Origin of the sequence: [Clostridium] scindens (genome assembly GCF_019597925.1) — a bacterium.
In the GTDB taxonomy this organism is placed as follows: Bacteria; Bacillota; Clostridia; order Lachnospirales; family Lachnospiraceae; genus Clostridium_AP.
On sequence record NZ_CP080442.1, the window covers coordinates 75,172 to 160,000 of the forward strand.

The 84,829-nt window shown below is 46.7% G+C and carries 83 protein-coding genes and 1 other annotated feature (2 of these 84 running past the window's edge); of the genes, 69 read left to right on the forward strand and 14 right to left on the reverse strand.

Annotation, left to right across the window (positions count from 1 at the left end; all coding sequences use genetic code 11):
* The 14 genes from K0036_RS00360 to K0036_RS00425 form a co-directional block, all read left to right on the forward strand.
* Positions 1-304 carry the final stretch of a DUF58 domain-containing protein gene (locus K0036_RS00360; protein ID WP_025646281.1) on the forward strand. 869 nt of this gene lie to the left of the window's left edge, so 304 of the gene's 1,173 nt are visible here — the last part of the coding sequence; the start codon falls outside the window, past its left edge; it ends in the stop codon at positions 302-304.
* Positions 305-356: 52 nt separating this feature from the next.
* Entirely contained in the window at positions 357-2,687 is a 2,331-nt protein-coding gene (locus K0036_RS00365; RefSeq protein ID WP_220430438.1) for a transglutaminase-like domain-containing protein, read from the forward strand.
* Between the two features lie 426 nt (positions 2,688-3,113).
* Positions 3,114-5,027 (forward strand): methionine--tRNA ligase, encoded by a 1,914-nt coding sequence (gene metG / locus K0036_RS00370; protein ID WP_220430439.1) that lies wholly within the window; start codon positions 3,114-3,116, stop codon positions 5,025-5,027.
* A gap of 101 nt (positions 5,028-5,128) precedes the next feature.
* On the forward strand, positions 5,129-6,115 hold the full coding sequence (locus K0036_RS00375) for a diaminopimelate dehydrogenase (RefSeq protein WP_173694696.1): 987 nt from the start codon (positions 5,129-5,131) through the stop codon (positions 6,113-6,115).
* 19 nt (positions 6,116-6,134) lie between these two features.
* Entirely contained in the window at positions 6,135-6,896 is a 762-nt protein-coding gene (locus K0036_RS00380) for a TatD family hydrolase (protein ID WP_220430440.1), read from the forward strand.
* A 190-nt stretch (positions 6,897-7,086) separates the two neighbouring features.
* Positions 7,087-7,962, forward strand: coding sequence for a 16S rRNA (adenine(1518)-N(6)/adenine(1519)-N(6))-dimethyltransferase RsmA (gene rsmA / locus K0036_RS00385; RefSeq protein ID WP_220430441.1), 876 nt, complete (start codon positions 7,087-7,089; stop codon positions 7,960-7,962).
* Between the two features lie 50 nt (positions 7,963-8,012).
* Positions 8,013-9,392, forward strand: coding sequence for a citrate/2-methylcitrate synthase (locus tag K0036_RS00390; RefSeq protein WP_412193713.1), 1,380 nt, complete (start codon positions 8,013-8,015; stop codon positions 9,390-9,392).
* Positions 9,393-10,331, forward strand: a complete 939-nt coding sequence (locus K0036_RS00395; RefSeq protein ID WP_220430442.1) for an alpha/beta fold hydrolase — start codon at positions 9,393-9,395, stop codon at positions 10,329-10,331.
* A 203-nt stretch (positions 10,332-10,534) separates the two neighbouring features.
* Positions 10,535-11,380: an aminotransferase class IV gene (locus K0036_RS00400; protein WP_025646266.1), complete on the forward strand. Its 846-nt coding sequence runs from the start codon at positions 10,535-10,537 to the stop codon at positions 11,378-11,380.
* Positions 11,381-11,399: 19 nt separating this feature from the next.
* Positions 11,400-12,140 (forward strand): 5-oxoprolinase subunit PxpB, encoded by a 741-nt coding sequence (pxpB, locus tag K0036_RS00405; protein ID WP_025646259.1) that lies wholly within the window; start codon positions 11,400-11,402, stop codon positions 12,138-12,140.
* The gene (locus K0036_RS00410; protein ID WP_173694701.1) at positions 12,131-13,039 is read left to right on the forward strand and encodes a biotin-dependent carboxyltransferase family protein; all 909 of its coding nucleotides are present in this window, start codon (positions 12,131-12,133) and stop codon (positions 13,037-13,039) included. Before pxpB ends, K0036_RS00410 begins: the two co-directional genes overlap by 10 nt.
* Positions 13,040-13,828: a putative hydro-lyase gene (locus tag K0036_RS00415; RefSeq protein ID WP_173694702.1), complete on the forward strand. Its 789-nt coding sequence runs from the start codon at positions 13,040-13,042 to the stop codon at positions 13,826-13,828.
* 27 nt (positions 13,829-13,855) lie between these two features.
* A complete protein-coding gene (locus K0036_RS00420; protein WP_220430443.1) occupies positions 13,856-14,626 on the forward strand; it encodes a LamB/YcsF family protein in 771 nt (256 codons plus the stop codon).
* Between the two features lie 51 nt (positions 14,627-14,677).
* On the forward strand, positions 14,678-15,532 hold the full coding sequence (locus K0036_RS00425) for a DUF4392 domain-containing protein (RefSeq protein WP_025646253.1): 855 nt from the start codon (positions 14,678-14,680) through the stop codon (positions 15,530-15,532).
* On the opposite strand, the gene K0036_RS00430 is transcribed toward K0036_RS00425, so the two are convergent.
* On the reverse strand, positions 15,529-15,990 hold the full coding sequence (locus tag K0036_RS00430) for an Lrp/AsnC family transcriptional regulator (protein ID WP_025646251.1): 462 nt from the start codon (positions 15,988-15,990) through the stop codon (positions 15,529-15,531). The genes K0036_RS00425 and K0036_RS00430 overlap by 4 nt on opposite strands.
* Before the next feature lie 188 nt (positions 15,991-16,178).
* Here K0036_RS00430 and K0036_RS00435 point away from each other — a divergent pair, with 188 nt between their 5' ends.
* The 7 genes from K0036_RS00435 (at position 16,179) to K0036_RS00460 (ending at position 21,248) form a co-directional block, all read left to right on the forward strand.
* Positions 16,179-16,979 (forward strand): SDR family NAD(P)-dependent oxidoreductase, encoded by an 801-nt coding sequence (locus tag K0036_RS00435; RefSeq protein ID WP_025646248.1) that lies wholly within the window; start codon positions 16,179-16,181, stop codon positions 16,977-16,979.
* A 283-nt stretch (positions 16,980-17,262) separates the two neighbouring features.
* A complete protein-coding gene (locus K0036_RS00440; protein ID WP_220430444.1) occupies positions 17,263-17,835 on the forward strand; it encodes an HDIG domain-containing metalloprotein in 573 nt (190 codons plus the stop codon).
* 357 nt (positions 17,836-18,192) lie between these two features.
* Positions 18,193-18,795 carry a TetR/AcrR family transcriptional regulator gene (locus K0036_RS00445; protein WP_025646244.1) on the forward strand — a complete coding sequence of 201 codons (603 nt, stop codon included), beginning with the start codon at positions 18,193-18,195 and terminating at the stop codon, positions 18,793-18,795.
* Entirely contained in the window at positions 18,792-19,607 is an 816-nt protein-coding gene (locus K0036_RS00450; RefSeq protein WP_220430445.1) for a class I SAM-dependent methyltransferase, read from the forward strand. The genes K0036_RS00445 and K0036_RS00450 overlap by 4 nt, the downstream gene beginning before the upstream one ends.
* Positions 19,608-19,855: 248 nt before the next feature.
* Complete coding sequence (locus K0036_RS18895; protein WP_259283355.1) at positions 19,856-19,981, forward strand: hypothetical protein; 126 nt, start codon at positions 19,856-19,858, stop codon at positions 19,979-19,981.
* Between the two features lie 30 nt (positions 19,982-20,011).
* The gene (locus tag K0036_RS00455) at positions 20,012-20,392 is read left to right on the forward strand and encodes a GNAT family N-acetyltransferase (RefSeq protein ID WP_025646240.1); all 381 of its coding nucleotides are present in this window, start codon (positions 20,012-20,014) and stop codon (positions 20,390-20,392) included.
* 22 nt (positions 20,393-20,414) lie between these two features.
* Positions 20,415-21,248, forward strand: a complete 834-nt coding sequence (locus K0036_RS00460; protein ID WP_220430446.1) for a DMT family transporter — start codon at positions 20,415-20,417, stop codon at positions 21,246-21,248.
* A gap of 37 nt (positions 21,249-21,285) precedes the next feature.
* Here K0036_RS00460 and K0036_RS00465 read toward each other — a convergent pair whose 3' ends face one another.
* Positions 21,286-21,594 (reverse strand): hypothetical protein, encoded by a 309-nt coding sequence (locus K0036_RS00465; protein WP_220430447.1) that lies wholly within the window; start codon positions 21,592-21,594, stop codon positions 21,286-21,288.
* A 115-nt stretch (positions 21,595-21,709) separates the two neighbouring features.
* Between K0036_RS00465 and K0036_RS00470 the strand changes: the two genes are divergently transcribed.
* Entirely contained in the window at positions 21,710-21,925 is a 216-nt protein-coding gene (locus K0036_RS00470; RefSeq protein ID WP_025646234.1) for a helix-turn-helix domain-containing protein, read from the forward strand.
* A gap of 408 nt (positions 21,926-22,333) precedes the next feature.
* Here the strand turns inward: K0036_RS00470 and K0036_RS00475 are convergent, their stop codons facing one another.
* A complete protein-coding gene (locus K0036_RS00475) occupies positions 22,334-22,684 on the reverse strand; it encodes a sporulation initiation factor Spo0A C-terminal domain-containing protein (protein ID WP_220430448.1) in 351 nt (116 codons plus the stop codon).
* Positions 22,685-22,871: 187 nt separating this feature from the next.
* On the opposite strand from K0036_RS00475, the gene K0036_RS00480 reads away from it, so the two are divergent.
* From K0036_RS00480 to K0036_RS00500, 5 genes are all read left to right on the forward strand, one after another.
* Positions 22,872-23,849 (forward strand): LysM peptidoglycan-binding domain-containing protein, encoded by a 978-nt coding sequence (locus K0036_RS00480; protein ID WP_220430449.1) that lies wholly within the window; start codon positions 22,872-22,874, stop codon positions 23,847-23,849.
* Positions 23,850-23,984: 135 nt separating this feature from the next.
* A complete protein-coding gene (locus K0036_RS00485) occupies positions 23,985-24,680 on the forward strand; it encodes a response regulator transcription factor (protein ID WP_025646228.1) in 696 nt (231 codons plus the stop codon).
* A gap of 12 nt (positions 24,681-24,692) precedes the next feature.
* Complete coding sequence (locus K0036_RS00490; protein WP_220430450.1) at positions 24,693-27,368, forward strand: sensor histidine kinase; 2,676 nt, start codon at positions 24,693-24,695, stop codon at positions 27,366-27,368.
* A 92-nt stretch (positions 27,369-27,460) separates the two neighbouring features.
* Positions 27,461-28,612 (forward strand): class I SAM-dependent methyltransferase, encoded by a 1,152-nt coding sequence (locus K0036_RS00495; RefSeq protein ID WP_220430451.1) that lies wholly within the window; start codon positions 27,461-27,463, stop codon positions 28,610-28,612.
* Positions 28,613-31,054: a hypothetical protein gene (locus K0036_RS00500; protein ID WP_220430452.1), complete on the forward strand. Its 2,442-nt coding sequence runs from the start codon at positions 28,613-28,615 to the stop codon at positions 31,052-31,054.
* Between the two features lie 81 nt (positions 31,055-31,135).
* Here K0036_RS00500 and K0036_RS00505 read toward each other — a convergent pair whose 3' ends face one another.
* The 4 genes from K0036_RS00505 to K0036_RS00515 all read right to left on the reverse strand — a co-directional run bounded on the left by K0036_RS00505 (position 31,136) and on the right by K0036_RS00515 (position 34,707).
* On the reverse strand, positions 31,136-31,630 hold the full coding sequence (locus K0036_RS00505) for a QueT transporter family protein (protein ID WP_220430453.1): 495 nt from the start codon (positions 31,628-31,630) through the stop codon (positions 31,136-31,138).
* 220 nt (positions 31,631-31,850) lie between these two features.
* Positions 31,851-33,113, reverse strand: a complete 1,263-nt coding sequence (locus tag K0036_RS19240; protein ID WP_310593070.1) for an AraC family transcriptional regulator — start codon at positions 33,111-33,113, stop codon at positions 31,851-31,853.
* Positions 33,067-33,381: a response regulator gene (locus K0036_RS18905; RefSeq protein WP_310593071.1), complete on the reverse strand. Its 315-nt coding sequence runs from the start codon at positions 33,379-33,381 to the stop codon at positions 33,067-33,069. Before K0036_RS18905 ends, K0036_RS19240 begins: the two co-directional genes overlap by 47 nt.
* Before the next feature lie 27 nt (positions 33,382-33,408).
* On the reverse strand, positions 33,409-34,707 hold the full coding sequence (locus K0036_RS00515; RefSeq protein WP_259283356.1) for a sensor histidine kinase: 1,299 nt from the start codon (positions 34,705-34,707) through the stop codon (positions 33,409-33,411).
* 648 nt (positions 34,708-35,355) lie between these two features.
* Here K0036_RS00515 and K0036_RS00520 point away from each other — a divergent pair.
* The 9 genes from K0036_RS00520 (at position 35,356) to K0036_RS00560 (ending at position 45,371) form a co-directional block, all read left to right on the forward strand.
* Positions 35,356-36,408, forward strand: coding sequence for a substrate-binding domain-containing protein (locus tag K0036_RS00520; RefSeq protein WP_220430454.1), 1,053 nt, complete (start codon positions 35,356-35,358; stop codon positions 36,406-36,408).
* A 75-nt stretch (positions 36,409-36,483) separates the two neighbouring features.
* Positions 36,484-37,950, forward strand: coding sequence for a sugar ABC transporter ATP-binding protein (locus K0036_RS00525; RefSeq protein WP_220430455.1), 1,467 nt, complete (start codon positions 36,484-36,486; stop codon positions 37,948-37,950).
* A gap of 37 nt (positions 37,951-37,987) precedes the next feature.
* The gene (locus K0036_RS00530; protein ID WP_259283357.1) at positions 37,988-38,935 is read left to right on the forward strand and encodes an ABC transporter permease; all 948 of its coding nucleotides are present in this window, start codon (positions 37,988-37,990) and stop codon (positions 38,933-38,935) included.
* Between the two features lie 11 nt (positions 38,936-38,946).
* Positions 38,947-39,966, forward strand: coding sequence for an ABC transporter permease (locus K0036_RS00535; RefSeq protein ID WP_220430456.1), 1,020 nt, complete (start codon positions 38,947-38,949; stop codon positions 39,964-39,966).
* A gap of 15 nt (positions 39,967-39,981) precedes the next feature.
* Complete coding sequence (hxlB, locus tag K0036_RS00540) at positions 39,982-40,551, forward strand: 6-phospho-3-hexuloisomerase (protein ID WP_220430457.1); 570 nt, start codon at positions 39,982-39,984, stop codon at positions 40,549-40,551.
* Between the two features lie 388 nt (positions 40,552-40,939).
* Positions 40,940-41,629: a VanR-ABDEGLN family response regulator transcription factor gene (vanR, locus tag K0036_RS00545; protein ID WP_220430458.1), complete on the forward strand. Its 690-nt coding sequence runs from the start codon at positions 40,940-40,942 to the stop codon at positions 41,627-41,629.
* A complete protein-coding gene (locus K0036_RS00550; RefSeq protein ID WP_220430459.1) occupies positions 41,619-42,860 on the forward strand; it encodes a sensor histidine kinase in 1,242 nt (413 codons plus the stop codon). Before vanR ends, K0036_RS00550 begins: the two co-directional genes overlap by 11 nt.
* A complete protein-coding gene (locus K0036_RS00555) occupies positions 42,766-43,821 on the forward strand; it encodes a metallophosphoesterase family protein (RefSeq protein ID WP_220430460.1) in 1,056 nt (351 codons plus the stop codon). Before K0036_RS00550 ends, K0036_RS00555 begins: the two co-directional genes overlap by 95 nt.
* A gap of 2 nt (positions 43,822-43,823) precedes the next feature.
* Entirely contained in the window at positions 43,824-45,371 is a 1,548-nt protein-coding gene (locus K0036_RS00560; RefSeq protein WP_220430461.1) for an ATP-binding protein, read from the forward strand.
* An 89-nt stretch (positions 45,372-45,460) separates the two neighbouring features.
* On the opposite strand, the gene K0036_RS00565 is transcribed toward K0036_RS00560, so the two are convergent.
* From K0036_RS00565 to murC, 4 genes are all read right to left on the reverse strand, one after another.
* Positions 45,461-46,645: a ribose-phosphate pyrophosphokinase gene (locus K0036_RS00565; protein ID WP_025646205.1), complete on the reverse strand. Its 1,185-nt coding sequence runs from the start codon at positions 46,643-46,645 to the stop codon at positions 45,461-45,463.
* A complete protein-coding gene (locus K0036_RS00570) occupies positions 46,632-47,645 on the reverse strand; it encodes an ATP-binding protein (protein ID WP_220430462.1) in 1,014 nt (337 codons plus the stop codon). Before K0036_RS00570 ends, K0036_RS00565 begins: the two co-directional genes overlap by 14 nt.
* Positions 47,646-47,675: 30 nt before the next feature.
* Positions 47,676-48,719, reverse strand: coding sequence for a DnaD domain protein (locus K0036_RS00575; RefSeq protein WP_220430463.1), 1,044 nt, complete (start codon positions 48,717-48,719; stop codon positions 47,676-47,678).
* A 138-nt stretch (positions 48,720-48,857) separates the two neighbouring features.
* Entirely contained in the window at positions 48,858-50,237 is a 1,380-nt protein-coding gene (gene murC, locus K0036_RS00580; RefSeq protein ID WP_025646199.1) for a UDP-N-acetylmuramate--L-alanine ligase, read from the reverse strand.
* A 232-nt stretch (positions 50,238-50,469) separates the two neighbouring features.
* Here murC and K0036_RS00585 point away from each other — a divergent pair, with 232 nt between their 5' ends.
* The 3 genes from K0036_RS00585 to spoVG are packed head-to-tail and all read left to right on the forward strand — an operon-like array spanning position 50,470 to position 53,163.
* Entirely contained in the window at positions 50,470-51,744 is a 1,275-nt protein-coding gene (locus tag K0036_RS00585) for a glucose-1-phosphate adenylyltransferase (protein ID WP_025646197.1), read from the forward strand.
* A complete protein-coding gene (gene glgD / locus K0036_RS00590) occupies positions 51,741-52,859 on the forward strand; it encodes a glucose-1-phosphate adenylyltransferase subunit GlgD (protein ID WP_025646195.1) in 1,119 nt (372 codons plus the stop codon). Before K0036_RS00585 ends, glgD begins: the two co-directional genes overlap by 4 nt.
* A 34-nt stretch (positions 52,860-52,893) precedes the next feature.
* Positions 52,894-53,163: a septation regulator SpoVG gene (gene spoVG, locus K0036_RS00595; protein ID WP_025646193.1), complete on the forward strand. Its 270-nt coding sequence runs from the start codon at positions 52,894-52,896 to the stop codon at positions 53,161-53,163.
* 73 nt (positions 53,164-53,236) lie between these two features.
* Here the strand turns inward: spoVG and K0036_RS00600 are convergent, their stop codons facing one another.
* Positions 53,237-53,926: an RluA family pseudouridine synthase gene (locus K0036_RS00600; protein ID WP_025646191.1), complete on the reverse strand. Its 690-nt coding sequence runs from the start codon at positions 53,924-53,926 to the stop codon at positions 53,237-53,239.
* Between the two features lie 91 nt (positions 53,927-54,017).
* Here K0036_RS00600 and K0036_RS00605 point away from each other — a divergent pair, with 91 nt between their 5' ends.
* From K0036_RS00605 to K0036_RS00685, 17 genes are all read left to right on the forward strand, one after another.
* On the forward strand, positions 54,018-54,983 hold the full coding sequence (locus K0036_RS00605) for a calcium/sodium antiporter (protein ID WP_220430464.1): 966 nt from the start codon (positions 54,018-54,020) through the stop codon (positions 54,981-54,983).
* 80 nt (positions 54,984-55,063) lie between these two features.
* Positions 55,064-55,271, forward strand: a binding site (T-box leader).
* 105 nt (positions 55,272-55,376) lie between these two features.
* Entirely contained in the window at positions 55,377-56,819 is a 1,443-nt protein-coding gene (gene proS / locus K0036_RS00610; RefSeq protein WP_025646187.1) for a proline--tRNA ligase, read from the forward strand.
* A 164-nt stretch (positions 56,820-56,983) separates the two neighbouring features.
* Entirely contained in the window at positions 56,984-58,312 is a 1,329-nt protein-coding gene (locus K0036_RS00615; RefSeq protein ID WP_220430465.1) for a CCA tRNA nucleotidyltransferase, read from the forward strand.
* An 85-nt stretch (positions 58,313-58,397) separates the two neighbouring features.
* Positions 58,398-59,411 (forward strand): CotS family spore coat protein, encoded by a 1,014-nt coding sequence (locus K0036_RS00620; protein WP_025646183.1) that lies wholly within the window; start codon positions 58,398-58,400, stop codon positions 59,409-59,411.
* Positions 59,412-59,455: 44 nt separating this feature from the next.
* A complete protein-coding gene (locus tag K0036_RS00625) occupies positions 59,456-61,189 on the forward strand; it encodes a phospho-sugar mutase (protein WP_220430466.1) in 1,734 nt (577 codons plus the stop codon).
* Positions 61,190-61,338: 149 nt separating this feature from the next.
* Positions 61,339-61,647, forward strand: coding sequence for an HU family DNA-binding protein (locus K0036_RS00630; protein ID WP_227036256.1), 309 nt, complete (start codon positions 61,339-61,341; stop codon positions 61,645-61,647).
* A gap of 84 nt (positions 61,648-61,731) precedes the next feature.
* Positions 61,732-61,971: an RNA-binding S4 domain-containing protein gene (locus tag K0036_RS00635; RefSeq protein WP_006444606.1), complete on the forward strand. Its 240-nt coding sequence runs from the start codon at positions 61,732-61,734 to the stop codon at positions 61,969-61,971.
* A 49-nt stretch (positions 61,972-62,020) separates the two neighbouring features.
* On the forward strand, positions 62,021-62,305 hold the full coding sequence (gene yabP, locus K0036_RS00640; RefSeq protein WP_025646175.1) for a sporulation protein YabP: 285 nt from the start codon (positions 62,021-62,023) through the stop codon (positions 62,303-62,305).
* 4 nt (positions 62,306-62,309) lie between these two features.
* Positions 62,310-62,642 carry a spore cortex biosynthesis protein YabQ gene (gene yabQ, locus K0036_RS00645; protein WP_025646173.1) on the forward strand — a complete coding sequence of 111 codons (333 nt, stop codon included), beginning with the start codon at positions 62,310-62,312 and terminating at the stop codon, positions 62,640-62,642.
* Positions 62,643-62,727: 85 nt separating this feature from the next.
* Complete coding sequence (locus tag K0036_RS00650; protein WP_025646171.1) at positions 62,728-63,051, forward strand: FtsB family cell division protein; 324 nt, start codon at positions 62,728-62,730, stop codon at positions 63,049-63,051.
* A gap of 92 nt (positions 63,052-63,143) precedes the next feature.
* Positions 63,144-64,547, forward strand: a complete 1,404-nt coding sequence (locus K0036_RS00655) for a SpoIIE family protein phosphatase (RefSeq protein ID WP_025646169.1) — start codon at positions 63,144-63,146, stop codon at positions 64,545-64,547.
* A gap of 78 nt (positions 64,548-64,625) precedes the next feature.
* Positions 64,626-65,990 carry a tRNA lysidine(34) synthetase TilS gene (tilS, locus tag K0036_RS00660; protein WP_220430467.1) on the forward strand — a complete coding sequence of 455 codons (1,365 nt, stop codon included), beginning with the start codon at positions 64,626-64,628 and terminating at the stop codon, positions 65,988-65,990.
* A gap of 4 nt (positions 65,991-65,994) precedes the next feature.
* Positions 65,995-66,522 (forward strand): hypoxanthine phosphoribosyltransferase, encoded by a 528-nt coding sequence (gene hpt / locus K0036_RS00665; RefSeq protein WP_025646167.1) that lies wholly within the window; start codon positions 65,995-65,997, stop codon positions 66,520-66,522.
* A 17-nt stretch (positions 66,523-66,539) separates the two neighbouring features.
* Entirely contained in the window at positions 66,540-68,384 is a 1,845-nt protein-coding gene (gene ftsH / locus K0036_RS00670; protein WP_025646165.1) for an ATP-dependent zinc metalloprotease FtsH, read from the forward strand.
* Positions 68,385-68,418: 34 nt separating this feature from the next.
* Complete coding sequence (locus tag K0036_RS00675; protein WP_220430468.1) at positions 68,419-70,461, forward strand: glycoside hydrolase family 13 protein; 2,043 nt, start codon at positions 68,419-68,421, stop codon at positions 70,459-70,461.
* A 99-nt stretch (positions 70,462-70,560) separates the two neighbouring features.
* Positions 70,561-71,175, forward strand: a complete 615-nt coding sequence (locus tag K0036_RS00680) for a recombinase family protein (protein WP_025646161.1) — start codon at positions 70,561-70,563, stop codon at positions 71,173-71,175.
* Positions 71,176-71,339: 164 nt separating this feature from the next.
* Positions 71,340-71,594 (forward strand): hypothetical protein, encoded by a 255-nt coding sequence (locus K0036_RS00685; protein ID WP_259283358.1) that lies wholly within the window; start codon positions 71,340-71,342, stop codon positions 71,592-71,594.
* Between the two features lie 44 nt (positions 71,595-71,638).
* Here K0036_RS00685 and map read toward each other — a convergent pair whose 3' ends face one another.
* Complete coding sequence (gene map, locus K0036_RS00690) at positions 71,639-72,448, reverse strand: type I methionyl aminopeptidase (protein ID WP_220430470.1); 810 nt, start codon at positions 72,446-72,448, stop codon at positions 71,639-71,641.
* 174 nt (positions 72,449-72,622) lie between these two features.
* Between map and K0036_RS00695 the strand changes: the two genes are divergently transcribed.
* The 8 genes from K0036_RS00695 (at position 72,623) to K0036_RS00730 (ending at position 80,143) form a co-directional block, all read left to right on the forward strand.
* A complete protein-coding gene (locus tag K0036_RS00695) occupies positions 72,623-73,699 on the forward strand; it encodes a 6-phosphofructokinase (protein ID WP_025646155.1) in 1,077 nt (358 codons plus the stop codon).
* 21 nt (positions 73,700-73,720) lie between these two features.
* A complete protein-coding gene (gene dnaX, locus K0036_RS00700) occupies positions 73,721-75,292 on the forward strand; it encodes a DNA polymerase III subunit gamma/tau (protein WP_025646154.1) in 1,572 nt (523 codons plus the stop codon).
* A gap of 12 nt (positions 75,293-75,304) precedes the next feature.
* Positions 75,305-75,658 carry a YbaB/EbfC family nucleoid-associated protein gene (locus K0036_RS00705; RefSeq protein WP_009248936.1) on the forward strand — a complete coding sequence of 118 codons (354 nt, stop codon included), beginning with the start codon at positions 75,305-75,307 and terminating at the stop codon, positions 75,656-75,658.
* Between the two features lie 15 nt (positions 75,659-75,673).
* Complete coding sequence (recR, locus tag K0036_RS00710; protein ID WP_009248937.1) at positions 75,674-76,270, forward strand: recombination mediator RecR; 597 nt, start codon at positions 75,674-75,676, stop codon at positions 76,268-76,270.
* A gap of 63 nt (positions 76,271-76,333) precedes the next feature.
* Entirely contained in the window at positions 76,334-77,431 is a 1,098-nt protein-coding gene (locus tag K0036_RS00715; protein WP_025646153.1) for a LacI family DNA-binding transcriptional regulator, read from the forward strand.
* Positions 77,432-77,697: 266 nt separating this feature from the next.
* On the forward strand, positions 77,698-78,351 hold the full coding sequence (gene fsa / locus K0036_RS00720) for a fructose-6-phosphate aldolase (RefSeq protein WP_004607176.1): 654 nt from the start codon (positions 77,698-77,700) through the stop codon (positions 78,349-78,351).
* 26 nt (positions 78,352-78,377) lie between these two features.
* Positions 78,378-79,214 (forward strand): transketolase, encoded by an 837-nt coding sequence (locus K0036_RS00725; protein WP_025646152.1) that lies wholly within the window; start codon positions 78,378-78,380, stop codon positions 79,212-79,214.
* The gene (locus tag K0036_RS00730) at positions 79,202-80,143 is read left to right on the forward strand and encodes a transketolase family protein (protein ID WP_173694710.1); all 942 of its coding nucleotides are present in this window, start codon (positions 79,202-79,204) and stop codon (positions 80,141-80,143) included. Before K0036_RS00725 ends, K0036_RS00730 begins: the two co-directional genes overlap by 13 nt.
* A gap of 48 nt (positions 80,144-80,191) precedes the next feature.
* Here K0036_RS00730 and K0036_RS00735 read toward each other — a convergent pair whose 3' ends face one another.
* On the reverse strand, positions 80,192-80,452 hold the full coding sequence (locus K0036_RS00735; protein ID WP_025646147.1) for a helix-turn-helix domain-containing protein: 261 nt from the start codon (positions 80,450-80,452) through the stop codon (positions 80,192-80,194).
* Here K0036_RS00735 and K0036_RS00740 point away from each other — a divergent pair.
* From K0036_RS00740 to K0036_RS00760, 5 genes are all read left to right on the forward strand, one after another.
* Positions 80,415-81,089 carry a LytR/AlgR family response regulator transcription factor gene (locus K0036_RS00740; RefSeq protein WP_220430471.1) on the forward strand — a complete coding sequence of 225 codons (675 nt, stop codon included), beginning with the start codon at positions 80,415-80,417 and terminating at the stop codon, positions 81,087-81,089. The two genes, K0036_RS00735 and K0036_RS00740, sit on opposite strands and share 38 nt — an antisense overlap.
* Positions 81,090-81,191: 102 nt before the next feature.
* Positions 81,192-82,295, forward strand: a complete 1,104-nt coding sequence (locus K0036_RS00745; protein WP_220430472.1) for a hypothetical protein — start codon at positions 81,192-81,194, stop codon at positions 82,293-82,295.
* 170 nt (positions 82,296-82,465) lie between these two features.
* Positions 82,466-82,963 carry an HD domain-containing protein gene (locus K0036_RS00750; RefSeq protein ID WP_025646141.1) on the forward strand — a complete coding sequence of 166 codons (498 nt, stop codon included), beginning with the start codon at positions 82,466-82,468 and terminating at the stop codon, positions 82,961-82,963.
* Positions 82,964-83,077: 114 nt separating this feature from the next.
* Positions 83,078-84,151 carry a LysM peptidoglycan-binding domain-containing protein gene (locus K0036_RS00755; RefSeq protein WP_220430473.1) on the forward strand — a complete coding sequence of 358 codons (1,074 nt, stop codon included), beginning with the start codon at positions 83,078-83,080 and terminating at the stop codon, positions 84,149-84,151.
* Positions 84,152-84,245: 94 nt separating this feature from the next.
* Positions 84,246-84,829 carry the start of a DUF5711 family protein gene (locus K0036_RS00760; RefSeq protein WP_025646137.1) on the forward strand. The gene runs 679 nt beyond the window's last position, so the window shows 584 of its 1,263 coding nt (coding positions 1-584); the start codon lies at positions 84,246-84,248; its stop codon lies beyond the right edge, outside the window.

Sequence of the window (84,829 nt, forward strand, 5' to 3'; positions counted from 1 at the left end):
AGATCGTGCGGATTATCTGCAGATGATAGATATCTGGATGGGGATCACTCTTCCAAAGAAGAGCGGAATAGTACTCCAGAACTTTCTGATTGAGAAAATGCAGAAGGAGTATACAAAGCTTATCTATGTTGCGGTGGGAGAATATTCGGAAGAATTATTCCAGATGGAAGGGGAACTGGACATGACGGCAATATGCCTGCAGGAGAACGGCGATCAGGTGGGACTGACGCAGAGAGGCTCAAGCCAGCTGGTGGAACTTCCCTATGATCTGCTGTACAGCCATCCTCATAATATATCTATATAACAAGAATCCTTCCTCAAAGGATCATGAAGGATAGCAAAGGAGAGACATTAAGATGCGCATGCGAAACCAGGAGGATGCGGTAAAAAGAATAGAACTGAAAAGCGCATCCAAGAGCATGCAGGCAGAAAGACTGTGGCAGTTTCTCCTGGCGGCGCTTCTTTTGATAGGAATGCTTAGATCCTACCTGGACTGCGTGACGCTTAGCGGAATGCATGCGTGGATACTTTCTGTTGCAGGAGGCGCTGCGCTTCTGTGCTGCGCCGTATTATCATCTCACCCAAGGACAAGCGCATATGCAACGCTTCCGCCTGTGGCGGCCGGAGTGATCTGGACTGTCATATCTGGAATCAGGGAGGTATATGGCGGCTTTCTGGGAGTGATGAATTATCTGATCAGCTGGTGGAATCTAAGATATGATGACGGGAAGAATCTGTTTCAGGGAGAAACGATCACTCAGCAAGGAATAGAGGCATTTTCCGTAGTAATGATCCTAGCGGTTACGGCGGTCGTGTGGGAGATGGTGCAAAAAAGGAGGAGCGTCCTGTCCGGAATTCTTTTGATGCTATATCTGGCTCCTGGCCTCATATTAGGCTATTTGTCTACAGTGACTGCCTCCATTTTGCTGACGGCCGGGGTCGGGATGTGGCTTCACCGGATTCAGGGAGGCAGGCAGTTGCAGAGAGGATTGTGGACAGCTGGTCTGGGAATCCTATTCTTTGCGTTAGCGGTTTGCGTAGGAGGAGAAAGCCTGAAGGGAATCGAGCATTTCCGCAAGGAAAGCGCCCGTCAGATCCGGGACATGCGGTTTGGCGAAGATTCGCTGCCGGAAGGCAATATGTATAGGGCGGATTCTATGCTTGACGGGGATGAGGAGACATTGGAGGTTGCAACAAGGCAAGTGAAGTCCATGTATCTTCGCGGCTTCGTAGGGGGCTGCTATGAAGAAGGGATCTGGACGCCGCTTAAGAATTCCGCGTTTGGCGGAGAAAATGCGGGAATGATGGGATGGCTCAAGAAACAGGGGTTCTATACAGCAAGCCAGTATTTCGCCTATGCCAGTATAAAAGAGCAGGAGGAGATTCCGAAGAACCAGGTAGAGATTAAAAATATCGGCGCGCGCAGAAACTATATTTACATGCCTTATTCCGCACAAAGGCCGAAGAAGACGCAGGCTCATCAGGAGCAGGATGCGAATTTCCAGTCATCCAGCTTCCTTGGAAGCAGGGAGTATGCCTATTCAGAGCGGTCAGAAAATATTCCGGCAGAATTGCTTCATGTATCAGGCTGGGTGTCCAGCCCTTCCGGGAAAGAAGAAAAAGCCTACCAGGAAGAGGAAGCAGTCTATCGCAGTTTCGTGTACGAGAATTATCTGGACGTGGATGATTCCCTGGTGGGCTTGATGGACTTCCTGTTCTGGGCCGATGCAAAGCCGGAGGAGAAGGATGGCATCTATACGTCTACCGACAGGATACGGACCATTTTAAGAGAAATGACATCTTATAAAGCGAATCCGGAAGCAGTGCCGGAAGGAGAAGAGCCCGTGCGCTGGTTTCTTACGGAAGGGCGGCAGGGAAATGCGGCGCTATATGCCACCACTGCGGTGCAGGCGTATCGTGCAAACGGGATACCGGCCAGGTATGCGGAAGGCTATCTGCTTAAGGAAGCGGAAGTGGCGGATTCCAAGAATGGAAAAGTCACGCTTACCAGCCAGGACAGCCATGCCTGGGCGGAAGTCTATACGGATGGCATCGGCTGGGTCCCGATTGATGTGACGCCGGGATTCTATTATGATACATATGCGTTGATGGAAATGGTACAGAAGCCTCAGGGAATCCAGCAGACGGCTGCCGTGGAAGATACGGAAAATGATGCGGATCAGGTTAATGACAAAGGTCAGAAAGGGACGGAGGAGGAAAAGGACAAGACTTCCGAAACCATTCTTCAGGCTGTGCTGGGGGCAGGGGTCATGGTGCTGATCGTTATAACGGCTCTGATCATATTTTTGGAGAGCCGGCGCTATCTATGTCTGAGGAGACTGGCTCGGAATTACCGGGATGCCGGGGAGGAAGGCAAGGCGCGCATTCTGTGCCATGCAGTCATCGAATTTCTGCGTATGGCTGGGATAGAAGCAATTCCCGGGTGGCAGGCGGAGGAGACGGAACAGGCATTGACGGAACTTGTGCCGGCCTTTCAGGAGGGAGAATACATTAGGGTCAGCCATCTGATAGAAAAGCATATCTATGGAGACGAGGAATTGCGGGCACATGAGAAGAGAGCCCTGGCGAGTTTCATTGAAAAGATGAACAGGGAGAGGAAGAGATTAAAACTGCAAAGGCGGCTTCGCATTCGCTATTGCAGATGGCGCATAAAGCAAAAGATATAGGCGCAATCCCTTGACAGTTCGGGCTATGTTATGCTACGATTTTTAGTACGAATTATATGCAAACGCAGTGACGAAGAGAGTACGTGGTAGGAAGTCCTACAGAGAAGTCCCCGGATTCCGGACAGGAACAGGCTGAGAGGGATGGGCGAAATACGGCGGAAGATGGCTTCCAAGCGGTGCAGTCGATAGGCTACATATAGTTAGTCCAGGTAGGCTGCAAAGGGTCCGCCCTTTAACGCGGTAGGGTGTATCTTAATGCACCTGCTAAGGCTTCCTGCCGCGAGGCAGAAGCGAACAGAAGTGGTAACGCGGGTTAGTCTCGTCTTCTCCGATTTTTCTTATCAAGAAGAATCGGAGATTTTTTTTCTTCATGGAGAACTGCAGCGTGTGCATATATCAGCAAAGAGGACAAGGAGAGGATTAGAAATGGATAAACAGAAGTACTATATTACGACAGCCATTGCTTATACATCGGGGAAGCCGCACATTGGGAACACGTATGAGATCGTGCTTGCGGATGCGATCGCCAGATATAAGAGAAGCCAGGGGTACGATGTATTCTTCCAGACCGGCACGGACGAGCATGGGCAGAAGATCGAGTTGAAGGCAGAAGAGGCAGGGGTTACGCCAAAAGAATTTGTAGATGGAGTTGCCGGACAGATTCAGACGATCTGGGATCTGATGAATACGTCCTATGACAAATTTATCCGTACCACGGACGCTGACCATGAAAAGCAGGTTCAGAAGATATTTAAGAAATTATATGACCAGGGGGATATTTACAAAGGATATTACGAGGGAATGTACTGCACGCCCTGCGAGTCCTTCTTTACCGAGTCCCAGCTGGTGGACGGCAAGTGTCCTGACTGCGGCCGCGAAGTGCAGCCGGCAAAGGAAGAAGCGTACTTCTTTAAGATGAGCAAATACGCGGATCGTCTGATCGAGCATATTAACAGCCATCCGGAATTTATCCAGCCGGTATCAAGGAAGAATGAGATGATGAACAACTTCCTGCTTCCGGGACTGCAGGATCTGTGCGTATCCAGGACATCCTTCAAATGGGGAATCCCGGTAGACTTCGATCCGGAGCATGTGGTATACGTGTGGCTGGACGCGCTGACCAACTACATCACGGGCATCGGCTACGACTGTGATGGAGAGAGCACGGAGCAGTTCAAGAAGGACTGGCCGGCGGATCTGCACCTGATCGGAAAGGATATCATCCGCTTCCATACCATTTACTGGCCAATCTTCTTGATGGCGCTGGATCTGCCGCTTCCAAAGCAGATATTCGGCCACCCGTGGCTATTACAAGGCGACGGCAAGATGAGCAAATCCAAGGGAAACGTACTCTATGCGGATGAACTGGTAGACTTCTTCGGCGTAGACGCGGTGCGTTACTTCGTGCTTCATGAGATGCCATTTGAAAATGACGGCGTGATCTCCTGGGAACTTATGGTGGAGCGCATGAATTCAGATCTTGCCAATACCTTGGGCAACCTGGTGAACCGGACCATCTCCATGACCAACAAGTATTTTGACGGCGCTGTCACGGATAAGAAAGTGGCGGATGACGAGGACGCAAAGGCCGTGGACGCAGACCTTAAGGCGGTCACGGAGAATACGCCAAAGGCCGTGGAGGCTAAGATGGATGAACTACGGGTAGCGGACGCCATCACAGAGATTTTCAATCTGTTCAAACGCTGCAACAAATATATAGACGAGACCATGCCATGGGCGCTGGCGAAAGACGAGTCTAAAAAAGACCGCCTGGAGACGGTGCTTTACAACCTGCTGGAAAGCATCAAGGCAGGCGCCGTGCTGCTGGAATCCTTCATGCCAGACACCTCCGCCAAGATTCTGGCGCAGCTGGGCGACGGCAAAGTAACCGATAAGCCGGAGATTCTCTTTGCAAGACTCGACATAGACGAAGTCATGAAGAAGGTAGAAGAACTCCATCCTCCGGTTGCTGAAGAAGTAGCAGAGGAAGAAGTCATTGATATCGAGGCAAAGCCAGAGATTACATTTGAAGAATTCGGCAAGATGCAGTTCCAGGTGGGCGAGATCATCGCCTGCGAGGAAGTGAAGAAGTCAAAGAAGCTGCTGTGTTCCCAGGTGAAAGTGGGAAGCCAGGTGAAGCAGATCGTATCCGGAATCAAGGCGCATTACTCTGCAGAAGAGATGGTCGGCAAGAAAGTCATGGTGCTTGTGAACCTTAAGCCGGCAAAACTGGCAGGAGTATTATCCGAAGGAATGCTGCTGTGCGCGGAAGACGCAGAAGGCAATCTGGCGCTGATGACCCCGGAAAAAGAAATGCCGGCTGGCGCACAGATCAGTTAAAATCTTCAAACAATAACAAAAAGGGACAGGATATGATGCAAAGTGACACGTAACACTTTTTAAAAGTGTTACGTGTCAAATTAACAAAGGAGATGAAGAATATGGATAAAATCAGAATTGGTATCGTGGGATATGGCAACATTGGCAGAGGCGTGGAGAAGGCCATCGCCCGCAACGAGGATATGGAACTGACGGCTGTATTTACGAGAAGAGACCCTTCAGGCGTAAAGATTGCAACCGAGGGTGTTGAGGTAAAGCATATCGATGACATGTTATCCATGAAGGATAAAATTGATGTGATGATGCTCTGCGGAGGCTCTGCGACGGATCTTCCGGTAATGGGGCCCCAGATCGTCCAGAATTTTAATACAATTGACAGTTTTGATACCCATGCCAGAATCCCGGAATATTTTGCAAATGTGGATAAAGCGGCAAAATCCGGTGGACATGTAGGAATCATCTCTGTGGGCTGGGATCCGGGAATGTTCTCGTTAAACCGCCTGTATGCAGAGTCCATCCTGGTACAGGGAAGCACCTATACATTCTGGGGAAAGGGCGTAAGCCAGGGGCATTCTGACGCCATCCGGCGCGTGGAAGGCGTAAAGAATGCCATCCAGTATACCGTGCCGGTTGAGGACGCCGTGGAACGCGTAAGGAGCGGAAGCGAGCCGCAGCTTACCACAAGGGACAAGCATCTGCGGGAATGCTATGTAGTGCCGGAAGAAGGGGCAGACCTTAAGAAGATTGAAGAGACCATCAAGACAATGCCGAATTATTTTGATGATTATGATACGACGGTTACCTTTATCACAGAGGAAGAGCTGAAAGAGAACCACAGCAAGATGCCTCATGGCGGATTTGTAATCCGAAGCGGCGAGACGGGGACGGATGGAAGCAAGCATATTATCGAATATTCCCTGAAACTGGATTCTAATCCAGAATTCACGGCCAGCGTGCTCGTGTGCTATGCAAGAGCTGCCTATCGTCTGGCGAAGGCAGGCGAGACAGGGGCAAAGACGGTATTCGATATCGCTCCGGCGCTTTTATCTATGAAGACGCCGGAACAGCTGCGCGCCGAGTTGCTGTAACAGCAGGTTTGGAGGAGACATGATATTCGAGACACATGCACATTATGATGACGAGCAATTTGATGAGGACCGCAGGGAACTCCTGGAATCCATGGCAGCGGGAGGCGTAGGCACGATCGTAAATGTAAGCGCTACTTATGAATCCTGCCAAAAGGTAGTAGATATGGTCCAGGAATATCCCTTCATGTATGCTGCTGTGGGCGTCCACCCGGATAATGTGGGCAGCCTGAATGAAGAGACGTTTGCAAGCATGAAGGAGTTATTCCGGAAGGATAAGGTAGTGGCGGTTGGCGAGATCGGCCTTGACTATTATTGGGACAACGAGTCCCATGAGACGCAGAAGGAATGGTATGTCCGCCAGCTGGACTTGGCCAGGGAACTGGATCTTCCGGTCCTGATCCACAGCCGGGACGCGGCGGCAGATACGATGCAGATTATGAAAGAGCACGCACAAGGGCTTAAAGGCGTGATCCACTGCTACTCCTACTCCATGGAAATGGCAAAGGAGTATGTGAAGATGGGCTTCTACATCGGAGTAGGCGGAGTCGTTACGTTCAAAAACGGAAGAAGGCTTAAGGAAACGGTGGAAGCGATACCGCTGGAATCCATCCTTCTTGAGACGGATTGTCCATATCTTGCGCCCGAGCCGTTTAGAGGCAAACGCAATAACTCTATGTATATCAAGTATGTGGCAGAGGAGATTGCAGGGCTGAAAGGAACGACTTATGAAGAGGTCGTGGCGCAGACGGAGGAAAATGCTAGGAAAATGTATCGCTTATAAATCATTAAAAAATCAGAAAGCGGATGGCTCTTTATGCCATCCGTTTCATCATCAACAGCGGGTCAGAGGACCGGCGGCTGTCTCTGAAAATTCATATTTTCTTAATATTATTTTATTTTTTTGTATATCATAAAAGCCCAGAGTATTGTATAATAATGAATATTACACAGGACTGGGGGAGTAAAGTTTCATGAGCAGGCCGACTTTGGGGAATCCGCAGAATACCATCGAGATCTTACAGAAATATCAGTTTACATTTCAGAAAAAATTCGGTCAGAACTTCTTAATTGATACCCACGTATTAGACAAAATTATCCGTGCCGCTGACATCGGCAAAGAAGACATGGTGCTGGAGATAGGGCCAGGCATTGGTACGATGACGCAGTATCTGGCAGAAGCAGCGGGAAAGGTGATCGCAGTAGAGATTGACAAGAACTTGATACCCATTCTATCAGATACGCTAAGCGGGTATGAGAATGTGCAGATTATCAATGAGGATGTACTAAAACTGGATATTCAAAGGCTTGTGGAGGAAGAAAATGCCGGGCGGCCGATCAAGGTCGTGGCCAACCTCCCTTATTACATTACGACTCCGATTATTATGGGGCTATTTGAGAGCCATGTGCCGCTTTACAGCGTTACCGTCATGGTACAGAAGGAAGTGGCGGACCGTATGCAGACAGGGCCGGGCAACAAGGATTACGGCGCGCTGTCATTGGCGGTCCAGTATTATGCCGAGCCTTATATTGTGGCAAATGTGCCGCCCAACTGCTTTATGCCAAGGCCGAAGGTGGGGTCTGCGGTGATACGGCTTACACGGCATGAGAAGCCGCCGGTGGAAGTAGAAGATGAAAGACTGCTATTTGATATAATCCGAGCGTCATTTAACCAGCGGCGCAAGACGCTGGCGAATGGGCTGAACAACTCGGACAGGCTGGATATTCCCAAGGAGGCGATCACAGAAGCCATCCAGCAGCTGGGAAAGGGGCCGTCCGTCAGGGGAGAGACGCTGACGCTTGAAGAATTTGCAAAGTTAAGCAATAGTTTGTGGCAATATATGCAGTAGGGCTATTGACTTTACTATAATAACCTGAAACACAACAACGAACAGAAAGGATGATGACTATGGCGACAAAGAGAGAGTATGCATTGTTTGAGATCACACCGGAGATTGAGCATTTTGCCCAACTTTGCGAAGACAATAATGCAATTGATAAGGAACTGTACACGAAGTACGAGGTAAAGAGGGGCCTGCGTGATGTGAACGGCAAGGGCGTCCTGGCCGGACTTACGAATATATCAGACGTATGCGCCACCAAGATCGAAGATGGCAAGGAAGTCCCGTGCGCAGGCAACTTATACTACCGTGGCTACAATATCAAGGATCTGGTACAGGGATTTTTAAAAGATGAACATTACGGATTCGAAGAGATCGCATATCTTTTACTGTTCGGAGAACTGCCGAATGAGAAGGAACTGTCTATGTTCCATGAGACGCTGGTAGAACGGCGCACGCTGCCGCCTACATTTGTAAGAGACGTAATCATGAAGGCGCCAAGCCGGGACATGATGAACAGCCTGTCCCGCTCCATATTGAATCTGTATACTTATGACGCCAAAGCGGACGACACATCCATACCGAATGTGCTGCGCCAGTGCTTGAACCTGATCAGCCAGTTTCCGATGCTGATGGTCTATGGATACCACGCATATAATTACCGTATGGGGGATGATCTGTTTATCTATGCGCCGTCCCCGGAACTGTCCACAGCAGAGAATATCTTGATGATGCTCAGGGAAGACCGCAAGTATACGAAGCTGGAAGCCAAGATCCTGGACATGGCCCTCGTGCTTCACATGGATCATGGCGGCGGTAATAACTCCACGTTTACCACCCATGTCGTCACGTCATCCGGCACCGATACATATTCCACTATTGCCGCGGCCATGGCGTCCCTTAAGGGGCCAAAGCACGGCGGTGCGAACATCAAGGTAACTCAGATGTTTGAAGACATGAAGGAAAATCTTTCTGACTGGGAAGACAAAGATGAAGTGCGCAAGTATCTGAACGACTTGCTGGAGAAAAAGGCATTTGACAAGAAGGGGCTGATCTATGGAATGGGCCATGCGATCTACTCCGTATCTGACCCAAGAGCTGATATCTTCAAAGTGTTCGTAAAGCAGCTGGCGAAGGAAAAGGGATACGAAAAAGAATACGCCCTGTATGAGATGGTGGAGCATATGGCTCCGGAAGTGATTGCTGAGAAACGCAAGATATATAAAGGCGTGAATGCTAATGTAGACTTTTACAGCGGACTGGTATACGGCATGCTGGATCTGCCGCCGTCATTATACACGCCGATATTCGCGGCAGCGCGTATTGTAGGATGGAGCGCCCACAGGCTGGAAGAGTTAAAGAACGTAGACAAGATCATACGTCCGGCTTATAAGCCGCTGGCGGCCCACAGAGATTATATCAGAATGGAAGACAGATAGATGGAAAATGAGTTTTACTACCCCTCCAGAGATGGCAAGACCCAGATCCACGCGATGGAATGGGTGCCGGAGGGAGAGATAAAAGGCGTGCTGCAGATCTGCCACGGCATGGTCGAATATATAAAGAGGTACCGGGAACTGGGCGAATATCTGGCAGAACGCGGGTATTATGTGACCGGCCATGACCATCTGGGACACGGGCAGTCTGTGCAAAGCGAAGCCGATTATGGATATTTTGATGAGACAAAAGGCAACCAGTATGTAATAGGCGACATACATAGGCTGAGGGAGATTACGATGGAGAAATTCCCGGATGCGCCTTATTACATGCTGGGGCACAGCATGGGTTCGTTCCTGCTCAGGCAGTACCTGACCTTATATGGCAAAGGGCTGGCTGGAGCCATTGTCATGGGAACCGGCTATCAGGGCACGCTGATACTTTCGGCTGGACAGTGCATCTGCCGTATTATCGCTGCGTTCAAGGGATGGAAATACCGGAGCAAGTTCGTAGACCGGCTTAGTTTCGGCGGATATAACAAGAGATTCGAGCCTGGAGAGACTTCCAAGGAATGGATCACCAGCGATAAGGAAAGGTGCCGGAAGTACGCGGAGGATCCTCTGTGCTCCTTCATGTTTACCTTAGGCGCATATTATCAGATGTTTGAAGGGATGAAGGCGCTGACCAGGGACGAAAGCATGGAGCACATTCCAAAAGACCTTCCTATGCTGTTTGTGTCCGGCAAGGACGATCCGGTAGGCGGATTTGGCAAAGGCGTAGAAAAGGTATTCGCCAAGTATAAAGACGCCGGAATGCAGAAGATATCTATGCATCTGTATGAGGGTGACCGGCATGAGATATTAAACGAGACAGACCGGGAACAGGTGTATGATGACCTGTTCCAGTGGATGGAAGATCAGAAAGGAGCGCGGCAATTTTAAGGTGCCGCGCTCCTTTGACCGAAAAAAATAAGGCGTCCATGGGGATGATTCGAATTTTTTTCGAAAATGTGATGAAACATTGACAATGAATAATTGAAAGAATAGAATAAACTCAAAATATAAGGGTACACAGACAAAGGCGTCGGAACTTTGTCTGCGTGCCTTTTTTTGTTGCATAAACTATGAATTTGGAGGAAGAAAAGATGAAAACATTGGGCTATTATAACGGTAAATTTGGCGAACTTGAGGACATGAGCATTCCGATGAACGACCGCGTATGCTGGTTTGGCGACGGCGTCTATGACGCAGGGCCGTCCAGAAATTATAAGATATTCGCGATGGATGAACATGTAGACAGATTCTTTAACAGCGCAGGCCTGTTAGACATAAAGATGCCGATGTCGAAGGAAGAATTAAAGGCGCTCCTGCAGGAGATGGTAGATAAGATGGATACGGGAAACCTGTTTGTATACTACCAGGCAACCAGGGGGACAGGAATCCGCAATCACGCATATACAAAAGGACCGGCCAACCTGTGGATCATGCTGAAGCCGGCAGAGATATCCGACGGAAAAGAACCTATAAAATTGATTACCTGCGAAGATACAAGATTCCTACACTGCAACATAAAGACCTTGAATCTGATTCCTTCCGTGGTGGCGACGCAGAAAGCCCAGGATGCCGGATGCCAGGAGGCAGTATTCTACCGTGCAGGAGGGCGGGTGACAGAATGCGCGCATAGCAATGTACATATTATCCAGGACGGCAAACTTGTGACAGCCCCAACCGATAACCTGATTCTTCCGGGAATCGCGAGAGCGCATATCATCAAAGCCTGCAAGAAACTCGGAATTCCGGTAAGCGAGACGCCATATACGCTGGATGATCTTTTTAAAGCGGAAGAAGTAATCGTATCAAGTTCCAGCAATCTCTGCTTGTATGCCAATGAGATTGACGGCAGGGCGGTAGGCGGAAAGAATCCGGAATTGCTGGAGAACATCCGCAGCGAAGTACTGAATGAATTTTATGAGGCTACAGAAGCAGAATAACAGACGGAAGGGTGAAGTCATGGGAGAGATTAGATTTATGGCGGCAGGAGACAGGGCTATGGTGGCGGAGTTTGGAAATGTGATTGACAATGCCGTCAATAACAAGATTCATCTCCTGGCCGCAAGGATTACGGCAGAACATCTGCCGGGGATAGAAGAACTGGTTCCGACATTTCGGTCCCTGATGATATATTACGATCCTCTGTACACTTCCTTTGGAGAGTTAAGACAGAGGATAGAGGCATTGGGGAGCATTTCCGGAGAGGCGGTCAGAAAGAAGAAGCGTATTCTTAAGATTCCCTGCTGTTATGGGGCGCGATTCGGGCTGGATCTAAGAAGCATGGAAGCGTATACCGGGCTCGACCGGGACGAGATTATAGACATCCACAGTTCCGTGGACTACAAGATCTATATGATGGGCTTTCTTCCTGGTTTCGTATATCTAGGCGGTCTGGATAAAAGGATTGAGATGCCAAGACTTGAGACGCCTCGCGTGAAGATACTTCCCGGGGCGGTAGGGATCGGAGGAGGCCAGACTGGCATATATCCGCTGGCGTCTCCGGGTGGCTGGAGGCTGATGGGAGGAACCCCTGTCGACTTCTATGATCCGGACAGAAAAGAGCCAATCCTTTGCAAGGCCGGAGAATACATACGTTTTGTACCAATTACCATCGGCGATTATTATGAGATCCGCCATCAGGTAGTAAAAGGAGACTATCAGGTAGAAATTGTGGAAGAAGGTGAAGAAGGATGTCCATAAAAATCACAATGCCCGGAGCGCTGACTACGGTGCAGGATGCCGGAAGGTTCGGCTATCAGAAATCCGGCATAGGAACCTCCGGGGTCATGGATCTGGAATCATACCAGAAGGCAAATTACCTGGTAGGAAATGAGTCCGGGGAAGCCGTCCTGGAGTTTACCTTATTTGGCGGAGCGATGGAATTAACGGAGGATGGGATAATCGCTATTACGGGTGCAGATATGGAGCCGACATTAAACGACAGACCCATAGCCATGAATCAGCCGGTTCCGGTAAGATCAGGGGATGTCCTTGCGTTCGGCATGGCAAAAGAAGGGTGCCGCTCCTATCTGGCCGTTGCCGGAGGCCTGGATGTCCCGGTGGTCCTTGGAAGCCGCGCTACCAATATGAAATGCAGGATGGGAGGATACGAAGGCCGTCCGCTTAAGGCAGGAGATGAAATCGCTGTCGGGGCAGACAGAAAAGACTTTGACCAGATAAAAGACAGGCGTGTCAAAGCCCGTCAGTATCTGTCGGAAATCACGGTAAGAGTGGTAGAAGGCCCTCAGGCGGAGTACTTTACCGAGGGAGGCAAGAAGACCTTCTATAAAGAAACCTACACCATATCTGACCAGAGCGACCGCATGGGCTATCGCATGGAAGGAAAGAAGATCGAAAGCGTTTCCGGCACCGACATCATATCGGACGGGATCGCATTGGGCTCCGTCCAGGTACCGGCCGACGGAAGGCCGATCGTGCTTCTTGCCGACAGGCAGACCACAGGAGGATATGCGAAGATTGCCACCGTGTGCTCCTTTGATATTCCCAAACTGGTGCAGGGTAGACCCGGGGACAGAGTCAGATTTGTCCGGATATCCGTAGAAGAAGCGCAGAAGATCAACAGAAAGCGGGGAATCTAGATGAAGAATTATTATGATATGAAGCCGACAGAGGTAAGGAAATTGATCCGTGAAGGGAAGATCGTGGGCCCGACTTCCGGAATGTGTGCCGGATATGCCCAGGCCAATTTGGTAATCCTGCCAAAAGAACTGGCTTATGATTTCCTTCTCTTTACGCAGAGGAACCCCAAGTCCTGCCCAATCCTGGAAGTCAGCGACGTGGGGAGCAGGAAACTGCATTACATCGCTGATGACGCGGATATCGCAACAGATATTCCGAAGTACCGCATCTACAGACAGGGAGAACTGGAAGGAGAGTACGGAAATGTGGAAGACTTCTGGCAGGATGACTTTGTCAGCTTCCTGATCGGATGCAGCTTTTCATTTGAATCGGCCCTTCTGGATGCGGGGCTTCCGGTGAGACATATTGAGGAACACTGCAATGTGCCAATGTACAAGACGAACATCCCCTGTACGCCGGCCGGGGTATTTGAAGGAAACATGGTGGTCAGCATGAGGCCGCTTCCCTATGATCAGGTGGCTGAGGCAGTGATGGTGACAGGAGAGATGCCACGGGTCCATGGCGCGCCGATCCATATCGGAGATCCTGAAGTGATTGGGATTATAGATATTGACCAGCCGGATTTTGGGGACCGCGTCACAATCCGGGATGGCGAAGTGCCAGTATTCTGGCCCTGTGGCGTGACGCCTCAGAACGTCATCATGAATGTCAGGCCGGATCTTGTTATCACGCATTCCCCGGGTCATATGCTGATCACCGATGTGAAAAACGTGGAATTAAAATATTAACGATATATCAGAGAGAAGGAATAAAGAATGTATGCGGTAGATTTGAACTGCGATCTTGGAGAAAGTTACGGAAATTATATCTGTGGAATGGATGAAGAAGTGATTCCCTACATTTCCTCCGCAAATATAGCCTGCGGATTCCATGCATCCGATCCAATGGTAATGGGCAAGACGGTTGCGCTGGCAAAAAAGCAGAATGTATGTGTCGGCGCGCATCCTGGCTATCCAGACCTGGTGGGGTTTGGAAGGCGTAACATGGCAGTCTCCCCGGAAGAAGTAAAGGCAATGGTACAGTACCAGATGGGAGCGCTGATGGCACTTTGTAAAGCGCAAGGCATGCGACTTGCGCATGTGAAGCCTCATGGAGCCATGTACAACATGGCAGCAAAAGATGAGAAACTGGCCCTGGCGATCTGCCAGGGAATCAAGGAAGTCGATCCGGAACTGATCCTGCTCGGCCTGTCGGGAAGCGAGATGCTTAAGGCGGCTGAAAAGATCGGGCTTAAGGCAGCCAGGGAAGTATTTGCCGACCGGGCTTATGAAGAAGATGGGTCTCTGGTGGCCAGAAGCAAGGAAGGCGCCATGATTACAGATGAAGAAGAAGCGATCAGAAGGGTCATAATGATGGTGAAGGAAGGAAAGGTTACAGCAATCACCGGAAAAGAGATTGCGGTAACCCCCCACTCTGTCTGTATACATGGAGATGGGCCGAAGGCACTTGCATTTGTTCAGAAGATACGCAAGACGCTGGAAGCAGAGGGGATTACGATAGCACCGCTTAAAGAAGTCATTGGCTAGACTGCCTGAGATGTCAGGCCGGGGATATGAGATGTAAAGGAGTGACATAGTTTGGAAGCACAAGCACAGGTTAAGAGGGAAACTGTAGAAGATATTATATTGCGCCATTCAAAACGCGGCATGCATGTACTGCGAAAATATATGGATACCCATTATTGCCAGAAAGCCGTGGAGAAACTCTTATCTCTGCCATATGGAAATATATTGCTCACCACAGGGTTCTATGTGGAAGGGCATGCAGAGACGGACGGGCCGCTTGGGACGATGACGCTAGGAAAGGCATTGGCCAAACTTGGCTACCATCCCATAATCGTTACGGATAAATACTGTAAGGGATTCTTCGAAGTAGAAGGCCTGGAGGTAAAATATGTGCATCTTGGCGATGGAAAAGAGGAATATGAGAAACTGCTGGAGGAATGCCAGCCGGTAGCACTGATCTCCATAGAAAGATGCGGGCGCAATGTCCAGAATGATTATGCAAATATGCGGGGGATCAGCATAAAGGACAAGACCGCAAGAACCGACATCCTGTTTGAAATGGCCAGGCAAGAAGGGATTCCTACCTTCGGGGTAGGCGATGGCGGCAATGAGATCGGAATGGGAAATCTAAAAGAAGTCATTATGAGCAAACTGGCCTTGACCCCTTGCGATATAGAAGTGGATGCCCTTATTATCGCCACAGTATCCAACTGGGGAGCATATGCGCTGGCGGCGTATATGCAGAAGATTAAGAAGATAAAAGTACTTCCTACATATAAGGAGATTGAAAATTATCTGAAGACTATTGTCAGGATGGGAAGTGTAGACGGAGTCACAAAAGAGCAGGCCATGAGCGTGGATGGATTCTCGCTGGAGGTAGAGCGTGAGATTCTGGAAGAATTGCATAGGGCCGTGAGATCCTATTAAGCAGAATCATCCCCGGGCGGCAGAGTTGCGTGAATATTCTTCTCCGTACGCAGTACATAGTGGGTGCGGGTCTGGCATACTCCGGCCTGGCCCTTGACCCACTGATGGATATGTTCAAGATGCTCGGGAGAACGGCAGGCCACCTTCAGAATGTAGTCGGAGTCTCCAGTAAGGTAATAGCAGGAAATGATGTTCGGATGCTCTCCTACATTCTCCACAAAGGAGTCATTGTAGCGGGGGTGCTCCAAAGTCACTTCAATCAAGGCAGTGACGGCATTGCCAATCCGGGAATCATTGGTTATGACGGTGTAAGATTCAATGATGCCCAGAGCCTCCATTTTCCGAATTCGCTCAATGACGGTGGAAACCGACAGATGGACAGCCTTGCTGATATCCGAGGCCTTCATCCTTGCATTTTCTTTTAAGTTTTTAAGAATCTCATAATCCAGATGATCCACCTTGCATCCTCCTTAAAAAGTAGATAAAAAACCTTGTGTTTATTTTAACATATGACAGTAAGAAAGGCAAAAGTGTCACGGGAGTTTTTTTCGTACATGCTATACTTAAGAAAAGTATCCGGATGATGATTACATGAATAGGAAAGATATCTGGAATACTAAAAATAAGTCATATGGAGGGACTACACATGAGGTTAAAAGACAAAGTGATTCTGGTCACAGCATCCACCAGAGGCATTGGCCTGGCTATCGCTCAGGCATGCGCGAAAGAAGGAGCCAAAGTCTACATGGGCGCCAGGAATCTGGAACGTGCCAAGGCGCGGGCTGACGAGATGAATGCGGCAGGCGGCAATGTAAAGTATGTTTACAATGATGCGACAAAAGAAGAGACATACGTGACGATGATTGAGGAAGTCATCGAACAAGAAGGGCACATTGACGTGCTTGTAAATAATTTCGGCTCATCAAATCCCAAGAAAGATCTTGGAATTGCCAATACAGACCCGGAGGTATTCATCAAGACGGTAAATATCAATCTGAAGAGCGTATTTATCGCAAGCCAGACGGCTGTCAAGTATATGGCGGAACATGGAGGCGGAAGCATCATCAACATCTCATCCGTAGGAGGACTGATACCAGATATCTCTCAGATTGCCTATGGAACCAGCAAAGCGGCAATTAATTATCTGACGAAGCTGATCGCCGTACACGAGGCAAGGCATAACATCAGATGCAATGCGGTACTTCCAGGAATGACGGCAACAGACGCGGTGCAGGATAATCTGACGGATGACTTCCGCAACTTCTTCCTGAAGCATACGCCAATCCAGCGTATGGGACTCCCGGAAGAGATCGCGGCAGCAGTAGTATACTTCGCAAGCGACGATGCCGCATACACCACAGGCCAGATCCTAACTATATCTGGAGGTTTCGGATTGGCTACGCCGATATTCGGAGATCTGTCTGAACGCTCAGACGCCCGCGGGTAGGCTTTCATGGGTTAATGTAATCAAAAGAAGAATCAGGAAAAGAGACAGCCAGGAGTGGCTGTCTCTTTTATCTATATTAATTATTCGAAGATAAATTTTATCCTTTCAAAACTTGACAGATAAATTGAATGAGTGTAAGATATAAGATACAAATGTCCATCATACCAAACAGGCATGGCATTTAACAATTTATGATTAGTTTGTCTGACAATTTCAATATGAGGTGATGGCAAACCGCTGTATACATAACGCAGGAGAAATAATTTAAAATGGAGGTATCACAATGAATAAAATGTCAAGGGAAGAAGCTTGGGAACTACTTACGGAATACACAAAGACGCCGGCGCTGCGTAAACACGCTTTAGCAGTTGAGGCAGTCTTGAAACATTTTGCCAGATTGAACGATGAAGATAGCGAAGTCTGGGGCGTTGCAGGCTTGCTGCATGATCTAGACTATGAAAAATTCCCAGATCAGCATTGCCAAAAGGCAGAAGAAATCATGCGCGAATCTGGAGTCGATGAAACGTACATCCGTGCAATGAAATGCCATGGGTATGGCATCTGTACAGATGTGAAGCCAGAAAGCAATCTGGAAAAAACACTGTTCGCGGTCGATGAGTTGACCGGACTCATAAATGCGCTTTGCCTAATGCGTCCTTCAAAAAGCGTGCTGGATTTGGAAGTGAAATCTGTAAAGAAGAAATTTAAAGATAAATCTTTCGCCGCCGGCGTAAATAGAGATGTGATTCGCAGCGGCTGTGAAATGTTGGGAATGGATCTGGATACCGTCATTCGTGAAACGATAGAGGGCATGAAAGAAAATGCGGAAGAAATCGGATTAAAAGGGAATCTATAATTTGGCATAAGTAATCAATAACAACGAAAACCCGCTAGCCATAAGGCTTGCGGGTTTTCGCTGTTGTTATAGTTATCTAAAGGAATGAGAGTAAAGCGCGCACCGGGCCTTTCCCGGTGTTTTACTTTATGAGGGGGGAGATAGTTGAGTGTTGATCAACTATCTGATACTTATTATAAAGGCTAATTGTGTCCAAAGTGTTTTCATTCTCTTAAAGAAAACGAAAAGTTCTTAAAAAGCTCTTAAGAAGGAGAAGAAAATGATACAAAAACCTCTGCTTGACATTCTTAGATTAAAATGTAACAATAGTTGCGTAACTGATGTAACATAATAAAACTTATATAGAGGTAAGCCAGTATGCCGCCAAAAGCAAAAATAACGAAAGAGATGATTTTAAATACGGTCCTGGAAATTACAAGAAAGACAGGATTCGAAACGGTAAACGCAAGAAGTATTGCAAGTAGATTACAATGTTCTACCCGGCCTATTTTTACCTGTTATGAAAATATGGATGAATTAAAAAACGAATTTCTTGCTTTTGCTTATGAATATTATGAGCAGTATGTCACTGACTATCGCAATTCTACGAAGGTCAGCCCCTTATTGCTCCTTCCTCTTTCTTACATTGAATTTGCCCGGGAAGAAACTCATTTATTTAAGTTATTATTTATTAATGATATGGATTTGAAGATGAAAGAGGCCAAGGACTTTTATGAAGAAGCGGATAATGAGGAAAGGGCAAGGCTTTTTTCAGAAACTGTTGGAATAGGGCTGGAACGCGCAAGAGTAATATTTTTGGATTTATTCCTTTATACCCACGGCATAGCAGTCCTAACGGCGACGAAAAAGATAACATTAGATAGGAGCAGCGCTGAAACAATGGTGGCAAATGTATTGTCGGCTTTTATAAAGCGTGAGAAACCAGATTGGAATGATGAATATCTAAGGAGTACAAAATGAGAACTAATCAACATTTGATCGACTTTTACAATCATTATGATGAGGATAGCCGCCTGGCAATGAAGCATGGCTCTGTAGAGTTCCTCACCACGATGCATTACATTGAAAAATATATAAAGCCCGGCGACCATGTGCTAGAAGTCGGCGCGGGTACCGGACGCTACTCCCACGCGCTGGCACGTCAGGGATACGAGGTTGACGCAATAGAACTGGTGGAGCACAATATAGATATTTTTCGTCAAAATACAAAACCAGACGAAACGATAACGATCACCCAAGGAAATGCTATGGATTTAGCCGGCTATCCAGACGATAAATATGAGATTACGCTGCTGTTGGGCCCGCTGTACCACCTTTACCGTATAGAGGATAAAAGACAAGCGCTGCGGGAAGCAATTCGCGTAACTAAACCAGGCGGCGTGGTTTTTGCCGCGTATGTGATCTCCGATGGATGTCTTCTTGACGAGGGATTCCATCGTGGCAACATCAATGTTGCAGAATATATTAGGAAAGGATTGCTTGACGCTGAAACATTTGCCGCCAAGTCTGAGCCAAAGGACTTGTTTGAACTTGTCCGTAAGGAGAATGTCGACGAGTTAATGTCCATATTCCCAGTGACCCGGCTGCATTATGTGGCCACAGATGGCTGCGCCTTACTGATGCGGGAAGCGTTGGACGCAATGGATGATGATACTTTTGAATGGTACCTGAGATACCATTTTACGACCTGCGAGCGGGAAGATCTAATTGGCGTTACGAGTCATGCGGTTGATGTATTCAGAAAGAATGTGAGAAATATAAATGGTTTATAATATGTAGAAACAGCGAAAACCCGCTAACCTTTCGGCTAACGGGCTTCGTTGTTGTTATAGTTATCTAAAGGAATGAGAGTAAAGTGCGCACCGGGCCTTCCCCGGTGTTTTACTTTATGAGGGGGGAGATAGTTGAGTGTTGATCAACTATCTGATACTTATTATAAAGGCTAATTGTGTCCAAAGTGTTTTCATTCTCTAAAAGAAAAAGAAAAGTTCTTAAAAACATCTTAAGAAGGAGTTAAGCAATGCTTAGGAGGGCATTTAAGAACGGACGAGAGGCCATCAGTCCAGCATGTCCGAATACAAATGAAGTGACTTTGAAAAAGCGGAGTGTTACAATGGAAGAGATCATGATGGTCTATGATTTATAACTGATAAATTGAGAGAAAGGACAAGAGATAATGGAATATAAAGTGAATGACCAGGAACTGAATGCTTCAACGTTTATTACGTTTGTGAATAGGGTATGGCCAGGGGATTATGATCTGGATAAGACGCAGGCTGCGCTGTCGAGAACATTGAATATCACAGCTTACGATGAAAAGGAACTTGTGGGCTGTCTGCGGATTCTTTCAGACGGCTATTATTTTGGAACCATTACAGAACTGCTTGTTCTTCCAAAGTATCAGAAGCAAGGAATTGGGAGCAGGCTGCTAACGCTTGCCAAAGATAACACTCCGACCATGCTGTATTTCGGCGCACAGCCAGGAGCAGAAGGATTTTATGAAAAAAACGGATGTCAGAAGAGTCTGCAATCCTATTTAATAGATAAAGAAGACTAAAATTTGAAAGGCATTTTAGGTTATGAAAGAACATAAGTATGAGGTATTGCTGGCATCCGTTATTGCTGCCCGCGCTACATCATTTATATTTAGCAAAATGATTTTGGAGTACATAGACACGTTTAATCTGCTGGCGATACGCTGCTTGCTGGCATTTGCAATTCTGGCAGTGCTGTTTTTTAAAAGATTAAGAGACATGCCGTTTAAAACCGTGATTTCCGGTGTTATTGTGGGGATTTTATTCTTCCTTGTCATGAGTGCAGAGCTAACTGCGCTGAAAGAGGCTTCGTCCTCCACGGTTTCGCTTTTGGAAAATTGCGCGATCATCTTCGTACCATTGCTAGAGGCAATTCTACTTTGGAGGCTTCCAAGCGGAAGAATCATGATCAGCGCATTGGCGGCGTTTCTTGGCGTGGCCTGCCTCACTTTGGCGCAGGGCGGACTTACTGGCGGCGTCTTTTGGGGACTGCTGTCAGCGGTACTCTATGCCATTGCTATTATTGTGACGGCAAAAGTATCCCAAGGCTCTGGCGATCCTCTGTGTATAGGAATCGTACAGGTTGGTACCATGGGCGTTCTTGCCCTTTCCGCATCCTTTCTATTTGAAACTCCCGCACTGCCAGCTGGAAGCAGGCAGTGGATCATGATAGGAATTCTTGCAGTTGTGTGTACCTGCTTTGGTTTTACATTACAGCCGATGGCTCAAAGCAGAATCTCAGCGGAGCGCGCCGGTATATTTTGCGCAATAAGTCCGGCGATAGCAACTTTGCTTGGCGTGGCCGTATTACATGAAAATATTGGGTTCCTGGGGATTGCTGGATTGATTTTGATACTGTCCAGCATAGTCATTGCATAAAGCATGTAAAAATGTCGTAAAGTATGCAATGACATTTTTATCTATAGTCGAAGAATATGGTTTTAAAAGGGGCTTTCCCATGGCAGATATCCCGCTTGGAATAGTATAGATCAATCTTTAGGGTAGCAGGAGTGCCATTAATAGAATTGTGCTTATCTTCGATATCCCGGATGATTTCATCTGATTTCCAATATTTATAGACAAGAACTTTTAATTCGGTATCTCTGGTTCCAGGAGTATTAAATGACATGCTGCTAAGTACATGGTAATCAGGGAGATTAATGTAGTAATTAACACCATTTAACAGTTGGATTACTAGAAATAAGATAATTAACTTCTTTTTCATGTTCATATATCTCGCTTTCAAATTATTTAGAGAGGATAACTGTATAGTACCTCACTGTATAGTGAATTACTATATAAAAATTTATCGAATATACTTTGTGCAGGGAGTGAGGTATATGGGACATGGTCATTTAGAGTTAAAGATTGAAGAATTGCTTAAAGAAAAAGGTGTCAGTAAAAATACCATTTGTAAGGAACTGGATATTCCAAGATCGAATTTTAACAGATATTGCAGGAATGAATTCCAGAGGATGGATGCAAATCTAATCTGTAAGTTATGTGAATATTTCGAATGTGAAGTCGGAGAATTAATAGTGTATGTGAAAGAATAGGAGTCTGCCAGAGAGAGATTTGTGCAGGCTTTTCTTTTTTTGTCATAGACATCTGATTTTTTATGGCTGCGCCATGTTCTGTATGGATTTTATATTATAACGGCCGGACTTGATATTTGCTATAGTCAAAAAGGAAAAAAGGAGAATCCGGGGAAGCCGGATACAGAGCGAAAACCCGCTAACCTTGCGGCTAACGGGTTTCGTTGTTGTTATAGTTATCTAAAGGAATGAGAGTAAAGTGCGCACCGGGCTATATCCGGTGTTTTACTTTATGAGGGGGGGGGAGATAGTGAGTGTTAATCAACTATCTGAATCTAAGTATAAAAGAAAAATATGTCCAAAGTATGTTGAATCTCTAAAAGAAAAAGAAAAATTCTTAAGAAGGACTTAAGAACTTGGGAAGAAAACCTAAACCAGCACGGCTACGGCTTCTTTCTGCCTTAAATGAGCAGTAAGGATATCTAAAAATTCGCTGGATGTAGGCTGCGAGTCAAGAGGACGAAGGGCAATTTCCTGAAGCAGGCGGCGGTTGCCTCTTTCCCAACAGACTCTAATGACGGTTCTGATATCTCTTTCTACGCTGCTGCTAGTAGTATGATAGTATTTTGCAATCTGAGGATATAATAATTTGCTCACGGACAGAAGATAGTCTTCGTCTCTCAAACATAGTTTCACCCCATAGTTCAGATACCGGTATCCACGGTAGGTTGCGCCGATGCCAAGAGCACGTATAAGACATTCGATTTCTAGTTCGCTCATGTGATTTTCCTCATCTAATGCCTTACATTGAAAAACAAATATGCTATGTGCTTCTATTATATAGGATATTTCTTCGATATGTTGCGACTCGGACACAATAAGTAAGAGTTCGACTCATTTCGACATATCCAAGTTAACAAAAACAGAAGAATCAACATATAGTATATAAAAAAGAAGGTGGGACATTATGAGCATCCATGGAATAGATGTAAGCAGATTTCAGGGCAGCATAGACTGGGAGGCCGTAAGAGCGGGCGGAATACAGTTTGCCATGATCCGGGCCGGTTATGGAGAAGGGACCGTGGACCAGGAGTTCAGGAGAAATGCCAGCCAGTGCAATCAGGCTGGGCTGCCGTTCGGAGTGTACTGGTTTTCCTATGCGTATACGCCGGAAATGGCCAGGCAGGAGGCGGAATTCTGCATTAATGCCATATCCGGATACGAGGTACAGTATCCGGTCTGCTTTGACTTTGAATATGCATCGGTAGACTATGCGGAAAATCAAGGCGTAAATGTGACAAAGGAACTGGCCACTTCTCTGGTAGATGCATTCTGTCAGAGAGTTGAGGAGTTGGGATATTTTGCCATGTATTACAGCAACCTGGATTTTCTTAACCGGATGTTCGACGCTTCCTTAAGAAGCAAGTATGCGCTCTGGTACGCGCAGTATGCTGCAGAGCCAGCTGTCAGCGGAATGGCTATTTGGCAGTATAGTGACACTGGGCGAGTAAATGGCATATCTGGGAACGTTGACCAGGATATTGCCTATTATGATCTGGCAAATGTAATATCCAGGGCTGGACTGAATCGGCTAAGAGGCGAGGTATCTACGCCGGATTCCGCGACGCCGGAACCCAATGACGTGATTACCTATATCGTTAAGCCTGGGGATACCTTAAGCGGGATAGCGCTTAGGTTTGGAACGACATATCAGGAGATTGCCGCGTACAACAACATTTCTAATCCCAATCTAATCTATGCGGGACAGCGTCTGCTGATCCCACTGGGATATAATCCGCAAAAAGTGCGCTATTACACCATTCAGCCAGGGGATACCTTAAGCGGAATTGCCCTTAAGTTTGGAACGACCGTGGCGCAGCTGCAGCGCCTGAACGGCATTCGCAATCCCAACCTGATCTATGCGGGAACTACGATCAGAGTATGAGAGGAAGAAGAGAAAATTGGCCTGGAATCCAGATACTGGAAGCCGGGCCTTTTTTTCATAATATCTTAAGAAAATTCCCAGATTGCTCTTAAAAAATCCCTGCTATTCTTGTATAGTATAAGGGAGGTGATGAAAATGTCTAAAATATTAGTATGTGATGATGATAAGGAAATCGTAGAGGCCATCGATATATATCTGTCCCAGGAAGGGTATGAAGTATTAAAGGCATATGATGGGGAAGAAGCACTGAAGGTATTGGGCAAGGAGAAGATAGACCTTCTGGTAATCGACGTCATGATGCCAAAACTGGACGGGATCAGAGCCACCCTTAAGATCCGGGAAGCCAACAATATGCCAATCATTATTCTTTCGGCAAAATCCGAAGACGCAGATAAGATCCTTGGCCTTAACGTAGGTGCGGACGATTATGTGACGAAGCCTTTCAATCCATTGGAACTGGTTGCAAGAGTCAAGTCGCAGCTTCGGCGTTATACGCAGCTTGGCAGTACTGCGAATCATAAAAATGAAGCGGTCTATGAAGTTGGAGGCCTGTCGATCAACGATGACTTAAAGGAAGTAACGGTGGATGGAGAGCCAGTGAAGCTTACGCCGATCGAATATAATATTCTGCTACTGCTGGTAAAAAATCAAGGGAAAGTATTCTCTATAGACCAGATCTATGAAAGTATATGGAATGAGGACGCCATTGGCGTAGATAATACGGTGGCGGTACATATCAGGCATATACGTGAAAAAATAGAGATCAATCCAAAAGAGCCCCGTTATCTGAAGGTAGTATGGGGAGTCGGATATAAGGTGGAGAAGCTTTAGAAGGGAGTTTATATGAAGCAACAATGGTACAAATCAAATGTTGCAAAGGGGATATTGATCGTAGCCCAGCACATATTGCTGGTCATAATCGTAACCAGTTTTATGTGGATGATGTCCTATCCGGCCCTTAGAGGAGAACTATTTGTGGGAAAGCCGGCAAAGAAATACGAGGACACCGTAAGTTTTGGCAACCAATTATTGACAATCAGCCATGACGTAGCAAACGGCATCAAGCTGCGCAAGATGTTTGAGACGGATGGCAGCTATGATCCGCAAAGGATCGTGGACATTGAGGAATATTATAAAAATAGGGAGATCAATAATAAAAACAGCAGCGGCCTGGCGTATGATCTGCAGGATTTATACAGCTGGGGGGAGGAATGGTATGACAAAGGAGAAATCAGCTATCAATCCGATGCCGAGATAGCATTTGCCTCCCAGGAGGTGCCATCCGATGATAATATCATCGTTTGCAAGCGGTCTAATGATACGTATCATTATTACTATTATAGCGAATTTAGAAATCTGATAGACAGTGGACAGTTAAGATTCGTTATCAGCAATGAAAATGAAGGGATGTCCGGGGAAGAAATTCTGGATGAACTGCATAATGGAAGCCGCTATGAAGGAGAAAATCAGGGGCAGCAGTTTAAGGGGCTGCAAGACGCAGAAGGAAAGATTGAATTTATAGACTGCTGGAGTTATGACGGAACCTGGGTGGAGGAAAGATATTCGCCAATCGGCGAGAAGAGCATCATAGATCTTGCAAATAATAATCCACAGTGGAACGGAAGGCTGAACGAAGCCTTTGAAATGCTGCATCAGACTGTAGATTCGATATTCGGCGATATAACGACCTATAAAGATCTGGATGAATCCTATCAGGAAGGCGATACAAATCTGGCTTACATGTATGTGGATGAGGATACAGAGCAGATCTATACCAACCGTAAGGAGTATGAGGACTACTCCATGGTGGAAGAGAACCTTAAGAAGATTCGCGGAATGGGGAAATATACAATTGTAAGACCCAAACTGGCGGACTTTGAGTCAAATCTTAAGGACACCGATGCGACGCAGTGGAGGGACATGATCAAGTATCCTGCGGAAGGAAAGAATTTTATTTATGCAGTTGGAGTAGACACTGCTTACCCAATCCAGGATGATTTCCATGCAGAGAATCTTATGTATGAAAAATATGGATCTAACGCTAGAAGCATAGCAATCCCGGGAGTCCTTGCCGCCATATTGTTTGTTGCCTTCATGGTGTGGCTTACGAGCATCGCGGGAAGGCGGATGCGGGATGAGGAACTGCATCTGAACTGGTTTGATCATATTAAGACGGAACTGGCAGCAGTGATCATAGCGCTGCTTTGGGGAATTCCCCTGATGCTCGTTTATGTCGGAATCCCTGTCTCGTCGCTTCGTTCATACAATGATAGCGAGACGCTGATCTATCAGGTTGGTTATGTATACAACGCTCTGCCATATGTCCTGGCTGGAGGAGTCGTGGCAGCATATACCTGCGGCATGTTCCTGATCGGATATCTTAGCCTGGTTCGCCGGATTAAGGCAAAGGAACTCTGGTCCAACAGCGTGCTGAGATGGCTTTGCGGATTTATAGGACAGTTATTCAGGAATCTTCATACAACATGGAAGGTTATATTGCTGTTTGGCTTGTTTGCGGTAATCCATTGGATTGCCTATATCAGTATGGGAAGTAGTATCTGGCTTTTCCTGGCCCTGGCGGTGGAAGCTGTGGCATTTGTGTTCCTGATCCGGCAGGCAATTGGCAGGCAGAGGATTAAGAAGGGAATTGAGAAGATATCCGGCGGAGAGGTGGATTACAAGATCCCGATATATGGCCTGGGAAATGAGCAGAGCGATATCGCGCAGCGCGTCAACTCTATCGGAGAAGGATTGGACGCGGCACTTGAGGAAAGCATGAAGAGCGAGCGCCTCAAGACGGACTTGATCACGAATGTATCCCATGATATCAAGACGCCGCTTACTTCTATCATTAATTATGTAGAACTTCTGAAGCAGGAGAATTTTGAAGATCCGAAGATTCAGAGATATCTGGAAGTGCTGGAGGCTAAGTCCCAGAGGCTTAAGACCCTGACAGAGGATGTGGTAGAGGCATCCAAAGTAAGTTCTGGCAATATCACGCTGGAATATATGAATATTAATCTCGTGGAGATGATCCAGCAGACCAGCGGCGAGTTTGAGGAGAAGTTTAAAGCCCGCAACCTTAAGGAAGTCTTGACGCTGCCGGAGCAAGAAGCAATCATCAGAGCGGATGGACGCCGAATGTGGCGCGTGCTTGAGAATATCTACAACAACGCGGCCAAGTATGCGATGGAAGGAACCCGCATTTACGCGGATCTGGAAGTCAGAGACTTATCAGCGGTATTCAATCTGAAGAATGTATCGGAACAGCAGCTGAACATTACGGCAGATGAACTGACTGAGCGGTTTATACGCGGCGATATCTCCAGAAGTACGGAAGGAAGTGGTCTGGGCCTGTCCATTGCCAAGACTCTCACACAGATGCAGGGAGGAAAATTCGACCTGTATGTGGATGGAGACCTGTTCAGAGTAACGATCACATTCCCCATCGTATTGGCAAAGGCGGATAACGATCCGGCAGAAGACGGACGGACAAATGACGGACAGACAGAAGCATAATGCTGCAAATGCGTAAATATGGACGCGGCACTTTTCAAAAGTGCTGCGTCCTACTTGCGCTTATTGGAAAAAAACATTACAATAATAATATTATGGATGAATTAAGAAAATTATTACAGGAAAATCTAAATATAGAGTTTATCTCAGCAGTTCTGAGCAATCCACGGCAAAAGGAGGAGGCATCCAAGATCAAGGTGCGTCCTTTGCTTAAGAAGGAGCAGCTGGTGTTCCAGCTGGAGATATTCCGGAACAATCAGGCGTTTCATAAGAACGCTGATCCCGGGGAAGCCTGCCAGCTTCTGCTTGGCTACATGGAAAATATGCGCCAGATGCAGATGGAGACGAAGAAATATGCTTATACGGTGCTGGTAAGCAAGAAAGGCAAGGTAACGGTGAAGAGGAAGGCTGCAAAAGGTACGCCGGCCAGTGTGGATCTAAGCCATAACCGGAAGAAGCAGTACATTCTGGAAGAGGGCGTGCCAGTACCATTTCTTCAGGATTTGGGAGTGATGACGCCGGAAGGCCGGATCGTCCATGCAAGATTCGACAAGTTCCGCCAGATCAATCGTTTCCTTGAGTTTATCGAGGATATCCTTCCTGCCCTTGATAAGGGCCGGGAACTTACGATCCTGGATTTTGGCTGCGGGAAGTCCTACCTGACATTTGCCATGTATTATTATCTACATGAGAGGAAGGGCTATGATATACGGATTATCGGCCTGGACTTAAAAAAGGATGTCATCCGTCACTGCAATGAGCTGGGCAGGAAATATGGCTATGACAAGCTGACATTTTTAGAAGGCGATATTGCAGACTATGAAGGCGTCAGGAAGGTGGATATGGTGGTCACTCTGCACGCCTGCGACACGGCTACGGACTTCGCCCTGGCAAAAGCCATTGGCTGGGATGCGAAGGTGATCCTGTCTGTTCCCTGCTGTCAGCATGAACTGAACCGGCAGATGGAGAACGAGACTTTGAAGCCTATCCTTGGATATGGGCTGATCAAGGAGCGCATGGCAGCGCTGGTGACGGATGCGCTTCGGGCCCAGTATCTGGAGCGCGAAGGATATGATACCCAGATATTGGAATTCATCGATATGGAGCATACGCCTAAGAATATCCTGATACGTGCGGTCAAGACCGGGAAAAAAGGGGAGAATCAGGATGCGATCCGCCAGTGCGAGGAGTATCTTCATGTGGAGCCGATGCTTGGAAGGCTGCTGGATCATAAAGGGGAATTATAGATGAGATTAAAGAATCGATTGATAGATGCGGGAATTCTGATAGCTGTATTCATTGTGGCAGTCATAGCCTTTAGTTATTTCACCAACAAAGGAAATAACAATATGACGGCGGATATGGGTGCGGCCACCTATCCCCAAGTATCATTTTCATATAATGGATTTAATTTAAATACGCTGACTGGATATGCGAAGAAGATGGACATACCGGCAATGAGGGATACGGCAACTCCGGTTACGGACCAGAAGGTGGATGTCGGGATCCAGGCGTATGAAAATAAGGTATCCAGCGTGAACTATATCGTCTATACGCTGGATGGAAAAGAAGAACTGAAAAAAGAGAAGGTTAAGAAGCCGGGAGAGGAGTTCTCCATAGACTTAAGCGCCGAAGGGCTTATGAAGGAAGAGCGGGTTCTTGAAATCGTGCTCCATATGCCGGATGAGAAGTCGGTATACTTCTATACAAGGCTCGTGGACGCTACCAATGCGAATATGCTGGAATGCCTGAACTACATTAGCGACTTTCATGAGAATGCGCTGGGCAAGGTAGAGGGCGCAGGGGTCGGCGCGGCGATCGAGCCGAATGAGCAGGGAGATAACACGACGCTGCAGCATGTGACGATCCACTCGGATTATGACCACGTTTCCTGGGGCGAGTTTGAGCCGTCCGTAGAGCAGGGCGAGCGGTGGAGCGTTAAGGAGATCAACAGCAACTATGTTTCCGTACAGCTGGAATACAGAGTCCGGTGCAAAGGAGAGGAAAATGATACCGATGTCTATAATGTGAAGGAGTTTTTCCGCGTCCGCCATATACCGGATGTGCCAAAAACGTATCTTCTGGATTATGACAGAACAATGGATCAGATATTTGACCCGATGAAGCATGTCCTGAATGAGAAGGGCGTACTGCTTGGAATCGTACCTCATGACATCCCTTACATGGTTAATAAGGATGGCTCTGCCGTATCCTTTGTGGTGGCAAACGAGTTATGGAATTATAATAAGGGAACGGACCAGATATCCCTGGTATTTAGTTTTTCTGATGCGGAGAATACGGATGTACGCAATCTTACCGCCCAGCATGAGGTCAAGCTGCTGGAAGTAGACGATACGGGAAATACGACGTTTGCCGTCTATGGATATATGAACCGGGGCGAGCATGAAGGCGAGGTAGGGGTTGCCATCTACTACTATGATATGGAAAAGAATTCCGTAGAAGAAAAGGTATTCATTTCCAGCAACCAGTCATCAGGAAGCGTGTCAAATGAGCTTGGGAAGCTGGCTTATTACAGCGTGGATCGGGATATGCTGTATGTCATGGTAGAGGGAACCTTGTATGAATATAATGTAAAGAAGGAAGAAGAGGGAACCCTGGTAAAAGGGCTGGAGGACAGCCAGTACGTGGTATCGGATGACGGGCATCTGGTGGCTTATCAGTCTGACGGGGCCTTGAATGAAGCCAGAAAGATTATCGTCAAGAACCTGTCAACCGGAAAAGAGCGTACGGTGGAATGCGCCGAGGATGAGTGCATAAGGCCGCTTGGATTCGTAAAGAATGACTTTGCATATGGCGTTGCCAAGACCGCTGATACCGGAAAGACGGTTTCCGGCGAGATGGCGGTGCCAATGTATAAGGTAGAGATCCAGAACAGTAAGAGCAAGGTCGTAAAGACCTACCAGATAGACGGCACTTACGTGCTGGATGCAGTTTTTGAGGATAATATGATCACTCTCAGCCGGGCTACGAAGGAAGGCGGGACATATACCAATGTAGCGCCTGACTATATTACCAACAATGAAGAGAAGGAAAAGAGCAATATATATCTGGAAACCTATACTACGGAACTAAAGGAATCTCAGGTGAGGCTGGCGTATAATAATGGAGTGACAGATAAGGAGCCGAAGGTATTGAAGCCAAAGCAGGTACTGTTTGAGAATCCCACAGTGATAACATTTGACGATGTAGATATCGGCAATAAGTATTATGTCTATGGCTATGGGAAACTGAAAGGCATCTATGACCGTGCAGGAGAGGCTATCAGGAATGCCAATGGCTGTAACGGCGTGGTGGTGGCATCGGACCAGTCCTATGTATGGGAGCGCGGCAACCGCAATCTCCAGCATATCATCAGCGACAAAGACGATATCCTTCAGTCCATCCGGGACCGGCTGGGCCAGAAAGAAGCGCCGGTAGATATTATTAAGGATATAAACGACGGCAGGAGCCTGGATCTCACCGGGTGCACGACAGAGGAACTTCTGTATGTCATCAGCCAGGGCAGGCCGGTCATAGCAATGCTGGATACGGAAAATGCAGTGATACTGATCGGATATAATGAGGCAGATGTAATCTATATAGACGTTGCCAGCGGCGAGCGCTCAAGCGTTCCATATGAGCAGATGGACCAGATGACGCAGGGAAGCGGCAACACGTATGTTGGCTAGCCATAGGCTGGAAGAAAGAATGACGTAAAAAAGCAGGAAAACAATGAAAAGTTTTCCTGCTTTTTTGTCGTAAATCCTGTATTACACCGCAGTAGGCCGAAAGACAATATTCTTATACTTGCGCAATGCGAAGTACAGTACCAGTCCCAGCACCCCGCAGGATAAGACCTCTCCGATCCCAACAGTCAGCATCATAAATGGGATAGGCAGCGCCACGCTGTAGCCGTAACGCAATACGAATGGAACGACAATCGTATTGGCGGCAATTGGCGGAAGCGGAGCCAGAAACGGGCTCTTGCCGCGCAGCTGATAGGTAAAGATTGCTCCGATCAGGGTTGCAAGACTTCCGAATAGGATATCCGGAAGAATCGCGCCTCCCAGGATGTTGCCCACCAGGCATCCTACAAACAGCCCGGGTATCGCAGCCGGGGTGAATAGAGGCAGGATAGTAAGGGCCTCGGAAATCCGGACTTGAACCTCTCCAAAAGAAAATGGCGCGAATACATAAGTAAGCACCACATAGATGGCAGCAATCATAGCCGCCTGGGTCAGAAAAGTAACGTTCTTGTTCTTCATAATATTGTCTCCTTTAGTTTTGTTTTACGTGTGGAAGGTCTCGAACACACGATTCATTTTACGGCGGGAATCGCCGGAAAGCCCTTAAGACCTTGGTTTTATGGGCTTTGTCACGGTTGATAGTATAGCATGCGGGAAAAGAAAAATCAATGGATCAACCTAAATTCTCTGAATGAGAACAAATTATGGAAGAATGGTGCTGTACTGGCAGCCCTTCCACTTACTCGCCGCGTATCATTTTGATATATTTACTAGGTGTCATTCCTGTGGATTTTTTAAATATCTGGCTGAAGTATTGTGGATTATTTTCACATCCAACCATATCCGCAACGCATTGGATGGAGTCAATATTTCCAGACGCCAATATTTCCTTTGCTTTCTTTATCCGCGTATCTGTCAAGTATTTTGAAAACTTACATCCCGTTTCTTTCAGGAATTTTTTGCTCAGGTAATCTACATTCATATACAGGTAATTCTCTGCTATCCATTTTAAAGACAATTCTGCGTCCTCTATATGCTTTTCTACATACTCCATGATTTTCTGGCTGATATCCCCCGTATGCTTTGACGAATGGTATTCTTCATAGGAAGCAGCCAGGTGTTCCTTAAGAAGCGCGAAGATGGTGCTGCAGTCATTTTCCTGCTCCAGCTTTACCAGGAATTCCGCGGCTGTCACCATGTCATACGTATGGTTATTAGAGACTGAAAATATGATAACAGAAGCAGCCAGCTGCTTTAAGAAATCAGCATCCGATATGGACTGCAAGGTGCAAAGCAGCGACTGAAAAGCCGGGCTTGATGAATCATCCTGTTCCGAAAATGCAGAAGAAGTAAGCTTTTGCACTTCTTTGATAATGTTCTGGTAATTATATATTGAAAAAGTAGTGGTGTCTTCTGCAAAATAAATGATCTCGTATTTTCTTAAATGCTGTATTAATACTTTTAGCAGTTCTTGGAGATTGGAGTATGATTCATGCCTGTATTCAATAGAAACCGGCTGGCTTAAGCTAAGTGTATCTAAAAAATGATAAATACTGCTCAAATCAAGCTGCATGGCTGGAAAAAAGAAAACCAATGTATTGTAGACGTAAATCACGCTGAATCTAATACCGGGAAAGTGCTTATTGCGAAACTGGCGCAGCTGTATTAGTACCTCTTTATAATTGTCCGGAATTACATAATAAACATAAAACATCTCATAACGAGTATCTTCGAAATCAAGATACTGCTTATAATTACAGGCAATCTGGGAGATACCGGTGTCTGCTTCCTGTGCTTCAAGACTCAGGCTGTCATTAATAATTCCGACCATCAAGTTCTGATTGATATTGCGGCTTATGAGAGTCTGGGGAGTCTCGCCTCTGGTGGCGAGATAATTTGTATAATCCTTTATTACATCCTGCAGGCTCTCAATAATCTGTTCTTCATTGCAAGGCTTAAGCAGATAATGTTTCACTCCATACTGCATGGCTTTTTTTTGCATATTCAAATTCCCCATAACCCGACAATATTATAAAATGAGTGTCTTTATTGATCCCGTGGATCTTCTGAATCAGTTCCAGCCCGGAGAGTCCCGGCATCTTGATATCAGTAAGAACGATGTCCGGGTATTCATCGAGGATCATATTATAGGCTTCAATTCCATCCCTGGCTGTACCAATCAGCTGGATTCCAAGAGAATTCCAGTCAATCAGTCCGGCCATAGTTTCACGGATAATCTTTTCGTCATCAACAATCAGTAGTTTTAACATGTTCTCCTCCTGGTATAATAATTCTGGCTACTGCATGCTCGTCGTCTTTATTAAATAGAAGAAGTCCGTACTCTGAACCGTACGTGAGCTGGATGCGCTTGTGGATATTGAGCAGGCCGATCCCGAATCCATGGGGGGGGTTACCAGGCCCTGATCAAGCTTTCTTAACAAATCTTGTTCAAACTGGGAATCATTATTGACCACATCTATATATACGTTATCCCCGGAACGGGTACCTTCAATCTGGATATGGCACACTTCCGTGCTTTCTTCCATCGCATAGTTGATTGCATTTTCCACAAGGGGCTGTATGGTCAGGTGGGGCAGACTGATATCCATGATAGAGTCATCTATTTGGATTGTATATTCAAGGCGGTCTTCAAAACGGATCTGCTGTATGGTTAGGTAGCTTTTAACAATTTCGAGTTCACGGCGGACTGTAAAGGTCTTATCTTTTGTATTTAAGGTTTCCCGCATAAGTGTGCCCAGCGACTCTACCATGGATGATATATCTTTTTCACCGATAGCTTTTGCGCGCCAGTTGACAGCCTCCAGTGTATTGTAAAGAAAATGAGGGTTGATCTGGTTTTCTAATGCCTTTAAACGGGCATCTTTCGAAAGAATTTCATTTACATAGTTTTCCTGAATCAGATTCCGTATCTTTAAGGCCATATGGTCAAACTGGTTGTGCAGTACTCCGACCTCATCTGTACGCCCGCTATAATCGTATCCAGTATCCGGAGGCGTGGATTCATCTCTTCCGAAGGCCTTCATTTTTTGGATAAGCCGGCTGAAATCGCTGGTTACAGAACGGATGAGCATCCTGGACAGCAAGAGGGAAATGAGAACAGAAACAAGGATTACCACCAGTGCCATGAGTTTTGTAAAGTTTAATGTAGATGATATATGTCCGTATGGGACAAGGCAGATATAATTCCAGGACGTGTTCCCAATGGAGCCTTTTACTGCAAAATACTTACCAGCATTTACAGAAATCACGCCATAATCGGTCTTCAGTTTCTTTCCAATTGTGTTGATCTCGTTAGAATCCAGGCTTTCTGAGTGGTAAAACTCTGTATCTTCGTCAAATAATATATACTGTGTTTCATCTGAATGCAGGACAGAATTGGTAGAAGAACGTACCAGACGGTCCATGTCTACGCCTACGACAACCGTGCCTAATGTCTGGAAATTCATCTGGTCAACCCTGCGGCATTCCCGCCCAAGAAAGAGCCCGTAGGAATTGCAGTAATCTGTAACCCAGTATGGATATCCGGAGTTGTTATTAGCAGCTTTAACCACATTTTGGTGGACCGTATCCGGCACTTGAGAACTTCTGGCCTCATAGCTTTGAGTTGCACCCTGTGCATGATATAGGTTAATGTAACTAATATTGTTATCTTTATACGTCTGATAATAATCTGCAATCAATGTGTTTAGTGAATTCTCAGCATTTTTTATACGGATATCAGGATCTTCTTCTGCCAGAGTGATCAGGTTTTTTCTTATGTTAGAGTTGGAGACGACCGCGCTTGTCATAGATTCGATGTTTGACAGCTTTTTGATATATCCTGGGAACTATATGTGAGTGAACCCGCAAGAGCCTGGTACAGCAGTTTATTACTGGAATTTAAGACCAGCAGTATACCGCTGACCGAAGCGGATATCATTAAGAACACAACAATTAAAATGATACATACGATCTTTGTGCTCAACTGGGAATTTGTGATTTTACTGATAAAAGACTTTTTACTTCTTAGCATAAATATACCTGTTTCCTTATGTGAATAATGTTAGTATTGAGGTTTTTCTTATTATAATGCATATTTCAATAGGGAAAAAGGGATTTAGAAAATAGGACGGAATTTTGAAAAAGGATGTCGGAAAAGTTTATATTAATTTTATAATACTGTCTTTATAATGTGCTTATACAAAAGAAACTCATAAATCACACAAGGTTAAGGAGGAAAGAAAATGAAAAAGATAGTTTCTGTATTGTTATGCGTAATGATGATTGCAGTACTAGCGGCAGGATGCGGCAGCAGTGATGCAGGATCAGGAGGCAAGTCTGACAGTTCGAAGACAAAAGACGCTGGGGATGATAAGACAGCAAATCCAGAAGAGTATCAGGTAGTTATGATTGTAAAGCAGAGTGATTCCTGGTTCGATGATATGACTACTGGAGTAGAGCAGCTCAAGAAGGATACCGGCTTAAATGTATCGGTACAAGTACCGGAGACAGGGGATGCGGCAAGCCAGATCTCTATTATGGAAGATCTGATAGCACAGGGCGTGGACGCTATCTGTATTGTACCAAATGATCCGGACGCGCTTGTTCCTACGATCGAAAAAGCAAAAGAGTCTGGTATTGTTGTTGTAACGCATGAGGCGCCTGGTATTGCAGAAAATGTTGACCTGGATGTAGAAGCTTTTGTCAATGAAGAATTTGGTAAGTTATTCGGAGAGAAGCTTGCAAAGTCTATGGACGGAAAAGGCCAGTATGCTGGTTTTGTCGGCGGCCTTACGATGGAGACTCATATGGCCTGGTATAAAGCAGCAATCGAATATATCAAAGAAAACTATCCAGATATGGAATGTGTGACAGAAGAACCTTATGAGGATGGTAACAGCGTTGACGGCGCACATGATAAGACATTAGAAATCCTGAAAGCATATCCAGATATCAAAGGGCTCTTTGACTGTTCTGCACATGGCGGCGGAATCTGTGAGGCACTGCAGGAAAAGAATAAGACAGATGACGTATCAGTCGTATCACTGGCACTGCCTTCTATGTCGGCCACATACCTGGAAGATGGATCTATGAAAGCAGGACTTGCATGGAGACCGGCGGACGCAGGCTATGCAACATGCTATGCTGCATATCTGCTGGCATCTGGGCAGAAGGTAGAAACAGGTACTGACCTTAAGATTACTGGTTACGAAGATATCCAGGTAAAAGACGGTGTGGCATATGGCAATGCACCTCTGGAATTTTCAGCTGATAATATAAACGATTATAAATTCTGATAAGAAAAGGGTGCCGCAAAATAACAAGAGAATAGTTATTGGGCGGCACCTGAATTTATTCATGGAGGTGAGATCATGGGAACAGTTTTGGAGGCAAAACACATAAATAAATCTTTTATTGGCGTTCAGGCGTTAAAAGATATCAGCATCAAAATCAACAGTGGGGAAATTCACTGCCTTGCAGGGGAAAACGGGTGCGGAAAGTCAACCCTGGTCAAGAATATATCCGGCGTCTATACACCGGATTCAGGGGAAATCATACTTGGCGGAAATACATATCATAATCTGACCCCCATGCAGGCTATGAAGGAAGGTATACAGGTAATATACCAGGACTTGTCACTGTTCCAGCACCTGACTGTGGCAGAGAACATTGTAATCAGCAGACTTAAGTTTGATAGAAATAAGATGATAAGCTGGAAAAAGGTATATGCCATAGCACAGGAGCAGTTAGACAAAATAGGAGTAAAGATGGATCTTGGCCAGACTGTGGGGGAGATTTCAATGGCGAACCGACAGCTGACGGCAATCTGCCGGGCGTTAGCGCAGGATGCGAAAATCCTGTTCATGGATGAGCCGACCACAGCCCTTACAAAGACAGAAGTAGAACGTCTGCTGAATATTATGGTGGACTTAAAGAAAAAGGGGCTTGCAATTATATTTATCAGCCATAAGCTTGATGAAGTTTTCTCTGTGGCAGATACGATAACCATATTCCGCAATGGAGAGAAAATCGGTGATTTTAAAAGCGAGGATTTAGATAAAAAGAGCCTGTCATATTATATGACGGGACGGGAAGTGGAGTATCCAAGATACCACCGCACGAGTAAGGAAGATACACCGATACTTGAGATTGAGAACCTGACCAGAAAAAACCAGTACGAAAATATATCACTGTCCATACGTCCAGGCGACATTGTGGGAGTGACCGGGCTGCTTGGATCAGGAAGGACGGAACTTGCATTGTCTTTATTCGGATTAAATCCTACGACCAGCGGCCGGATTAAGGTGGATGGCAAAGAGGTAAAACTTAGTTCGCCAATGAAAGCAAAGAAATGCGGGATTGCATTGCTGCCTGAGGACAGATTTAACCAGGGGCTGTTTATGAAACGAGAGATTAAAGAAAATATATCCTCTTCCATATTAGATGAGATTTCTAATAAAGGAGTACTGAATAAACAGTCTGAGGAACGCACAGCAGAGACATACGTCAAGCAGTTAAAGGTAAGGACGCCTTCTATTGATACGGTAATAGGGACGCTGTCAGGGGGAAACCAGCAGAAAGTGGTCATTGGCAAATGGACGGCCACATGTCCAAGGGTTTTTATTATGGATACGCCGACAGTAGGTATTGATATTGGGTCAAAGGCTGAGATCTATGAACAGATACATAAATTTGCTGAGGAAGGAATGGCTATTATCTTTATTTCAGACGAAGTACAGGAGATTCTGGCAAACTGTAACCGGGTTATGGTGATGGCTGAAGGGAAATGTGTAAAAATGCTGGAAGAAGACGACTTAAAAGAGGAGGCACTCGTATGAGGACGAAAAAATAGACCGGTTTCAGGGAATACTGCTGTTGATTATTCTTCTCTATAGTATATTTGTCTCAGTGAAGAATCCGGCCTTTATACATATAGAGACAATATTTGATATTATCCGTGTGGCGTCCACTACGCTGATGGTTGCGATGGGACTGCTTGTTGTCATGATCTCTGGCGGAATTGACGTATCGTTCATGGCTATCGCGCTGTTTGGAAGTTACACGACGATTCATATTATGATATCAATGGGAATTGACAATCTGATCTTTGCATTTGGCATTTCTGCTTTGATTGGAGGATTACTTGGCATTATTAACGCGCTGTTAATCAACTGGCTGAAACTGCCGCCGTTCATTATAACCTTGGGAACGCAGAATCTTTTCCATGGCATTATGACTACTTTTATTGGCGACAAATCATTTGGCGCAGGCGTGCTGCCAAAGAGCATTCATTCCTTCGGCCAGGCAGCCGTGATTAAGATCGGGGGCGTGGGCTTGACATCATCTATCATTCCTGTATTACTTGCTGGCGCCCTAACCTGGTTCATTCTTTACCGTACCATGACCGGGAGAGGAATCTTCGCAGTCGGAAATGATGAGGAAGCAGCCAGAAGGGCTGGCTTTAATCCATTCAAAATCCGCTTGATTGTATATGTGTACTCTGGAATCCTGGCTGGAATTATGGGGATGATGTACGTAGCGCAGACAAATGCGCTCTATCCAAATAAACTGGTGGGGGATGAGCTGATGGTTGTGGCAGCTGTTGTAATAGGCGGTACGAAGATAACAGGCGGACAGGGAAAGATTTTAGGTGCGTTTCTTGGTGTCATTATTATCTATCTACTGAACACCACGTTGATTATGATCGGCCTGTCATCCTCCTGGAACAATCTTTTTGTAGGGACAATTCTTGTAATCTCAGTGGCAGTGACTTCCTACCAGGAGAGGGTTAAGAACCGCAACAATCTAATTTTTACGGAATAGGGGGATGAAAGATGACTAAGATAAAAAAATGGGCTGGCAGAGATATGAATCTCACTATATTGATGGGAGTTACGCTTGTTATACTGATCTGGAGCGGGATGGCGTTTGGGCAGTCCATGTATTCTATGCGGAATATACAGTCCATGACATTCCAGATACCCGAGTTTGGCTTTCTGGCGCTGGCAATGATGCTGTCAAATATGATCGGCGGAATTGACCTTTCCATTATTGCTAATGCAAATACTGTGGCTATTCTGACAGCGTATGTGCTGAATGGCCAATGGTCCTTTGGGACAGAGGGAGCGGCAAGAGTTGTGCTGGCACTTATTTTCGCCGTTTTGTGCAGCTTGTTGTTTGGTCTGTTTAATGGACTGTTAATATCAAAAACATCTGCGCCGTCATTGATTGCAACGTTGGGAACGATGACTCTGTTCCAGGGAATTGGAATGGCAGTGACAGGGGGAGCCAGCGTGGGAGGAATTGAAGAAAAATTCGCGCAGATTGGAAAGAGCACGATTTTGAATCTTCCGGTTATCTTCTGGCTGTTTATCCTTGCATCTGTAATACTTGGCCTTGTAATGTCGTACAGTGGTTTTGGCAGAAAACTGTATTTGTACGGAGATAATCCGGTTGCAGCCAGATTCTCGGCAATCCATAATGAAGGTATCTGCATCGGCACATTTCTGTTGACGGGCCTGCTTGCAGGGATTGCGGGACTGATTATTCTAAGCCGTGTAAATTCTGCCAAGGTGGGGTATGGAGATTCTTATCTGCTTCAGACGCTGATTGTCTGCGTAATAGGCGGGATCGACCCGAACGGAGGAAGAGGCAAAGTATGGGGCGTATTGATTGCAGTTATAATGATGCAGATTCTGTCCAGCGCATTTACAATAATGTCCCTGTCTCCATATACGAAAAAATTGATATGGGGCATTATGCTTGTTCTCGTTCTTGGATTAAACTTTATTATTAAAAAGTATTCTGGCGTGAGAATGCTGAAAGCCAGCTTGAATACGAATAAAGAGAAATAAGCAGGAGGTCAAAGAATGAATTGCAGAAAATATGAAGAATTATATCGTACCGTACTTAACGAACACAGAGAAGTCTTTGAAAAGCAGGATCTGGATGAGGTTACTTTATTTATGGAACAAATCAGGAAGGCAGAGCGGATCTTTGTTATGGGCGTAGGCAGAGAAGGGATCGCAGGCCGGTCATTTGCCATGCGGCTGATGCACCTTGGAAAAGAAGTACACTGGATCTGGGACGACACGACACCTGGCATGCATGAGGGGGATTTATTTATTGCTATAAACGGGTCGGGTAAAATCGGCCACATTCATTATGTGGTCAAACAGGCAAAAGAGACCGGGGCAGCAATCACTGTGGTGACAGGAGGGCCAAAAGAAAAGACGGCCCGCCTGGCAGACTGTGTGTTATTTGTTCCGGCAAGTGTATTTAACGGGACAGACTCTAGAGCGGTACCGTCCGTACAGCCGATGGGAAATTTGTTTGAGCAACACCTGTTTTTGCTGTTTGATATTATTATTATGCTGCTGGAAGAAGAGATGAAGGTGACGCACGAACAGATGGAGGCCAGGCACAGAAATATAGAATAAAGAAAATAAAATCCATGTTGATTTCATATGCGTATCCTGTACCAGCAGGGGCAAGGAGTGCTTTTATATAGCGAGTTCTCCCAAATTAATGGTTAAATCTTCAATTCGGTTTTTGTCCGTATCCACGATCCAGTACTCAAGGACACCTCATTTTACGGCAGGAATCGCAAGCAAGCCCATAAGACTTTAGTTTTATGGGCTTCTTCACGGTTGGCAGTATAGCATAGCGGGCGAAGAAAATTAAGGAATGTACACAAAATATCTACGCTACGCCTGGGAACATGTAGAGAGATGTCTTGTGCCTTTCAAAACGGAGAGTGATATGATATAATAACTGCAAAGTGTCAAAAAACGCTAGTGATATTATATAGGGGACAGGAGGGCAGGTATGAATATATTAGTAGTAGACGACGAGAAGGAAATTGCAGATGTGATAGAACTCTATCTCCAGAATGACCAGTATAGCGTATATAAGTTCTATACCGGCCAGGAGGCGCTAGACTGTATTGGCAGCATGAAGATCGATCTGGCGATCCTTGATATCATGCTTCCGGATATTGACGGGTTCCAGATCCTGAAGCAGATCCGGGAGAAATACACGTTCCCGGTAATCATGCTGACGGCTAAGACAGAATATATGGACAAGATCACGGGGCTTACGCTGGGAGCGGACGACTACATCCCCAAGCCCTTCAATCCGCTGGAACTGGTGGCCAGGGTAAAGGCTCAGCTGCGCAGGTATACCCAGTACAACGAAGGGTCCAAAGAAGAAGGAGAGATTATAGACTTCGGGGGCCTGGTACTGAACAGGACCTCCCATGAATGCGTCTATAATGAAATGCCGCTTACGCTTACGCCGATCGAGTTCGATATTCTCTGGCTTCTCTGCGAGAACCGGGGGAAGGTGATCAGTTCGGAGGAACTTTTTGAAAAAGTATGGCATGAAAAATATTACAAGAACAGCAACAATACGGTGATGGTGCACATCCGGCACCTTCGGGAGAAGATGAATGCGCCCACCGGCAAATCTGATTTTATCAAGACGGTATGGGGAGTAGGTTATAAGGTTGAAGAATAACTATCGCAAGCTTAAGTTCAGCATCCTGCTGCAGACGGTTTTTGTAACCGCTGTCACGGTGCTGGTGGGCGGTTTTCTGCTGAACTATGTAATCGACGGCATATATAATGACAGTTTTGCCAGGATATTCGTAGATTTCCTGACTTCTCTTGATGTGGAGGAGAAGACGGCCATAGATTTATACTGGAAGCTGATCGGAGACAACAAGACCTTTTTCATGGTCGTTGGCTTCCTGCTTCTTTTTGCCCTGTTTTTCTATGTGGCCTTGTCTAAGATGACGAAGTATCTGGATCAGATCGGGGACGGGATCGAAAATATCGTGTCGGATTCCACGGAGCCGATTCATCTGATCACGGAGTTAAAGCCGATCGAGATCAGGCTGAATGAGATTAAGGCGACCCTGAAGCGTCAGGAACTGGAGGCGGAAGAGGGGGAGAAAAAGAAGAATGACCTGGTGATCTTCCTGGCCCATGACCTTAAGACCCCGCTGACCTCTATTGTGGCATACTTAAGCATGCTGGACAGCCATCCGGACATGTCGCAGGAGGAACGGGAGAAATACACCCACATTGCATTTGAGAAATCGCTGCGTCTGGGAGAACTGATCAATGAGTTCTTCGACATTACCCGCTATAATCTCCAGAATATTGAACTGGAGTCCGTGGAGATCAACCTGTCATTGATGCTGGAGCAGCTGGCGGACGAACTCTATGGCGTGCTGCAGGAAAAGCAGCTTGCCTGCCAGGTAGATGTGGAAGAGAATCTGGTGGTCTACGGGGATCCGGATAAGCTGGCCCGGGTCTTTGACAATATTCTGAGGAACGCGATCGCATACTGCTATGACAATACCAGGATTCAGATCGAGGCGCAGATGAAGGGGCAGGACGTGGAGATTATCTTTACGAACCAGGGAGATAAGATTCCCGGGGCAATGCTTCAGACTATATTCGAGAAGTTCTACCGCGTAGATGGCTCCCGTTCCAGCGGGACCGGAGGTGCAGGGCTAGGACTGGCCATTGCCAAGCAGATTGTGGAATTGCATGGAGGGCTGATCCGTGCAAAAAGCGATGACAGCAAGACGCAGTTTATTGTGACATTGCCGACAAGGACAGAAAAGGAAGAAGGGACAGCAGAGGATGAAGTTCATACACATCGCAGACGTACATTTAGGAGCAAGCCCGGACGCAGGAAGCGCGTACAGCGAAAAGAGGGCGAAGGAGATCTGGAATAGCCTGAAGAGAGTGGTAGATGCCTGTAATAAAGAGCGGACGGACCTTCTTCTCATAGCCGGCGACCTATTTCACCGGCAGCCCCTGCTTCGGGAACTGAAGGAAGTCAATTCTCTTTTAGCGACCCTTAAGCATACCCAGGTGGTGCTGGTGGCCGGAAACCATGATTATCTGAAGAAAGATTCTTATTACCGCACGTTCCGGTGGGCGAGGAATGTGCAGATGATCCTGTCAGAGGATATCTCCTGCGTGGAATTTCCTCAGCTATCCCTGGCTGTATACGGATGCAGCTACCATTCCCGCGAGATTAAGGAGGCAAAGTATGATAATGCATTTGCCGGGAAGAAGCAGAGGTATGAGATTCTGATCGCCCATGGAGGGGACGAGAAGCATATTCCGATACAAAGAAATAAAATAAAGGCCCTTGGCTATGATTATGTTGCCTTGGGACATATCCATAAGCCGCAGGTGTTCCAGGAAGAAGGCGCCGCTTACGCGGGAGCCCTGGAACCCATTGATAAGAATGACGTCGGGCCTCATGGCTATGTCCGGGGCGAGATGGATGATAAAGGCTGCAGGGTATGGCTTGTGCCGGATGCCGAACGAGAATATGTCCACATGGATGTAGAGATAGACAAGGCCATGACGGGCCACTCGGCACGGGAACGCATAAAGGCGCAGATCAAAGAGAGGGGAGTACAGAATCTATATAAGATTACGCTGAAGGGGTTCCGTGACCCGGATATTCTATTTGATCTGGGGGACATGGATCCATATGGAAATGTGGTAGAAGTGTCGGATGAGACAAAGCCCGCATATGAGTTTGGGAGGCTTCTGGAACAGAACAAGGATAACCTGCTGGGAAAATTTATTGAATCGATGCAAGACTATGGAAAGGACAGCATAGAATATCAGGCTCTGTGCGAAGGTGTCCAGGCGCTGATGGAAACGAGAAGAGGCTAGATATGAAAATTCGGGAGTTAATAATTAAGAATTTCGGCAAATTTTCGAATCAGGATATTTTGCTGGATGATGGGATCAATATATTATATGGGGAGAATGAGTCAGGGAAATCCACGCTGCATGCTTTTATCAGAGGGATGCTGTTTGGCATGGAAAGAGGACGGGGAAGGGCTTCCCTTAATGATACATACAGCACTTATGAACCATGGGAGAACCCCAATTACTATTCAGGAGTGCTGAGATTCGAAAGTGGAGGAAAGATGTTCCGGATTGACCGGAATTTTGATAAATATTCGAAGAAGGCAGAACTCTACTGCGAGGATGACGGAGAACAGCTTTCTATAGAAGACGGGGATCTTCAGATGCTGCTGGGAGAGCTTAGCGCTGCCAGTTATGACAACACGATATCCGTGGGCCAGATGAAGGTGGAGACAGGCCAGTCTCTTGCGGCGGAATTTAAAAATTATGCCACCAATTATTACGCTACAGGCAATACGGAGATTGACCTGGAAGGGACCCTTCAGAATCTTAAGGAAAAGAAGAAGGCGCTGGATAAGGAAGCAAAAGATGCCTTGGTCAGGAAGCAGCAGAAAAGAGAACTCATTGAGCAGGAGGCATCCTATGTCTGGCGGGATATTCACCGGCTGGAAGAAGAGCAGGATAGCATCACGGAAGAACTGCTGCACAGGGAAGAGAAGGAGAAGCAGGAGGAGGCTTCCGGCAAAGGAGTCATAGACGAGCTGCGCCCATCCAAGTGGCGGATTCATCCGGTAGAGATCGGACTTTTTATCATTTTCATTATCTTGGCGGTGATCCTGATCGCCAAGCCGTGGAACTATTTGGTTGCGATCGTCATTTTCCTGGCCTGTGGGCTGTATGTGTGGAACCGCATGAAAGAGGGGAAAAAGAAGGAAAAGACTCCGCCGGAGATCATACTGGAGGAGATTACGCCGGAAGAAGAGAAGATTCCCATTGAAAGGCTTGTATGGGAAAAGAACCGCGTGGAAGAAGAACTGCAGGAGAAGCAGATACAATATGGAAACTTGAAAGACCAGCTGATGGACCTTGATGAAGTCAGCGAGGATTCTCAGTGGATTGACCGCAGGCGTGCTGCCATCCAGATGGCAATAGACCGGTTAAATGAACTTTCCGGGGAACTGCAGGTGCAGTTAAAAGAGGAATTAAACAGGAAAATCTCTGAGATCATATGCCAGATTACAGGCGGGAAATATACCAGGCTCCTGGTAGAGGAAGACCTGCACATGAGCCTGGTATCGGAAGGGAAGCGGATTCCCATGGAACAGGTAAGCCGAGGAACAATAGAGCAGATTTACTTTTCCTTGCGGATGACTGCCAGCAAAGTCTTGCAGGAGGAGGAAAATCCGGTCATACTGGATGATACCTTTGCCTATTATGATGACGAGCGGCTGAAGCGCACGCTTGCGTGGCTTGCAAAGAACAAAAAGCAGGTCCTTATATTCACTTGCCAGAAGCGGGAGATCCAGCTGTTGGAAGAACTGGGGCTGGATTATCATAAGGTGTGCCTGTGAAAGTCCTATGAAGATAAATACACAGAAAGAAACCTCCAAAGTAGATTGGATAGATCGCCGTCTCTACTTTGGAGGTTTCTTTTGCGTAACTAGATCTCTTCGCCTCTTTTATATTTTTCCAGTACATTCTGGATACGCTCGTTGGGATTCAGAATGCTGCTGATGGAACCGTCATGGTTCAGTGTATCAATCATCAGCGCGATGTATTTGCTCATCTCGCAGCTGATATAGTATGGACGCTCCAGAAGTTCCGGCGTCTGATAGATCAGGTTGGTGGTCAGAATGGCATCGATCAGGCCATCTTCGTAGGCTTTGTCGAACTTCTCGAGGCCATTGGTGAACAAGCCGAAGGTGGCCGCGGCAAAAATCCGCCTTGCCTTGCGCTGCTTCAGCTGTCGCGCTACATCCAGGATACTGTCGCCGGAAGAGATCATGTCATCCAGGATAATGACATCCTTTCCTTCCACAGAAGAGCCCAGGAATTCATGGGCAACAATCGGATTGCGTCCATTGACTATCTTCGTATAATCGCGCCTCTTGTAGAACATGCCCATATCCAGATTCAGCATGTTGGCCAGATAGATCGCGCGCTCGGTGGCTCCCTCGTCCGGGCTGATCGCCATCATGTGGTCGCAGTCGATCTGCAGATCCTTGAAGTTGCGCAGAAGTCCTTTGATAAACTGGTATGTGGGGCGAACCGTCTCAAAGCCATTCAGAGGAATGGCATTCTGCACCCTTGGATCATGGGCGTCAAAAGTAATGATATTGTCTACGCCCATCCGCACCAGTTCCTGAAGCGCCAGGGCGCAGTCCAGGGATTCCCGGCTGCTTCTCTTGTGCTGGCGGCTTTCATACAAGAACGGCATGATCACGTTAAGACGGCGGGCCTTTCCGCCGATAGCGGCGATGACACGCTTCAGATTCTGATAATGATCGTCCGGGGACATGTGATTCTCATGTCCTGTCAGCGAGTAGGTCAGGCTGTAATTGCAGACGTCTACCATCAGATAGATATCCATTCCCCTGACAGAGTCATTGATAATGCCTTTGGCTTCGCCGGAGCCAAAACGGGGGACCTTTGCGTCTATTAGAAATGTATCCCGTTCATAACCGTGGAAAACGATGTCATCCTTGTGGGCATGTCCATCCTCTTTCCTCCATTTGACAAGGTAATTATTTACCTTGCCTCCCATTTCTTTACATCCGTCAAGGGCAATGATTCCAAGCGCTCCTACAGGAATGTTGTCAAGATTACGATCGTTACGGCGTAACATCTTTTGTACCTCCCAGGTTTAATAATTTTTTTTGGATACGGATATCATCTCCGGTAAGGCGCAGAATCGTATAGTTACTGCTGATCCGGGAGAAAGTCCGCTCCGAATAGATAGATTTTATGTCTTCCAATGCAAGATTGGTAGATATAATGGTTGATTTCTGCCTTAAGATACGCTCATTGAGGCAGATAAACAACTGCGATACCGTAAAAGAATTCGGCAGTTCCGTACCCAGGTCATCTATGATCAGAAGGTCGCAGTCATAGATGTGCTCGCAGGCGTCGGAGTCCTTCGCATCTTTTCTGCCAAATGCGCTCTCGGCAAATATATCAAAGAGCTGTGTCGCAGTAAAATATATAACAGAAAATGATGCATCAATCAACTCCTTGGCAATACAATGAGAGAGGAAAGTCTTTCCTACCCCCGTGTCTCCATATAATAGTATGTTATGAAACTCTGTGGAAAATGTATCTATGAATTCATGACAGGCTTTCAGCGCGGTCTGTATGGCTTCCAGCGAGGATCTTCCGGTCAGAGGATCAATATGGTTGCTGGAATAAAACCCCAGAGAACAGGTAGAAAAGTTCTCTTTGCCTAATATTTCCTGTAGATTTGACTGCGTGTACAAAAGATCCACAATGGCCTTCTTAAAACAGTGGCACTTTTTCGTGCCGATATATCCCGTATCCTTACAGTCCGGGCAGGTATAATGAAGTTCCAGGTAATCCTTTGGCAGTCCATGGGATTCAAGCAGCTGGTATTTGCGTTGGGACAGGCTGCGGACATCTTCCTTCAGAGAAGAAAGTGCCCCCTGATTGCCGTCCAGAAGGCTGCGGGCCTTCTCTACGCTTAAGGAGGAGATGGAATGATCCAATTCTTCCAGAGCCGGAATCAGGGAGTACGCTTTTTCATAGCGTCTCCTTAACTGGTACTCATTATCCAGTTGTCTTTGTTCGTATGTACGCATCAACTGATCGTACTGGGAATTGGAAAGTGCCATATTATGGTAGATCTCCTTATTTTATCGTGCTTACTGCTGAACCAGCTTGCGCTCCAGGTCGTCCATATCATAGGAGCGGCCGTCAAAATTGTTGAATTTATTATTCTTTGTATTGATGGCAGGCTTGGCAGCCTGTTTTTTCTTGCGTTCCTTTTCTCTCAGGTAATCTGCATCCAGGGCTTCAATATCCTTCAGATAATGGACATTCTTGCCAAGCCAGTTTTTGAGGATGGTATCCGTATACTCAAAATTTGGCTGATGGATGGTGTTCATAGTACGGTTGCATGCTTCTAATATAATATCCAGCGTGAAGCCATACTCCTCATTCCATTTGCGGATATACGCAATCTCGGAAGTAGCGGGAGCCCGTCCCTTGATTCCATAAGCGTTTAATACAGAATAGCAGTTCTTATTATATAAGATCGTGCTGGACTTGGCCGCCTCCACGGTGGTGATCTTCTGGTCATTCCAGGAGAGGGCTACCTTTTGGATGTAATGCATGCTTTTATGCCCGTTCTCGACACAGTATTCGATGAGATACTCGATCAACTCCGCCGACATGTGCAGCGTATCGAAAAAATATGTAATGGTGTCAATATCCATGGAAGACAGCGTCTTTCCAAGGTATTGCTCTGCTACAAAAAGCAGTTCCTTGAATTCCTTGCGTTCCTTCCTGCTGCGGTACTGCTGAATGTTAGGCGCGGACGCGGAGTCATCCTGTACATCCGGCAGAGGCGCGGAGTCAGCCGCTATCGCGTCGGAGGCGGCATTCTTCATATAAGAGGCAGGGGCGGATTCGGAGGCGGGGAGTTCTTCGCATTCCTCGCAGTAGTCCAGCAGTCCCTGCTTTTTCCAATAATTCAGCGCGCGGACCACATCCTTTTCCGTGCATTCCAGCTTATCTGCAATCTCAGAAACGGACAGCATCCCGGAAGGCTCATTCATGTGGCGCAGCAGAAGAAGATACACCTTTACATATTCTCCATTTGCTTTGACCATATGATGGTCAATAAATTCGTTCTCAAGCACAGTGGTATTGCCCTGCGCATAGTTGGTAAGTGTTAATCTCTTCATAATTCTTACGCCAGTCCTCCTTGTCAGTTCGTTTCTCGTGTATGAGTTATTATAGCACCAGAAGGACAGGCGCAAAAGAAATTTCTAAGCCAAAATCCATGTTTTTTGTGGATAAAAATCTGTGGAAAATGTGGATAACTACCGCTTTAAAAGTTCTTCGCCAATGTTTACAACATCTCCGGCGCCCATAGTTATCAACAAGTCCCCTTTTTGACACTTTTCTACACAAAAATCCTGGATGTCTTCAAAGGAAGAAAAGTAATAGGCATCGCATCCCTTTTCCTTCAGCGCATCTGCGATATCCTTGGAAGAGATTCCCAGGTTATCGGTCTCCCTCGCTGCATAAATGTCTGAAAGCACCACGTGGTCGGCATGCGCCAGGGCCTCCACGAATTCATGGAACAAAGCCTTGGTCCTGGTGTAGGTGTGGGGCTGGAAAACGCACCAGAGTTCCCGGTGGGGATAATACTTGGCAGCAGTCAGAGTAGCATTGATTTCCGTTGGATGATGGGCATAGTCGTCGATGATGGTAACGCCATCCATCTCGCCCTTGTATTCAAATCTCCGGTCAGTTCCAGTAAATTCCTTAAGCCCCTTTTTCATCGTATCAAGGGATACTCCAAGAAGGTCTGAGACAGCGATGGCAGCCAATGCGTTGGATACATTGTGGTCGCCATTGACGGACAGAGATATCCGATCAACGAAGACGCCAGATTTTACCAGGTCAAAAGAAGCCTCCCCTAGTTTATTATGGGAGATGTTTGTTGCGCTGTAATCCATGGAACTGTCATCTCCGTATTTTATAATACGGCAGTCAAGTCCTTCGGTAATACGGTCCAGTTTGTCGATATTTCCATTAATGATCAAAGTTCCGTCCTTTGGCAGAAGTTTCGCAAATCTGTGGAAAGAACAGCGGATATCATCCAGATCCTTGAAGAAATCCAGATGATCCTCGTCAATATTGAGAATAACGCTTATCTTTGGAAAGAAATGAAGGAAACTGTTGGTGTATTCGCAGGCTTCCGTAACGAACAGCTCCGATTTCCCCACCTTTATATTCCCTCCGATCGCCTTAAGGATCCCTCCTACGGAAATCGTAGGGTCCATCTCGCCGGCCAGCAGGATATGCGAGAGCATGGATGTGGTGGTAGTCTTGCCGTGAGTGCCTGAGATGGCGATGGGAACATCGTAATTGGTCATCAGCTGTCCCAGAAGTTCCGCCCGGCTAAGCATAGGCAGCCCCTTTTTAATCGCCTGGGCGTATTCCTCGTTGTCCTCATGGATGGCAGCGGTATACACGACCACATCAATCCCGTCAATAATATTGGACGCTTTCTGGCCATAGAAGATGGTAGCGCCCTGCTGCTTCAGGTGGCTGGTCAGGGCTGATTCCTTGTTGTCAGAGCCGGATATGGCAAAACCCTCTTTCAGCAGAATCTCAGCCAGGCCGCTCATGCTTATGCCGCCGATTCCGATAAAGTGCACGTGTACAGGTTGCTCAAAATTGATTTTATACATAAAATACCTTCCTCTTCCATATGTTCTGTTTCCGTTAAAAAATGTAGTCATAAATATATATATCTTTCCATATTATTATATACATATATGGAAAAAAAACCAAGCCGTAACTTTTTGTGATATTTTAATAAAAAGTTCACAAAAAGTTCATTTAATTTGTAAAATTTGTTCACTCAAAATCAAAACTATGGTATAATGTGAACTATAAAAATTACTGAGAAGGGGTGATGACATGATTAAGAAAGAGATGATTGCAATGTTGCTGGCAGGAGGCCAGGGAAGCCGATTGGGAGTCCTAACAGCCAAGGTAGCCAAGCCAGCCGTTGCTTTTGGAGGTAAATATAGAATTATTGACTTCCCACTCAGCAACTGCATTAACTCAGGAATTGATACTGTGGGAGTGCTAACTCAATATCAGCCATTACGATTAAACACGCATATAGGAATTGGTATTCCTTGGGATCTGGATCGTAATATCGGAGGCGTAACAATTCTGCCGCCTTATGAGAAGAGTAACAGCAGCGAATGGTATACTGGTACCGCCAATGCCATATACCAGAACTTGGATTATATGGAGACATTTAATCCGGATTATGTATTGATTCTTTCCGGAGACCATATCTATAAGATGGATTATGAAGTCATGCTCGACTATCATAAAGAGAACAATGCAGATGTAACAATTGCAGCAATGCCGGTGCCGATCGAAGAAGCCAGCAGATTCGGCATCGTAATTACGGATGAAGACGGAAGGATTACCGAATTCCAGGAGAAGCCTCCGCAGCCAAAGAGCAATCTGGCGTCTATGGGCATCTATATTTTCAGCTGGCCAGCATTGAAGGAAGCGCTTGTGGCATTGAAGGACGAGCCGGGGTGCGACTTTGGAAAGCATATTATTCCATACTGCCATGAGAAGAATGAGAGATTATTTGCTTATGAGTACAATGGATATTGGAAAGACGTAGGGACGCTTGGCTCATATTGGGAAGCCAATATGGAACTGATCGATATTATTCCGGAATTCAACCTGTATGAAGAGTTCTGGAAGATCTATACCAACAGCGATATTATCCCTCCGCAGTATATTTCAGGACAATCTGTGATTGAAAGAAGCATTATCGGCGATGGATCGGAAGTGTATGGGGAAGTACATAACTGCGTAATTGGTTCCGGTGTCACGATTGGGGAAGGCACGGTAGTCAAGGACTCCATTATTATGAAAGACGTAAGCATTGGCAAGGGCTGCGTGATTGACAAGTCGATCATTGCGGAAAACTGCGAGATTGGGGACAATGTAACATTTGGAATTGGCAGCGATGTGCCGAACAAGCTTAAGCCGGCAGTCTATTCCTTCGGTCTTGTAACGGTTGGCGAGAACTCCGTCATACCGGGCCAGGTGCAGATCGGCAAGAACACTGCCATCAGTGGCGTAACATCCAAAGAAGACTATCCAAATGGAATACTGGAAAGCGGAGAGACATTGATAAAGGCGGGTGAGCGAGCATGAGAGCAGTAGGTATTATTTTAGCAGGCGGAAACAGCAATAAGATGCGTGAATTGACACATAAGAGAGCGGTGGCGGCAATGCCGATAGCCGGAAGCTACAGGGCGATTGATTTTGCGCTGAGCAACATGTCTAATTCACATATACAGAAGGTAGCAGTGCTGACCCAATACAATGCCCGTTCATTGAATGAACATCTGAATTCCTCCAAATGGTGGGATTTTGGAAGAAAGCAAGGCGGCTTGTATGTGTTCACTCCTACGATCACGGCAGATAATGGGTACTGGTACAGAGGAACGGCAGATGCGATCTACCAGAATCTGGATTTCCTTAAGAGATGCCATGAGCCATATGTGATCATCACATCCGGCGATGCGGTATATAAGATGGATTATAACAAGGTGCTTGAGTACCACATTGCCAAGAAGGCCGATATTACGGTGGTTTGCAAGGAACTGGAGCCTGGCGAGGATGCCAGCCGCTTTGGAACGCTTAAGATGAACGAATCTATGCGGATTGAAGAGTTTGAAGAGAAGCCGATGGTAGCCAAATCAAACACGATTTCAACGGGAATCTATGTAATCAGAAGAAGACAGCTGATTGATCTGATTGAATCCTGCGCAGAGGAAGACAGGCACGATTTTGTAACCGATATCCTGATCAGATATAAGAATCTGAAAAAGATATACGGTTATAAGATAAAAGATTACTGGAGCAACATATCAACGGTGGACGCTTATTATCGGACAAACATGGATTTCTTGAAGCCGGAAGTAAGGAATTACTTCTTCAAGCAGCATCCGGATGTCTACTCTAAGGTGAGTGACCTGCCGCCGGCAAAATACAATCCCGGCGCAGTGGTTAAGAACAGCCTGGTAGCGAGTGGAAGCATTATCAATGGTACGGTAGAGAATTCTATCCTCTTTAAGAAGACGTTTGTCGGTAACAACTGTGTTATTAAGAATTCAATCATTCTGAACGACGTCTATCTCGGGGACAATACATACATCGAGAATTGTATTGTAGAAAGTCGTGACACGATTAGAGCCAATACACGTCATGTTGGGGAAAATGGTGTGAAAGTAGTTGTGGAAAAGAACGAGAGGTATGCACTATAGTGCAGCGGCTTGTAAAGAAAGGGGCTAGAGGAAAATGCAAATCACGGATGTACGCGTGCGTAAAGTGGCAAAAGAGGGAAAGTTAAAGGCGGTAGTATCAATTACTATGGATGAGGAATTCGTAGTACATGACATCAAGGTCATTGAGGGTGAAAAAGGACTCTTTATTGCTATGCCGAGTAAAAAAGCATTAGACGGGGAATATCGAGATATTGCGCATCCAATTAATTCAGAGACCAGAGAGCGTATACAGAGTATTATTCTTGAGAAATACGAAGAAGCGTTGAATGAAGAGGAAGAATAAGAAATATTAAGATGGACAGGGTATGCAAAAGAATGCATACCCTGTTTTTGATTTACGGCAGCCAAAAAAGTGTCTAGCCTAACAAATGAAACGTCATGTTTTTGTGGGTTTTGGGATGTAAGAATTCCAGCCGATAGGCGCACAGGCAGATGTTCTGCCAGCCTCCGGCTTCCTGTGCCTTCTGGTTATACTTGGTATCGCCTGCGATGGGGCAGCCCATATGCGCCAGCTGCACGCGGATCTGATGATGGCGGCCGGTATCCAGCCTGATATCCAGTTCTGTCCGTGGCGCATCATCGTTTGGCGCTTGGTCAAAAAGGAAAGGTCCCTGTTCTACAACGGCATAATGAAGACGGGCAAGTTTGGCTCCTGCCGTGCCGGAAGCGCAGACGCGGGAAGTGTTTGCACGCCCATCCTTTATGAGATAGTCCTCCAGCGTGCCTTCTTTCTGAGAGGGATGGCCGTCTGTCAAAGCACGGTAATATTTTGCGAAGCCATGGCTCTGCAGCTGGCGGTTCAGTTCCTTTGCCGCAAAAGGCGTCTTGGCGAATACCAGGATCCCTTTTACAGGCTGATCCAGGCGGTGGATGACCGCCAGGTATGGCTCGCCTTTTTCAGGGGCAGACTGATAGATATGATTCTTAACAAGACTTTCCATATCGGGCGTGCCTGCCCGCCTGCTCTGGGTTGGAACTCCGTGAGGCTTTATGCACACCAGTATGTGGGCGTCCTCATATAAGATTTCTATGTGCTTGGTATTCATATGAATTCTCCTTGACTTTGCGACTTTTCACTCTTATCATTTAAACATAGTGGATTAAAATATGCAAATGAAAATAGGGGAAGGCAGAAAAATGGATTATTTACTATTAATTCTGGGATTTATATTATTGATCAAAGGAGCGGATTATTTTGTGGACGGCAGTTCCAGCGTGGCAAAGCTCTTGAAGGTGCCAACGATAATTATAGGACTTACGGTAGTGGCATTTGGGACAAGCATGCCGGAACTGTCGGTCAGCGTGACGGCGGCTATCAAGGGAAATAATGATCTGGCTGTCAGCAACGTGCTGGGATCGAATATATTCAACCTGCTGGTGGTGCTTGGGTGCTGCGCGCTGGTGAATCCTGTCCGGGCCAAGTGGTCTTTGCTGAAAAAGGAATTCCCATTTTCTATTTTTATAGCGGTGATACTGCTGCTTCTGAATTCCGATTTCTCGATTACAAAGGTCCTGAGCGGGGAAGGGAAATATGTTCTTGGCAGATGGGGCGGGCTGCTCTTTCTTGTACTGTTTGCCTTGTTCCTGTATGCGACGGTTAAGACGGCGCTGCGTTCCAGGAACGAGGTGATGGAGGAAGAGGAAGATTATAAACTGCTTAGTCCGGCAAAAAGCGCGGGATATATTCTGGTGGGCCTGGCTGGCATTATCTGGGGAGGCGATCTGGTTGTGGACAGCGCAAGCAGCATTGCAGTATCCTTTGGGCTTAGCCAGACGTTCATCGGACTGACGATCGTGGCCCTTGGAACATCCCTGCCGGAACTGGTGACATCCGTAGTTGCGGCCAGAAAAGGCGAGAATGACCTTGCGGTGGGCAATGTGGTAGGCTCCAATATTTTCAATATTCTTCTGATACTGGGAGTATCGGCTACGATAACGCCGATCGTGCTGGATATTACAGCGGTCTATGACACGATGATTCTGATCGTGGCAAGCATTATCGTATATGTGGCGGCCATCAGCAAGCATGAAATACACAGAAAAGAAGGCGTGATGTTTCTGGTCGCATATCTGGCATTCTTTATCTATGTGCTGCTTCGATAGGACAGGCTTTTGGCGGATTTCGTAATATTTTGGGTTGACAAATGAGTGACAATAGATTAAAATTACGTTTAATTCAATATTATTTGGCGATGAAGAGGATTAGTACATGTAAGCGAGCCTCAGAGAGGAGATCATCTGGTGCAAGATTTCCGCTTAGAACTGCATGGAACCCGCCTTGGAGCCACTGTATGAAAGTGCAGCGTCCTGCCGGCGTTAATGGTTAATGAGAGAACTGCGAAAGGGTCGCAGTTAACTAGGGTGGTACCGCCGAGCTTTTCGGTCCCTTTTTAGGGAGCGAAACAGCCCGGCGTTTTTTGTCTGCTGCAATCAAGCTCCCGCCAGTAATTAAAGTGGGGCAAGGGCCCTGCGAGAGAAGAAAAGGAGAAGAGAAACATGGCAAAGGAAAAGAAATTAGTTGAAAGCATCACGCCACGTGATGAGGATTTCGCGCAATGGTACACAGATGTGGTACGCGAGGCCGAACTCTGCGATTATTCAAGCGTAAAGGGATGCCTGAACTACCTGCCTAATGGCTACGCAATCTGGGAACTGATCCAGGCGGATCTTGACAAGCGTTTTAAAGAGACCGGGGTAGAGAATGTATACCTCCCAACTTTGATTCCAGAGAGCCTTTTGGAAAAAGAAGCGGATCATATCGAAGGATTCGCTCCGGAAGTAGCATGGGTTACACATGGCGGTATGGAAAGACTACAGGAAAGATTATGCATCCGTCCTACATCAGAGACGCTGTTCTGTGATTTGTGGGCAAAGACGGTTCAGTCATATAGAGATCTTCCAAAGGTATGGAATCAGTGGAATACCGTACTGCGCTGGGAGAAGACAACAAGACCTTTCCTTCGTTCAAGAGAATTCTTATGGCAGGAAGGCCACACAATCCATGCAACATATGAAGAGGCAGAGGAACGCACGATCCAGATGCTTCATGTATACGAAGACTGCTACAAGGAGACGCTTGCGATACCATTCGTATCCGGAAGAAAGGCAGAGCATGAGAAGTTTGCCGGAGCACAGGATACGTACACCATTGAAGCGCTGATGCATGACGGAAAAGCCCTGCAGTCCGCAACCAGCCATTTCTTCGGAAGCGGATTCCCGGATGCGTTCGGAATCAAGTATGTGGATAAGAACAACCAGCTTCAGAGCGTATATGAGACATCCTGGGGATGGTCTACAAGAAGTATCGGCGCCCTTATCATGGTTCATGGCGATGACAGCGGACTGGTGCTTCCGCCTCATGTGGCTCCTGTAGAATGCCGGATCATCCCGATCGCACAGCACAAAGAAGGCGTGCTGGACAGATCTTTTGCACTGCTGGATGAACTTAAGAAGGCTGGATACAGAGTGAAGATCGATGACTCTGATAAGAGTACAGGATGGAAATTCTCTGAGCAGGAGATGCTGGGAATTCCTACTCGTATCGAGATCGGACCGAAGGATATTGAGAAGAACCAGGTGGTCGTTGTCCGCCGTGATAACCGTGAAAAGATCGTCGTATCCTTGGATGAGATTGCAGTGAAGCTGCGCGACATCTTAGAGCAGGAGCAGCAGGATATGTATGACAGGGCGAATGAGTTCCTTCAGGGCCACATCGATACTGCTACAACCATGGATGAAATGGTTGAGAAGTTCAAGGCTAACCGTGGATTTGTCAAGGCTTGCTGGTGTGGAGATCCAGAATGCGAAGGCGAAGTGAAGTACGCCACAGGCGGAGCGGCAACCAGATGTCTGATCGAAGATGAGGAAATGATTTCCGATAAATGTATCTGGTGTGGAAAGCCGGCCAAGCATATGGCATACTGGGGCAAATCCTACTAGGAAATAGAGTGCTTAGAATATCAGGAACTGCTGTACCAAGAGTGAAAAAACCTTGGTATGGCAGTTCTTTTTTTCTTGGAACAGTCTTGGAATATCATAGATTTGTTAATTCAGGAAGAAATGTGATATGATAGGATAAGCTAGTTTATTTGGAGGATATCGCTGTGGGAGATAGAACTATACAATTGCCTGAAAAAGTAGGCAGAATTATCGGGACGCTTCAGGAACATGGGTATGAGGCGTATGCAGTAGGCGGATGCATCCGGGATTCTATCCTGGGAAGGGAGCCGGAGGATTGGGATATCACGACATCAGCCATGCCGGAAGAAACAAAGGCTTTGTTCGATAAGACGTTTGATACCGGCATCCAGCATGGAACGATTACGGTACTTCTGGAAAAAGAAGGATTCGAAGTGACGACGTACCGGATCGATGGGAAATACGAAGACAGCAGGCATCCGAAGGAAGTTACCTTTACGCGCAATCTCCGGGAAGATCTGCTTCGGAGGGATTTTACCATCAATGCGATGGCATATAATGAAACGGATGGCCTGGTTGATATATTTGGAGGGCTTGAAGATCTGGAAGCAGGGATGATACGCTGCGTTGGCAACGCGAAGGAACGATTCAAAGAAGACGCGCTTAGAATCCTGCGGGGAGTGCGCTTTGCGGCCCAGCTGGGATTCAATATAGAGGAGGACACCCGGCAGGGGATGAAAGAACTGGCCTGGACGCTTCAGAATATCAGTGCGGAAAGAATACAGGTAGAATTAGTAAAAATGATTACATCAAAGCGTCCGGAAATGGTGCGTGAGGCATATGAATTAGGAATGACGCGGATAGTTCTTCCGGAATTTGACCAGTTGATGACGACTGGCCAGGAGACGCCGCACCATAGGTATAATGTGGGCGAGCATACGCTGCATGCCATGAAGAATATCCGCGCGGATAAGATCCTAAGGCTTGCCATGCTGCTGCATGATATGGGGAAGCCGGCGTTAAAGACGGTGGATGAAGCAGGAGTCGCCCATTTTAAGAAGCATGCCCTGGAGAGCGAGAGAATTGCCGGAAATGTGCTAAGAAGGCTGAAATTCGACAATGATACGATACGCAAAGTGACAAGGCTGGTCCGCTACCATGACCTTCGCATGCCTGCCACGGCAAAAAGCGTTCGCAGGGCCATGAACCAGATCGGGGAAGAACTATTCCCATATTACATGGAAGTACGCCGCGCGGACGTGCTGGCCCAGAGCATGTATCAGAGGGAGGAAAAGATCGAGAATCTGGATCAGATAGAAGAATTATACCGCCAGATCGTGGAAGATGGCGACTGCGTATCTTTAAAGGATCTGGCAGTGACCGGCCGGGATCTGATCGCCTCGGGCATGAAGCCTGGCAAGGAAATTGGCGAGAAACTGGAGGAATTGCTGAAACTGGTCATAGAGGATCCCAAATTAAATACAAAGGAAGAACTGCTGAAACGGCTGAATTAAAGAAAATCCCCTGCCCTTAATCATATTTTCTCTTTTCCTGACATACGTTAGAGAGAATATGTAATATAGAGTGCAGGGGATTAGTATGCAGGAATATGAACTAGGTGTTTTAGAGCAGTATAATATAGAAGTCATCAGCACCCGTAAAACCAGGGGTGCTATTTTATGCGACACGGATCAGGGGCTGCTTTTGCTGAAAGAAGTGAGGGTGTCTGAGAAACGTATCCCTGCGCTGTACGAATTGTATGAATATCTTTATAGCCAGGGATATGGAAGAATAGACAGGATCATACTGACCAGGGAAGGAGAATGCCTTTCTGCGCTGGAAGACGGCAGCAGATATATGCTGAAGTCCTGGTTTAAGGGCCGGGAGTGCGATGTAAAGAAACCGGCAGAACTGCTTGCGGCATCCGGCAACCTGGCGAAGCTTCATATATTGATGCGCCATGAACTGGAGAGCAATGTGACGGCGGGAGCCCATCTGAAAGATGAGTATCTGCGCCATAACAGGGAATTAAAAAAGGTGCGTAAGTTTATGAGAGGCATTGCGCCCAAAGGAGAATTTGAATTCGCGTTTCTGAAGCATTTTGACCAGATCTACCAGTGGGCGGACGCGGCGATAGCGGAATTGGAGAATTCGGACTATGAGAGCCTCTACCAGGACAGCGTCAAGAACTGCTGTATGACCCACGGCGAGTATAACTACCATAATATACTGATGGTGCAGGGGGATTATAATTACAAGAAAGAGCCTTACCGCATTGCCACCACTAACTTTGAGAAGTTTAAGAGGGATGTGCAGGTGGAGGATCTGTATTATTTCCTGCGCAAGGTCATGGAAAAACACGGATGGAAGGAACGGCTTGGGGACAATATGATCAATGCATATTCCGCGATCAGGCCGATTACGGATGCGGAGCTGGAATATCTTAAGATACGCCTGATCTATCCGGAGAAGTTCTGGAAGATTGCCAATTCGTATTATCATTCGAATAAGGCGTGGATATCCATAAAAAGTATAGAGAAACTCAATACTTCCATTAAGCAGACAGAAGAAAAGAAGCGGTTTTTAGAGGACATATTTTCTTTTCATTTATAACTTCCTGTTGTATAATAAAAGCATTAAGGACAGGAGGTACGACTATGGAATATCGTGAAAAATATGAGGGATGGCTAAGCAATCCATACTTTGATGAAAACACAAAGGATGAACTAAGAAGCATAGCGGAAGATGATAATGAGATCAAGGAGCGCTTCTATAAAGATCTCGAATTTGGAACTGCCGGACTAAGAGGAATCATCGGCGCAGGAACGAACCGCATGAACATCTATACGGTCAGGAAGGCAACCCAGGGGCTTGCCAACTATATTATGAAGAATGGCGGTCAGGCGAAAGGCGTGGCGATCGCATACGATTCCCGGCGCATGTCTCCGGAGTTTGCAGATGAAGCTGCACTGTGCCTTGCCGCTAACGGAATCAAGGCGTACGTGTTTGAATCCCTGCGCCCGACGCCGGAACTTTCTTATGCTGTTCGCTCCCTTGGATGCATAGCCGGAATTAACATTACAGCCAGCCATAATCCGCCGGAGTATAATGGATACAAGGTATACTGGGAGGATGGCGCACAGATCACCCCGCCTCATGACAAAGGAATCATGGCTGAGGTTGAGGCAGTTACGGATTATAATACGGTTAAGACTATGGGGCTTGAGGAAGCAAAGAAGGCCGGACTCTATGAAGTGATCGGGCAGGAAGTGGACGATGGCTACATTGCAGAACTTAAGAAGCAGGTGATCCATCAGGACTCTATTGATGCGGTAGGCAAGGAACTGAAGATCGTCTACAGTCCTCTTCACGGTACCGGAAATATACCGGCAAGGCGCATTCTGAAGGAACTGGGGTTTGAAAATGTATATGTAGTAAAAGAACAGGAATTGCCGGACGGAGAATTCCCGACCGTTTCCTATCCGAATCCGGAGGCCAAGGAAGCCTTTGAACTTGGACTTGCGCTTGCCAAAGAAGTGGATGCCGATCTGGTGCTGGCTACAGACCCGGATGCGGACCGCCTTGGAGTGTACGTAAAAGATGCCAAGTCAGGAGAGTACAAGGTGCTTACCGGCAATATGTCCGGCTGCCTGCTTGCAGACTATGAGATCGGCCAGCGCAAGGAAGTCAGCGGGCTTCCGGATGACGGCTATCTCATTAAGACGATTGTAACCTCCAATCTGGCGGACGCCATAGCCAAAGGCTACAATATTGGGCTTATCGAGGTTCTGACCGGCTTTAAGTATATCGGACAGCAGATCCTTGGATTCGAGACTACGGGGAAAGGGACATATCTCTTTGGGTTTGAAGAAAGTTATGGCTGCCTGATCGGAACCCACGCAAGGGACAAGGATGCGATCGTAGCGACAATGGCCCTGTGCGAGGCTGCGGCTTATTATAAGACGAAGGGCAAGACTTTGTGGGACGCTATGGTGGACATGTATGACAAGTATGGCTATTACAAGGATGATATCCAGTCTATCACGCTAAAAGGAATCGAGGGTCTTCAGAAGATCCAGGAAATCTTAGAGACTCTGCGTAAGAACCCGCCGATGGAAGTAGGCGGATACAAGGTGCTGAAGGTAAGGGATTACCAGGCTGATACGATCAAAGACGTGGCTACAGGCGATGTGACGCAGACCGGGCTTCCAACATCCAACGTCTTGTATTATGATCTGACGGATGACGCCTGGCTGTGCGTAAGGCCATCCGGTACGGAGCCTAAGGTAAAATTCTACTATGGAATCAAGGGAAGTTCTCTTGAAGATGCGGATGAAAAATCAAGCAAGCTTGGAGAAGAAGTTTTATCCATGATCAACACCATGATGTAAGCCAGGGAAAAAGTGGGAAAACCCTGAAAATACGGGAAAAACTGAGAAATCACCTTGACAAATACAGGGAAAACAGGTATAACAGTAACTAAAGGCATGCCATATGAGCGTATGGGGAGCCGAATAATTTGTAGAATTGAAAATAAGGGATTCTATACGTAAACAAGAGGAGGAAATTATCCATGAACAAAACAGAATTAGTAGCAGCAATCGCTGACCAGGCAGAATTATCTAAAAAAGATTCTGAAAAAGCATTAAAGGCTTTTATTGATGTTGTAACAGATGAACTGAAAAAAGATCATAAGGTACAGTTAGTCGGCTTTGGCACTTTCGAAGTAAGCAAGAGAGCAGCAAGAGAAGGAAGAAATCCTCAGACAGGAAAAACCATGAAGATTGAAGCATGCAAGGCTCCAAAATTCAAAGCTGGAAAAGCATTGAAAGACGCTGTTAACGCATAATTCGGCGAACGGATAAGTTTTATAAAAGTATAGGAATAGAGAGCGCCTTACGCTCTCTATTTTTATGTCTGGAAGGAGGATGTTATGAGACTGGACAAGTTTTTAAAGGTTTCCCGCCTGATCAAGAGGAGGACCGTGGCAAACGAGGCCTGCGATGCAGGAAGAGTGACGGTCAATGGAAGCGTGGCAAAGGCCTCCGTGAAGGTAAAGCCAGGAGATATCATTGAGATTCAATTTGGAACGAAGACGGTGAAGGTGGAAGTGCTGGATATACAAGAGACTACAAAAAAGGAAGAAGCCAAAGATCTATTCAAATATTTGTAATAAATGGAAACAACCCTTCATAAGATAATTAAGAAAGGTTGTGATGCGCATGGAAGAAAGAACCGTACAAAAAAACCATAAACTGGTGATCAATAACCGGAAAACCAGCCTTGTTACAGGCGTTATAGATGTGCTGTCCTTTGACCTGAATGAGATTCTGCTGGAGACGGAGCAGGGAATGATGATGGTGAAGGGGACAGATCTGCATGTCAACCGCCTGAGTCTGGAAAAAGGGGAAGTGGACCTGTCAGGAAATATAGACAGCGTGGCATATTCGGATGTCCAGGCGCATGGCAAGCAGCAGGAGAATATATTCTCGAAATTATTCAGGTGATTGCATGCCAGGACTGAAAGAAGAATTAATGGTGTTTGTGATGGCGGTGATATCCGGCGCCATCGTGCGGCTGGCCTACCGCTGTATCGCCTGCTTCCGGAATATCATAAGGCATAATCTCGCAGCCATAGGGATAGAAGACCTTATTTTCTGGATCGGCTCTGCCATCTATATCTTTGTGCAGATTTACCATACAAGTGATGGTAGTATAAGGTGGCATTTTGTACTAGGTGTTGTGCTGGGGGCAGTTTTGATGACGGTTTTTTTAAGACAGTTGGAAAAAGTGTACAAAAAAATCTACACGCGTAAGAAGAAGGATTTTCCCCAAAAGTCTTGATTAAAAGAAGGAAAAAAGTTAATATATTATTATTAATTGGGTGAGTATAGCCAGCAGGGGTGCCGGCGTAAGGGTGAGTAATTATATGAATGGAATTAAACAAAAGAGCCGTAGAAGGCGGCAGAAAAAACGCATACAGCGACATAAGAGAAGCGTGCTGGCGGTCAGCGCCGTAATTCTTCTGCTGGTAGTGGTAGTATCCGCGAGCAGCATGACGCTCCGCGCAAGAGATAAGTCCTATCAGGCACAGGAGATGGAGCTGAAGGAGCAGATAAAGGAAGAGACGGCACGCAAAGCAGAGATCAAGGATCTTGAGAAGTACGTGGGAACAGATGAATATGTAGAAGATGTTGCCAAAGACAAACTAGGTCTGGTACATGAGAATGAGATTATATTTAAGGCAAAATAAACAGATGATAAGCTTTAGGAAGTAGGATTCCTAAAGCTTTTTTCTTTGTCTGGGAGAAATTTGTCTAATAACCATTGAAAGGGGAGCAAAGAATGGCGGAGGTAAAAGAGAAAGAGACTTTTGTGAATCCTTATGTCATACAGATGGACAAGTTTGCGGATTCGCTGATGCATCTGTCAAAGACATTTCTGACACTGGAGGATTATAAGGGGACCTTTACCAAAGATGAGATTGAGGAGATGTTCCTGAAGATTACGGACAAGGTCTGCGAGAACTGTGAAAAGAAGGAGTGGTGCATGGGAGAGAACCGGGTCCATACCTATCAGATGCTGTATGAGATTCTATGCGCCGTGGAAGAATATGGAGCGGAACTGAATATTGAATTAAAGCGGAAACTGCAGAAGAAATGCATCATGGCGCCCAGATTCTTAAGGGAGACGCTGGAAGTATTCGAGAATGCGAAGCAGATCTTGATGTGGAACAACAAGATCGTCCAGAACCGGGAAGGATATGCCGTGCAGCTGAATAGTTTTGCGAAGATGATCCAGTATACCACTAGGGAACTGGATGCGGGCATATTCGAAGATGAGCATCTGGAAAAACGGCTGAAGAATCAGCTGAAGAAATGCGGGGTAAGAATGCTGTCCGCAGTATTCTATATGACGCCCCAGGGAAAGTATGAGATTCATCTGACGGTGAAGGCTATGAAGGGACACCTTATAGCCACCAAGGAGTTTGCGGCGCTGGTCGGGAACTGCGTGGGAAGAATCATGATGCCGGAACAAGGAGAACGGCCCATCATTGGGGAAGAGTACTGTACGGTCGCGTGCGTGGAGGGCGCCAGATACCATACCTTGCAGGGCGTGGCGAAGATTGGGAAAGGATGCGAGAAGATCTCCGGGGATACGTTTCTGATGACGGACCTTCCGGGCGGAAAGAAAGGCATCGCCTTATCGGATGGAATGGGATCGGGCGAAGAGGCTTTCCGGGAAAGCACGATGGTGGTAGAGATGCTGGAGGAACTGCTGGAAGCAGGGTTCCCTGTAAAGACGGCCGTCCAGATGATGAATACGGCTCTGGTGATCGGCAGAGAAGAAGTGCGTTTTTCCACGATAGACGTCAGCCTGTTTGATTTGTATAGCGGTACCTGCGAATTTGTAAAGGCCGGTGCATCAACCACATTTATCAAAAGGAAGGACGCGGTTGAGAAGATCTGTTCTACGACGCTGCCAATCGGGGTCCTTCAGGATATTGAGATTGATACGGTGACAAAGAGCCTTGGGTCCGGGGACTATGTGATCATGGTGACGGATGGCATCATGGACGCGCTGCCTGTGGGAGAGCAGGATGCGCTGATGAGCACATTTATACTGGATTCTAATATCGTCAATCCAAAAGAGATGGCGCATCATATCCTGGGACAAGTTCTGGAATGGACCGGGGAAGTACCCCTGGATGATATGACGATATTGGTAGTAGGAATGTGGAAACTGTAAGGAGAACTTGCTTTTTACCGGGAAATTCTATATATTTAAGTGGAACAGACGAATTACTAACATAAGAAGGATTATGATATGTATCATAAGGTAAAGGCGTATATAGAGAAGTACCATATGCTGGATGAAAAGGATAAGGTGATTGTAGGCGTATCAGGAGGGGCAGACTCCATATGCCTTCTTTTCATGCTCATCGAATTGAAAAAGGAAATGGGCCTGTCTGTGGAGGCGGTTCATGTACATCACGGGCTGAGGGAAGAGACCGCGGATGCGGATGCGGCCTATGTAAAAAAAGTATGCAAAGAGTTAGGAATCGAGCTTCGCTTATTTTATGAAGATGTAAAATCCTTTGCTTTGCATAATAAGATGAGCGAAGAAGAGGCTGGCAGATATGTAAGAAGGCGGATTTTCAAGGAGGTCCTGAAGGAAGCGGGAGGGACCAAGATCGCGCTTGCCCATCACCAGAATGATAATGCGGAGACCTTGCTGTGGAATCTGTGCCGGGGATGCAGCCTGAAAGGAATGGGGGGGATTGCGCCTGTAGACGGCGTATTTATTCGCCCTCTTTTGTGTCTAAAGCGGGAAGAGATTGAATCATATCTGGTGAATCGGGGAATATCTTATTGTACGGATGAAACCAATCTCGAGGATGGCCATACCCGGAACCGGATCCGCAACCACGTGATACCTTATCTGGAAGAGCAGGTAAATGAGAGGGCGGTTTCCCATATGTCGGAGACTATGGAACAGATGAGACAGCTGTGGAAATATGTAGAGTCAGAAACTACGCGTTACGCTGCCAGATGCATAAAGGTGTCAAAGGACCAAACGAGGAGGGTACTTCTTAAGCAGGAATTCATCCTTGTGCCAGAGGCGCTGCGCTCCTATGTGCTTCATGAATTTATATGCCAGGCGGCCGGGAGGCGCAAAGACATTGAGTCGGTCCATGCAAAGATGCTGTTTGAACTGCTGGATAACCAAGTGGGACGCCAGGCAAGGCTCCCCTATGGAATCGTGGCAGTGCGAAGCTATGAGGGAATCGAGCTTCGCAGGGAAAGCGAGGGACGCCCAAAAGACCAGAATCTAACAGACCAGAATCCGGAAGGGCTTATGAAGATGCGAACGCTTAAGAGAACGCCGGGGAAAGTAATATTTCCGGAAAACCCCTACACGAAATGGTTTGATTATGATATAATAAAAAATACTGTAAAAATCAGGCATAGGGAGCCGGGAGACTATATAACGATTGATAAAAACGGCAAAACCCAGAAACTGAAGCAGTATTTTATTAATGAGAAGATTCCACAGGAGGAAAGAGACCGGATCTGGCTTATCGCGGATGGGAAACATATCATGTGGATTGTAGGGTACAGGCAGAACCAGCAGTATCAGATCACAGAGAATACCAGAAGGATTCTGGAAATAGAATTTTGCGGAGGATGAAAAGATGGCAGAAACAGTTAGAGTATTGATTGAAGAGGAAGAAGTCGCGAAGAGAATTGAGGAACTGGGCAAAAAGATCAGCGAGGATTATGCGGGAAAGCAGGTACATCTGATCTGTGTCCTGAAGGGCGGAGTATTCTTTATGTGCGAACTGGCAAAACGGATCAGCATACCGGTTTCCATGGACTTTATGAGTGTCAGCAGTTATGGAGACGGCACGTCGTCAAGCGGCGTGGTAAAGATTGCAAAAGACCTGGATGAGACGCTGGAAGGAAAAGACGTGCTGGTAGTTGAAGATATTATTGATTCTGGAAGGACGCTGTACTACCTGCTTGACATTCTGGCCAAGAGGCACCCAAGCAGCATGAGGCTGTGCACGCTTCTTGACAAGCCAGAGAGAAGAGTGCGCGATGTGAAGGTAGACTACGTGGGATTCGAGATACCGGATGAATTTGTCGTAGGCTATGGGCTTGACTATGCGCAAAAATATAGAAATCTACCATACATCGGGGTTGTAGAAGGTGTGGAGTAGAAAGGGGCTATAAAACATTGAATGACAAGAAGACCAGAGGGCTGAGCGGAGCCACGGTGCTGATATTCGTAGTGTTTCTGTTTGCAGCATTGTGGTTCACGAATCAGTTTGACCAAAAAGATAAAGAATTGACATGGAAGGAATTTGAGAAGCTTATCGTCAGCGATAATGTGGAGACTGTTACCGTCAGCCAGAATAAAAATGTTCCGACGGGCCGGGTAGAGATCCAGGTGGATACAAAGAATGATGAAGATTCCGTAAAGTATCTGTATGTATCCGATGTCAATGAGATTCAGAATTACCTGAAGGAAAAGAAGATTGACTACGAGATGCCGGATGTGCCGCAGGACAGCTGGTTTGCGACGACGATCGTGCCGATGCTTCTGGTTCTGGGAGGAGTTCTGCTGATATTCCTGCTGATGAACCGTCAGGGCGGGGGAGCCAACGCCAAGGCCATGAACTTTGGCAAGAGCCGTGCAAGGCTTAGCACGGATGTGGAAAGAAAGATCACATTCGGACAGGTGGCCGGCCTGAAAGAAGAGAAGGAAGAACTGGAAGAGATCGTGGACTTTTTAAAGGCCCCGAAAAAATACATCCAGGTAGGCGCAAGGATCCCGAAGGGAGTCCTTCTGGTCGGCCCTCCCGGTACCGGAAAGACCTTGCTTGCAAAAGCGGTTGCCGGAGAGGCCGGTGTTCCGTTCTTTACGATCTCAGGCTCTGACTTTGTAGAGATGTTTGTCGGAGTCGGCGCGTCCCGCGTCAGGGACCTGTTCGAAGAAGCGAAGAAGAATGCGCCTTGCATTATTTTCATTGATGAGATTGATGCCGTAGCGAGACGCCGCGGGACGGGAATGGGCGGCGGACATGATGAGAGAGAGCAGACGCTGAACCAGCTGCTGGTAGAGATGGACGGATTCGGCGTAAATGAAGGAATCATCGTAATGGCCGCTACCAACCGTGTAGATATCCTGGATCCTGCAATCCTGCGCCCAGGCCGCTTTGACAGGAAGGTTATGGTTGGCCGGCCGGATGTACAGGGACGGGAAGAGATTCTGAAGGTTCATGCGAAAGGAAAGCCGCTTAGCGAGGATATAGATCTTAAGCAGATCGCGCAGACGACTGCCGGATTCACGGGAGCGGATCTTGAAAATCTCCTGAATGAGGCGGCAATCCTGGCAGCTAAGGAAAACAGGATATACCTGAAGCAGGAGGATATTAAGAGATCCTTCGTCAAGGTAGGGATCGGTGCCGAGAAAAAGAGCAGGATCATATCCGATAAAGAAAAGCGTATCACGGCATTCCACGAGGCGGGACATGCGATTCTGTTCCACGTGCTGCCGGACGTAGGGCCTGTATACAGCGTTTCCATTATTCCTACCGGCGGGGCAGGGGGCTATACGATGCCGCTTCCGGAAAATGATGAGATGTTCAATACAAAGGGCAAGATGCTGCAGGATATTACGGTAGCCCTTGGAGGGCGCGTGGCGGAAGAAGAAGTATTTGACGATATTACCACCGGGGCTTCCCAGGATATTAAGCAGGCAACAGGCCTGGCAAAATCCATGGTGACTAAGTTTGGAATGTCAGAGGCCGTTGGCCTGATCAGTTATGATGACGACAGCGACGAGGTGTTCATTGGACGTGACCTGGCGCATACATCCAGAGGATACGGGGAAGGCGTGGCGACTGTCATTGACCAGGAAGTAAAAAGAATCATAGATGAATGCTACAGCAGAGCAAGACATATTATCACGAAATACGATGATGTGCTTCACTCATGTGCAGAACTTTTATTAGAAAAAGAGAAGATCTCAAGAGAAGAGTTTGAATCATTATTTACTGGGGAAGTGTCTGAGGCATAATGAAAAAATAATGAATTAGAGAGGGTTTGGTTGCATGAAGGAACAAGCTTTGTTTTGTGATGGGACTGCCAGTTATGTCAATCCGCCGCAGCCGGCGGAGAATGAGACAATAACGCTGCGCTTTCGCACAGCAAAAGATGATGTAGATCGGGTGCGCCTCATGACGGGCGTTGGCGGATATGATATGAAGAAGGAAAGCACCAGAGGAGAATTCGACTACTACACGATCAACTGGCGTTTGAATGAGGAGCCTTTCCGGTATTGCTTTGAAATCCAGGATGGTGACGAGCTTTGTTATTACAACAAGTGCGGCACATCAAAAGAAATTGTTGCATTTTATGAATTTGTCATTGTACCAGGATTTTCTACGCCGGATTGGGCAAAAGGGGCGGTAATGTATCAGATTTTTACAGACCGGTTCTATAATGGCGACAAGACCAATGATGTAGAGTCCAGGGAGTATTTTTATATAGGAGATTACAGCAGGAAGGTAACAGACTGGAATAAATATCCGGATAAGATGGGGGTGCGGGAGTTCTATGGCGGGGATCTGCAGGGAGTGATCAATAAGCTGGATTACCTGCAGGATCTGGGCGTGGAAGTCTTGTACTTCAATCCGTTGTTTGTCTCGCCTTCCAACCACAAATACGATATTCAGGATTATGATTATATAGACCCGCATTATGGGGTGATCGTGGAAGATGGGGGAGAAGTCCTGGCAGAAGGCATGACGGAGAACCGGCTTGCTACGAAGTATCAGAAAAGAACGACGGATATTAAGAATCTGGAAGCCAGCAACCAGCTGTTCATCAAGCTGGTAGAAGAACTTCACAGGCGCGGCATGAGAATCATCCTTGACGGCGTGTTCAACCATTGCGGGTCGTTTAATAAATGGATGGACAGAGAACGCATTTATGAAAATCAGGAAGATTATGAGCCAGGAGCATTCATTTCCCCGGACAGTCCTTACAGAAGCTATTTCAGATTCTTTAAGGAGGAGCCGGGAAATTGGCCGTATAATACTAACTATGACGGCTGGTGGGGGCATGATACGCTTCCCAAATTGAACTATGAAGATTCCATGAAACTGGAGAATTATATATTATATATTGGAAGGAAATGGGTATCCCCGCCGTATAATGTGGATGGATGGCGGCTGGATGTAGCCGCGGATCTGGGGCGAAGCAATGAGTACAACCATCAGTTCTGGAAGAAATTCCGCGAGGCGGTCAAGGATGCCAATCCAGAGGCGATTATTCTTGCCGAGCATTACGGAGATCCCAGCGACTGGCTTCAAGGCGATGAGTGGGATACGGTCATGAACTATGACGCCTTTATGGAGCCTGTAACATGGTTCCTTACGGGGATGGAAAAGCACAGTGATGAGGCGAGAGAAGAACTGCGGGGCAATGCAGATAACTTTGTGGGCTCCATCTCCCATCATATGTCCAATATGCTGACGCCATCCTTGCAGGTGGCGATGAACGAATTATCGAACCACGACCATTCGCGGTTTTTGACCCGTACCAACCACATGGTTGGAAGGGTAGAGCATCTGGGGCCGAAGGCCGCGGAAGAATATGTAAATGAGGCGATCATGCGGGAAGCCGTTGCGATACAGATGACGTGGGTAGGGGCGCCTACCATCTACTATGGAGATGAGGCGGGCGTGTGCGGATTCACAGATCCGGATAACAGGCGGACATATCCCTGGGGAAATGAGAATCAGGAACTGCTGAATTTCCATAAGGAGATGATACGGATACACAAGGAACATCCGGCGCTTCGTACAGGCTCCCTTAATATACTGAGCTGGGATGAAAATGTGCTGGCATATGGCCGTTTCCTGGGTGAGGACCGTATTGTAGCAATTATTAATAACCGGAGCGAGCTTACAGAGGTCACGGTTCCGGTATGGCAGGTGGAAGTGCCGATGAAATGCCGGATGAAAAGGCTGATCTATTCTTATTCAGACGGCTACACGATAGAAGACGAAGAATATCTGGTTGACGACGGAGAAGTCGTTGTAAATATGGGGGCGCATTCTGCGCTGATACTGGGAATGAAAGAAGCTTGAGGCTCATTAAAATAACCTGAAAGAAGATTATGGAAAATATTACCATAATCTTCTTTTGCTTTTATCGGTTATCATAGATGAAAAGGCAAGGAGGAGGAAATGGGTAAAAAAACATATGGTTATGTGCGGGTATCCAGCCGGGATCAGAATATAGACCGGCAGATCGTTGCAATGGAGAAGATTCCCATCCGCAAGGAGGACATCTACATAGACCGGCAGTCAGGCAAGGACTTTGACAGGCCCAGCTACCGCCGGCTCTTGAATCTATTAAAGCCCGGGGATACCTTGTTCGTGAAATCGATTGACAGACTGGGAAGAAATTATGATGAGATTATCGAGCAGTGGAGGACTCTTACAAAAGCGAAGGACGTGGACATCGTAGTGATTGATTTTCCGCTGCTGGACACCAGGAATCATGTGAACGGGCTGACTGGCAAATTCATATCGGATCTGGTACTCCAGATCATGTCCTATGTGGCCCAGATTGAAAGGGAGAATATCCGGCAGAGGCAGGCAGAGGGAATTGCGGTTGCAAAATTAAAAGGGGTAGCTTTTGGAAGGCCGAGGAAAGAGATACCGGAAGAATTCCCGGATGTGGCGAGGCTTTGGGAGAATAACCAGATCAGCATGAGGGAGGCGGCAAGGAGGCTGGGAACAAGCCATAGCATGTTTGCAAAGTGGATTTCCCAATGCCAGGATGAAAAGGAGTGTTAAAATTTGGCAGATTATGTAGACTTTTACATCCATTGTTTTCGGCGGCCTAATGCCTCTCTTGTTACTTATATATATACAAACTGCTATTAAAAATATAACATTAGTGGATTAAAAAGTCTGATTTTTAGTCCATTTTTTTGTTGGATAATGGAATGAGGATAAATATGACGCCAAAAAGAAAGAACTTAGAATCAATTGAATTATTGGCAGAACAGGCAGGCTGCACATACCTGTCGGATTTGCAGCTTGAGGAATACCGCTGCAGGCTGGAAGGCTGTCTCCAGAAGATGGATATAGAACGCTATGGAGAGGAAGAGTGGGCGGATGCCGCTAATTACCTGACAGGCATTCCCAAAGAAGAAATTGCTACGAAGGCTCAGGCAAGGCGATTGATTCTTGAAAAATGCAGAAAAGAATAAAGAAGAACTGAAGGCATATAAAATACACGCTTCAGTTCTTCTTTTTATTTTGTCATAACCTCGACACCCGTCTCGGTAATCAATACCATATACTCTATCTGCGCTGACAGCCCATCGTCGATGGTGTAGACGGTCCAGCCATTTTCCTCGTCAATATAGAATTCAGGGCTTCCCTCGTTGATCATGGGCTCGATGGTAAACATCATGCCCGGCACGAGCACCATCTCGCTGCCCTTGGGGGTTACATAGCTGACATAAGGATCTTCATGGAATTCCAGGCCGATTCCATGGCCGCCGATATCTTCCACGACAGAAAAGCCATTCTTCCTGGCATGGGTACTGATGGCATAAGCGATATCTCCCAAATGTCCCCATGGCTTTGCCGCCTTTAAGCCAAGCTCCACGCATTCTTTGGTGACTCTGACGATCTTCTCGGCCTCAGGGGATATCTGTCCGATGGTAAACATCCGGGAAGCATCTGAATAATAGCCATTCAGAATGGTGGATACATCCACATTAATGATGTCGCCCTCCTTCAGGATCTCGTTTTCATCGGGGATTCCATGGCATACGACATTGTTGACGGATGTACATACGCTTTTGGGAAATCCCTGATAATTAAGGGGCGCCGGGATACCGCCGTGCTGAGTGGTATAGTCGTATACCAGCCGATCAATCTCTTCCGTACTCATGCCTTCACGGATATGGGCTGCAACATGGTCCAGGACGGCAGTATTCAAGTCCGCGCTTTCCTGAATTGCCTTGATCTGCTCCGGCGTCTTAAGCAAAGAGCGATCCGGAACAATCTGTCCCTTTGCGGCCAAGGTCCATAGTTTTACGTCTAGTTTATCCACAATATTACCTACCTTCTTCTAAAAATATCCATATGTTTCATTATATCATCCCTGTCAATGGGGTTGTTTGTTAATTGAAAATAAGTTATAATTTTATTATATTATGTGCTAGTTGCGGGCATGAATATAAGTTTGAAATATAGAAAAATGTTTGGCTGTGAAAGGAGTGGACGTATGTTAAGAATAGGAATGCTTACAAGCGGAGGAGACTGCCAGGCGCTGAATGCGGCAATGCGGGGCGTAGTAAAAGGAATCTGCTCTAAAAGAGATGATGTGGAGATCTACGGATTTCAGGAGGGGTATAAAGGACTGATCTATTCAAATTTCAAGATGCTGACTTCCAGGGACTTCTCCGGGATATTGACGGTTGGCGGGACGATTCTTGGGACATCCAGGCAGCCATTCAAGCTGATGCGCGTTCCGGATGAGAATGGACTTGATAAGGTAGAAGCGATGAAGCATACGTACCACAAGCTGAATCTGGACTGCCTCGTCGTCCTGGGAGGCAATGGAACGCATAAGACTGCCAATATGCTTAGGGAGGAAGGCCTGAATGTTATCACGCTTCCGAAGACGATTGACAATGACTTATGGGGGACGGATATGACCTTTGGGTTCCAGAGCGCGGTGGATATCGCGACAGATACCATTGACAGGATCCATACGACAGCCACATCCCACAGCCGGGTATTCATCATCGAGGTTATGGGGCACAAGGTTGGCTGGGTAACGCTCCATGCGGGAATTGCAGGAGGCGCGGACATTATATTGCTGCCGGAGATTCCATACGACATCGATGTGGTGGTGGAAGCGATAAATAAGCGCAAGGCTGCGGGAAAGAAGTTTACGATAATCGCGGTGGCCGAGGGCGCGATATCCAAGGAAGACGCGAAACTTTCCAAGAAGGAGCTGAAGGAAAAGAAGGCGAAGCAGAAATATCCTTCGGTTGCCTATGAGATATCTGAAAAGATCCAGAAGAAGACAGACCAGGAGGTGCGCATTACGGTTCCTGGCCATACGCAGCGCGGCGGCTCGCCCTGCGCGTATGACAGGGTGCTGGCCACGAGGCTTGGAGCGGCAGCTGCGGAAGCCATACTGGATGGAGACTTTGGCTGCATGGTGGCTGTAAAGAACAGGGATATTGCCCGCGTTCCGCTCAGCGAGGTGGCAGGCAAATTAAAATACGTGGATCCGGAATCTGATATTGTCAGGGAAGCCAAGATGACAGGAATCAGTTTTGGAGACAAATAAAGCAGACAGGGAGTGTAAGAAATGTCATATACGGCATTGTACCGGAAGTTCCGTCCTGACGAATTTGAAGACGTAAAAGGTCAGGACGCCATAGTGAAGACATTAAAAAACCAGATAAAAGCAGAACGGATTGGACATGCGTATCTGTTCTGCGGGACAAGAGGGACTGGAAAGACGACTGTGGCAAAGATATTTGCGAAAGCGGTAAACTGCGAGCATCCGGTAGATGGAAGCCCATGCGGGGAATGTGCCATGTGCAGATCGATTGCCGCGGGCACGTCCATGAATGTGATAGAAATTGATGCCGCGTCCAACAACGGCGTGGACAATATCCGCGAGATCCGCGAGGAGGTTGCGTACCGGCCTACAGAAGGAAGGTATAAAGTCTATATTATAGATGAGGTCCATATGCTGTCTATAGGAGCGTTCAATGCGCTGCTGAAAACATTGGAAGAGCCCCCGGAATATGTGATATTTATTCTGGCCACAACGGAAGCCCACAAGATACCGATTACGATATTAAGCCGGTGCCAGCGGTATGATTTCAAGAGAATATCGATTGAGACCATATCCGCCAGGCTCCGGGAATTGATTGACAAGGAAGAGTGGGAGGTGGAGGAAAAGGCTGTGCGCTATATTGCGAAGATGGCGGATGGCTCCATGAGAGATTCCTTAAGCCTGCTGGATCAATGCGTTGCCTTCTACATTGGCGAGAAACTGACCTATGACCATGTGCTTGAGGTACTGGGAGCGGTGGATACGGAGACGTTCAGCAGGCTGCTTCGGGAACTGCTTTCCATGGATGTGCATAAGGTAATAGAGACGGTAGAAGAACTGGTGATGCAAGGAAGAGAACTGTCCCAGCTGGCATCGGATTTTACGTGGTATCTGCGCAACCTGCTCCTTGTAAAAAGTTCTGACAATATGGAAGATGTGCTGGACGTGTCCACGGAAAATCTGGCCCAGTTAAAAGAAGAGGCCCAGATGATTGACAATGACACGCTAATCCGGTATATTAGAATTTTCTCGGACCTTACCAATCAGTTAAAATACGCCACCCAGAAAAGGGTACTGCTGGAGGTAACGCTGATAAAGCTATGCCGGCCGGCCATGGACCAGAATCAGGATGCGCTTCTCGACCGGATCAGGCTGATCGAAAAGCAGCTGGAAGAAGGACTTTCAGACAGCGCTGTAAAGGAAAAAGTAGTCTATGTCAACTCGGATGGCCCTGCAGAACAGAAAGAGAAGCCAAGGCCCGAACTGCCCAAGGCGCTAAACGAAGATGTAAAGGCAGTGGCCCAGGACTTCCGCTCTATCGCCAATGACGCGTCGCCGCTTCTTCGGACGTATTTAAAGAAAGCCAGGCTAAGCCCGGGAGAGGGCAGCCGCCTGCTCATCGTACTTCCGGACGAAGTAAGCGCTGCTGCGGTGGGGACTGCGGAGCATAAAGAAGAGATAGAGAGGCTCATTGAAGAAAAGATAGGAAAACAGGTCGATATAGAAGTCCGGCAGCTGGAAGAAGGCCGAAGGTTTGAGGACAGTTTCGTGGATCTTGAGAATTTGATCCATATGGAAATAACAATAGAAGATTAGGAGGATATGAAGATGGCAAAACGTGGAGGATTTCCAGGAGGAGGAATGCCTGGGAATATGGCAAATCTGATGAAGCAGGCACAGAAGATGCAGCGTCAGATGGAAGAACAGGCAAAAGAAATGGAGACAAAGGAGTTTACTGCCACTGCCGGAGGCGGAGCAGTAGAAGTAACGGTATCTGGAACGAAGAAGGTATTGAAGGTCAAGCTGGATGAGGAAGCCGTAGATCCGGATGACGTGGAGATGCTGGAGGATCTGATCGTTGCGGCGGTGAATGAGGCAATGGATAAGGTGGATGAAGTGTCCGCGTCAGCCATGTCCAAGTTCACAGGCGGCATGGGCGGACAGATGCCTGGATTGTTCTAGCAGGGAGCGTAGGAAATGGATTATTACAGTAGCCAGATGAGCAAGTTAATTGAAGAATTGTCATGCCTCCCGGGCATAGGTTCAAAGTCAGCGGCAAGGCTGGCTTTTCACTTGATACACATGCCCCTGGATGACGTAAAAAGGCTGGCGTCCACGATGGTCGAGGCGCGGGAGAATGTCAGATACTGCGCGCAGTGCTATACGCTGACGGATCAAGAACTTTGCCCGATCTGCAGTAACAGCGGCAGGGATCACAAGACGATCATGGTGGTAGAGAACACCAGAGATCTGGCAGCATATGAAAAGACAGGAAAATACAACGGCGTGTACCATGTTCTGCATGGGGCGATCTCGCCCATGCTTGGCATCGGGCCGGAGGATATCAAGTTAAAAGAACTGATCGAGCGCTTGCAGGGGGACGTGGATGAGGTGATCATCGCCACGAATTCCAGTTTGGAAGGGGAGACTACGGCTATGTATATCAGTAAGCTGATCAAGCCTACAGGAATCAAGGTCAGCAGGATTGCCAGCGGCGTTCCGGTTGGAGGAGACTTGGAGTATATTGACGAAGTGACCCTTTTGAGGGCGCTGGAAGGCAGAACACAGCTGTAAATGCAAAGGGGGACAGGCGATAGATAGTGGATTGGCCTGTCCCCGTTGAGGTGATAAGAGAGAATGGGAAAGAAAAAAGTTACATCTACAGATATCGCAAGGGCCGCCGGAGTATCGCAATCTACGGTCTCCATGGTTCTGAATAAAAAGTATAATGTATCTTTTTCAAAAGAAACTGTGGAAAAAGTCGAGAATGCCGCGAAGGAATTAGGATATGTCCCCCCAAAGCGCAAGACGAAAAAAGGTGCCAGGCAGGAGAAACTTTTGGTGGTCTTTTGTTCCAACCTTACGAACCCTTATTATGTCATGCTGCTTCAGGGAATTGAGTCCAGGGCAAAAGAGCAGGGATTCGGCCTCTTTGTCTGCAATACCCAGAGAGACTTGAGAATGGAGGAGCGGTATCTTAAAATGATGTGGGAACTGCGCCCTCTGGGAATTATTTACACCTGCAACCCAAGCCACTGCTTTATGGACCTGTTGAAAGAACTGTCTGAAAAGATTCCGGTAGCAGTCATTAACAACCAGAATGAGAAGATGAATGTGGATGCAGTGGAACTGGACAACTCCAAACTGGGAAGAATCATGGCACGCCACCTTCTGGAACTTGGCCATCGGAAGGTAGCCTATATCGCGCCACCTCTTACAGCCAGGCAGAAGCAGCGTTCCAAGCGCGTGGAAGGATTCCTGAAGGAATACGAGCAGGCCGGACTCAGGGATCAGGTGATTATCAAGGCCGCGAGGGAAGAGTTCGACCAGGATGTGGCCCACATTGATTCGGAATATAAGATTGGCTATGATCTGACATGCGAGCTTCTGCAGGAGACCAGGGATATTACGGCGATCGCGGGACTCAACGATATGATCGCCTTTGGGATTATGGATGCGCTCCATGAGGCAAAGATAAAGGTTCCTGCCGATATGTCTGTCATGGGATGCGATAATACGCTGTTTGCCCGTATGCACAAGGTGGAATTGACGACCATTGAGCATTTTGTCATATTTAAAGGGCGGGACGCCTGTGATATTATTATGAAGAAGATAGCCTCCCACCACACCCAGTATTCAGAGACCCCTCCCATCAGTACTTACCATGTAGAGTATGAGCCAAAGCTGATCGTGCGGGGGACGACCGCGTATGCCAAAGGGAAAAAGAAAAAATAAAATTAATTTATTCCGGGGAATTATTATTAATAATAGAATAGAAAGATAGTAAAAGGAATCGTAAAATCATTGGAATAAAAAATATTTTAAAGAAAATCAAAAGAAAAATTACTTACATGTAATTAATAAAAGAGAAATATTAATAGAAAAAATTATTAATAAATTTTATGCGCTATTGACCAAACTTCATCCTATAAGTTATAATTCTAGCATGTGGCAAATAGCGGAAAGTGAAGGGATTCACGGAATTTAAAGGAGGAAGAAAAATGAGGTTTTTCATTGACACAGCCAAGGTAGAGGATATTAAGAAGGCAAATGATATGGGAGTGATCTGTGGCGTAACCACCAACCCATCTCTCATCGCAAAAGAAGGAAGAGTATTCGAGGAAGTTATCGCGGAGATCGCGTCTATCGTAGACGGACCGATCAGCGGAGAAGTTAAAGCGACTACCGTTGACGCCGAAGGCATGATTGCTGAAGGAAGAGAGATTGCTAAGATTCATAAGAATATGGTAGTAAAGCTTCCGATGACTGTTGAAGGGCTGAAGGCATGCAAGCAGTTGACATCCGAGGGAATCAAGACGAATGTTACATTAGTATTTACGGCCAACCAGGCTCTGCTGGCAGCAAGGGCTGGCGCAACTTATGTATCTCCATTCCTTGGACGTCTGGATGATATTTCCGTAAGAGGAACAGATCTGATCGCGGAGATCGCGCAGATCTTTGATGTGGCAGGAATTGAGACTCAGATCATAGCAGCCAGCGTACGTAATCCGATCCATGTAACAGACTGCGCGCTGGCAGGAGCCGATATCGCGACGGTTCCATATGCGGTGATCGAGCAGATGACAAAGCATCCGCTGACAGATGCGGGAATTGCAAAATTCCAGGCTGATTATAAAGCGGTATTTGGCGAATAATCCATCATACAGACAGGAGGAGCATCATGAACAAATTAGAGTTAATGAAGACTGCCAATGAGATCCGCAAGGGTATCGTTACGGCGGTTCACAGCGCTAAGTCCGGACATCCGGGCGGATCTTTATCTGCGGCGGATATCTATACATATCTGTTTTTTGAAGAAATGAACATCGATCCGAAAGACCCTAAAAAGGCAGACCGCGACCGTTTTGTATTATCAAAAGGCCACACTGCCCCGGGATATTATTCGACTTTGGCAAACAGAGGATTCTTCCCGGTAGAAGACCTTACCACATTGCGTAAGGTAGGATCTTATCTTCAGGGACACCCGGATATGAAGCATATTCCAGGAGTAGACATGTCAAGCGGCTCGCTGGGACAGGGAATCTCCGCGGCAGTCGGAATGGCTATCTCCGCGAAATTATCCGGAGATGACTACCGTGTATATACGCTGCTTGGAGACGGCGAGATCCAGGAGGGACAGGTATGGGAAGCATCCATGCTGGCAGCGCACCGCAAGCTGGATAATCTGGTAGTCATAGTAGACAATAACAACCTTCAGATTGACGGAGCCATTGATGAGGTTAACTCCCCATATCCGATCGATCAGAAGTTTGAAGCATTTAACTTCCATGTGATCAATATTGATGGCCATGATTTTGATGCGATTGACGCTGCCTTTAAGGAGGCCAGGGCCACCAAAGGACAGCCGACAGCTATTATTGCAAAGACAATCAAAGGAAAAGGCGTTTCCTTCATGGAAAACCAGGCTTCCTGGCACGGCGCGGCTCCGAACGACGAGCAGTATGCGGTTGCTATGGCAGACTTAGAGAAAGTAGGTGAAGCATTATGTCAGAAGTAAAGAAGATTGCAACAAGAGAAAGCTACGGTAATGCTTTGGTTGAATTAGGAAAAGCCCATGAAGATGTCGTAGTACTGGATGCCGACCTGGCAGCAGCGACAAAGACCGGGACTTTTAAGAAGGCTTTTCCAGAGCGTCATATTGACTGCGGTATTGCGGAGTGCAATATGATCGGCGTGGCAGCAGGAATTGCGGCTACCGGCAAGGTACCGTTTGCGAGTTCTTTCGCTATGTTCGCTGCAGGACGCGCATTCGAGCAGGTGCGTAATTCTGTAGGCTATCCGAAACTGAACGTAAAGATCGGTGCGACCCATGCAGGAATCTCCGTAGGAGAGGACGGGGCAACCCACCAGTGTAATGAAGATATCGCTTTGATGCGTACGATTCCGGGGATGGTCGTAATCAATCCATCCGACGATGTAGAGGCGAAGGCAGCGGTTGAAGCGGCTTATGAACATGTGGGACCTGTATACCTGCGTTTCGGAAGGCTTGCGGTTCCGGTAATCAATGATCATGCGGATTACAAATTTGAACTTGGAAAAGCGATCACGCTTCGCGAAGGCACGGATGTGACGATTATCGCAACCGGACTGCCGGTATCTGAGTCCCTGGCAGCAGCGGAAAAACTGGCAGCCGATGGAATCAGTGCGGAAGTAATCAATATGCATACGATCAAGCCGTTGGATGAGGAGGCTGTCATTAAGGCGGCTGCCAAGACCGGAAAGATCGTGACGGTAGAGGAGCACTCCATCATTGGCGGACTGGGAAGCGCGGTCTGCGACGTGGTTGCAGAAAAAGCGCCGGCAAAGGTAATGAAGATTGGAATCAATGATACATACGGAGAATCAGGCCCGGCAGTAGAATTGATCAAGAAATATGGTCTGGATGCAGACAGCATCTATGAAAAGGTAAAAGCATTTGCGAAATAATTGATAGGTGATAGAAAAGAGCACATCCTGCGAAGGGATGTGCTCTTTTTAGCGCATGTCGTCTGCGAAATGATTGCGGAGCAGGTCGTCAGGACTGACGCCAAAAAAGTCAGCCAGCGCCAGGACTTCGTAGTCGGGCACGAATCGTGTCCCCTGCTCGATCCGCAGTACGGTCAGATCATTAAAGTCGTAACCCCTTAACTGCAGCTGTACGGCTAATGCCTTCTGAGTAAGGTTGCGGCGCTTGCGCAAGGATTTTACAGAAGGGCCTATGATATTCTTTGTTGTTCCATTCCAATATATTTTCATGCTGTCAACACTCCCCCGGAGAATAGTCGAAACTTCTAAAGATGAAAGATTATTATTGATAATATCCCAATATGTTGATAAAATACTTCTAAAGATGAAGTTTGAGGGGAATGAAAGAGTTACTATGTATGAAATGATAATCTATTGCTATGATGAATGCGGCAGGCCAAGCGAAATTGTTAATTATAAAAAAATAACGAAACCTCTGGCAGACGATGGATCAGAGTTGAGACAAATAGAACATTTGACGGGAATCTTGGAAGATATAGAGAAGACATTCTGCGGGAAAAGACGGGATAAGAAAGTGCTGATCATTTCACAGAAAGGGAAGGAAGAGATCTTTAGAGAAGAAGATATCCTGTATATAGAGAGAAAAGGAAGAGAAACCAGAATCTATCTCAGGGAGTCGGAGGTTTTGGTTACGAGCCGGCTGGAAGAATTAGAAGAACAGCTTGCTGATACGGATTTCGTTAGATGCCATAAAAGCTACCTTGTAAATCTAGACGAGATACGACAGTTTCGCAGAACGGAATTTGTAATGAGAAATGGAGAGAGGATTCCTATCAGTCGAAATTTCCAGGAGACTGTAAAAACTAAATTTATGAACTGGGCAAAAGAAAAGAGACAGAAACGTTGATAAAAACAGCAGGAACTTGGACAGTTGTGCAGAAATATTGAAAACGCGCCAAAGGTCGGATAAGATGAAGCAGTATTAATTAAATTCCAGGAGGATGCAAGGATGAAGAAGAGGAAAAGGATAAAATTAATGCTGTGTATGGCATTTTTGCTTGCGATGACGAACGTGCTGGGAGTCTGTGCCGAAGAGCCGGACGTTGAGGACAAGCCTGCGCTGTCGCTGAGCGTGGAAGGCATACCGGCGGAGCCGGAGGTAGGACAGACCTTCGAGCTTACTGTAAAAATTAAAAACGACGGCGCGCAGGAGGCATCCCTTGACGGCTACGAGCTGGTCTACAGGGGAGACTATGTGGGAGATATTATGGATCTGTCTTTCAAAACCTATACAGAGTCTGACAAGATCGCCGCAGGCGCGACAATTGAAGAGAAGGTAGCCTGCCATCTCCCTGATACTCTGTATCTGTATGGCGAGACTATCACTGGCTATATCGCATTGAGCAAAGATTATATACATGAGCCTATGCAGGAAATTTCCATGACAGTCTCCAGAAAGGGAGAGCCCGCAGAACTTACGGTAGGATTCTCGACCGATATTAAGGATGGCAAGATATATACAGATGAGGTATATCCGTTTAGCATGACGGTAAAGAACGAATCAAATACTGTCTTGAGACAAGTTTCCATAGATGTCTCTTTCTTTTTCGATGGAGGCACCAGCGAATACGATCAATTATCTTTTCAGGAAAAAGAGGGACTGACCATTTATGATAATTTGGAAGGCAGGCTTCAATTTGCAGAGATTGATAAGCTGGATCCGGGCGAAACCTTTACGATGGAGGGCGCCTTCAAGGTTGGAGATGTAGAATATACGCAGATAGGCCTGTATGCAGGCGCCTTTGTCTGGGATGAGCAGGCGCAGAAGTCTGTGGCATTTGGCTCCTATGTGGGTGATGCACTTACGGTAGTGCGGGGAAATGCACCGAAGGAGGAGACCGGCGGCAACACGCCATCTGGAAATGGCGGGGCTGCGGTCGATACAAATACGCCGAATACTCCGGCAAAAGAAACGGCAGAGCCAGAGATTCAGCCAGTATCGACGGCAGGAAAGGTTAAGACAGGAGATACTTCCGCCGTGGCGCTGACGATTATGCTTATGCTGGCATCTGGCGTGCTGGCAACCGTGCTGTTAAAGAAGAAAAGTCTATAGAAAATGAATAAGAGCCGTACCGTATCGGGATTGATGCGGTACGGTTTTTTCTTATGCGTAATTACATTTTGAAGGGATTTACAATCCAAAATGAAAGTGTTACGATAAAGAAACCAGAAAACAAGGTAATCGTTGTACAGGCAGCGATTACCTTTTTGGGAGAGGATGCAATGTTTGGACGATTACGTAAAGCGGCAAGCCAGCGCTTAGGCAGGCTGCGCCGCGATTGGAAGAGTGAATTTTATAGCGAGGTTAAGGATATAGCAGAGCATCCGGTGGTATTAAGGATGAAATTATATCCGCACCATGGCAGCACAAACTGTTATCAGCATTGTATGAATGTGGCATATTACAATTACCAGTGGTGCAGGTTCCTGCACCTGGATGCAAGATCGGCAGCCAGGGCAGGGATGATCCATGATTTGTTCTTGTATGACTGGCATACGCATGCCAGGAAGACGGGGGATCGTTTCCATGGGCTGACCCATCCGGAAAAGTCTTATCAGAATGCCAGGAAATTTTTTGACCTCAACCACATTGAGCGGGATATCATTCTGAATCATATGTGGCCGGTTACATTTTTTAAGGTTCCAAGGACGAAAGAAGGCTGGATTACGACGCTTACAGACAAGTATTGCGGCGCCTGCGAGACCAGCCGTCGAAAATAATGGGATCTACCGGGAACCTGCCGGAAATTTCCATGGACAAGTCCCACCAACCGCTAAAATATGCGGATTCCATATGCTATCATAAGCAAAAATATGCAGATGAGGTGAGAGTATATGGAAAGACAATTTCCCAAAAATGTAAGACAGATAGGAAACGTAAGCGACGAGCCTAAGATATATGTAGAAGACTATGTGGATACCTATCTGAACCAGCTGCGCGAAAGGGCAGCCGAAGAGCCGGTAGGAGTCATGCTTACCGGCGAGATCCTGATCCAGGAAGGACAGGCTGTGGTATATGCTTCCGGCGCTATACGAATGAAGGAAATTGAAGTAAATGGTACGGAAATAGTAATAGGGGAAGATACGTTTAAGGAACTGGAGGAAGAACGCAAGCAGTATTTTCCATCCAGTGATGCGATTGGATGGTGCCTGATCGAGAATGGACATCCTATGGGGCAGAACCGCCAGATAGCAAAAATACACGAGAAATCATTTGCAAAGTCAGATACCATATTTATATGGAAGGATGCGGTAGACAATGAAGAAGTCTATTATGCATACAAATATGGCGAACTAATGCAGATGGGCGGACATTACATATATTATGAAAAGAATCCCAATATGCAGAACTATATGATCAGCACACGTAAAAAGATTGGCGTTACACCCAGTGAAGTGGTTGAGGATCGAGCTGCAAAGGATTTTCGTAGTGTCGTAAGAGAACGCATGGAAGATAAAGAACAGCGCCAGAGTTCCAGGCTTGTGTACGTTACAAGCGCGCTTCTGGTAGTGGTAGTTCTTGCGATCGGCATCTCAACCGTTAATAATTTTACTAAGATGGAGGCAGTTCAAAGCTCGCTTGAATCATTGTCCCAGTCGGCCAGCAAGACGGAGAGCCAGACCGGGACGGTGAATGAAGGCGAGGACGGGGCTGTGGAGGCAAACGGGACTATCGGAGACGGGGAGGCAAAAGATAAGGAAGCCTCCGGGGGAACAGTTCCGGAAACTTCTACCGTCCAGGAACAGTTAAGCGATGAAGATTATTATGTAGTGAGAAAAGGGGATACGCTGGACAGCATCAGCGTAAAGGTGTATGGAGATGCCTCTCATGTAGAGGCGCTCTGTAAAATGAATGGATTGTCAGATGGAAACCTGATATACATTGGCCAAAAATTATTGTTACCATAGCTGGAAAATATGATATAATGAGCCCAAAGTGCGTAAGGATGCCTTAAGCATCTTTGATTTATGACACGAATGAAAAGGAACAAAGGGGAAACAGATGATACACCGAAGAAATAAGAACCTTCGCGTTGTCAGAGAACCGGAAAATCCAGCAGACCCGACAGATAAGATTATTGAGCAGATTATGGATGAACTTAACAGTGAAGATGGTTCGATGAATGATATGGAGGAACAGATTAAAAAGCATAAAATCAAGTTCTGGCGCAGGATTATACTCAGCACGGTGGCTGTATTGGCGGTTGCGGCCGGCATATATCTTCTGGTCAATCTTCAGACTTACAGCAAGGCCCGGACTTTGGACACCTATGCAAGCGGCGGCTCGGCGAATAATAGTTATATGCAGTTTGCGGATGGCGTGCTTAAGTACAGCCGGGATGGGATTGCCTATCTGGATCAGAAGGGCGAGGAACAGTGGAATCATGCCTATCAGATTCAGAACCCTTTTTTGGATGTTAACGAGAAATCGGCGGCAATTGCAGACAAGGGCGGCAATGACATCATTGTATTCCAGGAAGATGGCCTGAAAGGAGAGATCCATACGACGCTTCCTATAGAAAAGATCAATGTCTCAGAGCAAGGGATTGTGGGCGCCATTCTGAAAAATGACGCATCAGCCAAAGT

Bases quoted from the DNA above. Each gene is read 5' to 3' on its own strand.
- K0036_RS18905 (WP_310593071.1), bottom strand. From the start codon at position 33,381: ATGTTAAAACTACTGATTGTTGATGACGAAAAGATTATCCGTGAAACT.
- yabQ (WP_025646173.1), top strand. From the start codon at position 62,310: ATGCCAGGACTGAAAGAAGAATTAATGGTGTTTGTGATGGCGGTGATA.
- K0036_RS00375 (WP_173694696.1), top strand. From the start codon at position 5,129: ATGGATAAAATCAGAATTGGTATCGTGGGATATGGCAACATTGGCAGA.
- K0036_RS00435 (WP_025646248.1), top strand. From the start codon at position 16,179: ATGAGGTTAAAAGACAAAGTGATTCTGGTCACAGCATCCACCAGAGGC.
- dnaX (WP_025646154.1), top strand. From the start codon at position 73,721: ATGTCATATACGGCATTGTACCGGAAGTTCCGTCCTGACGAATTTGAA.
- tilS (WP_220430467.1), top strand. From the start codon at position 64,626: ATGTATCATAAGGTAAAGGCGTATATAGAGAAGTACCATATGCTGGAT.
- K0036_RS00715 (WP_025646153.1), top strand. From the start codon at position 76,334: ATGGGAAAGAAAAAAGTTACATCTACAGATATCGCAAGGGCCGCCGGA.
- K0036_RS00620 (WP_025646183.1), top strand. From the start codon at position 58,398: ATGCAGGAATATGAACTAGGTGTTTTAGAGCAGTATAATATAGAAGTC.
- K0036_RS00395 (WP_220430442.1), top strand. From the start codon at position 9,393: ATGGAAAATGAGTTTTACTACCCCTCCAGAGATGGCAAGACCCAGATC.
- K0036_RS00480 (WP_220430449.1), top strand. From the start codon at position 22,872: ATGAGCATCCATGGAATAGATGTAAGCAGATTTCAGGGCAGCATAGAC.
- K0036_RS18895 (WP_259283355.1), top strand. From the start codon at position 19,856: ATGCTTAGGAGGGCATTTAAGAACGGACGAGAGGCCATCAGTCCAGCA.
- K0036_RS00535 (WP_220430456.1), top strand. From the start codon at position 38,947: ATGACTAAGATAAAAAAATGGGCTGGCAGAGATATGAATCTCACTATA.
- K0036_RS00570 (WP_220430462.1), bottom strand. From the start codon at position 47,645: ATGGCACTTTCCAATTCCCAGTACGATCAGTTGATGCGTACATACGAA.
- K0036_RS00725 (WP_025646152.1), top strand. From the start codon at position 78,378: ATGAACAAATTAGAGTTAATGAAGACTGCCAATGAGATCCGCAAGGGT.
- K0036_RS00440 (WP_220430444.1), top strand. From the start codon at position 17,263: ATGAATAAAATGTCAAGGGAAGAAGCTTGGGAACTACTTACGGAATAC.
- K0036_RS00500 (WP_220430452.1), top strand. From the start codon at position 28,613: ATGAGATTAAAGAATCGATTGATAGATGCGGGAATTCTGATAGCTGTA.
- K0036_RS00605 (WP_220430464.1), top strand. From the start codon at position 54,018: ATGGATTATTTACTATTAATTCTGGGATTTATATTATTGATCAAAGGA.
- K0036_RS00380 (WP_220430440.1), top strand. From the start codon at position 6,135: ATGATATTCGAGACACATGCACATTATGATGACGAGCAATTTGATGAG.
- K0036_RS00740 (WP_220430471.1), top strand. From the start codon at position 80,415: ATGATATTCTTTGTTGTTCCATTCCAATATATTTTCATGCTGTCAACA.
- K0036_RS00520 (WP_220430454.1), top strand. From the start codon at position 35,356: ATGAAAAAGATAGTTTCTGTATTGTTATGCGTAATGATGATTGCAGTA.
- vanR (WP_220430458.1), top strand. From the start codon at position 40,940: ATGAATATATTAGTAGTAGACGACGAGAAGGAAATTGCAGATGTGATA.
- K0036_RS00585 (WP_025646197.1), top strand. From the start codon at position 50,470: ATGATTAAGAAAGAGATGATTGCAATGTTGCTGGCAGGAGGCCAGGGA.
- K0036_RS00410 (WP_173694701.1), top strand. From the start codon at position 12,131: ATGTCCATAAAAATCACAATGCCCGGAGCGCTGACTACGGTGCAGGAT.
- K0036_RS00555 (WP_220430460.1), top strand. From the start codon at position 42,766: ATGAAGTTCATACACATCGCAGACGTACATTTAGGAGCAAGCCCGGAC.
- K0036_RS00450 (WP_220430445.1), top strand. From the start codon at position 18,792: ATGAGAACTAATCAACATTTGATCGACTTTTACAATCATTATGATGAG.
- K0036_RS00745 (WP_220430472.1), top strand. From the start codon at position 81,192: ATGAAGAAGAGGAAAAGGATAAAATTAATGCTGTGTATGGCATTTTTG.
- K0036_RS00680 (WP_025646161.1), top strand. From the start codon at position 70,561: ATGGGTAAAAAAACATATGGTTATGTGCGGGTATCCAGCCGGGATCAG.
- K0036_RS00565 (WP_025646205.1), bottom strand. From the start codon at position 46,645: ATGTTACGCCGTAACGATCGTAATCTTGACAACATTCCTGTAGGAGCG.
- spoVG (WP_025646193.1), top strand. From the start codon at position 52,894: ATGCAAATCACGGATGTACGCGTGCGTAAAGTGGCAAAAGAGGGAAAG.
- K0036_RS19240 (WP_310593070.1), bottom strand. From the start codon at position 33,113: ATGCAAAAAAAAGCCATGCAGTATGGAGTGAAACATTATCTGCTTAAG.
- K0036_RS00490 (WP_220430450.1), top strand. From the start codon at position 24,693: ATGAAGCAACAATGGTACAAATCAAATGTTGCAAAGGGGATATTGATC.
- K0036_RS00685 (WP_259283358.1), top strand. From the start codon at position 71,340: ATGACGCCAAAAAGAAAGAACTTAGAATCAATTGAATTATTGGCAGAA.
- glgD (WP_025646195.1), top strand. From the start codon at position 51,741: ATGAGAGCAGTAGGTATTATTTTAGCAGGCGGAAACAGCAATAAGATG.
- K0036_RS00675 (WP_220430468.1), top strand. From the start codon at position 68,419: ATGAAGGAACAAGCTTTGTTTTGTGATGGGACTGCCAGTTATGTCAAT.
- K0036_RS00420 (WP_220430443.1), top strand. From the start codon at position 13,856: ATGTATGCGGTAGATTTGAACTGCGATCTTGGAGAAAGTTACGGAAAT.
- fsa (WP_004607176.1), top strand. From the start codon at position 77,698: ATGAGGTTTTTCATTGACACAGCCAAGGTAGAGGATATTAAGAAGGCA.
- K0036_RS00755 (WP_220430473.1), top strand. From the start codon at position 83,078: ATGGAAAGACAATTTCCCAAAAATGTAAGACAGATAGGAAACGTAAGC.
- K0036_RS00750 (WP_025646141.1), top strand. From the start codon at position 82,466: ATGTTTGGACGATTACGTAAAGCGGCAAGCCAGCGCTTAGGCAGGCTG.
- K0036_RS00730 (WP_173694710.1), top strand. From the start codon at position 79,202: ATGTCAGAAGTAAAGAAGATTGCAACAAGAGAAAGCTACGGTAATGCT.
- K0036_RS00625 (WP_220430466.1), top strand. From the start codon at position 59,456: ATGGAATATCGTGAAAAATATGAGGGATGGCTAAGCAATCCATACTTT.
- K0036_RS00460 (WP_220430446.1), top strand. From the start codon at position 20,415: ATGAAAGAACATAAGTATGAGGTATTGCTGGCATCCGTTATTGCTGCC.
- K0036_RS00365 (WP_220430438.1), top strand. From the start codon at position 357: ATGCGCATGCGAAACCAGGAGGATGCGGTAAAAAGAATAGAACTGAAA.
- K0036_RS00465 (WP_220430447.1), bottom strand. From the start codon at position 21,594: ATGAAAAAGAAGTTAATTATCTTATTTCTAGTAATCCAACTGTTAAAT.
- murC (WP_025646199.1), bottom strand. From the start codon at position 50,237: ATGTATAAAATCAATTTTGAGCAACCTGTACACGTGCACTTTATCGGA.
- K0036_RS00560 (WP_220430461.1), top strand. From the start codon at position 43,824: ATGAAAATTCGGGAGTTAATAATTAAGAATTTCGGCAAATTTTCGAAT.
- yabP (WP_025646175.1), top strand. From the start codon at position 62,021: ATGGAAGAAAGAACCGTACAAAAAAACCATAAACTGGTGATCAATAAC.
- recR (WP_009248937.1), top strand. From the start codon at position 75,674: ATGGATTATTACAGTAGCCAGATGAGCAAGTTAATTGAAGAATTGTCA.
- K0036_RS00495 (WP_220430451.1), top strand. From the start codon at position 27,461: ATGGATGAATTAAGAAAATTATTACAGGAAAATCTAAATATAGAGTTT.
- K0036_RS00445 (WP_025646244.1), top strand. From the start codon at position 18,193: ATGCCGCCAAAAGCAAAAATAACGAAAGAGATGATTTTAAATACGGTC.
- K0036_RS00525 (WP_220430455.1), top strand. From the start codon at position 36,484: ATGGGAACAGTTTTGGAGGCAAAACACATAAATAAATCTTTTATTGGC.
- K0036_RS00400 (WP_025646266.1), top strand. From the start codon at position 10,535: ATGAAAACATTGGGCTATTATAACGGTAAATTTGGCGAACTTGAGGAC.
- metG (WP_220430439.1), top strand. From the start codon at position 3,114: ATGGATAAACAGAAGTACTATATTACGACAGCCATTGCTTATACATCG.
- pxpB (WP_025646259.1), top strand. From the start codon at position 11,400: ATGGGAGAGATTAGATTTATGGCGGCAGGAGACAGGGCTATGGTGGCG.
- K0036_RS00600 (WP_025646191.1), bottom strand. From the start codon at position 53,926: ATGAATACCAAGCACATAGAAATCTTATATGAGGACGCCCACATACTG.
- proS (WP_025646187.1), top strand. From the start codon at position 55,377: ATGGCAAAGGAAAAGAAATTAGTTGAAAGCATCACGCCACGTGATGAG.
- K0036_RS00390 (WP_412193713.1), top strand. From the start codon at position 8,013: ATGATGACTATGGCGACAAAGAGAGAGTATGCATTGTTTGAGATCACA.
- K0036_RS00635 (WP_006444606.1), top strand. From the start codon at position 61,732: ATGAGACTGGACAAGTTTTTAAAGGTTTCCCGCCTGATCAAGAGGAGG.
- hpt (WP_025646167.1), top strand. From the start codon at position 65,995: ATGGCAGAAACAGTTAGAGTATTGATTGAAGAGGAAGAAGTCGCGAAG.
- K0036_RS00650 (WP_025646171.1), top strand. From the start codon at position 62,728: ATGAATGGAATTAAACAAAAGAGCCGTAGAAGGCGGCAGAAAAAACGC.
- K0036_RS00735 (WP_025646147.1), bottom strand. From the start codon at position 80,452: ATGAAAATATATTGGAATGGAACAACAAAGAATATCATAGGCCCTTCT.
- rsmA (WP_220430441.1), top strand. From the start codon at position 7,087: ATGAGCAGGCCGACTTTGGGGAATCCGCAGAATACCATCGAGATCTTA.
- K0036_RS00575 (WP_220430463.1), bottom strand. From the start codon at position 48,719: ATGAAGAGATTAACACTTACCAACTATGCGCAGGGCAATACCACTGTG.
- K0036_RS00655 (WP_025646169.1), top strand. From the start codon at position 63,144: ATGGCGGAGGTAAAAGAGAAAGAGACTTTTGTGAATCCTTATGTCATA.
- K0036_RS00470 (WP_025646234.1), top strand. From the start codon at position 21,710: ATGGGACATGGTCATTTAGAGTTAAAGATTGAAGAATTGCTTAAAGAA.
- K0036_RS00415 (WP_173694702.1), top strand. From the start codon at position 13,040: ATGAAGAATTATTATGATATGAAGCCGACAGAGGTAAGGAAATTGATC.
- K0036_RS00505 (WP_220430453.1), bottom strand. From the start codon at position 31,630: ATGAAGAACAAGAACGTTACTTTTCTGACCCAGGCGGCTATGATTGCT.
- K0036_RS00455 (WP_025646240.1), top strand. From the start codon at position 20,012: ATGGAATATAAAGTGAATGACCAGGAACTGAATGCTTCAACGTTTATT.
- K0036_RS00475 (WP_220430448.1), bottom strand. From the start codon at position 22,684: ATGAGCGAACTAGAAATCGAATGTCTTATACGTGCTCTTGGCATCGGC.
- hxlB (WP_220430457.1), top strand. From the start codon at position 39,982: ATGAATTGCAGAAAATATGAAGAATTATATCGTACCGTACTTAACGAA.
- K0036_RS00705 (WP_009248936.1), top strand. From the start codon at position 75,305: ATGGCAAAACGTGGAGGATTTCCAGGAGGAGGAATGCCTGGGAATATG.
- K0036_RS00485 (WP_025646228.1), top strand. From the start codon at position 23,985: ATGTCTAAAATATTAGTATGTGATGATGATAAGGAAATCGTAGAGGCC.
- K0036_RS00695 (WP_025646155.1), top strand. From the start codon at position 72,623: ATGTTAAGAATAGGAATGCTTACAAGCGGAGGAGACTGCCAGGCGCTG.